General features: G+C 56.5%; 83 protein-coding genes and 20 pseudogenes (2 of these 103 only partly in view). 44 read left to right on the top strand and 59 right to left on the bottom strand.

Features of this window, described 5'->3' with window-relative positions; translation table 11 throughout:
- The 7 genes from ACA043_RS19640 to ACA043_RS19610 form a co-directional block, all read right to left on the bottom strand.
- Window positions 1-344, bottom strand: the beginning of a protein-coding gene (locus tag ACA043_RS19640; protein WP_187677626.1) for an ABC transporter permease. Its footprint begins 679 nt before the window's first position; 344 of the gene's 1023 nt are visible here — the first part of the coding sequence; its start codon is at window positions 342-344; the stop codon falls past the left edge of the window.
- The gene (locus ACA043_RS19635; protein WP_497657763.1) at window positions 344-1408 is read right to left on the bottom strand and encodes a microcin C ABC transporter permease YejB; all 1065 of its coding nucleotides are present in this window, start codon (window positions 1406-1408) and stop codon (window positions 344-346) included. Before ACA043_RS19635 ends, ACA043_RS19640 begins: the two co-directional genes overlap by 1 nt.
- 1 nt (window position 1409) lies before the next feature.
- Window positions 1410-3275 (bottom strand): extracellular solute-binding protein, encoded by a 1866-nt coding sequence (locus tag ACA043_RS19630; protein WP_497657762.1) that lies wholly within the window; start codon window positions 3273-3275, stop codon window positions 1410-1412.
- Window positions 3276-3500: 225 nt separating this feature from the next.
- Window positions 3501-6212, bottom strand: coding sequence for a TonB-dependent receptor (locus ACA043_RS19625; protein ID WP_497657761.1), 2712 nt, complete (start codon window positions 6210-6212; stop codon window positions 3501-3503).
- Between the two features lie 207 nt (window positions 6213-6419).
- Window positions 6420-6821, bottom strand: a complete 402-nt coding sequence (locus ACA043_RS19620) for an ExbD/TolR family protein (RefSeq protein WP_007918272.1) — start codon at window positions 6819-6821, stop codon at window positions 6420-6422.
- Window positions 6821-7528: a MotA/TolQ/ExbB proton channel family protein gene (locus ACA043_RS19615; protein ID WP_401268383.1), complete on the bottom strand. Its 708-nt coding sequence runs from the start codon at window positions 7526-7528 to the stop codon at window positions 6821-6823. Before ACA043_RS19615 ends, ACA043_RS19620 begins: the two co-directional genes overlap by 1 nt.
- A gap of 50 nt (window positions 7529-7578) precedes the next feature.
- Window positions 7579-8403: an energy transducer TonB gene (locus tag ACA043_RS19610; protein ID WP_497657760.1), complete on the bottom strand. Its 825-nt coding sequence runs from the start codon at window positions 8401-8403 to the stop codon at window positions 7579-7581.
- Window positions 8404-9554: 1151 nt separating this feature from the next.
- Here ACA043_RS19610 and ACA043_RS19605 point away from each other — a divergent pair.
- On the top strand, window positions 9555-10178 hold the full coding sequence (locus ACA043_RS19605) for a glutathione S-transferase N-terminal domain-containing protein (protein WP_187677631.1): 624 nt from the start codon (window positions 9555-9557) through the stop codon (window positions 10176-10178).
- A gap of 51 nt (window positions 10179-10229) precedes the next feature.
- Here the strand turns inward: ACA043_RS19605 and ACA043_RS19600 are convergent, their stop codons facing one another.
- Entirely contained in the window at window positions 10230-10670 is a 441-nt protein-coding gene (locus ACA043_RS19600) for a CBS domain-containing protein (protein ID WP_187677632.1), read from the bottom strand.
- A 364-nt stretch (window positions 10671-11034) separates the two neighbouring features.
- Here ACA043_RS19600 and ACA043_RS19595 point away from each other — a divergent pair, with 364 nt between their 5' ends.
- Window positions 11035-13395 carry a DNA polymerase II gene (locus tag ACA043_RS19595; protein ID WP_497657759.1) on the top strand — a complete coding sequence of 787 codons (2361 nt, stop codon included), beginning with the start codon at window positions 11035-11037 and terminating at the stop codon, window positions 13393-13395.
- On the opposite strand, the gene ACA043_RS19590 is transcribed toward ACA043_RS19595, so the two are convergent.
- The 3 genes from ACA043_RS19590 to ACA043_RS19580 all read right to left on the bottom strand — a co-directional run bounded on the left by ACA043_RS19590 (window position 13360) and on the right by ACA043_RS19580 (window position 15989).
- Window positions 13360-13830: a DUF1810 domain-containing protein gene (locus tag ACA043_RS19590; RefSeq protein WP_489880327.1), complete on the bottom strand. Its 471-nt coding sequence runs from the start codon at window positions 13828-13830 to the stop codon at window positions 13360-13362. The genes ACA043_RS19595 and ACA043_RS19590 overlap by 36 nt on opposite strands.
- 29 nt (window positions 13831-13859) lie before the next feature.
- Complete coding sequence (locus tag ACA043_RS19585; RefSeq protein WP_187677635.1) at window positions 13860-14681, bottom strand: aldo/keto reductase; 822 nt, start codon at window positions 14679-14681, stop codon at window positions 13860-13862.
- Window positions 14682-14840: 159 nt separating this feature from the next.
- Window positions 14841-15989, bottom strand: coding sequence for an aldose epimerase family protein (locus ACA043_RS19580; RefSeq protein WP_497657758.1), 1149 nt, complete (start codon window positions 15987-15989; stop codon window positions 14841-14843).
- A 234-nt stretch (window positions 15990-16223) separates the two neighbouring features.
- Here ACA043_RS19580 and ACA043_RS19575 point away from each other — a divergent pair, with 234 nt between their 5' ends.
- The 3 genes from ACA043_RS19575 to ACA043_RS19565 all read left to right on the top strand — a co-directional run bounded on the left by ACA043_RS19575 (window position 16224) and on the right by ACA043_RS19565 (window position 19221).
- Window positions 16224-16973 (top strand): hypothetical protein, encoded by a 750-nt coding sequence (locus ACA043_RS19575; protein ID WP_497657757.1) that lies wholly within the window; start codon window positions 16224-16226, stop codon window positions 16971-16973.
- Between the two features lie 80 nt (window positions 16974-17053).
- The gene (locus tag ACA043_RS19570; protein WP_497657756.1) at window positions 17054-18268 is read left to right on the top strand and encodes an MFS transporter; all 1215 of its coding nucleotides are present in this window, start codon (window positions 17054-17056) and stop codon (window positions 18266-18268) included.
- Window positions 18269-18435: 167 nt separating this feature from the next.
- The gene (locus ACA043_RS19565) at window positions 18436-19221 is read left to right on the top strand and encodes a sulfite exporter TauE/SafE family protein (RefSeq protein WP_034154648.1); all 786 of its coding nucleotides are present in this window, start codon (window positions 18436-18438) and stop codon (window positions 19219-19221) included.
- Between the two features lie 45 nt (window positions 19222-19266).
- Here the strand turns inward: ACA043_RS19565 and ACA043_RS19560 are convergent, their stop codons facing one another.
- Complete coding sequence (locus ACA043_RS19560) at window positions 19267-19731, bottom strand: GNAT family N-acetyltransferase (RefSeq protein WP_497657755.1); 465 nt, start codon at window positions 19729-19731, stop codon at window positions 19267-19269.
- A 207-nt stretch (window positions 19732-19938) separates the two neighbouring features.
- Here ACA043_RS19560 and ACA043_RS19555 point away from each other — a divergent pair, with 207 nt between their 5' ends.
- The 3 genes from ACA043_RS19555 to ACA043_RS19545 all read left to right on the top strand — a co-directional run bounded on the left by ACA043_RS19555 (window position 19939) and on the right by ACA043_RS19545 (window position 21284).
- A complete protein-coding gene (locus tag ACA043_RS19555) occupies window positions 19939-20508 on the top strand; it encodes a DUF4174 domain-containing protein (RefSeq protein ID WP_497657754.1) in 570 nt (189 codons plus the stop codon).
- 22 nt (window positions 20509-20530) lie between these two features.
- Complete coding sequence (locus tag ACA043_RS19550; protein WP_497657753.1) at window positions 20531-20758, top strand: hypothetical protein; 228 nt, start codon at window positions 20531-20533, stop codon at window positions 20756-20758.
- A 196-nt stretch (window positions 20759-20954) separates the two neighbouring features.
- Window positions 20955-21284, top strand: a complete 330-nt coding sequence (locus ACA043_RS19545; protein WP_497657752.1) for a DUF6124 family protein — start codon at window positions 20955-20957, stop codon at window positions 21282-21284.
- A 64-nt stretch (window positions 21285-21348) separates the two neighbouring features.
- On the opposite strand, the gene ampC is transcribed toward ACA043_RS19545, so the two are convergent.
- Window positions 21349-22443, bottom strand: a complete 1095-nt coding sequence (gene ampC, locus ACA043_RS19540) for a class C beta-lactamase (protein WP_497659668.1) — start codon at window positions 22441-22443, stop codon at window positions 21349-21351.
- Window positions 22444-22675: 232 nt separating this feature from the next.
- Here ampC and ACA043_RS19535 point away from each other — a divergent pair, with 232 nt between their 5' ends.
- Window positions 22676-23548: a LysR family transcriptional regulator gene (locus ACA043_RS19535; protein ID WP_497657751.1), complete on the top strand. Its 873-nt coding sequence runs from the start codon at window positions 22676-22678 to the stop codon at window positions 23546-23548.
- A 128-nt stretch (window positions 23549-23676) separates the two neighbouring features.
- Here the strand turns inward: ACA043_RS19535 and gudD are convergent, their stop codons facing one another.
- Complete coding sequence (gene gudD / locus ACA043_RS19530; protein ID WP_497614778.1) at window positions 23677-25020, bottom strand: glucarate dehydratase; 1344 nt, start codon at window positions 25018-25020, stop codon at window positions 23677-23679.
- A gap of 25 nt (window positions 25021-25045) precedes the next feature.
- Window positions 25046-26392 carry an MFS transporter gene (locus ACA043_RS19525; protein ID WP_497657750.1) on the bottom strand — a complete coding sequence of 449 codons (1347 nt, stop codon included), beginning with the start codon at window positions 26390-26392 and terminating at the stop codon, window positions 25046-25048.
- A 367-nt stretch (window positions 26393-26759) separates the two neighbouring features.
- On the opposite strand from ACA043_RS19525, the gene ACA043_RS19520 reads away from it, so the two are divergent.
- Window positions 26760-27473 carry a FadR/GntR family transcriptional regulator gene (locus tag ACA043_RS19520; RefSeq protein WP_497657749.1) on the top strand — a complete coding sequence of 238 codons (714 nt, stop codon included), beginning with the start codon at window positions 26760-26762 and terminating at the stop codon, window positions 27471-27473.
- A gap of 30 nt (window positions 27474-27503) precedes the next feature.
- Here the strand turns inward: ACA043_RS19520 and ACA043_RS19515 are convergent.
- Window positions 27504-28388: pseudogene (locus ACA043_RS19515) on the bottom strand (U32 family peptidase C-terminal domain-containing protein); the annotation flags it as partial.
- A 199-nt stretch (window positions 28389-28587) separates the two neighbouring features.
- Between ACA043_RS19515 and ACA043_RS19510 the strand changes: the two are divergent.
- Both ACA043_RS19510 and ACA043_RS19505 read left to right on the top strand, forming a co-directional pair.
- The gene (locus ACA043_RS19510) at window positions 28588-28827 is read left to right on the top strand and encodes a hypothetical protein (RefSeq protein ID WP_497657748.1); all 240 of its coding nucleotides are present in this window, start codon (window positions 28588-28590) and stop codon (window positions 28825-28827) included.
- Between the two features lie 255 nt (window positions 28828-29082).
- The gene (locus tag ACA043_RS19505; protein WP_497657747.1) at window positions 29083-29511 is read left to right on the top strand and encodes a hypothetical protein; all 429 of its coding nucleotides are present in this window, start codon (window positions 29083-29085) and stop codon (window positions 29509-29511) included.
- Between the two features lie 127 nt (window positions 29512-29638).
- Here the strand turns inward: ACA043_RS19505 and ACA043_RS19500 are convergent, their stop codons facing one another.
- The 4 genes and pseudogenes from ACA043_RS19500 to ACA043_RS19485 form a co-directional block, all read right to left on the bottom strand.
- A complete protein-coding gene (locus ACA043_RS19500) occupies window positions 29639-29833 on the bottom strand; it encodes a hypothetical protein (protein WP_497659667.1) in 195 nt (64 codons plus the stop codon).
- Between the two features lie 849 nt (window positions 29834-30682).
- Window positions 30683-31450 carry an SIR2 family NAD-dependent protein deacylase gene (locus tag ACA043_RS19495; protein ID WP_497657746.1) on the bottom strand — a complete coding sequence of 256 codons (768 nt, stop codon included), beginning with the start codon at window positions 31448-31450 and terminating at the stop codon, window positions 30683-30685.
- Window positions 31451-31526: 76 nt separating this feature from the next.
- A pseudogene (locus ACA043_RS19490) lies at window positions 31527-32652 on the bottom strand (IS3 family transposase).
- Between the two features lie 223 nt (window positions 32653-32875).
- Window positions 32876-41002 carry a putative adhesin gene (locus ACA043_RS19485; RefSeq protein ID WP_497657745.1) on the bottom strand — a complete coding sequence of 2709 codons (8127 nt, stop codon included), beginning with the start codon at window positions 41000-41002 and terminating at the stop codon, window positions 32876-32878.
- A gap of 350 nt (window positions 41003-41352) precedes the next feature.
- Here ACA043_RS19485 and ACA043_RS19480 point away from each other — a divergent pair.
- Both ACA043_RS19480 and ACA043_RS19475 read left to right on the top strand, forming a co-directional pair.
- Window positions 41353-42190: pseudogene (locus tag ACA043_RS19480) on the top strand (IS3 family transposase); the annotation flags it as partial.
- 738 nt (window positions 42191-42928) lie between these two features.
- The gene (locus tag ACA043_RS19475; RefSeq protein WP_497657744.1) at window positions 42929-43573 is read left to right on the top strand and encodes a helix-turn-helix domain-containing protein; all 645 of its coding nucleotides are present in this window, start codon (window positions 42929-42931) and stop codon (window positions 43571-43573) included.
- 644 nt (window positions 43574-44217) lie between these two features.
- On the opposite strand, the pseudogene ACA043_RS19470 reads toward ACA043_RS19475, so the two are convergent.
- Window positions 44218-44775 (bottom strand): annotated as a pseudogene (locus ACA043_RS19470) (ATP-binding protein); the annotation flags it as partial.
- Window positions 44776-44786: 11 nt separating this feature from the next.
- Between ACA043_RS19470 and ACA043_RS19465 the strand changes: the two are divergent.
- The 4 genes and pseudogenes from ACA043_RS19465 to ACA043_RS19450 all read left to right on the top strand — a co-directional run.
- Window positions 44787-44924: pseudogene (locus ACA043_RS19465) on the top strand (tail protein X).
- A gap of 201 nt (window positions 44925-45125) precedes the next feature.
- Window positions 45126-45689: a glycoside hydrolase family 19 protein gene (locus tag ACA043_RS19460; protein ID WP_497657743.1), complete on the top strand. Its 564-nt coding sequence runs from the start codon at window positions 45126-45128 to the stop codon at window positions 45687-45689.
- Window positions 45671-46212: pseudogene (locus ACA043_RS19455) on the top strand (lysis protein). The gene ACA043_RS19460 and the pseudogene ACA043_RS19455 overlap by 19 nt, the downstream one beginning before the upstream one ends.
- Window positions 46213-46348: 136 nt before the next feature.
- Window positions 46349-46441: pseudogene (locus ACA043_RS19450) on the top strand (DNA adenine methylase); the annotation flags it as partial.
- Between the two features lie 8 nt (window positions 46442-46449).
- Here ACA043_RS19450 and ACA043_RS19445 read toward each other — a convergent pair.
- The 3 genes and pseudogenes from ACA043_RS19445 to ACA043_RS19435 form a co-directional block, all read right to left on the bottom strand.
- Window positions 46450-47607: pseudogene (locus ACA043_RS19445) on the bottom strand (IS3 family transposase).
- Window positions 47608-48970: 1363 nt separating this feature from the next.
- Window positions 48971-50662, bottom strand: a complete 1692-nt coding sequence (locus tag ACA043_RS19440) for a phage tail sheath family protein (protein ID WP_497657742.1) — start codon at window positions 50660-50662, stop codon at window positions 48971-48973.
- Between the two features lie 80 nt (window positions 50663-50742).
- Entirely contained in the window at window positions 50743-51192 is a 450-nt protein-coding gene (locus ACA043_RS19435; protein ID WP_497657741.1) for a lysozyme, read from the bottom strand.
- 360 nt (window positions 51193-51552) lie between these two features.
- Here ACA043_RS19435 and ACA043_RS19430 point away from each other — a divergent pair.
- Window positions 51553-52406, top strand: a pseudogene (locus tag ACA043_RS19430) (IS5 family transposase).
- Window positions 52407-52496: 90 nt separating this feature from the next.
- A pseudogene (locus ACA043_RS19425) lies at window positions 52497-52637 on the top strand (IS5/IS1182 family transposase); the annotation flags it as partial.
- Window positions 52638-52963: 326 nt separating this feature from the next.
- On the opposite strand, the pseudogene ACA043_RS19420 reads toward ACA043_RS19425, so the two are convergent.
- Window positions 52964-53092 (bottom strand): annotated as a pseudogene (locus tag ACA043_RS19420) (IS110 family transposase); the annotation flags it as partial.
- A 260-nt stretch (window positions 53093-53352) separates the two neighbouring features.
- On the opposite strand from ACA043_RS19420, the pseudogene ACA043_RS19415 reads away from it, so the two are divergent.
- Window positions 53353-53616, top strand: a pseudogene (locus tag ACA043_RS19415) (transposase); the annotation flags it as partial.
- A 227-nt stretch (window positions 53617-53843) separates the two neighbouring features.
- Here ACA043_RS19415 and ACA043_RS19410 read toward each other — a convergent pair.
- The 3 genes and pseudogenes from ACA043_RS19410 to ACA043_RS19400 form a co-directional block, all read right to left on the bottom strand.
- Window positions 53844-53945, bottom strand: a pseudogene (locus ACA043_RS19410) (hypothetical protein); the annotation flags it as partial.
- A 35-nt stretch (window positions 53946-53980) separates the two neighbouring features.
- Window positions 53981-54175 (bottom strand): hypothetical protein, encoded by a 195-nt coding sequence (locus ACA043_RS19405; protein ID WP_497657740.1) that lies wholly within the window; start codon window positions 54173-54175, stop codon window positions 53981-53983.
- 13 nt (window positions 54176-54188) lie between these two features.
- Window positions 54189-54350 (bottom strand): hypothetical protein, encoded by a 162-nt coding sequence (locus tag ACA043_RS19400; RefSeq protein WP_497657739.1) that lies wholly within the window; start codon window positions 54348-54350, stop codon window positions 54189-54191.
- Between the two features lie 69 nt (window positions 54351-54419).
- Between ACA043_RS19400 and ACA043_RS19395 the strand changes: the two are divergent.
- From ACA043_RS19395 to tnpC, 8 genes and pseudogenes are all read left to right on the top strand, one after another.
- Window positions 54420-55331, top strand: a pseudogene (locus tag ACA043_RS19395) (IS3 family transposase); the annotation flags it as partial.
- A gap of 724 nt (window positions 55332-56055) precedes the next feature.
- On the top strand, window positions 56056-56343 hold the full coding sequence (locus ACA043_RS19390) for a hypothetical protein (protein WP_497657738.1): 288 nt from the start codon (window positions 56056-56058) through the stop codon (window positions 56341-56343).
- 28 nt (window positions 56344-56371) lie between these two features.
- Window positions 56372-56827: a hypothetical protein gene (locus tag ACA043_RS19385; RefSeq protein WP_497659687.1), complete on the top strand. Its 456-nt coding sequence runs from the start codon at window positions 56372-56374 to the stop codon at window positions 56825-56827.
- A complete protein-coding gene (locus ACA043_RS19380) occupies window positions 56730-56936 on the top strand; it encodes a hypothetical protein (RefSeq protein ID WP_497659666.1) in 207 nt (68 codons plus the stop codon). Before ACA043_RS19385 ends, ACA043_RS19380 begins: the two co-directional genes overlap by 98 nt.
- Window positions 56937-57518: 582 nt before the next feature.
- Window positions 57519-57815, top strand: coding sequence for a hypothetical protein (locus ACA043_RS19375; RefSeq protein ID WP_497657737.1), 297 nt, complete (start codon window positions 57519-57521; stop codon window positions 57813-57815).
- 86 nt (window positions 57816-57901) lie between these two features.
- The gene (locus ACA043_RS19370) at window positions 57902-60916 is read left to right on the top strand and encodes an ADP-ribosyltransferase (RefSeq protein WP_497657736.1); all 3015 of its coding nucleotides are present in this window, start codon (window positions 57902-57904) and stop codon (window positions 60914-60916) included.
- A 111-nt stretch (window positions 60917-61027) separates the two neighbouring features.
- Window positions 61028-61188: pseudogene (locus ACA043_RS19365) on the top strand (IS3 family transposase); the annotation flags it as partial.
- Between the two features lie 15 nt (window positions 61189-61203).
- A pseudogene (gene tnpC, locus ACA043_RS19360) lies at window positions 61204-62674 on the top strand (IS66 family transposase).
- 100 nt (window positions 62675-62774) lie between these two features.
- Here the strand turns inward: tnpC and ACA043_RS19355 are convergent.
- The gene (locus ACA043_RS19355) at window positions 62775-65672 is read right to left on the bottom strand and encodes a hypothetical protein (RefSeq protein WP_497657735.1); all 2898 of its coding nucleotides are present in this window, start codon (window positions 65670-65672) and stop codon (window positions 62775-62777) included.
- A 952-nt stretch (window positions 65673-66624) separates the two neighbouring features.
- Window positions 66625-67601, bottom strand: a pseudogene (locus tag ACA043_RS19350) (IS5 family transposase).
- A gap of 332 nt (window positions 67602-67933) precedes the next feature.
- Here ACA043_RS19350 and ACA043_RS19345 point away from each other — a divergent pair.
- Together ACA043_RS19345 and ACA043_RS19340 are read left to right on the top strand one after the other, a co-directional pair.
- Window positions 67934-69156, top strand: a protein-coding gene (locus ACA043_RS19345) for an IS3 family transposase (RefSeq protein WP_123367138.1) whose coding sequence is annotated in 2 segments (ribosomal slippage) — window positions 67934-68285 and window positions 68285-69156 — 1224 coding nt in all. Because the reading frame shifts where the segments join, the coding sequence is not laid out codon by codon here.
- Window positions 69157-69597: 441 nt separating this feature from the next.
- Window positions 69598-71289: a contractile injection system tape measure protein gene (locus tag ACA043_RS19340; RefSeq protein WP_497657734.1), complete on the top strand. Its 1692-nt coding sequence runs from the start codon at window positions 69598-69600 to the stop codon at window positions 71287-71289.
- A gap of 427 nt (window positions 71290-71716) precedes the next feature.
- On the opposite strand, the gene tnpB is transcribed toward ACA043_RS19340, so the two are convergent.
- The 3 genes from tnpB to ACA043_RS19325 all read right to left on the bottom strand — a co-directional run bounded on the left by tnpB (window position 71717) and on the right by ACA043_RS19325 (window position 73078).
- Window positions 71717-71842 (bottom strand): IS66 family insertion sequence element accessory protein TnpB, encoded by a 126-nt coding sequence (gene tnpB, locus ACA043_RS19335; protein WP_497659665.1) that lies wholly within the window; start codon window positions 71840-71842, stop codon window positions 71717-71719.
- Between the two features lie 126 nt (window positions 71843-71968).
- The gene (locus tag ACA043_RS19330; protein WP_497657733.1) at window positions 71969-72382 is read right to left on the bottom strand and encodes a transposase; all 414 of its coding nucleotides are present in this window, start codon (window positions 72380-72382) and stop codon (window positions 71969-71971) included.
- A gap of 501 nt (window positions 72383-72883) precedes the next feature.
- The gene (locus ACA043_RS19325; RefSeq protein ID WP_497657732.1) at window positions 72884-73078 is read right to left on the bottom strand and encodes an IS3 family transposase; all 195 of its coding nucleotides are present in this window, start codon (window positions 73076-73078) and stop codon (window positions 72884-72886) included.
- 95 nt (window positions 73079-73173) lie between these two features.
- Here ACA043_RS19325 and ACA043_RS19320 point away from each other — a divergent pair, with 95 nt between their 5' ends.
- Entirely contained in the window at window positions 73174-74124 is a 951-nt protein-coding gene (locus ACA043_RS19320) for a reverse transcriptase domain-containing protein (RefSeq protein ID WP_497657731.1), read from the top strand.
- 82 nt (window positions 74125-74206) lie between these two features.
- Here the strand turns inward: ACA043_RS19320 and ACA043_RS19315 are convergent, their stop codons facing one another.
- The 13 genes from ACA043_RS19315 to ACA043_RS19255 all read right to left on the bottom strand — a co-directional run bounded on the left by ACA043_RS19315 (window position 74207) and on the right by ACA043_RS19255 (window position 89641).
- Window positions 74207-75190: a hypothetical protein gene (locus ACA043_RS19315; protein ID WP_497657730.1), complete on the bottom strand. Its 984-nt coding sequence runs from the start codon at window positions 75188-75190 to the stop codon at window positions 74207-74209.
- 176 nt (window positions 75191-75366) lie between these two features.
- The gene (locus tag ACA043_RS19310; protein ID WP_497657729.1) at window positions 75367-78189 is read right to left on the bottom strand and encodes a baseplate wedge protein; all 2823 of its coding nucleotides are present in this window, start codon (window positions 78187-78189) and stop codon (window positions 75367-75369) included.
- Between the two features lie 208 nt (window positions 78190-78397).
- Window positions 78398-81082: a baseplate J/gp47 family protein gene (locus ACA043_RS19305; RefSeq protein WP_497657728.1), complete on the bottom strand. Its 2685-nt coding sequence runs from the start codon at window positions 81080-81082 to the stop codon at window positions 78398-78400.
- A gap of 27 nt (window positions 81083-81109) precedes the next feature.
- Window positions 81110-81526: a contractile injection system spike tip protein gene (locus ACA043_RS19300; RefSeq protein ID WP_497657727.1), complete on the bottom strand. Its 417-nt coding sequence runs from the start codon at window positions 81524-81526 to the stop codon at window positions 81110-81112.
- Window positions 81523-81951, bottom strand: coding sequence for a GPW/gp25 family protein (locus ACA043_RS19295; RefSeq protein WP_497657726.1), 429 nt, complete (start codon window positions 81949-81951; stop codon window positions 81523-81525). Before ACA043_RS19295 ends, ACA043_RS19300 begins: the two co-directional genes overlap by 4 nt.
- Window positions 81952-82063: 112 nt before the next feature.
- Entirely contained in the window at window positions 82064-83695 is a 1632-nt protein-coding gene (locus ACA043_RS19290) for a phage baseplate assembly protein V (RefSeq protein ID WP_497657725.1), read from the bottom strand.
- On the bottom strand, window positions 83692-84408 hold the full coding sequence (locus ACA043_RS19285) for a CIS tube protein (protein WP_497657724.1): 717 nt from the start codon (window positions 84406-84408) through the stop codon (window positions 83692-83694). The genes ACA043_RS19290 and ACA043_RS19285 overlap by 4 nt, the downstream gene beginning before the upstream one ends.
- Window positions 84405-84584, bottom strand: coding sequence for a DUF5908 family protein (locus ACA043_RS19280; protein WP_497657723.1), 180 nt, complete (start codon window positions 84582-84584; stop codon window positions 84405-84407). Before ACA043_RS19280 ends, ACA043_RS19285 begins: the two co-directional genes overlap by 4 nt.
- Window positions 84581-85051: a phage tail protein gene (locus tag ACA043_RS19275; protein ID WP_497657722.1), complete on the bottom strand. Its 471-nt coding sequence runs from the start codon at window positions 85049-85051 to the stop codon at window positions 84581-84583. Before ACA043_RS19275 ends, ACA043_RS19280 begins: the two co-directional genes overlap by 4 nt.
- Window positions 85048-86265: a phage tail sheath family protein gene (locus ACA043_RS19270; RefSeq protein WP_497657721.1), complete on the bottom strand. Its 1218-nt coding sequence runs from the start codon at window positions 86263-86265 to the stop codon at window positions 85048-85050. Before ACA043_RS19270 ends, ACA043_RS19275 begins: the two co-directional genes overlap by 4 nt.
- 83 nt (window positions 86266-86348) lie before the next feature.
- Window positions 86349-88055, bottom strand: coding sequence for a phage tail sheath family protein (locus ACA043_RS19265; protein WP_497657720.1), 1707 nt, complete (start codon window positions 88053-88055; stop codon window positions 86349-86351).
- Window positions 88056-88117: 62 nt separating this feature from the next.
- Window positions 88118-89158 carry a phage tail sheath family protein gene (locus ACA043_RS19260; protein WP_497657719.1) on the bottom strand — a complete coding sequence of 347 codons (1041 nt, stop codon included), beginning with the start codon at window positions 89156-89158 and terminating at the stop codon, window positions 88118-88120.
- 33 nt (window positions 89159-89191) lie between these two features.
- On the bottom strand, window positions 89192-89641 hold the full coding sequence (locus ACA043_RS19255) for a phage tail protein (protein ID WP_497657718.1): 450 nt from the start codon (window positions 89639-89641) through the stop codon (window positions 89192-89194).
- Between the two features lie 277 nt (window positions 89642-89918).
- On the opposite strand from ACA043_RS19255, the gene ACA043_RS19250 reads away from it, so the two are divergent.
- The 4 genes and pseudogenes from ACA043_RS19250 to ACA043_RS19235 all read left to right on the top strand — a co-directional run bounded on the left by ACA043_RS19250 (window position 89919) and on the right by ACA043_RS19235 (window position 94966).
- Window positions 89919-91985, top strand: a complete 2067-nt coding sequence (locus tag ACA043_RS19250; RefSeq protein WP_497657717.1) for an ATP-binding protein — start codon at window positions 89919-89921, stop codon at window positions 91983-91985.
- Between the two features lie 9 nt (window positions 91986-91994).
- On the top strand, window positions 91995-92618 hold the full coding sequence (locus tag ACA043_RS19245) for a Pvc16 family protein (RefSeq protein ID WP_497657716.1): 624 nt from the start codon (window positions 91995-91997) through the stop codon (window positions 92616-92618).
- A gap of 95 nt (window positions 92619-92713) precedes the next feature.
- Window positions 92714-93895, top strand: coding sequence for a hypothetical protein (locus ACA043_RS19240; protein WP_497657715.1), 1182 nt, complete (start codon window positions 92714-92716; stop codon window positions 93893-93895).
- A 163-nt stretch (window positions 93896-94058) separates the two neighbouring features.
- Window positions 94059-94966 (top strand): annotated as a pseudogene (locus ACA043_RS19235) (IS5 family transposase).
- Here the strand turns inward: ACA043_RS19235 and ACA043_RS19230 are convergent.
- A pseudogene (locus ACA043_RS19230) lies at window positions 94908-95855 on the bottom strand (transposase); the annotation flags it as partial. The pseudogenes ACA043_RS19235 and ACA043_RS19230 overlap by 59 nt on opposite strands.
- 64 nt (window positions 95856-95919) lie before the next feature.
- Between ACA043_RS19230 and ACA043_RS19225 the strand changes: the two are divergent.
- Window positions 95920-96207 (top strand): annotated as a pseudogene (locus ACA043_RS19225) (integrase core domain-containing protein); the annotation flags it as partial.
- 160 nt (window positions 96208-96367) lie between these two features.
- On the opposite strand, the gene ACA043_RS19220 reads toward ACA043_RS19225, so the two are convergent.
- The 11 genes from ACA043_RS19220 to ACA043_RS19170 form a co-directional block, all read right to left on the bottom strand.
- The gene (locus tag ACA043_RS19220; protein ID WP_497657714.1) at window positions 96368-97078 is read right to left on the bottom strand and encodes a lytic transglycosylase domain-containing protein; all 711 of its coding nucleotides are present in this window, start codon (window positions 97076-97078) and stop codon (window positions 96368-96370) included.
- A 17-nt stretch (window positions 97079-97095) separates the two neighbouring features.
- Window positions 97096-98148: an EscU/YscU/HrcU family type III secretion system export apparatus switch protein gene (locus ACA043_RS19215; RefSeq protein WP_497657713.1), complete on the bottom strand. Its 1053-nt coding sequence runs from the start codon at window positions 98146-98148 to the stop codon at window positions 97096-97098.
- Window positions 98145-98933 carry a type III secretion system export apparatus subunit SctT gene (gene sctT / locus ACA043_RS19210; protein ID WP_497657712.1) on the bottom strand — a complete coding sequence of 263 codons (789 nt, stop codon included), beginning with the start codon at window positions 98931-98933 and terminating at the stop codon, window positions 98145-98147. Before sctT ends, ACA043_RS19215 begins: the two co-directional genes overlap by 4 nt.
- 2 nt (window positions 98934-98935) lie before the next feature.
- Window positions 98936-99205: a type III secretion system export apparatus subunit SctS gene (sctS, locus tag ACA043_RS19205; RefSeq protein WP_053280204.1), complete on the bottom strand. Its 270-nt coding sequence runs from the start codon at window positions 99203-99205 to the stop codon at window positions 98936-98938.
- A 10-nt stretch (window positions 99206-99215) separates the two neighbouring features.
- Window positions 99216-99866, bottom strand: coding sequence for a type III secretion system export apparatus subunit SctR (gene sctR / locus ACA043_RS19200; RefSeq protein ID WP_497657711.1), 651 nt, complete (start codon window positions 99864-99866; stop codon window positions 99216-99218).
- A gap of 85 nt (window positions 99867-99951) precedes the next feature.
- Complete coding sequence (gene sctQ, locus ACA043_RS19195; RefSeq protein WP_497657710.1) at window positions 99952-100911, bottom strand: type III secretion system cytoplasmic ring protein SctQ; 960 nt, start codon at window positions 100909-100911, stop codon at window positions 99952-99954.
- Window positions 100908-101372 (bottom strand): hypothetical protein, encoded by a 465-nt coding sequence (locus tag ACA043_RS19190; RefSeq protein WP_497657709.1) that lies wholly within the window; start codon window positions 101370-101372, stop codon window positions 100908-100910. The genes sctQ and ACA043_RS19190 overlap by 4 nt, the downstream gene beginning before the upstream one ends.
- Window positions 101373-101375: 3 nt before the next feature.
- Window positions 101376-101759, bottom strand: a complete 384-nt coding sequence (locus ACA043_RS19185) for a hypothetical protein (protein WP_497657708.1) — start codon at window positions 101757-101759, stop codon at window positions 101376-101378.
- On the bottom strand, window positions 101738-103078 hold the full coding sequence (locus ACA043_RS19180) for an EscN/YscN/HrcN family type III secretion system ATPase (RefSeq protein ID WP_497657707.1): 1341 nt from the start codon (window positions 103076-103078) through the stop codon (window positions 101738-101740). The genes ACA043_RS19185 and ACA043_RS19180 overlap by 22 nt, the downstream gene beginning before the upstream one ends.
- 1 nt (window position 103079) lies before the next feature.
- A complete protein-coding gene (locus tag ACA043_RS19175; RefSeq protein ID WP_497657706.1) occupies window positions 103080-105134 on the bottom strand; it encodes an EscV/YscV/HrcV family type III secretion system export apparatus protein in 2055 nt (684 codons plus the stop codon).
- Entirely contained in the window at window positions 105131-105499 is a 369-nt protein-coding gene (locus tag ACA043_RS19170) for a hypothetical protein (protein ID WP_497657705.1), read from the bottom strand. The genes ACA043_RS19175 and ACA043_RS19170 overlap by 4 nt, the downstream gene beginning before the upstream one ends.
- A 173-nt stretch (window positions 105500-105672) precedes the next feature.
- On the opposite strand from ACA043_RS19170, the gene ACA043_RS19165 reads away from it, so the two are divergent.
- Entirely contained in the window at window positions 105673-108426 is a 2754-nt protein-coding gene (locus tag ACA043_RS19165) for a two component system sensor kinase (RefSeq protein WP_497657704.1), read from the top strand.
- Window positions 108427-108444: 18 nt separating this feature from the next.
- Here the strand turns inward: ACA043_RS19165 and ACA043_RS19160 are convergent, their stop codons facing one another.
- Complete coding sequence (locus ACA043_RS19160) at window positions 108445-109095, bottom strand: two component system response regulator (protein ID WP_497657703.1); 651 nt, start codon at window positions 109093-109095, stop codon at window positions 108445-108447.
- 121 nt (window positions 109096-109216) lie between these two features.
- Between ACA043_RS19160 and ACA043_RS19155 the strand changes: the two genes are divergently transcribed.
- The 6 genes from ACA043_RS19155 to ACA043_RS19130 form a co-directional block, all read left to right on the top strand.
- Window positions 109217-109612 carry a hypothetical protein gene (locus ACA043_RS19155; protein ID WP_497657702.1) on the top strand — a complete coding sequence of 132 codons (396 nt, stop codon included), beginning with the start codon at window positions 109217-109219 and terminating at the stop codon, window positions 109610-109612.
- Window positions 109609-111099, top strand: a complete 1491-nt coding sequence (locus ACA043_RS19150) for an EscC/YscC/HrcC family type III secretion system outer membrane ring protein (protein ID WP_497657701.1) — start codon at window positions 109609-109611, stop codon at window positions 111097-111099. Before ACA043_RS19155 ends, ACA043_RS19150 begins: the two co-directional genes overlap by 4 nt.
- Complete coding sequence (sctD, locus tag ACA043_RS19145) at window positions 111099-112316, top strand: type III secretion system inner membrane ring subunit SctD (protein ID WP_497657700.1); 1218 nt, start codon at window positions 111099-111101, stop codon at window positions 112314-112316. The genes ACA043_RS19150 and sctD overlap by 1 nt, the downstream gene beginning before the upstream one ends.
- A 27-nt stretch (window positions 112317-112343) precedes the next feature.
- A complete protein-coding gene (locus ACA043_RS19140) occupies window positions 112344-112592 on the top strand; it encodes an EscE/YscE/SsaE family type III secretion system needle protein co-chaperone (protein ID WP_497657699.1) in 249 nt (82 codons plus the stop codon).
- A 90-nt stretch (window positions 112593-112682) separates the two neighbouring features.
- Entirely contained in the window at window positions 112683-114044 is a 1362-nt protein-coding gene (locus ACA043_RS19135; RefSeq protein ID WP_497657698.1) for a TcdA/TcdB catalytic glycosyltransferase domain-containing protein, read from the top strand.
- Window positions 114045-114180: 136 nt separating this feature from the next.
- A protein-coding gene (locus ACA043_RS19130) for an anthrax toxin-like adenylyl cyclase domain-containing protein (RefSeq protein ID WP_497657697.1) crosses the window boundary here: on the top strand, window positions 114181-115343 show its 5' portion. Its footprint extends 67 nt past the window's final position; only the first 1163 of its 1230 coding nucleotides appear in the window; the start codon lies at window positions 114181-114183; its stop codon lies off the right edge, out of view.

The following is a 115343-nucleotide window of genomic DNA, read 5'->3' as shown; positions in this document are numbered from 1 at the left end:
GGCGCCGGTTCGGCGAGGTCGTAATTGACCGTGTCGTAACTGAACGGGATCGGCGGAAACAGCATCCAGCCGCCCTGATCCTCGATGAGTTTGTGCACGTAGTTGCTGGCGTAATCCGGCTGAAACGGCAGTTCGCCGCCGAAATCGGTTTCCAGGTAATCGCTGAGGATCGGGAAATACAAGGCGTTGTGGTAGCGGATCACCAGCGGCTTGTCGTTGGCGATCAACTCGCCGCCGAGGCAAATCAGGCACAGGCCGATGAACAGCCACAGCGACCAGCGCCCGCGCCGGTTGGCTTTGAACTGAGCGACACGGCGCTGACCCAGAGGAGAAAGTGTGAACATCAGGCAGTCCTCGCCGAGAAGTCGATGCGCGGGTCGAGCAGGGTGTAGCAGAGGTCGCCGATCAGCTTGATCAACAGGCCGAACAGGGTGAACAGAAACAACGCGCCGAACACCACCGGGTAGTCGCGCGACACTGCCGCTTCGTAGCTCATGCGGCCGAGGCCGTCGAGGTTGAAGATGGTTTCGATCAACAGGGAACCGGCGAAAAACACCTCGATCAGCGCCGACGGCACACCGGCTACCACCAGCAGCATGGCGTTGCGAAACACATGGCCGTAGAGCACGCGGCGCTCAGTCAACCCTTTGGCCCGCGCGGTGATCACGTACTGACGGCTGATCTCGTTGAGGAAGCTGTTTTTGGTCAGGATGGTCAGCGTGGCGAAACCGCCGATCACCAGCGCTGTCACCGGCAGCACCAAATGCCAGAGGTAGTCGCCGACCTTGCCCAAGGTGCTGAGGCTGTCGAAGTTGTCCGACACCAGGCCCTGCACCGGAAACCAGTTGACGTAACTGCCGCCGGCGAACACCACGATCAGCAGAATCGCAAAGAGAAACGCCGGCATCGCGTAGCCGATGATGATCGCCGTGCTGCTCCAGACGTCGAAGGCGCTGCCGTTCTTGATGGCCTTGCGAATGCCCAGCGGAATCGAGATCAGGTAAGTGATCAGCGTCGCCCACAGGCCCAGCGACAGCGACACCGGCAGCTTTTGCGCGATCAAATCGGTGACCTTGGCGCCGCGAAAGAAACTGCTGCCCAGATCCAGTTGTGCGTAGTTTTTCAGCATCAGCCAGAGGCGTTCGTGCAGGGGTTTGTCGAAACCGTAGTGGTGTTTGATTTCCTCGATCAGCGCCGGGTCGAGGCCACGGCTGCTGCGCCCGGCGCCGCCAATCGCGGCGACCTCGCCACCGCCGCCCATGCTGTGCCCGCCAAAGCCCTGCAGGCGGGCGATGGCTTGTTCCACCGGGCCACCCGGCGCGGCCTGCACGATAAGGAAGTTGACCACCAGAATGCACAGCAGCGTGGGGATGATCAGCAGCAAGCGTCGACTCAGATAACGCAGCATGTCACTGGCCCCCCGCGAGCTGGGCGTTCATCTGTTGTGTGGTCAACGGCTTGGCCGAAACCTCCCACCAGGTTTCCAGACCTTCGTTGTACAGCGGCTGCTGCGCCGGCATGCCGAAACGGTTCTGGTACACCGTCGGCGTGCCTTTGGAGTAGTAGTTGGGAATCATGTAGTAACCCCATTGCAGCACCCGGTCGAGGGCGCGGGCGTAATGCACCATGGCGTCGCGGGTATTGGCCTGGACAAGGCCGTCGATCAGTTGATCCACGGCCGGGTTGGCCAACACCATCGAATTGGAACTGCCGATTTGCGTGGCACTTTGCGAGGCGTAAAGGCTGTACAGCTCGCGGCCGGGGGAGACGATCGGATCGCCACTGCGTGGGAAACTGGTGACGATCATGTCGTAGTCCCGGGCGTTGAGCCGGTTGACGTATTGCGCCGAGTCGATGCGGCGCAAATTGAGGGTGATGCCGATCTGCGCGAGGGTGCGTTTGAACGGCAGCAGCATGCGGTCGAAACCGCCCTGACCGTCGAGAAAGGTGAACTCCAACGGTTCGCCGGCCGCGTTGACCAGCCGATTGTTTTTCGCCGTCCACCCAGCCTCGGCCAGCAGCTTCAACGCTTGCAGTTGCTTGTCGCGGATGTAGCCGCTGCCATCGGTTTTGGGTGCCTGATAAACCGTGGTGAACACTTCATCGGGGATCTGCCCGCGCAGCGGTTCGAGGATCTTTAATTCTTCGGCATCGGGCAGGGCGGTCGCGGCCATTTCACTCTTCGGCCAGAAGCTGTTCTGCCGCACGTAGAAGCCGCGCATCATCTGCTTGTTGGTCCACTCGAAATCCCACAACAGGCTGATCGCCTGACGCACGCGACGATCCTGGAAGATCGGGTTCTGCAGGTTGAACACGAAACCCTGAGCGGCGGTGGGTTTTTCCGGTGCGAGGATCGACTGCTGCAAGCGACCGTCACGCAGTGCCGGGCTGTCGTAGCCGACGACGTATCCGGAAGAAGAAAATTCGCGATTGTAGTCGAATGCGCCGGCCTGTAGCAGTTGGCGCGCAACGTCAGTGTCGCCGTAAAAATTGACGGTCAGGTTGTCGAAGTTGTACATCCCGCGACTGACCGGCAGGTCTTTGCCCCACCAGTCCGGATCACGCTGGAAACTGATGCTGCGCCCGGCGTCGACCTTGCTCACGCGGTAAGGGCCGCTGCCCAGCGGCGGCTCGAAACCGCCACCGTTGGCGAAGTCGCGCGTCTTCCACCAGTGCTCGGGCACCACGCGCATCGTCGCCAGATCCAGTGCCAAGGTGCGGTTGAGGTTGTTCTTGAAGGTGAAGCGAATCTGTTGCGGACTCTCGATCAACGCGTCCTGCACGTCGGCGTATTGCTGGCGATAGCTCAGGCTGCCCTTGGTCATCAGCAGATTGAAGGTGTAGCGCACGTCTTCGGCAGTGATCGGCGTGCCGTCGGCGAAGCGGGCCTTGGGGTTGAGGGTGAAACGCACCCAGAGGCCTTCGGGATCGCGCTCCATCTGCTGGGCGACCAGGCCGTAGACGGTGTAGGGCTCATCCAGCGAACGGAACGCCAGCGGCGAATACACCCAGTCATTGACCTGCACCACGGAAATGCCTTGATCGGCATAGGGCGCGATGTAGTTGTACTGACCGATCTCCATCGACGCACGGCTGAGCGAACCGCCCTTGGGCGCCTTGGGATCGACGAAATCGAAATGCTGGAAATCCGCCGGGTATTTCGGCGCCTCGCCGTACACCGTCATTGCGTAAGTGCCGACGGCCAGCGCATGGGCGGCATTGCACAGCAGTGCACTGCCAAAAAGCAGCGCAGCCATGTTGCGCATGAAAGTCATGAAGTCACTCCTGAATCCCTGGGAAGGTCACGCACGAAAATGTGGAGGTAAACCTGTGGTGAGGGGATTTATCCCCGACCGGCTGCGAAGCAGTCGCAAAGCCATTGCATGCGGTTGTTCTGGTCATCCGCAGTTGCAGGTTTTGGGGGCGCCTCGCACCCCATCGGGGATGAATCCCCTCACCACAAAAGCTCACTCACACAAGGGGTGTATCCAGCCCTGGGGTTAGAAGTGATAAGTCATCCGCGCAAACAGCGTGCGGCCCAGCGGATCGGTGTAGCGCGGGTCATAGCCGCTCTGGAAGTTGTAGGCCTGGTTGGAGAACGGTGGGTTGCGGTCGAACACGTTCTTCATCCCGGCATCGACATCCAGCACCTTGTTGAAGGTGTAACCGGCCGACAGGTCCCACACCGAATACGACGCCACGCGCGCATGGGTATCGCGGTCGTAGTCGTTGTAACCGGTGGTGAAGCGGTTGGTCAGCGCCGCCCGCGCCGCGCCGAAGGTCCAGCTGCCGGTCAGGTTGTGCTTCCAGCGAGCGATCACGCCGTCACCCTGAAAGTCGCCGACCTTGTCGGTGAACGGGCCTTTGATGGTGCTCTGGAAGTCGTACTCGTCCACGTAGGTGCCTTGCAGCCCGAGACCGAACTGACCGTACGGCGTGTTCGGGAAGCGATAGTCGAGCGACACGTCGACACCGTTGGTTTCGACGATGCCGAGGTTGGCGTTGCCGGTGACGATGTAGTTGAGCGTGCCATCGGCGTTGCGCACGAAGCGATCCGGGTAGCTGCCGGCCTGATCAAACACGGTGGATTCCGGGAATGGCTGGATCTGGTTGGAGATGTGAATCCACCAGAAATCCAGACCCACCGACAGGTTGCTGATCGGCTGATAAACAAAGCCCAGTGTCACGTTGCGCGCCTTCTCCGGGGCCAGATCCTCGTTGCCGCCAATCTGGTTCAGGAACTGCTGACCGCAATCACGCCCGCCGTTGCCGCCCGGTTGCACCACACCGCCGGTACACAGCGCCGGGTCGTTGTAGTAACCCTGGGTGAACGTGATGCTGCGCGGTGAATACAGTTCGTAGAGCGACGGCGCACGGAAACCTTCGCTGTACGCACCGCGCACCACGAGCTCTTTGAGCGGCTGATAACGGAACGAGTATTTCGGGTTGGTGGTGCTGCCGAAGTCGCTGTATTTGTCGTGGCGCACGGCGGCAGACAATTCGAGACTGTCGAGTACCGGCACGTTGATCTCGGCATACGCGGCTTTCACGCTGCGGTCGCCCTCGACACTGCCGGCCGGGTCGATACCGAGGCTCTGGATGTCACCGGCAAACTGCTCGAAGTCCTGGTGGAATTTCTCTTTGCGGTACTCGCCACCCAGTGCCAGACCGGAAGGGCCGGCACCGAACCAGTCGCCGATTTCGCGGCTGATGCGCCCGTCAAATCCGGCGACCCGGCCGACAGCCGTGGAGTAGGCGCCGTGGTAGGCGGCGTTATCGATGTACTGCTGACCAGCGGCCGATTGCGGGCCGAACGGATTGAGCAAACCGCTGGCCAGACCATCGATCATCGCCTGATCGCTGACATAACCGCTGGTGACGCTGGAGACGATTTTGTTCTGGTTGTACGAGGCGCCGACGTTGTAATCCCAGCCGCCAACCAGGCCGTCGAAACTCAGCAGGAAGCGCTGGCTGGTGTTCTGGTCTTTCGATTCACGCGGGCCTGCTGCCGTTTCACGCCAGTTGACGTCGACCGGTTGCGTCGGGTCGAGGGCGAAATCGGTCGGCGCCGGGGTGATGCCGTTGCCGGGGTAGTAGGGCGACGAGGAATCCAGGCTCAGACCGGTGAGCGGAGCAGGGCCGATGGACGTGGCGTTGTTGTTGCGTGACCAGAAGTATTCGAGGTTGACGTTGTGATCGTCGCCCAGTTTGCCGGTGGTCTTGCCGAAGAACGAAGTCTTCTCGGTTTGTGGCACCAGGTCGATGTATTCGCGGGTGCTGAAGCGGCACAGGCCATCACGGGCGATCAGGTTGGGGCCGTTGCAATTGCTGTTGGCCAGCGGGTTGGTGGCGTTGCCGTTCTGGCTGTAGTTGCCAGGGAATGCAGTGCCGGAGGTCTGGTCGAGGCCGCGACCGGGCGCGTAGTCGGTGGCGAAGGAGCGGTCGTTGGCGTCGAGGTTCTGCTGTTTGTTGTAGTTGAACACGCCGAGCACGTTGAAGCGGTCTTCTTCCAGATCGCCGTAACCCCAACTGGCGCTCATGTCCTTGGTCGCACCGCCGCCGCTGTGGGTCGGGGTTTCGCCGCCGAGGGTGAGCTGGCCGTCAGTCAGGGATTTCTTGGTGATGAAGTTGATCACGCCGCCGATGGCGTCGGTGCCGTACAGCGCCGATGCGCCGTCACGCAGCACTTCCACACGTTCGATGGCAGCAAACGGGATCATGTTCAGATCCACCGCGCCGCCGGCCGAGTTGGTACCCGACAAGGCGTTGTTGGCCAGTCGTCGGCCGTTGAGCAACACCAGCGTCTTGTTCGCGCCGATACCGCGCATGTCGGCGAACGATGCGCCACCCGTGGCCGCGCCGACCGAGCCGGCACTGTTGTTGATCGACTGGCTGCCGGTGATGCGTTGCACCAGCTCGGCGGTGGTGGTCACGCCCTGTTTGCGCAGCTCATCGGCCTTGAGAATGGTGATCGGCACCGCCGTCTCCGCATCGACCCGGCGAATCGCCGAACCGGTCACTTCCACCCGTTGCAGTTGCGTGGTCGGCGCAACCACTGCGGCGGCGGCCGGGACGCCAGCATTATCGTCCTCCGCCGCTTGCACGGTCCCGGCGCCCATCCCCATGGCCACCAGATACAGCGGAACAAAACGATGGCGAGAAATCGTGGCCACCAATGGTTTGAGCGTGAAGCGTGGAGTGTTCATCAGCATGGTTGTTTCCGACTTTGTTAGACGTTATCGAATTGGCCTTGTGAGCCCCTCATTGCTCCGCTTTCGGTGATACCGCGTGCGGAAAACCACTTTCTTCAAGCAAGCCGATCCCCTCCGAAGACGCCGTGCGTTTTTTCGGTCGGCTGATTGCGACGGGATGCTTCAGCGGTGCCGGGCGTGTTTCTCAATGCGCGCCCGGCACCGCACTCAGTGGGTGGTCATCACCGATATCTTGGTGATACCTGAGCGTTCGATAGACGCCATGGCTTTGGCCACCTGGCCGTAATTGACGGCGGAGTCGGCCTGAAGCTGGACGCGCACTTCGGCGTCCTTGGCCTTGACCTCCTTGAGGCTGGCCTCCAGGGATTCCGGTGCCAGTTCGGTCTTGGCCAGATAGAACTTGCCGTCCTGGTCGACGCTGACCACCACCGGGTCTTTCTTTTCGGCGGGGGCGACGGCGTCGGTTTTCGGCAGGTTCACTTTGATTGCATTGGTCATCAGCGGCGCGGTGACAATGAACACCACCAGCAGCACGAGCATCACGTCCACCAGTGGCGTGACGTTCATTTCGCTGAGTACTTCATCGCTGTCTTGAGTGGAGAAAGACATCAGCTGGCCTCCCGCACGGCGGCCGTGGTTTTGCTGGCAATGGCCTGACGGCTGATGGAAAACGCACTGCGCGAGGCGAGGGCGTCGAAGTCGTGGGCGAAGTCATCCATGTCCGCCGAAGCGAGTTTCAGACGACGCAGGAAGAAGTTGTAAATCAGCACCGCCGGCACCGCGACGGCGATCCCCACGCCGGTGGCGATCAGCGCGTGGCCGATGGGGCCGGCGACCGCTTCAAGGCTGGCCGAGCCGGTTTCGCCGATGCTTTGCAGGGCTTCCATGATTCCCCAAACGGTGCCGAACAGGCCAATGAACGGCGCGGTGCTGCCGATACTGGCGAGGATCGCCTGACCGTTTTCCAGCGAGCGGCGTTCTTTCTGGATCTGCTGGCGCAGGTTGCGTTCCAGGCGATCGGAACGGTTGATGGTGTGCGCAAGTTGTTGCGTGGTGCGCGGCGATTCTTCCACCAGCAGCGCTTCGAAACCGCTGCTGGCGATGCGCGCCAGTGAGCCTGGGTATTGGCTGGCGTGTTCGGCGGCGGTGAGCAGATCCGGCGCGCCCCAGAAGGCTTTGCTGAACTGTTTGTTCTGGGCTTTCTGGCGCAGGTATTGCGCCGACTTGACCAGCAGGATCGCCCAGCTGACCACGGAAAACAGCACCAGGCCCCAAAGCACACCGGGGACAATCATCGAAGACAGTGAATCGTTCATGGCTACACCTCGCTTGCATTAAATCGGTTGTGAGTTCGTGGGTTGTGCCGTTATTGCGGCAATTTGAAATCGATGGTCTGGGTGGCGAAGCCGTCAATCGGCGTGTCACCGCGCTTGGCCGGAATAAACTTCCAGTTCTTCACGGCGGCGACCGCAGCTTCGTCCAGTTGCGCCTTGCCGCTGGACTTGGTCACCGTCACCGAACCTGCGCGACCGTTGGCCAACACCTGAATGCGCAGCACCACGCTGCCTTCCCAGTTACGCCGCAGCGCCAGCGACGGGTATTCCGGCGGCGGGTTGCCGAGGCTGGCGAGGCCGGAAATCGCTGCCGACTCTTTCACCGGGCCGGGTGCAGCCGCAGGTGCCGGTGGCGCGCTCGGTTTTGCTGGCGCCGCAGGAGCGGCCGGTTGTGCCGGAGCGGGTGGGGCTTTTGGCGGCTCGACCTTTTTCACCGGTTTGGGTTTTTCCACCGGTTTCGGTTTTTCGATTGGCTTGGGCTTCTCCACCGGTTTTGGCGGCGGTTTGACCGCGTCCTCGTCTTCCACCGGTTGCTCGGGTTCGGGCGGCGGTGGAGGCGGTGGTGGCGGCGGTGGTTCCGGAGTGGGCGGTGCGGGTGGCGTCGGGCTGGTCAGCTCGACGGTCATTTCCGGAATCTGCGGCGGCGTGGGCAGTGGCTCGGGTCGGGTCTGCTGAAAAAACCACCACGCACCGCCATGTATCAGCGCCGACACGGCAATCAACAGAACCATTTGCTGTTTGTTCAACCCGCCGGGCTGCGAGGTATTGGCTTTAAAGGCCGGCCTGCCGGATACCGGCGGGAGCGGCGCTTCCCGTAACGGCCTCGGCAGGGTCTTGTGCTTTACCGCATCGTTCATTAAAGCTCCCTCGGGTTGATGAAGGGCAATAAGGTGCCGTCCGAACATGTGCGTCATGTTCGAGTGGGTGGGTGCAACTTTCTTTAAGGTGTGCGCAAGCCGATAGTTAAACTATCAATTGAATAAGGCTTGTGTGCCGTTACTGGCTTAGAGCCATCGACTTCGAGTGTTCATCATCCATTCCCTGGTGTTGTTCTATGTAGGAGCTGCCGAAGGCTGCGATCTTTGCTTTTAAGATCGAGATCAAAAGATCGCAGCCTTCGGCAGCTCCTACAGGTCGCAGTTGGTTAAAGTGTCCGTATTTCATTTTGCAACCGCTGTGCCAAATGTTGCTGAAATGTACTTGGGTTATTTCAGCGATGTTACCCATGTCGCATTTATATAAGTTTTAGGGGCTGGCGGATTTTTTCGTCGCGCATAAGTCTCCATCAGCCCGAATGCAGAGGCTTTTTCAAGGGCGAGTCAGACTTAACGCTATATCACGCTGAAGGGCGAGACAGAGCGGCTGCTCTCATGCCCGCCAAGGCACTTGGTGGTGCAGGGCGGACTGATTTGGTGCGGGTCAATGTTTTAGCGGTTCACAGGCGATGTTCCTTGTTTTTGTTTAAATGAAATCAATGCTTCAAGTTTGGGTTAGTTGCAAATCCAAGAACGGTTTTGGTGCACGGGCAAACAGTTAATTAGCTATTGTTCGACAATCCAGCTGTCGTTCATTAATGCACTGCCTGTTGGGTGTTGTATTTAAAAAATAAATAACACGCTACCGTCGGCGCATAACTCAGCGCCGAACACAGTACGTGGTCGCTTGATTCAGGTAATAAAGTAAATACGCAGGGCGCCGGGGCTGTTCTGCTGAACTCGGCGTTGGGCGGATAGACGCAAACGGACAGTGATGCGGCAGAGCGATTGAAGATTCACGCGGTGAACTCCTTGTTGCCAGCTCGGATACACGAACTTTTGGTTCGGTATCGCACCTTACAAGAACGCGGATAGCGTTCGATGATTGCTCTTGGTGCGGGATGGGCACCGCCAGCGCTGTTTTGCGAGGTTTGAATTCGCAAGTGGCGAGTGCATGGGAAAAACGTGCCAAATCGGATACACCAGCTATAAATAGGGCTACACCAGATGCCTGTCGGGATTGAGGAGGGGTTATGTATCAGCTCTACGGACATCGCAACTCAGGCGCCGCCGCTATTGAAGCCGCGCTGGAGCTGTGTCAGATCGCTTATCGCTTCATTGATATTGAAGCCAGTACCGAAGCCGCCGAAGCGTTGGCGCAACTCAATCCACTGAAACAGATCCCGACCCTGCAACTGCCCGATGGCAGTGCGGTCACCGAGAGCGCGGCGATTCTGATTCATTTGGGCCTGACGTTTCCCAAGTCAGGATTGTTGCCGGCCAAGGCAGACGAGCGTGACCAGGCGATTCGCGGCCTCGTGTACATCGTCAGCAATTGCTACGCGGCCATTGGCGTCATCGACTACCCCGAGCGCTGGCTGCTGATGCCCGACGAAGCGTCGCGGCAGAACCTGATCGCCGGCGCCCGCGAGCGTCTGCACTGGAGTTGGGAGGTGTTTGCCGACCAGTTTTCCGCCGAGCTGTACCTGGACGATGAAACTCCGGGGGCGCTGGATGTGCTGGCAGCTGTGGTGACACGTTGGGCGGGGAGCCGCGAGCATCTGCGCCAGACGCGGCCTGGTTTCTATGCGTGGCTACAACGCATTGACCGGCATCCGGTGCTGGCGCCTGTCTTCGCCCGGCATTGGCCAGCCTGAGCTTTCCTCTGATCGTTCCCACGCGGAGCATGGGAACGATCGCGGTCAGGTTTATTCCCCGCGAATATACTGCTCCAACTGTTTGATCAACTCCGCCTGTTCGGCAATCGCTTCCTTGACCAGGTCACCAATCGACAGCAGGCCGATCAATTTGCCGTTCTCCACCACCGGCAAGTGGCGCAGGCGTTTGTCGGACATGATGCCCAGGCAAGTGTCGACAGTCTGGTGGGTATCCACCGTGATCACGTTGGCAACCATGATGTCGCGTACCGGCGTGCCGACTGAAGAGCGGCCATGCAGCACCAGTTTGCGCGCGTAATCGCGTTCACTGATGATGCCGACCACATTGTCGTCTTCCACGACCAGCAAGGCGCCGACGTTTTTCTCGGCCATCTTCATCAGTGCTTCGAGCACCATGTGATCAGGCTTGATCTGGTGCACTTCCTGATTTTTCTGATCTTTGAGCTTGAGCAGTTGGGCGACGGTCTTCATGGCAGTTACTCAGGTGTTGTCGTTGTTATCCAAGCATCGTAGACGCTGGCGTTCAGGGCAAGGTGGCAAAGCGGCAGATAACACGCAAAAAACGTCATTTGCCCGATTTTTTATGGTTCACGCTGCAACCTGTTCTATGAAGAACTTTGTGGTGAGGGGATTTAGCGAAACGTCGCACCGCCCCGATGGTCTGCGCAGCAGGCCCGGAATCAGACCGCCGGGTTTGCCTGACACACCGTGTCGGATGGTTTTGGGCCTGCTACGCAGGCCATCGGGGATAAATCCCCTCGCCACAGGGGATAGGGTTATCCCTTGAAGGGCAGCGTAGAATGCCTGCCAGATTCAATTTTCCGAGGTCGTAGTGGTGGATTTACAGCAGGGCTTCGTCCTGACCCGGCATTGGCGCGATACGCCGGCCGGCACCGAAGTCGAGTTCTGGCTGGCGACCGACGCCGGGCCGCGCCGCGTGCGCTTGCCGCATCAGCCGTCGGTGGCGTTTATCCCCGCCGAGCAGCGCGCAGCCGCCGAGCGCCTGCTGCATGACGAAAAGAACGTCGAACTGCGCCCCCTGGCCCTGCAGGACTTCGAACATCGCCCGGTGCTCGGCCTGTATTGCCAGCAACATGGCCAGTTGATGCGTCTGGAAACCGCGCTCAACCGCCACGGCGTCGATGTTTTCGAGGCCGATGTGCGCCCGCCGGAACGCTATCTGATGGAGCGTTTCATCACCGCACCGGTGTTGTTCAGCGGCACCTCCGATGCCGACGGCACATTGCTCAACGCCCACCTCAAACCCGACCCCGAGTATCGGCCAAAGCTGCGACTGGTCTCGCTGGACATCGAAACCACCGAAACCGGCGAGTTGTACTCCATCGCTCTTGAAGGCTGCGGCGAGCGTCAGGTGTACATGCTCGGCGCGCCGAACGGTGACGCCAGCATCGTCGACTTCGACCTCGAATACTGCGACTCACGCACGGTCATTCTGAAGAAGCTCAACGATTGGTTCGCCCGTCATGACCCCGACGCGATCATCGGCTGGAACGTCGTGCAGTTCGATCTGCGCATCCTCCACGAACACGCGCGGCGCCTCGGCGTACCGTTGAAAATCGGCCGTGGCGGTGAAGAGATGCAGTGGCGCGAACACGGCAGCCGCAACCATTACTTCGCCTCGGCGGCGGGGCGCCTGATCATCGACGGCATTGAGTCGCTGCGTTCGGCGACCTGGAGTTTCCCTTCGTTCAGTCTGGAAAACGTCGCGCAGACCTTGCTTGGCGAAGGCAAGTCGATCGACAACCCGTACCAGCGCATGGATGAGATCAACCGCATGTTCGCCGAGGACAAACCGGCGCTGGCCAAGTACAACCTCAAGGACTGCGAACTGGTCACGCGGATTTTCGTCAAGACCGAACTGCTGACGTTTTTGCTGGAGCGCGCCAGCGTCACCGGCCTGCCGGCGGATCGCAGCGGCGGCTCGGTGGCGGCGTTCACGCATCTATATATGCCGTTGATGCACCGTCAGGGTTTCGTGGCGCCGAATCTGGGCACCAATCCGCCGCAGGCCAGCCCCGGCGGCTTTGTCATGGACTCGCGACCGGGGCTGTACGAATCGGTGCTGGTGCTCGATTACAAGAGCCTTTATCCGTCGATCATCCGCACCTTTCTGATTGATCCGGTCGGGCTGATCGAAGGCTTGCAGCATCCGGATGATGCCGACTCCGTGCCGGGCTTTCGTGGTGCCAGATTCTCACGCACCCGGCATTGCCTGCCGTCCATCGTCTCGCGAGTCGCCGAGGGCCGCGAGACCGCCAAGCGCGAACACAATGCGCCGCTGTCCCAGGCGCTGAAGATCATCATGAACGCCTTCTATGGCGTGCTCGGCTCCAGCGGTTGCCGGTTCTTTGATACACGGTTGGCGTCGTCGATCACTCTGCGCGGCCACGAGATCATGCTGCGCACGCGCAAGTTGATTGAAGAGCAGGGCCACGCGGTGATCTACGGTGACACCGACTCGACCTTCGTCTGGCTGCGTCGTCCCCACGGGCAGGAAGAAGCAGCGGCCATCGGCCATGCGCTGGTCAAACACGTCAACGACTGGTGGCGTGAGCATGTGCGTGACGAATACGGGCTGGAAAGCGCCCTCGAATTGCAGTTCGAAATTCACTACAAACGCTTTCTGATGCCGACCATTCGTGGCGCGGAGGAGGGCAGCAAGAAGCGCTACGCCGGTCTGGTGACACGCGCCGACGGTAGCGAAGAAATGGTCTACAAAGGCCTGGAAACCGTGCGCACCGACTGGTCGCTTTTGGCCCGGCAATTTCAGCAGGAACTGTACGAGCGGATCTTCCAGCGCAAGCCTTATCAGGATTATGTGCGTGACTACGTGCGCAAAACCCTGGCGGGTGAATTCGATGATCGACTGATCTATCGCAAACGCCTGCGCCGCACCCTCGACGATTACGAGCGCAATGTTCCGCCCCACGTGCGCGCGGCGCGGCTGGCCGATGATTACAACGCGCAGCACGGACGACCGCGGCAGTACCAGAACGGTGGCTGGATCAGCTACGTGATTACCCTGGCCGGCCCCGAACCGCTGGAAGTGCGGCGATCCACCATCGACTACGACCACTACATCACCCGGCAACTGCAACCGGTGGCGGATGCGATCCTGCCGTTTGTCGACGACGACTTCTCAACCCTGATCGGGGGACAACTGGGCCTGTTTTGAGTCCAGCAGTTGCAACGTCCACTCATCAAGGATGCCGTGGAAGTAGCGCTCAAGTGCCTGGTTGAACAAGCTGTCTTCAGCAGCGAACTGGGCGAACAGCGTCATTGAGGAGTGAAATTTCAGGTCATCGGGATGGCCGAAAATCTCGGCAATCGAACGCTCTCGCACATTCAGCACAAGCTGCGTGCAGGCGCGTAATCGTGCGCCGAGCAAGGGATGGTCCAGATAGGTCTGAGCTTCCTCGGCCGAACCGATGGCGAAGCGCCGGGACATCTCACTGCCGCCCAGGCCTGCGAACTGCGGGAAGACAAACCACATCCAGTGGCTGCGCTTGCGGCCCTCGTCGAGTTCGCGCTGGACCCGTTCGAAAACCGGGTCCTGCGCCTGGATGAAACGTTGCAGATTGAACGGGTCGTACTGATCAGTGCTTCTCATCGCGAAGCCCTCTGCCAGTCGGCGGTGGCTCAGACCATGGCCAACCGCTGCTTGCGCTTTGGCGCGTGAAACGCCTGGTCCAGCGCTGCCAGATCCCCGGCCTCCAGTTGCAACTGCGCCGCTTGTGCATTGAGTTGCACGTGTTCCGGCCGCACAGCTTTGGGAATCGCAATTACGCCATCCTGACGCAGAATCCACGCCAGCGAAACCTGTGCCGGGGTCGCGTTGTGACGAGCGGCAATCTGTTTCAACACCGGATCAGCCAGCATCGCGCCGCCTTGACCGATCGGACAGTACGCCATCAGCGGCATACGTTGCTGCTGGCACCACGGCAGCAGGTCGAATTCGACACCGCGTTCTTCCAGGTTGAAGAGCACCTGATTGGTCGCGCAGGCCGGTGACGCCAGTTCTTCAAGGTCATCAACATCGAAGTTCGACACGCCCCAACGGCCGATCTTGCCGTCCTCGCGCAGACGTTCGAACGCCTCGACGGTTTCCTCCAGCGGATACTGGCCGCGCCAATGCAACAGATAGAGGTCGATGTAATCAGTGTCGAGCCGGCGCAGACTGCGCTCGCAGGCTAGCGGAATACCTTTGCGGCTGGCGTTGTGCGGGTAGACCTTGCTGACTAGAAACACTTGATCACGCAGGCCGGCAATGGCTTCGCCAACCACGGTTTCGGCACCACCCTCGGCATACATTTCAGCGCTGTCGATCAGGGTCATGCCCAGTTCGATGCCAGTGCGCAGCGCGGTGACTTCACGTTTGTGCGCCGAACGATCCTCACCCATGCGCCAAGTGCCCTGGCCAATCACCGGAACCTGCACGCCGGCCAATTCGAGGGTACGCATTCAAACCTCCTTTCTGAAACGGTCGATACCTTAGTGGGCAGCAGGATAGTCCAAGGGTTCAAAAAGCAAAAAGATCGCAGCCTGCGGCAGCTCCTACATTGGGCTCGGGTTTCGCCCTGTAGGAGCTGCCGCAGGCTGCGATCTTTTGATCTTCAGCTTTTATTTGGCAGAAAACTTCAGCACCACGCTGTGCGCATAATCCTGCCCCGGATCCAGCCGCGTGCTCGGGAAGTTCGGCTGATTCGGTGAGTCAGGATAGTGCTGCGTCTCCAAGGTAAACGCGCCCCAGTGCGGATACACCTTGCCGCCCTTGCCCTTGACGGTGCCGTCGAGGAAGTTGCTGGTGTAGAACTGCACGCCCGGTTCGCTGGTGAACAACTGCAAATGCCGGCCGGACTGTGGATCACTGACCTCGGCGGCGACTTTGCTCACGTCACCCTTGGTATCCAGCGCCCAGTTGAAATCGAAACCACCCTGTTTCGGCTCGGCGAATTTCAACTGCGGGTGATCAGCCTTGATGTGCGTACCAATTGCCGTTGGCTTGGTTAAATCCATCGGTGTACCTGCCACCGGCGCCAGTTCGCCGGTCGGGATCAGCTTGCCGGTGACCGGGGTGTAATGGCTGGCGTGCAGGGTCGCGACCTGTTTGAGGATGTCGCCATTGCCGGCACCCGCGAGGTTGAAGTAGCTGTGGTTGGTCAGGTTGAGCACGGTCGGTTTGTCGGTGCTGGCCTTGTAGTCGATGCGCAGTTCGTTGCTGTCGGTCAGGCGATAGGTCACTTCGGTGGTGAGGTTGCCTGGGAAGCCCATTTCACCGTCCGCCGACAGATAGGTCAGGGTCACGCCGACTGAGTCCTTGTCTTTGGTTTCCTGCGCTTTCCAGACCTTTTTATCGAAGCCCTGGGTGCCGCCGTGCAAGGCGTTGGACTTGTCGTTCTGTGGCACTTGATAGCGCTTGCCGTCGAGTTCGAAGGCACCGTCGGCCAGGCGATTGCCGAAACGGCCGATGGTCGCGCCGAAGTACGCGGTGCCTTTCTGGTAGCCCTGCACATCGTCGAAACCGAGCACCACGTCGGCGGCTTTGCCTTGTTTGTCTGGCACCAGCAGCGATTGCAGGGTCGCGCCGTAGGTGATGACGGTGGCTTGCATGCCGTGGCTGTTGCGCAGGATGTATTGCTCGACGGGCGTGCCGTCATTGGTTTTGCCGAAGGCTTTGTGTTCGGCGGTCAGGCCCGCCGCATTGGCGGAAAGGGTGGCGATCATCAGGGACAGTCCGAGGCCGGAGAGCAAGTGACGGGATTGAAGCATGGTTGACCTTCCTTTTTGTTGTTGTTTTCAAAACAGGTTAATAGTCATGCTAATTGAGGCGTGAATCAGAATTTATAGCGGATTAAACGTTTATTGCAAAAATAAAGTCGGACTAAATGGTTGCCGAAGGTCGGGAAACCACGCGGACACTGCACTTTTCAGCAATTGGCGGCTCTATCCATGGCCAGGATGCGGTGACTCCCGCCGCACAGGAATGTGCCTGTTCGAGAATTCATGCCGAGAGCTTTTCACCTGATCGCCCGTGTTGTTCATCGCCCGTGCCTGTTGCTGGCCTGTCTGTCGTCGCTGTTTGTCAGCGGCTGCACACATCAGGACGGCAATGGCTTCATCGCTCAGATTCGTGACGGTCAACCGCAGGAATTCCTGCAGACCAGCGTCGACCGCATGGCCACGCTGGCGATGCGCGACAACCTCAACAGTCTTTATCGGTTGATGGGCAAGTTGTACCTGCGCAACCCCGAAGAGTTGCGCAAATCCGGCTTCCTCAACATCCACGCCGCGGTGAAGCAGGTACGCCTGGCCATCGAGCAGCAGCAACCGTTGCCGGTGCTGGGCGGGCGCAAGGATCTGGCTGCGCTCAGTTATGCGATGAGCCCGGAGTTTCTCGGTGATCGGGTCGGCGCGTTCATCTATGCCATCGGCAGCATGTTGGTCACCGCCCATGGCAATCGCGTCGAGTTCTACATGACTGACGCGATCAACCCGACGTTCGTTCACAACGCCGCGCGCAACATCGAAAAAGCCACGTGGATTCTGTCTCAGCGCCAGAACAAGGAAGGCCAGCCGCTGCTGTTCTCCAATGAGATTTCGGAGGAGGGCAGCAACCTGAGTTTCGCCACGGAGTTCGGCAAAGTGGTGGCGCGCCTTGATCTGCTTACGCAAATGCTCGATGAGCGCTACTGGCGCATTGGCCTGAATTACGCGCAAAGTCTGCTGTTTCTGAATTTTTTACCGGTGCAGTAAGTCGAGTCGGTTAGAGTGGCGGGCGGATTATTTGTATACAATCCTTCGTCATATTTGACTCAAAGGGAGCTGCCCCCGTCATGACTGACCCCGCAAGCGCCGATTTCACTCGACTCGACTGCGCCGCCCGCGCGGACAAACTGCCCTATGCCGCGTTGCTGGCCTTCGCCATGACCGGCTTCATCGCTATCCTCACCGAAACCCTGCCAGCCGGACTGCTGCCGCAAATTGGCGCCGGCCTGAACGTCAGCGAAGTGCTCGCCGGGCAACTGGTGACGCTGTATGCGCTGGGTTCGATTGTCGCGGCGATTCCGCTGACCGTCGCTACACGCGGCTGGCCCCGGCGGCGGGTGCTGCTGATGACGGTGGGCGGCTTTCTGTTGTTCAACACCATCACTACGTTTTCCAGCCATTACGGCCTGACCCTGGCTTCGCGATTTCTTGCCGGGATGGCGGCGGGGCTGTCGTGGGGGATCATGGCCGGCTACGCGCGCGGCATCGTGCCGGTGCATCAACAGGGGCGGGCGCTGGCGATTGCCATGCTCGGCACACCGGTGGCGTTGTCGCTGGGCACGCCGGCGGGGACGTGGCTGGGCAATCTGATCGGCTGGCGCGCCTCGTTCGGGATCATGTCGGCGCTGGCCTTGGTGCTGGCGGCGTGGATCGTCATCGCGGTGCCGGATCGTCCGGGGCAGAACAGCGAAGAACGCCTGCCACTGCTCGAATCTCTGCGTCTGCCGGGCGTGCGACCGGTACTGTTCGTGGTGCTGACGTGGATGCTCGGACACAACATTCTTTACACCTACATTTCACCGTTTCTGATGCAGGCCGGGCTGGCCGAGCGCGTTGATCTGGTGCTGCTGGTGTTCGGCCTGTGTTCGCTCGTGGGGATCTGGATCATCGGCATGCTGGTGGATCGCTGGTTGCGTTGGCTGACGCTGATCAGCCTTGCGGTGTTTGCCGTGACAGCGTTGGTATTGGCGCTGATTTCGCCGTCGCCGTGGCTGATTTATGGCTGCATGGCGGTATGGGGGTTGTCGTTTGGTGGCTCGGCGACTCTGCTGCTGACCGCGGCGGCGGATTCGGCGGGCGACCATGTCGACGTGGTGCAGGCGATGCTCACCACGTCATGGAACGTGGCGATCGCCGGCGGCGGATTATTTGGCGGGTTGCTGCTGGATCGGGCGGGGGCAATGTCGTTTCCGTGGGCGCTGCTGATCCTGTCGCTGATCGCATGGGCCACGGTGTGGATCAACAGCCATCACAGTTTCAAACCGGGGCGGCGGGTGCATTGATCTTCTAATCACTACATCATCCCTGTGGGAGCGAGCAGGCTCGCTCCCACAATGGACCTGCGGTGTGATCGAAAGGCATAACGATAGACCGTATCGATATAGGTGGTTATAAGAAAAATCGCTATGCTGCGGGCCAGATTTTTCCTGTCGTTTTTCTGGACGTCTTAATGGAATTGGCAAATTTCGGCCTGGTGATTGCCGGGCTGGTGGTGGGTTTTATTGTCGGCATGACCGGTGTCGGCGGCGGTTCGTTGATGACGCCGATTCTGCTGTGGTTCGGCATCAACCCTGCAACGGCGGTGGGCACCGACCTGTTGTACGCGGCCATTACCAAATCCAGTGGCGTGCTCGTCCATAGAAAGAACAAGAACATCGACTGGGCCATCACCGGTTGGCTGACCCTCGGCAGCGTGCCGGCGGTGGCCATGACCCTGTGGTTTCTCAGCACCCTGCACACCGCGCCGGACGCGATGAACGCCATCATCAAACAGGCGCTGGGTTTCGTCCTGTTCGCTACCGCGCTGGCGATTTTCTTCAAAAAACGACTGTTGGATTTCGCCCACAAACGCGCCGGCGGCAACTACAACCCGAGCGGTTCGCGGCTCAATGTGATGACCGTGATCACCGGTCTTATCCTAGGCACCATGGTTGCCCTGACTTCGATTGGCGCCGGCGCCCTCGGCACCGTCGCGCTGTTCATCCTCTATCCGCTGCTGCCGACCCGCCGTCTGGTCGGCACCGAAATCGCCCACGCCGTGCCGCTGACCCTGGTTGCAGGTCTGGGCCACGCGAGCATGGGCAATATGGATTGGGGCGTTTTGGGCTTTTTGCTGGTCGGTTCGCTGCCGGGCATCTGGCTTGGCAGCCACCTTACCGGGCGCATCTCCGATGAAGTGCTGCGCCCGTGCCTGGCGACGATGCTGGTGTTGATCGGTTATAAATTGGCGTTTTGATCGGCGCACTCACTCGGGTGAGGGAGCAACTCCCTCACCCGAGGCTCAACGTTGAATGACGAACTTCATGATCGTCACTGGCAAATCCTCGTAGACCAGTTCCTCAACCACCTCCCAACCCAATCGCGCATACAACGATTTTGCCGCGTCGGTGTACAGGTATAGCTGCGGCACTCCCAACGCTTCGGCCTCTTCGACAATCCGATTGACCAGTTGCGAAGCAACCCCGCGTCCACGTTCCTCTGCTTTCACATAAACCCCGGCCAGCCAGGGTGTCAGCTCGGGACGAGTTTTCATGTCGCTGTCGATCAGCAGCGCGCCACCGAGCAGCCTGCCGTCTTCAATGGCCACCACCACACTGGGAATCGCGCCTTTGCCGCAGGCTTTGCGCATGCGTTCGGTGCGGGCCTCAAGCGTATCGCCGGGGCGGAATTCACCCCACTCCTTGAAGTTGAGTTCGGCCAGTTCTTCAACAAATCCGGGGTGATCGCACAGGTATTCGATGTGCATGCATTGAACTCCATTTCGTGGGCAGAACCGCCACCCTAATGCGCTCACAAAAGGTAATCAAATCCGCGTCACGATTGCACGCAGGCGGTTGCGCAATACCGGTCCTGACCTAAGCTTCTGACAAGGCGACACATATTTGCCAGACACACCCGGAACAATCGCCACGATGCGCAATCAGTAGAGCGTGGATATCAAAAGGAGATGCGCATGCTCATCAGGTCACTGACCCTGACACTCTTGCTGGCGATTGCCGGCCCCTTGTTCGCCGCTGACAACGATTCGCCGATTGCCGCAGACATGGGTCGCGCCCGACCGCTGATCGTGATCGCGCAAAGCACCGTCGACCCCGTGTGGGTGAGCCTGAAAAAGTCGCTGGAGGACCCGGCCAACAAAAAGGGCGTCGCCGACCGCAACATCAAGGTCTACACCATCCTCAACATGTCCGGCCAACTCGACGGCAAGGACATGGGGCAGCAAGACACCATGGCGCTGATCCGCTCCCTTAAACTTGGCGCCGGGGCTTTGCCTAAAGTGATTCTGGTGGGTAAAGACGGTGAGAAAAAGCTCGAAAGTTCGGGGGATGAGTCAAAGTCGGTCGACCTGAAGAAAGTCTTCGAGACGATCGACGCCATGCCGATGGCCGAGAAGGAAGCGGCCGCTGCAGCCGCCGCTCAGGCCCCGGCCGCCGCCGAGCCTGAAATGGCCAAAGGTGCAAAAGGGACTAAACCGACCAAGCCTGCAAAACCGACCAAGCCGCCGGAAATGCCGGATGATTGATGGCATGGCGTGAATCAAAGAAATGGGCGACCTCAGTAGGTCGCCCATTTTTTATTGCGTGCTGATCAAAAAGTCGTTGCAGCATATTCCTACAGAAATGTCTGAGGCAAAGACCTGCATGTACCGTGGATTTTTCCTGCAAGGCGCGGCGGCGTTGGTGAACTGGTGCGTTGTGGGGCAGGGGGATAACCTTCTTTGGCCGCTGAAAAAAACAGCGGTCGGATGTGGAAGTCCGCTGGGTAGAGAATGAAGCAAGCTTTCATGAAGCGCAGGTAGACATTTTTTATGTCAACATTGTCGCGTTTTATGGCGGCTGTGCGCGGGAGCACTTTCGAGTGCGCCGGGGTTTCGTTCTCTCCCAGGTCTTCCACACCTGCGTACAGCTGCCACCTGTCATGTGGAAGTGAGTTGGGTGGCTCCATAAAATTCAATAGAGAACTTTTCACATGAAAAAACACACACCGAATCCCCCCGAATCCTCAACCGATTCTGGATCCTTCGACTCCCGCAACACACGCCTGCGCCACCCGCATCACCCCGATCCCGTCAGCTACATCTTCACCATTCGCCCCGATATCGATACCCCCACGCTACTGACCCACGCTTGCGAAACCCTCGCCTCGCTCAATGTCCTGACCACCGACATGGCCTGCAAACTCGACGATTCGCAGCGCAGTCTTGCTCTGTCGATTCAGCAGTTGGCAGTGGTCGGCGAGTTGCTGGTCAACCGCGCGCTGGACAATCTCGATCCGCCGGAAGCCATTTTCCAGGCTTGAAATGGTGATAAAAAAATGGGCGACCTCAGCAGGTCGCCCATTTTTATGCCCGCTATAAATCCGGTCAGTCAGCAACAGCGCTGAGGATCGTATGCGCGATCTTCACTCGCTCCGCAATCGGATAATTTTTGTTGGCCATGATCACAATGCCAATGTCTTTGCTCGGCACGAACGCGACGTAAGTACCAAAGCCTCCAGTGGAGCCGGTCTTGTTGAGCAACACATCGTCAGGTTGCGGTTGCGGCGGAGTCAGCCACTGAACCTTATGCGCCTCCATGGCCATTGGCGTCGAGTTACCGGCCAGCAAGCGGTCGAGGCTGGTCGGGTAGCGATACATTTCCCAGCCCAGGCCTTGGGTCATGTCGCCAACGGTGTAGTAACCGGTGTGGGTCGCGGCGATGGCTTTTTGCAGCGGCGCTTCAAGGCTGGCCGGTTTCAGGTTGGCCTCGACGTAACGCAGCAGATCCGCCGCGCTGGTTTTAATACCGTAGGCTTCGGAATCCAGTGCGCCCGGACTGACCCGAACCGGTTGGTCATTCTTGTTGTAACCCTGAGCGTAGAGCTTGGCTTCGGACGCGGGCACCTTGACGAAGGTGTGCTTGAGGCCGAGTTTCGGCAGCAGGGTTTCGCTCATGGCCTGATCAAATGGCTGGCCCAGACTTTTCGCCGTCAGATAACCGAACAACCCAAGGCTCGGATTGGAATACAGGCGATGGCTGCCCGCCGGATACACCGGTTTCCACTGTTGGTAATAGCCGAGCATCTTGTCCGCCGAATCCGCCTCGGCGGGGAATTGCAGCGGCAAACCGCCGGCGCTGTAAGTACCCAGTTGCAACACGCTGATGTTGTCGAAAGCGCTGCCTTTCAACTCGGGCCAAACCTGGCTGGCCTTGGTCGACAAGTCCAGTTTACCCGTGGCCTGAGCGTAACCGGCGAGGGTTGCGGTGAAGGTTTTGCTCACCGAACCGATTTCGAACAAAGTGTTTTCGCTGACTTTTTGCCCGGTGTCTTTGGCGGCGACGCCGTAGTTAAAGTAATGCGGTTTGCCGTTGATGGTGAGGGCAACGGCCAGGCCGGGGATGTTCTGCTGCTGCATCACAGGCGTAACGGCACCTTTGACCAGTGCTTGCAGTTGTTCGTCGGTTTGCGGTGCGGCCATGCAGGTCGCGGCGCCGAAGAACAGGCCGAAAGCGCTACAGGAAATGACTTTGCTCGAATTGATGAATGACATAGATGAACCACTTTCCATGAGTGTTGAGGGTGTTATCCCGCTAGACTGCGGGCATTTGCAACGTTAGGCGGCTGATCAGCGCCGACAATTTAGGCAGTCTGGCATTCGTCGACAAACGATGAAATCTCGGATGAGCCATTAGAAAAATTTGGGGCAGGGCATGATTCGACCACAATTGCCGCTCAACGCACTGCGCGCTTTCGAGGCGTCAGCGCGTCATTTGAGCTTTACCCGCGCTGCCGTGGAGTTGTGTGTGACCCAGGCTGCCGTCAGTCATCAGGTCAAAAGCCTTGAAGCGCAGCTCAACGTCACCCTGTTCAAACGCCTGCCCCGCGGGCTGATGCTGACCAGTGAAGGCGAAACTTTGCTGCCGGTGTTGAGCACGTCGTTCGATCACATCGCGCAGATTCTGGAACGCCTCGCCGGCGGACAGCATCGCGAGATGTTGACCGTGGGCGCGGTGGGCACCTTTGCCGTGGGTTGGTTATTACCGAGGCTTTCGGACTTTCGGGCGAAACATCCGCTCATAGATTTACGGCTGTCGACCAACAACAATCGCGTGGACGTCGCGGCAGAAGGGCTGGATTACGCGATCCGGTTTGGCGCCGGAGCGTGGCACGGCATTGAGGCGGCCCGTCTGCTGGAAGCGCCGCTGTCGGTACTGTGCGTCCCGGAAATCGCCCGGCAATTGCACGCGCCGGGGGATCTGTTGCAGCAGACGTTGCTGCGTTCCTATCGCACGGATGAATGGCCGGAGTGGTTTCAGGCGGCGGGTATGGCGACTCAGGCGGCACCGCCGCAGAGCGTCGTCTTCGACTCGTCGCTGGCGATGATGGAAACGGCGTTGCAGGGCGGCGGGGTGGCGTTGGCACCGCCGCTGATGTTCGCGCGGCAACTGGCGGCGGAGGCGATTTGTCAGCCGTTTGCGATCGAGATCACCACGGGGAGTTATTGGCTGACGCGATTGCAGTCGCGGCCGGAGACGGCGGCGATGCTGGCGTTCAAGAACTGGTTGTTACAAGTCTCTGGTTAATACAGAGCCCTCTGTGGGAGCGAGCCTGCTCGCGAAAGCGATGTGTCAGTCGACAGAAGTGTTGGCTGTTATACCGCCTTCGCGAGCAGGCTCGCTCCCACAGGGACTGCTGGTGGTTCCAAAAAACCTTAGCGCACCAGACACGGCCGCTTGTTATCGAACTTCCACCCCGGAATCAGAAACTGCATCGCCACGCTGTCATCCCGTGCGCCCAGGCCCATGCCTTTATAGAGTTCATGAGCCTTGGCCACCTGATCCATGTCCAACTCGACACCCAGCCCCGGTTTCTTCGGCACCTGCACGCAGCCGCCGACAATCTGCAACGGTGCCTTGGTCAGGCGCTGGCCGTCCTGCCAGATCCAGTGGGTGTCGATGGCGGTGATATCGCCCGGTGCGGCAGCGGCGACATGGGTAAACATCGCCAGCGAGATATCGAAGTGGTTGTTGGAATGCGAACCCCAGGTCAGGCCCCACTCATGACACATCTGCGCCACGCGCACCGAGCCCTGCATGGTCCAGAAGTGCGGGTCGGCCAGCGGGATGTCGACTGATTGCAACTGGATCGCGTGGCCCATCTCGCGCCAATCGGTGGCGATCATGTTGGTGGCGGTTTTCAGTCCGGTGGCGCGGCGGAATTCGGCCATGACTTCGCGACCCGAATAACCGTTTTCCGCACCGCACGGATCTTCGGCGTAGGCGAGTACATGATGCTGATCGCGGCACAAACGGATCGCTTCTTTCAGTGACCAGGCGCCGTTCGGGTCGAGGGTGATGCGCGCATCCGGGAAGCGCTCGGCCAGCGCCGTTACCGCTTCGATTTCTGCATCGCCGCTGAGCACACCGCCCTTGAGCTTGAAGTCCTTAAAGCCGTATTTGGCATGGGCCGCTTCGGCGAGGCGCACCACCGATTCGGCGGTCATGGCCTTCTCGTGACGCACGCGAAACCAGTCGTTTTCGGCATCTGGTTCGCTGCGATAAGCGAGGTCGGTTTCGCGCTGATCGCCGACGTAGAACAGATAGCCGAGCATCTTCACTTCATCGCGTTGCTGACCTTCGCCAAGCAATGCCGCGACCGGTACGTCGAGGTGCTGGCCGAGCAGATCAAGCAGGGCGGCTTCCAGGCCGGTGACCGCGTGAATGGTGATGCGCAGGTCGAAGGTTTGCAGGCCACGGCCGCCGGCATCGCGGTCGGCGAAGGTCTGGCGTACTTGATTGAGGATCTTCTGCCAGGTGCCGATCGGGCTGCCGATGACCAGGCTGCGCGCGTCTTCCAGGGTCTGGCGAATGCGTTCGCCGCCGGGCACTTCGCCGACGCCGGTATGGCCGGCGTTGTCCTTGAGGATGACGATGTTGCGGGTGAAGAAAGGCCCGTGGGCGCCGCTCAGGTTGAGCAGCATGCCGTCGTGGCCGGCCACCGGGATGACTTGCATGTCGGTGATGATCGGGGCTTTGGCGGTGTCGTGTGCGTTCATTGTTTTTATCCCTGGAAACGGAAAGTCAGGCGTGCTTCGGCGCGGTATCGACCACGGCGGCAACTGTTGCGGGTTTCGCTGTGGTGCGGGCGTAGAACACGATGATCGCGGCGATGATCGAGGTCGCAGCCAGGCCATAGAGGCCGCCCTGAATCGAGCCGGTGTGTTCTTCGAGCAGGCCAAAGGTGGTCGGTGCGACGAAGCCGCCGAGGTTGCCGACCGAGTTGATCAATGCGATCACTGCAGCGGCGATCCGCGCGTCCAGATAGGCCTGCGGAATCGGCCAGAACAGCGACGAGGCGGACTTGAACCCCAGCGCCGCAAAGCAGATCGCGACAAAAGCGAAGATCGGCCCGCCGGTGGTGGACATGAACATCCCCGCGGCCGCGATCAACAGCGCCGTGGCGACCCACGCCTGCTGGTGCTTCCACTTGGCCGAGAGCGTGGCGAAGGTATACATGCCGATAATCGACAGCAGCCACGGAATCGAGTTGAACAGCCCGACCTGGAAGTCGCTCATGTCGCCCATTTTCTTGATGATGCTGGGCAGCCAGAAGGTCGCGGCGTAGATCGTCAATTGGATGAAGAAGTAGATCAGGCAGAACAGGATGATCTGGCGATCCTTGAGCAGTTTGCCTATCGATGGCCGGATCGGTGTGGCGGCTTCGCGAGCCTTCTGCTCATCGTCGATGGCGTTGACCAACGCGTCCTGTTCGGCGCGGGTCAGCCATTTCGCGTCGTGGGGTTTGGCGTCGAGCCAGAACCAGACGAACACGCACAGGCACACCGAAAACATCCCTTCAATGAAGTACATCCATTGCCAACCGTGCATGCCCAGGCCGTTGATTTGCAGGAGCAGGCCGGACAGCGGGCCGGAGATCAACGAGGCGATGGCCGAACCGCTGAGAAAGATCGCAATCGCCTTGCCGCGTTCGACGCCGGGCAGCCAACGGGTGAAGTAGTAAATCACGCCGGGAAAGAACCCGGCCTCGGCCACCCCGAGCAGAAAGCGCAGGATGTAGAAGTGGGTTTCGTTCTGAATGAATGCCATGCCGGCGGCGACCAGCCCCCAGGTGAACATGATGCGGGTGAGCCAGATTCGTGCGCCGATTTTTTGCAGCAGCATGTTGGAGGGGACTTCGAACAGCGCGTAGCCGATGAAGAACAGACCGGCGCCGAAGCCGTAAGCGGCGGCACCAATACCCAAGTCGTGTTCCATGTGGGTACGGACAAATCCGATGTTCACCCGGTCAATGTAATTGACGATAAACATGATCACGAAGAGCGGCAGAACGTGGCGTTTCACTTTAGAAATGGCGGAGGCCAGCGTTGGATCAACGCCCTCGTTCATCCCGGAGACGGAGGTTTTCACTAGGTTTTCTCCCACTGATTATTTTTATGCGGGGTAGGGCTTGGGTGCAGCGTTGTTGATAGACATCATACAACCTGATTTTTTTGTCCTACAAGTGGGCAGTGCCTATTAAATCTATCTTGTGAGTGATTTTTTATGCTTTTTTTGATTTTGTTCCCGTTTCTATTGGGTCTGGTAGGTTTGTTTTGGCTTGGATATTTTCAGCGGAGGGGGTGGTCGGTTACAGGGATGCGCTGAGTAAACGTGAAATATTCCCGGTTTATTGAGTGTTGTCATACAAGTGGTGTTGGCGATTAGGATCTAAAATCAATCTCGTCACCCCTCTGCCCGGTGCTACGATCCGCACGTCTCGACCACGGAATAACCCATGCAAGAAGATCTCGACGCCCCCGCCCGCAAACGCGCGCACAACCTGGCCCACGATCTGGTGGAAAAACTCACCCAGAGCATCCTGCTCGGCCAGATGTCGCCCGGCGACAAGCTGCCTTCGGAGAACTCGATCGTTCAGGAGCACGGTGTCAGCCGCACGGTGGTGCGCGAGGCGATTTCCAAATTGCAGGCGTCGGGGCTGGTGGAGACGCGCCACGGGATCGGCACGTTTGTGATCGAGCGTGCGCCGGAGCATGGGCTGCGGCTGAACGTAGATACGGCGCTGGGGGTGCGCAGTATTCTCGAATTGCGTATGGGCCTGGAGACCCAGGCAGCAGCGTTGGCGGCGCAACGGCGGACCGAGCAGCAACTGTTGCAGATGCGCCAGGCGCTGGATGACTATCAACGGTTGCTGGCCAATAACGACAGTTGCGTCGAGGCGGATCGACGCTTTCATCTGTTGATTGCCGAGGCCACCGGTAATGTCTGCTTCAGCGAAATCATGCAGCATTTAGGCAGCGCGATGATTCCCCGCACCCGCGTCAACGCCTCCGAGCGGGGCGCGGCGGATTTGAGCAAGCTCGGGCAACTGGCCAATCTGGAGCACGAGGCGATTCTGAATGCGATCAGGCGTCAGGATGCGGATGCGGCGCGCGCGGCGATGTGGCTGCACTTGACCAACAGCCGCGACCGGTTCAGTGCGCAGGGCTGATCGCCTTCGGAAACTCCTTGAGGGGGGCCTTCAAGCGCTCCCCACATCCCGCATCAACAACCCAAAGCGCAAGTCCACCGCATCCGGAATCGGCACATACACCGTATGCCCATCCCCCGGCGCCACTTCGATCGGCTCACCCTTGCGGTTCTGCAATTCATCCAGATCAAAGTGAAAATTGCCCTTGGGCGTCATCAACTCGAGATGATCACCTAGCGCAAAACGATTCTTCACCTTGACCTCGGCCAGTCGATCACGCCGCTCACCCGTCAACTCGCCGACAAACTGCTGGCGCTCCGACACTGAGCTGCCGTTCAGATAATTCTGGTACTCGTCATGCACATGGCGACGCAGGAAACCCTCGGTGTAACCGCGTTGGGCCAGCGATTCCAGATCGGTCATCAGGCTGCGATCGAAGACACGTCCCGCCACCGCATCATCAATCGCCCGGCGATACACCTGAGTGGTGCGTGCGCAGTAGAAGTGCGATTTGGTCCGGCCCTCGATCTTCAATGAATGCACGCCCATGCGCGTCAGGCGCTCGACATGCTGCACCGCGCGCAGATCCTTGGCGTTCATGATGTAGGTGCCGTGCTCGTCCTCAAAAGCGGGCATCAATTCGTCGGGACGGTTGGCTTCCTGGAGCAGGAACACCTGATCGGTCGGGGCGCCGATACCCAGCGTCGGTTCGGGCTGGAACGTCTGGACGATTTCGCCGTTCTGATTTTCCGTAGCCTGCTGCGCCGAGTATTTCCAGCGGCAGGCATTGGTGCAGGTGCCCTGATTGGCGTCGCGCTTGTTCATGTAGCCCGAGAGCAGACAGCGCCCGGAGTAGGCCATGCACAGCGCCCCTTTTCCAACTCTAGTCAGTGAGATTGTCAATTTTCTGGACTGAAGTTGGGCTTTCATCTCTAACTTAGACATCAGTCTTGGCTTCGCTATTCGATGTGGTCATTCGGAAAAATGCGCTTTACTCCTTCTGTCAACCAGACCAGCCTCCGGTAGGCCGAGGATTTCCGACGTTAGGGTCCGATTTTGGTTGTAGATCCAGACGTCGAAACAGGCAGAAAACGGCTATGAACTGCATGAGCGCATCGTCCATACGCTATTCAATTTGTCAGCCTCCACGCTCGAACGACGTAGGCGCGAGCAGAAGCCCTTTGGTCCTGTTGCATCCGAACGACTTGATCGAATTTTCGCTGTCTGTCATCTGGCCCATGAGGTCTTTGAAAGCAGAGAGGCAGCTTTTGAATGGATGTCGATGCCGAACAGTCCTTGGGCAAAAATGCACCGATTTGGCTCTGCGAAATTGAGATCGGAACAAGCAAGTTTGACGCGTGCTTTAAGCCTTTGAATGGGGAGGCGCGGATTAATGCAGGCATGGCAAGGGGGCGGTGGTATGGCAGAGATTTTGGATCGAGAAATGGCTTGCCGCGTCGGGGCCACAGGTGCATAGAGCGCACGCGGAACTCCGCTGGTGTCATTTGCCTGAGGCGTGCAGTATGTTGTATCGACATCGCCTTCGCGACGACCACTGCAAAGGTGTTGGCCGGAACTTCGTATGCGATTTGGAAAATCACCGCGTTCCATTCACGGCGGGTGTCACAAGATGACTGATCAGCCCTTAAAGTTCGGGACCTACCAGTGGTTTGAAGAAACCTCAGAGGAGCTTCCACTCGATCCGAGTGAGATCGAGGTGCGCCTGGCCATCGCCGAGTTCGTGATTCGCCGCGTCGCTGGAACTCCCGTCGGAGAAGACATCTTCAATGGTTTGCTCAAACTCTTCGAAAACCGTTACCCCCACCACAAACTGCTCTCGCACTATTTGATCAGTCCAGGATGTTTGGTGCCGGAAGCCGAGGACATTGCAGCCGAGGCAGCGGCAGCGGCAGAGGAGATCAGCCTCGGTTTCGGCGAACTGGATAAAAAACTCCGGGATAACCACGGCCATCCAGCTGAAAGCCTAGAACCATCGGGCCCGCTGGCGGGAGCAAACTTGGTTTTCACTGCGGGTGGGCGGCACCGTCGGAAAAGATGACTCCCCGCTCATCGCCGGTGACGCCACGATTCGACAGACGATGCTTCAGCCCACGGGATCCGTTGCGCTCGTAACCTTTGTTTCCTGTGGGGCAATGGCTATTCAGGGGGGAGGCAATTAAACGACCTCACTCCGGCGTCATCATCAGCGCAAGGGCCATCTTGATGAATTCTTTGTTGCGGTCGATCGCCATTAGCGCGCCGCGAACGTTATCCGCTGCTTGAGCCGCTCCGCGTTGCTCTACCCAGTTTGACAGTTCCATGATGGCGGCTTCCAGCGCGAGCTGGTTTTCGTTGATCTTGAACAGCAGAGACGGCAGCAGATCTCAGTTGGGCATCGTAGCCCCTCCGTGGAGAGGAAAGCATAGCAGTGGGAAGTATCACACCGAGTGAGTTCACCGCTCGTGCGATTTGTGGCGAAAGACTTCAATTGAGACTGGATCGGCAGGGCATCATGGGCTGGATCAAGGGGTCAAAGCCTGTGCTGTATCGAACGCCATGAGTCACGGCTGACGGCTTGGATAGTTCCTTTATTCATCTAGGTCACTTCAGTGTTCTTCATTCCTCTCTGTCGAGACTGCTAAATCGTTGTGGTCTTGGAATGGGAGCATTACCGCGTAAGACCGCCTTGACCCTTGGCCGCCCGTTCAAGGCTTTCTTGATCGGCCGCGTACACCGCTTCTACCTGCCTATCCCTGGCTCTTCGTTTGACCTCGAGTATATCCTCGACGCTGGAGCTCATCGAGCGCTTGTTTTCGTCGCTCATAAAGCTGACTCGCTTAGGGGTTGCTGGCCGTGCTCACAAACTGATCGCAATGCACAATTTGCTGACGACCTAGGGCGCTATGACCAAACTGGCCGAATGGTTGTGAGTCCAGGGAAAGAAGAGGATGGGTATCGGCCGCAGAGCTTTTTGGTACAACGGGTGTTCTTGTCCTTCCGTTGCGGACAGAGGGAGCAGCGGCCCAATCGTAGCGAATCATTTTTTGAAGCGAGTTCTTATGGGGAATAGCAGCTTGTATGAAATGCATATAGCTACCCAGTGGGTGAGGGGGCCTCTACCGCATGTGGGTTCGTGGCGATAGGTTTGCGGAGCACCACCGACAGACTTATCAGGAGCGTCAGCGAAGTGCTCGGCCCATTAGAGGGCGCTAGCGATGAGTTTACGGTTCTTATGCTTCCGGAATACCGATAGAACCGAATAAAGTGGACAGTACCTCAGACGCTTTTCCGATCAACATGAGCTCGTTCATCCCACCTAACGCCACATCCATCAGATTCACATGAATCACGGTAGCTCCAGCGGCCAGTGCGATTTCAGGAATGTCTGCCGCTGGCATAACGACGCCTGAGGTCCCAACCGAGATCAAGACGTCGCACTCTTTAACCACACTCATTGCTGCTTTCCAGGCTCCGACTGGCAAATCCTCTTTGAACCACACTACGCCAGGTCGCAGCCTTCCATTGCATTTTTTACAGCGAGGTGGCTCAACTAGCATGGCTTCATCGGAGACAGCAGCTTGCTCTGGTGTCAGTTCAGCGCTTCGATGGCAGGCAAAGCACTTCGGCTCTGCCAAGCTTCCGTGCAAGTGCACTACATCTGCCGAGCCGGCGCGTTCATGCAGGTCATCGATATTCTGAGTCACCACCGCTACACGGCGGCCCGTGGCGGCCAAACGAGACACCGCTAAATGAGCAGCATTTGGTTTGGCCTCGCTTACCTGATGCCGTCGCCAAAGATACCAGCCCCATACCAAAGCCGGATTTTTACGGAACGCATCTGCTGTTTCTAAGCGGTGAGGATCATATCTTTCCCAGAGTCCTGTGAGCTTGTCACGGAACGTGGGTATCCCGCTCTCCGCAGAGATTCCCGCGCCGGTAAAAAACACCACCTTCGTAGCCTCTCGCAACACTTCGGAGGCTTTATGCATATCGCTCATCCGGAATTCCTGAGTTGGGCCTGCAATGCTTAAGCTTGGGTAGGAGAGCTTTAGTTACTGAATCGCCCCGGATTCTCTAGACACCTTGCAAGCTCATTGCGTAACGCTTTTCAAACTCTACCGGTGACAGCTGCTTGTTGAAACCATGGCGGCGTTTTACGTTGTAGAACATCTCGATGTAATCGAACACATCACTCCGAGCATCTTCCCGCGTGGTGTAGATTTTCCGCTTGATTCGTTCCCGTTTCAGAAGCTGGAAAAAGCTCTCGGCCACGGCGTTGTCATGACAGTTGCCTCGGCGACTCATACTGGCAACCAAATTGTTCGCTTTCAAAAAACTGCGCCAATCAGAGCTGCTGTACTGACTGCCTTGGTCGGAGTGAACCATCACCTCCTGTTTCGGTTTTCGCCTCCAAACCGCCATCAATAACGCATCAATGGCCAAATCACTGGTCATCTGCGACTTCATTGACCAGCCAACGACCTGACGAGAAAACAGATCCAGCACCACTGCCAAATACAGCCAGCCTTCATACGTAAGAATGTAAGTGATGTCGGTGACCCAAACTTTGTTGGGTTCTACGACATCAAACTGGCGCTTCAGTAAATTGGGTGAGGCGACGGCTGGCTTACCGCCGTATTTGCCAGGGCGGCGTCGATACCCTCTCCGAGAGCGCAGACCTTCAACGCGGGTTGCTCATGGCACCTCCTAATTGGCCTCAGTTTAAGGCAAAGAGGTGTCTACGAAACCCGGGGCGATTCACCCGGCTGCGCAACCGAAGCCGCTCAACGTCTGGAGTTCGGCGCCTGAGACGGTGGGCGTAGTAACACGAACGAGTGACATCAAAGACTGCGCAAAGCCAATCAACCGGCTCTTGAGGGCTCAGTTGATCAATCAGCGCGTGCGCTCGTGCTCTTCCGACATAAAGAGCGCGGTAGCCTTTTTTAAAATGGATTTCTCCCGCTCAAGTCGAGCGATTCGGGCTTCCAACTCCTGGATTTTCTGCTGCTCAGGCGCCAGCGCCTTACTCTGCGGAGTAACGCCGCTGCGCTCCTGCGGGAGTTGATTAACCCAGCGACGCAACGCGGACTCGCACCCCAAGCGAGCGGCTGGCTTCAATATGGCTATAGCCTTGATCGAGCACGAGGCCTGCGGCCTCGCGTTTGAATTCAGCGGAAAAAGAACGACGTTGTTTGGTCATCAGACACCTCTATCTGGCGAGCATTCTCGCCTAAATGGGTGTCCGGTTTCATTAGACCACTACATAATGAGTGAGCGATCTGAGCATTTTTGATCGACTCTCCACTTTCAAAATCGGCGATGGCCGAAGACAGCCCAAAACATATGGCTACTTCAGACCATCCCTAACGCCTAGATGACTCGAAGTATTGCTCGTTGCGCCAGCATTGACGAGCTCCGTTCGGCTATATGATTTCTATACTTACCGAGTAACGCTGCGGATTGAGATCGCTATATATCGAAAGTCTGGAGCTGTGTGTGGGGGTGACTATTTTTCCTTTATAGAAAGGCCAAGACCCTACATTTGAAACCTCTCCCGCAACGATGCGGGCCTTGATGTTTCTGTTTCCTGCTGGCCTGAATTCGGATCCCATTTCCAGGCTGATCGCATGGGCAATATAGAATGGCATCTTATCTTGAGCGCGATATCCTGTTGGCACTTCGTATACTACTTCATGAATAACGGAAGTCTTTGTTAAAAGGCGGAACCTGACTTGCTCTCCTTCTGCGAGATCTCTATTGGCATTAATCTCGCCAATTCTGTCGTAAGATTGGTAGCTAATGTTAGTGTTGAAGGAAGCTGGGTAGTTAATGTTACTTCTCTGCAAAACCCCCTCGGGGTCTGCATCCAAGTATTTAAGGAGGACGAGCCAAACTGCCACATCCCGGCGAAGGGCGGGGGGGGTGATAAGGCTCAGGTCCCAGTTAACGATGGGGCGGGGGCTTGTGAAAAGGGCCAGGTCATGGGTGTATTTCCTAGCCATGCTGCCACGGTTGAGCCCCGAATCGTCGATACTGATGTGGATATCCCGGGTTATCTGAGCATTCAATTTTCGTAGAAAGCGTGATATGCCCTTTTTCGAGAAGGGTACAAAACCACTGGGAATTTCTTGTGGCTCATCGATGATGAACATTTCTGCCAGTGCTCCGACGATCGCCTTGCTGGTGATAATTCCCTCGATTTTGCTCGCTATTTCTGCTGAGCTGGGGGAGGTGGGCCAGTCGCTCGGCTTCTCGAGCGCGTGCAGCATCAACAGATAGTCGAGTATGCCGAGTGCATCAACATTCTCGCCGCCCGAGATGTTCTTTGTCGTCAAATACGCCCGGAAACGGGTCAGTAATTCCGTGCTGTTGAGGTTAAATAGACGTTCGTCCCATGCGCTTGTTTTGTCCTCTATTCTGAAGTCAAGCGCGTTCAGCAGCTCTCCTTGCCAAGATAAAACCTTGTTTCTGTTTATTGCTCCCGAAGAAATAACGCTTCCAGCGGCCGAAATTACATAGTCCAGTGCCCCATTGCCAGTCATGATCTGTTGCAATCTTGGATAGGTATCTTTCAAAACCTCATCCAAGGTCGAACCTTCGAGCCTGCTCGTATTCGAGGTACTTTGTTCCGCCCCTGTTGAGGTGGGCGGATTCAATGTAGATTCGAGCGTCCAGCGCTCCGCGGCGGTGGGAGCTGCCACGGTAAGGGTGATGGATTGACCGTTGCGGTCCCTCAAAGTGATCGAGCCTGATTGGTTCAGCGCCTCGAACAGGGCGAATACCGAACCGTTTTCCCACAGCTCTTGCTTGCGCCATACATCGGCTTGATATGGGCCGGCGAGGATGAATGTATCCAGAATCGGGCTGGTTTCCTCGGAATTTTGCGGGGCTTGGTTGGCTGGGAGAGGGGATTCGAAGATTGCCGGTTTGTGCTGCCAATGAAACTGTTTCACGGTCCGGCTGATTAGTCGTGGGGTCAGCGCCGACATATCATAAGAGTCCACATGACCGTGCGCCATATAACCAGAGCCGCTGCTCGCTCGAAATTTGGGTGTATAGCCTGGAGATAGATCCAAAGGCACCCAACCTTCGGCCCGGCAGAACGACGCCGTCATTGTGCTTGGCGGGTTAGGTAATTTCTTCAACTCAGTTACCACGCTCAAGAGTGTGGGATCGATGCGATTGAAGACGCTGTTCATAAAGGGTCTTCTAATCTGTACGAAGTCGAACTTCCTGATACTTTGACCAGGTATAGCTAGCTCGCGGTTACGAGCAATTTCTTGCATGATCTGATCCACTGAATCTTTTTCATAGTAAGCGAGGTTGTAGTTCATGACTTCGCCTGGCCGGGATGAGCCTGTGAGATTCTCCAGCTTCGAGGTATACATATGGGTGGCCCCGGAGGGTTTGATAGTACCCGCTACTGGCGGCTGTCCGGGCACTAGGGTCGAGTGAGGCTTGATTCCGCCGCGGATATTGAAGAAGTCGACACCAGGGTCCAACAGCGAAAATCTATGCGGCGCGAGAAATTCGACGGTCATTCCATTGGGCGCTGGGACTGGGAGAGTGTTTCGTTCAAAGGAGCCATGTGCGCTAACGACAACGGTATCGGCCGGATCTCCTGCAACCGAGTAGATTTTTATCTCCTCGTTCAACTTGGTGACGGTGATTTTGTGATTGTTTCCATTTATGCGAATGTTTTTTTCACGATACGCCCCGTGCGGCAGACGCAGGCCGCCTGCGCCGCGTCCACTCGTCAGGCCTTTTAGTGCCGGTGCGGTGAGCCAACTATCTTGACGGAGCAGAAAGCCACCCTCAAGGTATCTCGATGCAGGAAAGCTCCCGCCTGTGGGGCTGAAGGTATCCCGCGCGGCGATGATGTTGGGGTGGTCTTGGTATTTGGCGACGCCTCTGGGGATGGAATCCTGATAGCGCTTTACCCAGTTCTGCTCCAGATCAATGATAGGATTGTCGATTCCCCAGTAGTTGAATTGAGCCGCTGTCGGGTCCAGTACGTATTTTGTATCGTTGATCGTGACGACCATGACATAGTGGTTCGACGGTGTCTCCACGCTCCGATGCCGCCAATAGCCCATACCGCGATACTCGACATTTGTAATTTTCTTCTCGCTGATCAGCGTTTTCAGATGTACGGCAGCGGACTTGGTATTGGCATTGGTGAAGCTGCTTGGGTTCAACGTAGCAGCTATAGGTGCTTGGTTTTTGCTGCCAATTAGAAAATCTTTCAGTCTGACCGTTGCGTTGTAACAGTTTTCTCGCGGACGCAGAATGTAGCCCGCTAGTTCGCTATCGTTAGTGAAAGCAAGTTCCAGCGCTTTGATATTATTCCGCTGTGCATCCGATAAAATTGCCATGTCGACACTTCGCAATGGCTCTATTTGGGGGGTGACCGGCGCTACGTTGTCCACCCGCCCGGAGCGCTTAAAGAAGCGCGCTGTTTTCAGCCCCTTGGCATGACTGACGGTAGCTAAGCGTGTCAGGGTTGACCTCGCCACTTTGGACGAGAATAGTTGGACGATACCTGGTATTACTACAGCTAACTCGAATATGGCGGCGATCGCCGCCTCCGTCAAGTAAGCTTGCTTTTGATCTGGCAGGGTGGCGATGAAACTTTGCACTACAGCTACCCCCACCCCAGTGGCAAGACCAATAAGAAGCCCGGGAAGGATACCGAAGGGTGTAGCCAGCATGGCAAGCATGCTGCCGAAATCCTTTATCCCCTCCAGAGTATACATTGAGACGAGCTCCCAATACTGATAGGTCGCGGCGTCCGCGTCTTTGATAAAACGGTCGCGAATGTCTTCTATCACGGATTCAACGGGATCCCTCAACAGTTCGAAACTAAGGGTCTTGTTTGCTGTTCGTTCTTTATGATTATTATAGGACTGACGCTGGTCCAGATGCGTCTTGAACTCATTGATGTTGCTCTTATAAGAGTCCAGGGTGTCAGCAAGGTTGTCAAACTCCCAGATAGCATTATCCAGAATAGAAAAGATAATATGCTCGCCGTTACTTTTGAAGCAGGAAACCACCCCAGGCAACACCTCATTGTCCAGCCATACCGAGCTCAACGCGCCATGGGAACGAAGGAAGCTCAGTTTGATATTCAACAGTTTTTTTATCTTTTGCAGAACTTCTGCATTCTCGAATAAAGTGTTCAAATGCCGGATGTAGGGATCGTAGATATCCATTTCGTGGAGTAGCCGGGCGACCCGGCCCGCATCATTTTCACCGCTGTAGGTGATTTTCGTGCGGACATGATCCGTGAATCTGTTCTTACGGGCGATGCCCCAAGCAATGTCTCGCAAGGTCATCTTTTCATTCACAGGGCGGTTTTTCTGTTGGTAATTTTTCTGGAGCTTCTTGTTGCCCAGTGGGGGGGCGGGTAGTTCTCGCGTCTGAGTAACCACGGTGGAGGCGTTTATGTTGGCGCGCTGTGCGGTACCGACCCCCATAAGGGTTGCTATTTGTTGGATATGGTATTCCGTATAGTGCCAAATGTCGTATTTTTCCAGTTCGTAGCTTCCAACCTCGTTGAATAGTTGTTGGAACTCTTGGTATTTTTGATTTATCTGGACCAGTTGCTCCCACTCAGCTGTGATTCCGAGCAATTCTTGTGTGGACGCTTCCGTCAAACCGGGCCACCATTCAACGGTCGTGGTTGCTCCAGTCGCTTCCGGCGCCTTAAGGTGCTCGCCATTGGCGACATCCATTAGCGTGAACGACCTTCTATTGACGCTTTCCCCTGCGCTGAAGCGAACCGAAACATAACTGCTTTCATCCAGCAGGAACTCGAAATCGTTGTTTTCTATGATTTCAAGGATGCGATCGGCAAAATATGTATCTTTTTCGCCTTCGACGCCTGTAAGCCTTAGGCCGGGAATGTCATTTGTCTTGCTCACCTGCTCATCGAGTTTTTCCTGAATTTCACCTTTCGCACGATTGAAACTGGCGATGTCCAGATTGAAGTCATTACGCTCGCTCTCATTGAAGCTATAAGCGCCATTGTCTTTTCTGAGGTCGCGTTGCTGAGTAAAATGCGCGATCAATTGGTTGCAAAAATCGATCGCTCGGACGAGCGCGTCTTTTTCGGAAAATCCTCTTGGCGTGCCATTACTCTCAATGACGAGGTCCTGCCAACGATGCTGAATGAGCATTTGTGCGGTCGATAGATTCGCGATCGGCCTGTTGGGAGCAACTTCCTGAGCCGTTTCGGGACGGGCGAGCGAGCCTTCTCCACCGAATTTCTCTTGGATCACCAGCGGAGCAAGTACTTCGATTTGCTGCTCAATGGAGCGAAGGTTGACTCTTTCGGCCAAAAGTTCAGAACGTATTTCGGAAAGGCGGCGGCGGCACCTGAGGATTCTTCGATTATATTGATCGATGTTTTCGGACCTCTCATAGCTGAGCCTACCAACGCCTCCTAAGACTTTGTACTTACTATTTTCTTCGAAGGGTTCTCTGATCTGCTGGATTAGTCGTGCAACATCGTTCAATAGGCGGGCAAACTCTCTTTGGCTGTTAATGAGTTGGCCTTGCAATGCGTTGTATTGGGCCTCGTGAGTGCCTATCGCCACCTGCCGCTTACGTCGCCCAGTGGACGGTTCTGCCAACGCAAGCGCATCGGGTGCTTCCGGCGCTAGTGTCAACGGCGCGTGTGTGGCGCTGTCCAGACGAGGGCTGGTCTGGACAGCGGCCATTTCGCCTGCGCCCATAGCTATGCGGGCGAGATCTGTTGCGAGCATTTCCAAATCTTCACATACTTTGTCAATGGCGCTCGCGAGCCGGTAGGGTTCTTCCTTGTCGGAGCTGGACAGTGCGTCAAGGTCAACTTGCAGTGTGGCGCTCACCTGTTCGATGTGCGCGGAGAGCGCTTCTGATATCGGTTCGATCGGGCGCTCTTCGCTCGGGTTGTATGCGTTCCAGCTGAAATAAATTGCGCTGGCGAACGAAGCCATAGCGAGTGCGGCATAAATCCCTGGGTGCCAGAGTGTTTGTTCTACAGGGATGGTTTCGGTCTCCGACTCACTCGGTAGAAAAGGTCCCGCTTCCGAAGTGTTAGCGTGCTCGGTGTCAGGACGGGGTGGTTTAGTGATGACTTGCTGAAGTTCTGTGTCTCCTGCCTTTCTACTGCGTTCTGACTCTTGCAGGCGGCGTCTCTGCTTGAGGCTTTGATGGCTGCGATAGGCCAAAACGAGCCCCACAAAGGTGGCGCCGGTCGCAGCCGCCGCCCAGCCGATTGCGGGCGCATCGTTTGAAAGTGGTTCGCCATCCTCCTCTGATCTGAAACTAGAGGATTCGGTAGGGGGCACTGCATAGAGCTGCAATCTCGGAAGGTAGGCCGGGCGCCGCTTGTTTGGCAACCCAGTGGGCCTGGAAAGGACTTCTTGAATTCCCATCAGGCCCAATTCGAATCCCGAGGAGGCCTCACGGAGGAGAAAGGAACCTGCCGAGTAAGCGGTGGCCATTGTGTTGATCAAAAGCTTGGTGCCATTTCCTGAGCGAGCTTTCGCCTCTTCGAGAATGGCTTCGCTCAACATGGCCGAGGGGATCTCGTTTAGCCATTGTTGGGTTATGGCTTCGACCTGCAGGCGCAAGCGGGCAATCTCAGGGTGTTTTTGCACGCTTGGCTCGCCGTACAGGCGAATCAGAAGATCGGCGAGCCATTTGATCTGTTGCCCTTCTTTCATCGCTGGCAGCGTACCCAGCACTTTGACGAGGGAGGGTAGGAGCGGAAGCCAAATCAAGGCCTTTTCCAAGGCCCAGAGGAGGGTGTCATCGGCGTATTGCCGGGCCAGCTCGCGGAGCTGGTCGCTAGCCAGTTCTCGGAACTTGTCCCCGCCATCCCTGGCGTTCCACAATGTTCGCAGAAGCATCAGTTTGGCGAGATTTCGGGCCGCCCAGAGCCCCCACTCTACTGCCTGCTGCACTTGCGCAGGTAAGAGGCTCCCGTGTTGGCTGAGCAGGTTTCCGATCGCCACACCGGTCTGCTCTAGGAATCCGCTCCAGGAGTCGCCGCGCCACGCGCTGAGGACGCGGGCCACAGCCGTCAGTACATCCTGCAGTAGTCCCGGAGCCAGGCCGGTGGCGGCGGTCGCTGCTTCGGCGAGATGTGAGTGGTTGTCTTGTAGGTCTCTTAGCAGAGCCGCGCCCATCAGAGAGGGCAGATCGCGCCACTCGGAGGTCTGGTATTGACTCCAAAAGGTGCCGTCCAAGACCTGATAAAATGCTCTGACCACTTTCATTTGCCAGGCGAAATGGCTGGTCAGAGAGCCTGCTAGTTCCTTTGTTTCTGGTAGGGCTATGAGTTCCTGAGCGCTCTCGAGGGCAAAATCCGACCAGCTTTTTTTCGGATCGGTCAGTCGCAGCAGCAAGTTCATCGCAGCTTCCTGGCTTGCCGAGCCGCGTAGGGCTGTGCGCACCTTGCCCAATTGTCCGCCCAGTAGCTGACCGAGTGTACCACCTTCGTTATCCAAGTTTTGAATGAATGCTGCGCTAGTGAAGTGCTCCACACCAAGCAAGGTCGAGTGGATCTCCGAGGTACTACCCGGCACAGTGCGCAGGCTATCTTGAAGCAGCGCGACGACCTTGAAGGTGCCACCCAATGACGTAGGGGCGTGCGTGGCAAGCAATGAGATGATGTCGTCGTCCAGCATTAGATGCAGCAAGGCCGTCAGTTTTTCTGTCGGCGTGACGTCTTGGGTGAATTGTTCGAGGTAAAGTTGTAGGCGCTGGGCACTCTCGCTCTGAAGCTGACTTTTAAGGTCCTCGATTTGCCCGCTGATATTCGCATGCAGTGTCTGCCCTTGCACGATTAGCTCATTGGCCCAGGCGGGTAGAATGTTACTGTGCAGCAGTCCCTTGATTAGCGCTTCAGGAGAGTCCCATGACACCCGGGATAGGTGTTGCAGCCATTGTGCCCAGTCCAGTGCACCGCCTAACGAGCCCCTTATGGAACTGAGCGCTTCCTGCGAGATCAAGTTCTTCACCAAGGGTTCGTCCAGCAGATCAATGAGACTGCGCAGAACATGGACCCCCTTCTGAGTTGCGGAACTATCCTGCTCGTAGAAGCTGCCGGCGATATCCTTGAGCTTGCGTATGACGTCGAGGTAGATGGAAAGGGCGGGAAAGCTTTCCAGAAAGGTAATAAGCAAGCTGCATTTGTCCGCCAGCGATACCTGAGGATGGAGCAGGTCACGGGTGAGATCCAGAGCCTGGCGCCCCAGCTCCAGCTCGTTCGAGTAGCGCTCCTGAAGCTGGCTCCACAGCGACTCTAGCAGACGCTGTCCTGCTTGTTGGAGCAGGGCTTGAACCATGGGCTGCCAAATATTTTCCTGCAAGCTCGGTAGCTCTCGCTTGATAGCTCTGGAGCTGGCCACTGGACCGCCTATGGAAGACTTCTTGAGTCGCCACTCTCCATCGGATTTCAACTTTTCATCGGTTTGGTAGTACGCTGGATCTGCCGAGGCTGTCTGAGAGGAGGGTGTGAAGCGGTTTGTTTTTGGCTTTGGGATAGACTTGAGCCCCATTCTCTTTACTCCTTTCATTTCGGTCAAAGTGGGAATTGATGACCCCGTCGTTGAGGCGCTTACGCCCATCGCTACATCGCGACGCAGGGCATAAACGCTCTGAGCCAGTGTCTGTAGTGTGATGTGGTGCAACTATTCTGCGAACTGCATACCCTTGTTCCTTCGGGCTGCTTCACGTACGGCGGGAGATGCAGTAAGTATCTAGTTAAACGCTTGTGGAAAGCGGGAGGGTCTGATTTCAGATCATGCAGGGTGGCCGTGGTAGGGGCGGCAGTTGCCTGCCGCCTCTAGTGATCTAAAGAAACCGGACACCCATTTAGGCGAGAATGCTCGCCAGATAGAGGTGTCTGATGACCAAACAACGTCGTTCTTTTTCCGCTGAATTCAAACGCGAGGCCGCAGGCCTCGTGCTCGATCAAGGCTATAGCCATATCGAAGCCAGCCGCTCGCTTGGTGTGGTTGAGTCCGCGTTGCGCCGCTGGGTTAATCAGCTTCAGCAGGAGCGCACCGGCGTTACTCCGCAGAGTAAAGCGCTGACGCCAGAGCAACAGAAAATCCAGGAATTGGAAGCTCGAATCGCTCGACTTGAGCGGGAGAAATCCATTTTAAAAAAGGCTACCGCGCTCTTGATGTCGGAAGAGCACGAGCGCACACGCTGATTGATCAGTTAAGTACCCAGGAGCCGGTCGATTGGCTTTGCGCAGTCTTTGATGTCACGCGTTCGTATTACTACGCCCACCGTCTCAGGCGCCGAACTCCAGACGTTGAGCGGCTTCGGTTGCACAGCTGGGTTAACGAACTGTTTACGCAAAGTCGAAGCGCCGCCGGTAGCCGCAGCATCGTGTCGATGACGCAGGAAGACGGCGAGCAAATTGGGCGGTTCAAGGTGCGAGGCCTGATGCGGGAACTGGTCAGCAAACAACCTGGATCATATGCCTACAAACAAGCGACGGTTGAGCGGCCTGGCATTCCGAACATCTTGAATCGAGAGTTTGATGTGCCGGCGCCGAATCAGGTCTGGTGTGGCGACATCACCTACATCTGGGCTCAAGGGAAGTGGCATTACTTGGCTGTCGTTATGGATCTTTACGCGCGCCGATGGAGCGTGTGTTTCGCAGCTTGAAAACTGAATGGATACCGACCGTGGGCTACATGACAGCTCAAGAGGCGCACCACGACATCAGTTATGTAACCGTCCGGGCAACACACCTTCCTGACACCGTCGCTTGAGGCGATGTTGTCCACCTAAATTTAAGTGGACACCATTTTTAGCCTTTTTAAGCGGACGCCCAGCGGCGTCGCCGCTCCTGACCCAAAAGCTCCCCACCCTTATCGTTTCTATTAGTCATATACACAGTCGTTTGCCTATCCCTTATGTTAAGGGGGAAACGGTGTCCTGTCTTTCAGGGGGCTCGTCCACCCCAGCTCAGGCCGAGAAAAACTTAACGTCGTGTCCGGGATTAGTTGACCACTACACTCGGAGAATCCTTAGAGCTCTTGTTTGAATGCCAGAGCGGACTAGCTGTAGTTAACAGGGCGGCGATCATATCTGCACAAATTTTTGAGACAGATCTCATGTCGAGAGACTTACAAGAAGAGAAATTAAACACCGTAAAGAAGGAATTACAGTGTCCCTACGGAAGGGCTGTAATCACCGAAAAGTCAACTAGCTGAATGATCGTAAACTTGGTAAGTGAAAAAAACCCACGAAATGCGGGGTATCAAACCATTTTTCAGACAAGGGATTGCAACGCGCGTGCGCAAAACACACTTTTTTATAAAAATCAATTATCAGTAGAATTTCATACTGACAATGCCCTAAAGCTCAAGTTAGGGGCTACTATTTGGCATCCGTCACACCATAAGTTTAATCTTTTAGAGGCGGCATACGGCTTAGTTTTATAAATTAGTTAACAGGATGTTGATATGACATTGTCGTCTTTACCTAACGATTGGAGCCACCCCCCGCGCAAATACTCTAACATTTTGAGGGAGTTAATCCAGCAGCATGGAACCGATTGCCACCTACCTGCCAATAGCAAAATTTCTGGTGACGAGTTTTCTCAGTACGTTTTTTCAATAGAGTCAGGTGGGTGGCTAATACGAATTGATTCCGGAGGTATAATTGGGCACTTAAGCCAAGGCTCAATTTTTGGGATTAGTAATGTTATTTATAATTCAGATCAAAAAATTTATTTAGACGTGATTGAATGCTCTTCGTATAAAAAGTGCTCGATCGAGGTATTCAAAGAGGCATTTTTAAGAGAGCACAATGTCGCAATTGCTATCGCGGATCATTTTGCTTGGCTAAATCGGATGACTGCGTTTTATTTGGCGCTTATGCGGCAAGGAGGTGCATATGCAAAAGTTAAATTTTGTATTGAGTGGCTGTCCAAAGCTCCCTCAGTATACAGGGAGAACATATCATTAATAACATTTATATGCGATAGAACGGGTATTTCAAAGGCGCATGCGCACACGATATTAAAACAGTTAAAGCTTGGTGGCTATCTAGAAATAGAATCAGGCTTATTGCTTAATGTGTGCAAGCCGTTGCCAGATGGCTATTGAGTAAGCGGTTACTTATAATTTAATTAATAGGGGCGCAGTAATGAGCTTGTATCTCGAAGGCTGCGTTGAGCGTTTGGTGGGGTATAGACGTGGCTGCGCTGTAGACGTTCAGACTTAATCTGACACCTGCCGATTTTTTGGCACTGACGGCCAAGTTAAGTCAAACGGATCATTTTAGCTTGCCAGATTTTATTTTTCCTCCCAAGTGTCTAGATCAGCGTGAGGCCAAAGTGGTTCTACCCCATTTCCACGGACGGTTTTGAAAAAGTCGAAAACTTCAGATCCTGCCGGATGTATAGCTTCCCGTCCCGTTAACTTTTACATACATCCTGCGGGTCGCTCCATAAACACCTCGGCCAAAGGTGTTGCGACGTCCGGTTGATGGCTGTCTCTATCTGAATGCAAGATCACCGACCAGTCGCCTTGGCGCGGTCAGATCGCTATTTCCACCGCTCGAATAACCATATGTCGATCTTGACGATGTTGGCGCTGATTGAAAACTGACCCAGGACGGATTGCTGCTTTCTTTCCCAGCAATTGCGGATAAGCTTAGCAGCAGTACTCCGATTCAAGGCGCATCAAGCTCCACCGCATGTATGTATGTATGTATGTATGCATGCAGCAGGGCATTTATGGCGCGAACCAAATGGCTCATCGCCCTCGATATCATCTCCGTTCTTGCGCTTTCTTTCCCGTGACTTGATCTTAGTCTAGGCAGCCAAAGTGATGTATTGCAAGCGGTAAGACTTGTTGCCCGTTTCGACGATGTGGCTGTGATGTGTCAGCCGATCCAACAACGCTGTGGTCATCTTTGCGTCGCCAAAAACACTCGACCATTCCGAAAAACTGAGGTTGGCGGTGATGACTACGCTGGTGTGTTCGTACAGCTGGACAGCAGGTGAAAATAATAGTGCGCCGCCACTCTGGCTGGAGGGTAAATACCCCGGTTCATCGAGTATCACCGAGTCTGTTCGTAACAGTCCCTGGACGATTCGGCCTACCTTACCATCATACTTTTCACGCTCCAGCAGATTGACCAGATCCACTGTGGAGTAAAAGCGCACGAGTTTATTGTGGACCGTAATTCCGGATACAGCCAAGGCACTGGCCAGGTGTGTTTTCCCGGTTCCAGGGCCGCCGGTGAACACGACATTCTGCGCGGTCTCAGTGAACGCCAAGCTGGATAGAACACTGACAAGGCGGTTACGGCCATCTGAATGGCAGCGTCGAGGCCGTGCTTGATGCCAATTAGGGGCTGGCTGATGAGCCGCCACCCTTCCGGTTGGGCGTGATCATTGTCCTGCCGGATCTGCCCAGCCCCAACAATGAGGGCGTCAGCTTGTGGGATTGACCCCGTGCCACGCCGTCGCCGGCGCGTTGTTTCGTTACGCGTAACGCCGTTGAATTTTCTGACCCGCCTGGTGCGGGTTTTCTTTTGGGAAAAATCTATGACCCCCATGTTTCGAATCGTCGCCGATGGCGCCGACGTCACGGCCAAGATCAATGATCGGCTGTTGTTGCTGAGTGCGGTTTTTCTATGTCTGGAGTTTGTATGTCTATCACCGAGCAACAGCTGCAAAGCATCATGCCCAACGCCCGCCGCCAAGCGGGCGTTTTTGTATCCGCCCTCAACGCTGCCATGGCCCATCGGCAGATCAACACGCCGAAACGCCAAGCCGCGTTTCTGGCGCAAGTCGGTCACGAGTCAGGTCAACTTCAGTACGTGCGGGAACTGGGTGGTGATCAGTACCTGAGCAAATACGACACCGGCAACTTGGCTGCGAAAGTGGGCAACACCTCTGCAGCGGATGGTGATGGCCAGCGCTATCGCGGTCGCAGTCTGATCCAGGTCACCGGCCACGACAATTACCTGCGCTGCAGCTTGGCGCTGTTCGGCGATGAGCGATTGCTGCGCACGCCTGAACTGCTGAAGCTGTCGCAGTGGGCCGCCGAGTCGGCCGCATGGTTCTGGTCCGTGAATGGGCTGAACACGCTGGTCGATCAGAACGAATTCAACGCGATTACCCGCAGGATCAACGGCGGCCTCAATGGCCTGCGGGATCGGCTGGAGTTGTGGGGACGGGCGAGGGCGGTGCTATGCGTTTCGGCGAACTGATACCGACACCGTATCGGCTGCTGGCAAAAGGCGTGCTGCTGATCGTCCTCGTTGCTGGTTCTGCGGCCATTACCTCGCAAGTCCAGGATTGGCGTTATGGCAGTAAGCTCGCCGAACAGGGCCGCCTCCACACCGAAACTCTCAATCAGATCACCCTCGCTCCGGCCGCGCAGCAGCGTCACGAACAGCACAAACATCTCGCGCTCGAGCAGCGCCTGGCAACCAGTGAACAAACCCATTACCGAGCCTGAGTGATGCCCAACGTGATCAAAGTCGCCTGCGCGACCGTCTTGCCATTGCTGATCTGCGCCTGTCAGTCCTACTCGACGCCACCACCGGCGCCAGCAACGGATCGGTGTCAGCCACCACCGCCACCGGCAGCGTGGTTCATGGCCCCACAAGAGCCGAACTTGACCCAGCGCATACTCAAGGAGTTATCGGCGTCACCGATGACGGCGACCGGGGGCTAATTGCCCTCGCGGCCCGTCAGGCATACGCCAAAGAAGTCTCAACACCGAAGTGAAAAAGAGCGGCCGGTCCGGATGCGTCAGCATCCGGATCGACCACCGCCCCTGTAAGTCCAGCCAAGGCTCTTGCTCCGTGCACAAAGCGCGGCAAGCTTTAATTTGTTTATCTATACAGTAAAGGTCTTGCTTTCGATGTCTACACCCATCTTCCTTTGGATGGGCGGCTAACGCCGCCTGGCCGACCGCCTCATTCCGCTTTTTCCGCTACACGAATGCTACGTTGAATGTAGTGGTCAACTAATCCCGGACACGACGTTAAGTTTTTCCTCGGCCCGCGCTGGTGCCAACCCCTCGTTGAACTGGTGAGGCCGAATCCAGTTGTAGCGATGCATCAAAAAGTGGCTGATATCGCGCTGTGCTTCCTGCGCAGTTCGATAGCCCACGGTCGGTATCCATTCTGTTTTCAAGCTACGAAATACGCGCTCCATCGGTGCGTTATCCCAGCAGTTTCCTCGTCGACTCATGCTCTGACGCATGCGGTATCGCCACAACCGCTGGCGAAAGAGTCGGCTTGCATATTGCGATCCCTGGTCCGAGTGGAATAGCAGATCCGAAGGCCTGCCACGCTGCTCGTAAGCCATATCCAGCGCTTTGATCACCAGCTCAGCGTCTGGCTTTTCCGACAGCGCCCAGCCCACGATCCGACGCGTACAAAGATCCAGGACGACAGCCAGGTAATGCCACTTTCCTTGTGCCCAAATGTAGGTGATATCGCCGCACCAGACTTGATTGGGCGCAGGCACGTCGAACTCGCGGTTCAATGTCGGGATATCCAGTCTTTCTACTGTTGCTCGTTTGTAGGCATGGGAGCCGGGTTGTTTGCTGACTAAATCAAGCTCGCGCATCAAGCTACGCACTTTGAATCGACCGAGTTGCTCACCGTCTTCACGCATCAGTGACAGGATGCTGCGACTGCCCGCAGAGCTGCGACTTTGCGAGAACAGCTCACTTACGCGACTACGCAATCGAAGCCGTTCGACATCCGGCGTGCGGCGCCGCAGGCGCTGGGCGTAGTAACACGAGCGAGTGACGTCAAACACCTTGCACAGCCAATCAACCGGCTCATGTGCCCTCAACTGGTCAATCAGCGCGAACGCTCGTGATCCTCCGACATCAAGAGCGCGGTAGCCTTTTTTAGTATTGATTTCTCTCGCTCAAGCCGAGCAATCCGGGCTTCCAGCTCCTGAATTTTCTGCTGCTCAGGCGCCAGCGCCTTACTCTGCGGAGTAACGCCGCTGCGCTCCTGCGGGAGTTGATTAACCCAGCGACGCAACGCGGACTCGCACCCCAAGCGAGCGGCTGGCTTCAATATGGCTATAGCCTTGATCGAGCACGAGGCCTGCGGCCTCGCGTTTGAATTCAGCGGAAAAAGAACGACGTTGTTTGGTCATCAGACACCTCTATCTGGCGAGCATTCTCGCCTAAATGGGTGTCCGGTTTCATTAGACCACTACAGAAGTCTTTGGCGGCGGTGCCGCGCTAAGCTGCGGGAGCAAGCGCTGGCTGAATACTCGGGCCAATGCCCGCAGCACCAGCGCGTCAATAGCATTCCAAATTAGGGAGTCATCATCGCCATGAGCGCTGCGCCTTACATTGGGCGGGCCCAAGGTATAGCGTTCCGTGATAAGCAATTGCTGCAGGTGGGGTGTTCTTCTGCCCGACGCTGACGCAGCCCCTTACGCCATCGCTGTGGTGGTAGTTTCGCCGTTGGTGACACCGTCAGCGGTAGGCGTGCAGGCATCGCTGGAACGCACCTGCTGTATGCTCGTGCCCATAGGTCGGGCAGCGCCTGGTGTTGGTTGACCTAATAGACGTGGTGGAGCGGATGAATTCTGCAATCGCTGCGCATAAGCATGGGCTCACACAGCCACCGGACAATGGGGGGGCAGCGCATGCTGCGGCAACCATGGTATTGGCCAGACAGCTGATGCCGATCACGCTATAACAAATGCTCGCACTCAAGGGGGGGCAAGTCGCGCGCAAGGCTTGCCGAGCGGACAAAAAAAGCCTCCATGCTACGAATGGAGGCCAAATGGGGAGCATCCCGCGCTTTTTGCGTGCGTTTGTAATCTTACTGAAAGCCCAATTGTAAATCTCTGAGACGTGTCTGAATTTTTGATCGCTAAGATTAGCGTTAGTAACACGCTCTGACAGGTCGGTAGAAAATAACTCAAATATATGAAAGAAGAAAAAGAAGGGCTAATTCGACCGATTCATGATTTTTATCCTCAAGCATTGAGGGGATCAAAAATCGGAGGGTCCCTCAGACTTTTCATGTTGCCAAGATCAGCGGGCTCAATCTTACGGTTCGGATAAATCCCCGCAACTGAAAATCATGGCCAGCACCAACACCGAGTTTGTAGACAAAGCCAGCCCGATGACCGGACTATCTACCGCAAGCGCGATTTGAACCCAACCAAGACTGTGCGTGGAGTGGCCGAAGAGGCCGTCAGCGTGATCGAAACCGTCCCGGTTTGCCTAGACGAGGTTACTGCGAGCTGGATGCCGACTCCGACAAGCTTTCCGCCGAACAAGCCAAATAGAAGCCACCCTCCAGGCTGACGACGAACATAACCTGCTGGAGCGCCCGCTGGAAGTCATCGCCTACGTTGCGCCTGCCAGCGTAAGGCGCCAAGGTGGGATACCTGTTCGGTGCTTTGGAAATAAAGTAGTTGGGCACGTCATACCGCCCTGCCTTCCAACTCAGACAGCTATCTGCAACAACAATCTCGACACCCTGACAATGCTCCGTTCCTACAGCTCGCTCTGAGTAAACTGCAGAATGATGAACTCGGCTGGGCGTACGGCGGCCATACCAACCTTCACAATCAACTGGCCGTTATCAATGTTCGTTTGGGTCATGGTTGTATCCAAACCTACCTGAACAAAAAAAGCCTCTTTCTCGCTATTGCCAAGCAAGGCCCCATCGCGCCACAGATTGGCCAGATAATTGTAAATCGCCGAGCGGACGCGCTCCCACGTTGCCTGGTTGTTTGGCTCAAACACCAATGTTTGTAAAGACTTCTGGATGTCACGTTCCACCATGCTAAACAGTCGGCGTACCGGGACGTAACGCCATTCATCGCTTTCCACGGCCAACGTTCGGGCGCCGTACACCACCGGTCCACGGTCCGAGAACCAGCGAATGACGTTGATGCCTTGCTGATTCAAGGGGCCTTGCGCCACTTCGCTGACGACGGTTTCCAATCCTTGTACGCCTTTAAGTGAGATATTGGCCGGAGCTTTCCATACGCCGCGTTCACGGTCGTTACGAGCATAGGCGCCGGCAATCAAGGCGCTTGGTGGCAGTTTCAGATAATCCTGCTCGGCAAGGGACTGGTCAAAAATGGCACTCGCTATTTGATATTGTTCGACTTTGCTGCTCGACAATGCCTCAAAGGTGATGGCTCCGCCTGGATAGTCTGAAATCGTAATCAAATTGTCGGTCGGTCGGCTGCGCTTAAGGGTCGTGACGATATCGGGATAATACGCCGCGGCATGGGCGGAATCTGCCAAAGCGGGGGGCGCTGCTCCTTGGGAGTCAGCATCAGCAATCAAAAAGTAGCCCTTGGTGGGCGTTAGCAACGAACTCAATGCGGTATAAACATCGACTTTAGAACAGCCCAGCTCAGTCAGTCCTTCCTCGGTTTCGGCGCACACTAGCAACGTGCTGTCAGGGTATTTCTCGATGGCTGCAGGTAGCGCATTAAGCTGAGTTTTATTCGAGAGTGGAAGGATATAGCAGGGGCCGCCGCCATTTTGGAAATAAGCCAGTACAGAAAAAAAGCTACAAGCTGAAGGGTAAGTAACTGGGGCTGAATTATAGATAAAGCCTGTTGTCGAACGATGATACCAATATCCACTGGTAGAAAAGTCGATCAATAGTGATTTTGTATCAGTGCCGTTTTGAATTGAAAGTACTTTTAAGTAAATAACCCGAGTGTTTTTTTCTAAGCCATCTAAACGATTCCATGTCTTGGAGAGGACGACTGATTTGGGGGTTGGGTTTTTATCGGTAAAATAGTATGCATCCCCCACGAAATCGGTGTTGAATACCGCTGAACCCCAAGGGTGCGCTACCATCAAACCAACATCACCGTCGAAATCTTCCTCCGCATAGCCATCTTTAACATGTACCGTATATAACAGGTGCTCACCCGCTTTACATGATTGGACAATAGCACTTTGGATCCAAGGTTCCCAGGGTGCAAATTCTAGTTCAAAAAACGGTGCCGACACCTCACACGCGCCCTGCGAAAACAACCTCGTAAACTCCAGCGAGCTATTCACCCGAATGCATTCGCTCTCCGTCACCGGAGTACCGTCTAGATTAAAGAAACGCCCAATAAACACAGGCACCGCTGTCGTGGAGCCCTGTACCGAGAGTGAGCTAGTGGGCAATTCAAAAATCGATACGCCGGGTGATTGTGGACCTTGTGCCGTCATCTGTATTTCCTCTTTGCACACAGTGGTGCTATTGAATAAAACTGCTGGCCGATGTCGTCGGTATTGTCAGGCTGTTGAGGTTAGAATGTGTAGCCGAGAAATAGATCGCGTTCATATGCACGCCGACGGATCAGTCCGAACATCACCTCACCACCTGCTTTATGCCAACGTAAAAACTCATCCGCGGCCACCTGGACTTCGCCCGCATTGAGCTTTTTCAGTAACATGGAGTTGTTAAAGCTTATAGCTCCTAAGTTATAGGTAAATGCTACCAGCGCATCGAACTGATATTGTTTTAATTGGACGGTTACATTTTTATTTACGGGCGCTTCATATTGCTTTACGCCTTCACGCAGCAGTTCATCAGCTTGCTCTTGTGTAATAACCATACCTTCATGGATTGGTACGCCGTGGACAGGATTTGTCCAGCCGTAACCAATGGTCCATACGCCGACCACATCTTGGTACGCTGTTAGGCTGCACCCTTCAAACCATTTAATTAATGACAGCCCATTATGACTAATTTCCATTTTGGGTTCCTGCAGGTTTTTTAGTTTTTGGGTTGATACACCCCGGCTTTCATCGCGCAGCGTGTCCGTCAACTCATAGCTGATGATGAGAGAGTCACAATATTGGAATGACCGCAGAGTGGCACGGCGATGCCAGTATTTGTAGGGAAGGTCTGATTTCAGACTGCATTCCTGAGTGTTCGTATGCGATCCATGAAGCGCATCTACCGTCCAGTGCGCTTCCTGTTTGCCGTGGCATTTCCTGTGAGCTGTTCTCTGGCAGAAACCCTTCGTATGTGGCAGGTGATCTAGGCTCTGTACGAAATCCGTTGAAATATCGATTCCGGTAAAATCCCCCGCCACTAGCGCCAGGAGGCGACGATGGCAAAGTGGTATGAACTCCCTGATGCAGCCTGGGATTTGGTTGCCGATATCTTCACTGAAACCCGCCGCAGCGGGCGCCCGCGAGCCGATGATCGCCTGATGCTCAACGGTGTCCTTTGGGTGCTTTGTTCCGGCGCGGCATGGCGAGATATGCCGGAGCGTTTTGGCCCTTGGTCAACGGTGTATCAGCGGTTTCGCGACTGGCGTAATGGGGGGGCTTTTGATCAGATGCTCAAGCGCCTACACATCTGATTGAACGAGCAAGGCTTGATCGATCTGGAAACTTGGATGATCGACTCCACTGCCGTTCGTGCAACCCGAGCCTCATCCGGCGCCGGGAAAAAAGGAGGCCTGAAGAGCCACAAGATCACGCGCTCGGGCGCAGCCGGGTCGGCCTAACGACCAAGATCCACATGCTGTGCGATGCCAATGGTGTGCCTCTGCGTTTCCTGCTCTCAGGCGGTCAAGCCAGTGATATTGCCTATGCACAACCCTTACTGGATGAGGCTTATATCCCTAGCCTGCGCGGCCGTCCTCGCAAACGCTGCCGATGGTTGCTTGCCGACAAGGGATACGATGCTGATGCTCTACGCCGTTACTGTGACCGCTATCGCATGCAACCGGTGATTCCACTGCGCGACATGAAACGCAAACCCAAGCCAGGCCTGCCCAAGTTTTTTGATCGACCCAAATATCGGCAGCGCAATATCATCTAGCGCCTGTTCGGCTGGTTGAAGGAAAATCGCCGAATCGTTACGCGCTTCGACAAGCTCGCAACAAGTTTTGCGGCGATGATCTCACTGGCGTGTGCCATGCGGTGTTTGCGACAATACTTTTCGTACAAAGCCTAGTACGTAGCGCAGCTAGTTATAGGGCTTCTGGCCTTTGACGTTGGCGGTCTCGACTAGACTGTAGATCTGCGCGCTGACGGTTGCGCCGATAAGCTGTTGCACAGCAACGAAAACGTGGTCTGTGCCGATGCCGGTTATACAGGATTGGAGAAACGCCTCGAGCATGAAGGTCGTCTGGCAGATTGCCGCCCGGCGCAGCACTACCAGAAACTGGGTAAGCGCAGCATCCTCTCTCTGTACCTTTACCTGTAATAAGCCGAGCGGAGCACAGGTAAGGACGAAGGTGTAGTGGTCTAATGAAATCTATGGTCACCCCCATTTTTGCAATGCTGATTAGCGGGTGAAGTGGTTGGTTTGCTTAAATCTATCCGGCGTCTGTATGAGGCATGCCCCGCGCCATGATGAGAGTCGCGCCTGGCAATCCTGAAAACCGGAGCGGCTTCTAAAGCCGTTTCATAAGTCAGGTTCTTCGCCAGGCCGGTGTGCCGTTCACGTCATCCATTTTTCAGCTATCGCAAACCCTGAAGGTGCCTCGTGGTACTGCAACAACAGTAGGATCAGGCCGCCATGGCGTCTGACCCTGCTTCAAACAATGTATGGTGAGCAGATATTGCCCAGGCAATTCGCGCCAGTTTATTGGCCAGAGCGCACGCCACGACATTGGAGTTTCGTCGCTGAAGCAATGAGTGTTGCCGCTGACCGAAAAAACGCATCATCTGCCCGCGCGAGAGCTTCTTGCGAAACATCTCTCGACCCGATATGCCCTGGCCGTGCAAGTGGAAAATGTGTTTGCCGGGATCGATACCGACCAGTGCCAATTCGCTCATGATGATGGCCTCCAAAATAAAACACCCTGCGAAAGCGCATCCCTCGCAGGGTGTGGGGGTGACCATCTCATTACCGGACACCCATTTAGGCGAAAATGCTCGCTAGATAGAGGTGTCTGATGACCAAACAACGTCGTTCTTTTTCTGCTGAATTCAAACGCGATGCTGCCGACCTCGTGCTCAAGCAAAACTACAGCTACATCGAAGCCAGCCGTTCACTCGGCGTCGGCGAGTCGGTCCTGAGCCGCTGGGTCGATGAGGTTCAGCAGGAGCGCCAATGCGTCACTCCGCAGAGCAAAGCGCTGACCCCGGAACAGCAGAAAATCCAGGAGCTGGAAGCACGGATCGCCCGTCTTGAGCGGGAAAAATCAATATTAAAAAAGGTTAGGGGGCGTTCTCATTTGAGGTAAGTAAGGCCATTCGACACCCTTGAGCTATTTGGGGTAGCTGGTGAGCAACTATAGGTTGCGTGAGGATCAATGGGTGCGCATCAAGGAACTGCTGCCGGGCAAAGCCAGCGACCGTGGCGTGACCGTCCGCGATAACCGTTTGAGGGGATGACGGCTTCAGCCCCATTGCGCTGTATTAACTCCACGAATGCATCTGAGTCATAATCTTTGTCTGCCGCATCGGGCGTAAAACCTTCGATCAACGCTTCGGCTTGGCCATATTCAGAGCTTTGTCCGGGCGTCAGCAGCAGGCGTATCGGGATCCCCAGGGCATCGACGGCCGCATGAATCTTGGTGCTCAGTCCGCCTCTGGACTTCCTGATGGCTTCGGCTTCCTGACATGTTTTTTTGCTGCACCATGCTGATGAACGCGCACTATGCTGGCATCCACCATCAGGTGTTCCAGGTCAGCGTCAGTCGCAAGCGGTGCCATGATCTGTATCAAGACGCCTTTGCGTAACCAGCGGTTATAACGCTCATAGACCCGATGCAAGTGACCGTGTGTTTCAGGGAGATCCCGCCAGGGCGCGCCAGTTCGGCGCAATCCAGAGTACCGACTCTACAAATAGACGGTTATCGCGGGCGGTCACGCCACGGTTGCTGGCTTTGCCCGGCAGCAGTTCCTTGATGCGCACCCATTGATCCTCACGCAACCTATAGTTGCTCACCAGCTACCCCAAATAGCTCAAGGGTGTCGAATGGCCATGCTTAGCTCAAATGAGAACGCCCCCTAGTGCGCTCTTTATGTCGGAAGATCACGAGCGTACGCGCAGACCAATCAGCTAAGCGCCCATGCGCCGGTTGATTGGCTGTGCAAAGTGTTTGATATCAACCGTTCAAGTTATTACGCCCAGCGCCTCAAGGCCAAACGCCGGATCTCGAACGGCTTCGGTTGCGCAGTAGGGTGAGCGCGTTGTTTTCGCAGAGTCGCAGTGCTGCGGGCAGTCGCAGCATCCTGTCGCTGATGCGTATCGACGGAGAGAAACTCGGTCGGATCAAAGTGCGCAGCCTGATGCGCGAGCTTGATTTAGTTAAAAAACAACCCGGGGCACATGCCTACAAACAAGCGACGGTTGAACGGTTTGATATCCCGAACATCTTGAATCGGGAGTTCGATGTTCCGGCACCCAATCAGGTGTGGTGCGGCGACATCACCTACATCTGGGCCCAGGGGAAATGGCATTACCTGGCTGTCGTGCTGGATCTTTGCACGCGCCGGGTGGTGGGCCGGGCGTTGTTGGAAAAATCGGACGCTGAACTGGTGATCAAGGCGCTGGATATGGCATACGAGCAGCGTGGAAGACCTTCGGATCTACTGTTCCACTCGGATCAATGTGTTGCGACGACCGGTCAAATCCGCCCAGTATGCGAGTCTTCTATTTCGCCAGCGTCTGTGGCGTTATCGCATGCGCCAGGGCATGAGTCGCCGGGGCAATTGCTGGGACAAGGCGTCAATGGAGCGCGTGTTCCGCAGCTTGAAAACGGAATGGATACCGACCACGAGTTATAAAACGGCTCAAGAAGCCCCGAGCGATATTAGCCACTTCTTGATGCATCGGTACAACTGGGTTCGCCCCCATCAATTCAACGATAGGCTGGCGCCAGCTCGGGCCGAAGAAAAGCTTAACGTCATGTCCGGGATTAGTTGACCACTACACTACAGTAAGATCAGCGTAGTTTTTAGAAACAAAACCAGAACGTATGTATGTCGGAAATCAGACTCCACCTAGTTGTCATCCACCAATTTAAGCCAAGATTCCCACATGTTCTGCAGCGTATCTTGTATCTCGATGCTGTGTGCGACCTCAACGCGCACCCCACTATAGGGTTTTAAAGGAATTTCATTGTGACGACCAAAATCATAACGCCAACTGACCGTTGCCGCTGTAAATCGGGTGATAGTACAGATCAGTTATACCCTCGAAAACACCTAGGCTGGACAACACCGACCGAAGTATATGCAGGGGGGGGGCGTTACATTTATATTTCGAACTTTGGGGGGGGGGAGGATATTCAAGACTAATTCCTCCGCGGCATGAGCAGATCGGAAGATAATGATCGCCCCCTCTTGCTGGTTTTTTGTTGGGGGCCGGGGGAGCAAAGGAATAGGGGCGTTAGTTTAGTCGATGGCTTCACCTGTAACGGTCTGCACCTTCCATACGAGCTTCACTCTCTGCGAAGTAATTACGATTCTTGATGGTGCAACAATGTCACTCGCCCACCCAATACTTCGGCTGATATTGATTACTTCACGAAAATCACTGAGAAAATCAACGATGGGCAGTTCGGGGAGTAATCATAGCTGAAGTAACTTGCGCTTGCTCAAAAGACGATATCAATATGAATATATTTCTACGATGGCTAGGTCAGTTTATGGAAGAAGGGATCACTGGAAAGCCTTCGGTCAAGCGGTTCGGATTTTTGCTGTGTATCACCGTGCTTTCCATCGTCATAGGCTTATTCGGCGGAGTGATGGGCTACTTGGCATGGATGGCCCACGGGAGTGCCGAAACTGTTGAGCTGGTAAAGATTATCGCCAACTCTCTGGAGGTTATTTCAGGAATGGTCTTGGCGTCCGTTACGACTGGCTATATCGCCGGTAAGGCTGTGGAGCGGCCACGCACTGGCGTGCCACCACAGGATGACATCCAGAAACCCTGATATTGCGCTTTGATTTTGGAGAGAACTCATGAAAATGTTCACATGGGCTGCTAGTAGCAGCTTTGTTGCCATTCTCGCGCTGTGGACGGCAGATCATTTTAGGCTAGAACGGGATGGGTCCTTGAAGTCCGCTAACGTGTTGAAAATTGAGCGCGATAGCCTGGAAGCGAGCAATCGTGAGTTGGCTTATGTGCTGGCTGATAATGCCGCGTTGCAGGAAAAAATCACCGAGATCAGTCGGGTTACGCAGCAACTCAGCATGAGCCTTGATCAGCAGTCGAGCCTGATTAATAACCAGATGGAAGAGTTGAAGCGCTATGACAAGAAGATCGCTGATTACCTGGGGGGCGTTGTGCCTGCTGAGCTCGGGTTGCAGTATGCAAGGTCTGAAACAACCGACCCCCTTTTGTATCGAACCGGAGGCGTCAGCATGCCCTTTAGTCCCGTGTCGTCTGCCGGGCCGCGCACCGCTGAAACTCAATGAAAACGCCTATAGAGCAATTGATGAATTAGAAGAGGCGCTATCCAAGTGCGCATTACAAGTTCTGGACTGCATTGCCAAACAGAACGCCTCCAAACACCTTGAAAATTAAGTTTGTCCCGATGTTACTTCGCAAGTGATCCATCCGCTTGCCCATTGCATTCGTCGTAACGACCGGTGCTCTATGATAAGCGGCATCTGGACGAGATGGTTACTACGGTCAAAGGAGAGAAATTTTGGCTTTGGCGGATTTTTGATGGCAATTGCGTGGGTTTTCAAGGCTGAATCTTTTTCGAGCTGCTGACGAAATTACAATTTTCAACTTCCGGCTGCTGCTGGAGAAACATGAATTTTTCAGTGGTATCTTCTGGCCATATACCGCTATCGGGGGTAATGGTAGTTTGATGCAGCACCAAGGTAAGGTGGTCGATTTGACAATAATTCATGCGCTAAGTTTGACTTGGGAACAAGAGCGGTAAGCGCGAGCCCGAAATGCACCAGACGAGGAGCGATAGTGAATACGCAAGGGTAGCGCCCATAATTGTAAAAGAGTTTTGCTATTTTTGTTGACCAAGGACGTGAGCAAACACAGGTTCTCGAATGCTCTCATGTGCAAATATACGCACATTACTAACATGTTCCACTCTGGGGGGCTTATATTGGGCTGAGGTTACCAAGGCGATAGAGTAGCGCTATGATCAGAGAAGAGTTTATCAATTTCTTGCTGATAAGGTTGGCTGGTGGGCAGTGGCAATTGCTGAATAATGAGTGCAACCTGATAGGCGAGGGCGGTTTGCATTGCGCCTCCATCGTCAATTACCAAAAAAGCATGGTAGCGATGTTTCCCCTTCCTTCTTCACGGCAACCTAGATCAATGTCTCTGCATATCAAATTTTTGCAGTTGAATGCGCATCCCGGTGTGCTCGGTATCGCCTCTTTTTCTCTGGCCGTAGACAAACACGACTGTGGTTCTGAGCTTTTAAATTCCTAATTACACGTTATTCAATTGTGATCTGGATGAGTTCTGGCTAACTCTGCGAAGCGCGCTTTTTAAGTCATTAACGAGTAGGAGGGAGTATGGTAGGGACTAGTTTAAATACGTATTCACAGCAGCTAATCGCGGGCGTTGCGACGCAGATGAAACCGGTACCTTCGGTTGATACTTTGCGGGGCAGTAACCAGTCGGCACTCGTTGAGCGTGCCGAAAAGACTCCGGCTTTGCAGCAAGCTATCGATGAATTTAACAAAGCCGTGATGCGGGTAGCAGAATACGAAGGAAGTGTCGAAAATATTATTCGCGATAAGGTTGATCGGCTTTTCCCAGCAGCAGACAAAGCGCTGAAAGAACGAGTGGTCGCTCAATCGGTTGAAAAAGTGACGGAAGCTAACCAAGCTTTCGAGTTTAACCACCTCGGTAACGATTTGCTTGAGTTTCCGGAGATGAAATATATGTCCAAGTCTTTTGCCCGCCGGGTTTTGGAGCACTTGGCAATAGCCCAGGCGAAAGATCCATCTTTGACACTTGAGAATAATGAGGATACCGGGATCGGTTTTCTGCAGGGCTGGAGCAGTGAGCGTGCCGAATGGGCACAGCAGATGAACGCGGTCTTGAACGAAGATAAAGTCAATGCCCGCGTACTGACTTCTCTGGCTTACAGTTACATCAGATCATTTCGCAACCGTGCTCTCCTGCACAATATGGGGGAGGCTATCAATCAGCCGCTGCTAACCAATAAAGAGTCGAACCCACGGCTGAATATCTTTTCAGGTAACTCGGAGCCCCAGATCGAGGTACCGACAACCACCCAGCCTCACGGTTGGGCCTGGCTAAAATACGTCGAGTGGAATGTAGGGGAGGCATTGGGTAATAAAGCCCCCATTGACTTTATCAGCAGTAGGCCAAGCAGCGACCAGCATAAGGGAACCGGTTTTAAGTTTCAGGGGATGCAGCAGGCGATAAAGCCGGCGCTGTATCGTCGGGATTCGTTTTCACTCAGTGAACGACCTCAGCATGAATCTGGCTATGGCGGATATGTTATCAATGATAAATCCCTGACCTCGATAGACATAGATCGGCCTGTGTCGGTGAACTGGCGTCAGCAAAACATGGATAAAAAACTGCCGATGTTCTCAGGTCCGTCCAGCACCACCTCTTATATGTATGAAGTTGCCCGCTTGCTGAATCTGCCCGCGTCTGAAGCTCAGTTATTCAGGGCGCTTTTGCTGGGCTGGATGATTCAGGCGAGGGATCACAGTTTTACCGAGATCATGGGAGCGCTGGATGCGTATGCCATGGAGTTTGATGGGGATGGGCTGGCTGTGGTGGCCAGCGATGAGAAGATGGCTTGGCATGCGAGGCAAACCGGTGACTGGTTGCGTGCCTACGAAGGTCTAGTGACTGAGGATATCGACCTTCCCGCAATGGAAGCGAAGAATATCATCCTCAATGGACAAAAAATCCAGCTGCCAGCACTCGATCCGGTTAAAATTAGCCGACAAGAATTTGACCTGTTTATTACCCAAGGCAAGGGTTATCCGTCTCAATACGGCTCAGACGATTATCTGCTGGAGCTGAGTCAGTTGATACAAAGCGGTCAAGACGCAGAAGATGTGAGTGGACTGGCTTCAGAAAAAATCCTGTATGCACCGCAAAATATTGAAAATCTGAGACTCTACAATCCCCAAAAGCGGGTATTACCCGTGCGGCCTGCTCGCACCAAGTCCGGCACACCCTTTCTTGACGCAGCCAAAGATGCGTTGGTTGTGACATGGCTTGATAATCTGCCACCAGAAAGGCGCGCATCCCTGCTGAGCCGGGCAGCCGCTTTACTGGCTGAATCAACCCAGAAGGACTCACTCGGTCATGTGTTCCATTATGGTAACCGTAATGACGTATGGGAGACGTTCTTGACGGTAAATGCGACCAATATGTTGGCAGGGAAGCTGATGCTGAATTCGCTTCAGAGCGGCGAGGATCCATTTATCTACTTGCTCGATTTGGCAGCGGCGAAAAATACGCCGCAAGAGCGCGCAGCAGCGATCCTGGCGGCCATTGGTGACATCAAAAATAATCAGGATATTTTGCTCAAAGGAATGATGCTAGCGGTGACCCGCTTCTATACCGCTAATGGAGCCAATGTGATCAATCCGGGCTATGGTGACTTTGCGCCTCCGAAAAGTGATGCCGAGATGGAGACCCGCTTGCAATCCTTACTCAAAAGAAATCAGTACCTCACGTCTTCTCAGCGTTCTCAGGCTAAAAGTGAATATAATCAGACAGTCGAACTGTTGCAGGCGGCGCTTGAGTCACCACTATTTGAGCGTTATTCCGGCACGGTCTGGCATGGCTCTCACGTTGCAGTAGCGAACGCTATGCTCGAGAAGGGACGCGGCGCCAAGTTTCCAGGCTTCATGAGTACCACCTACGATGCCAGTGTTGCGCAAAGTTATATGGCCAAAGGGGCGCTGCTTGTAGTGAACGCCGCTGAAGTGAGCGGCTCTATTGTGGAAGGGATAAGTAATGCCCCCGGTGAGAAGGAGGTTCTGTTTCCGGCCGGCACATCATTCAAGGTCGAACAGAGTTATACCATTCATTTTGAAAAAGGTTACCCGCCGACTCATCAGTCAGAAATTAAAAAGAAAATCTTTGATAGTGAGGTTCATAGGCGCGTGCGCCAGCCTTATGTCACGGTGCGAGTAACAACGCCCGATATGGACCAATCAGGCCTGTCTGGCCAGAGTGACACGGCGGGAGAGCGAGAGTTGGCGGATCTGATTGAATATATCAAAAAGAACAGCGCCAGTATGGAACCCGAGACCAAAGTGGTGGTGATGCGCCCGGAAAGCAGGGCTGAAGCAGCAAGCACAGCCGCTTTCAGCATCGCAGACAACGTTCAGCAAGACGCGATACTTCGGTCAGACTCCTCCAGATCGACGTTGCTGCCATACGCCCACCAATTGCAGCGGGCGCGGCTGCCCAGCTTGCCATCCCTTGACCAGTTGCTGGAGGACATTGGGACGCACGAGATAGAGGAGAAAGAGCAGCAGGTCGAAACTGTGACCAAGCAGCAGACTCGACTGGTCACCCGCTAGAAGGTCTTATATGGGCGCCTTCTGAAAATTAATAAATAGCCTTGCAGGCGCATAGGTAGGAGCAGTCAGTTGCCGCTGATTGAAAACTGACCCACTGTCTGATGGATGCAGTTTAGGATATTCAACGTGATCGATGACTTCAATCGCAAGGCGCAGAGTAGGAATTTGACCCGTCGCTACCCGCGGAGAGTGTGGTACGTGCCCTGGATCAAGTGATCAAGTTGCGTGGCAGTACGCGGGCTATTCGCAGCGATAACGGCCCAGAGTACATCGTTACCAAATTGACGATGCGATCGCAAGTCGAGATCATGGGTAAGACGGTCGAGACAATGGGCAAGAAGATCAACCGCGACCAGACGGTGATCGAGAAGTTGACCCACGAGATCGCACAACTTAAGCGTTTGAAGTTTGCTAGGCGCAGCGAGCAGATGAATCCTGAGCAGGCCAGCCTGCTTGAAGACCTGATCGATACCGATATCGCGGCGATTGAAGCCGAGCTTCAGGCCTTGCAAACAGTGCCAGCGACGACGGAGAAAAAGTAAAAGTCCAAGGGCACGGCATTGCCGGCTGAGTTTCCACGCACATTAATCCATCACGAACCGGACAATACTCACTGCCCATGCGGCTGCGCACTCAAACGCATCGGTGAGGACGTCAGCGAGAAGCTGGACTACACGCAGGGCGTATTCACTTTCGAGCGCCATGTTCGCGAAAAATGGGTCTGTGATGACTGCGAACCCCTGACCCAGGCGCCGGTTCCAGCGCAGAACATGGATAAGGGCATCCCGACTACCGGATTGTTGGCCCACGTCATGATCGCGAAGTTTGCCGACCACCTGCCGCTTTATCGCCAAGAGTCGATTTTCGGTCGGGCTGGCTTGGCGATTCTTCGTTCAACGTTGGCTCAATGGGTTGGCGTAACTGGCGTACAGTTGCAGCCTCTGCTCGACGTGCTGCTTAGGCAGCAAGGCATCCACGCTGATGAAACACCGGTGCAGATGCTCGCTCCGGGCTCGAAGAAACCCACCGCTCTTATGTGTGGGCCTACGCCACCAGCCAGTTCTGCGAAACGGCAGCGGTCGTTTACGACTTCAGCCCCAACCGCGCCGGTGAACACGCTCGCAACTTCCTGCAAGACTGGAAAGGCAAGCTGGTTTGTGATGATTTTGGCGGTTATAAGGCCAGTTTCGAACTCGGCGTGACTGAGATCGGCTGCATGGCCCATGCGCGGCGCAAGTTCTTCGAACTCCATGCCACCAACAAGAGCACGCTCGCCGTGCAGGCTCTGCGCTACATCGAGTTGCTTTACGAAATCGAGAGCGAAGTCCGCGACATGAAGCCGGATTTACGATACCGAATACGGCAGGAAAAAGCCGTCCCGGTGATGGATAGGCTGCATGCCTGGATGATCGCCCAGCGCGATCTCGTGCCCGAAGGTTCGGCGATCAGCAGGGCGCTGGATTACAGCCTGAAACGCCTGACAGCGCTGTCTCGCTACCTTGATGACGGGGCCGTACCCATAGACAATAATTGGTGGAGAACCAGATCCGACCATGGGCTCTTGCACGCAAGAACTGGCTCTTTGCAGGGTCGCTGCGCAGCGGAAAACGGGCGGCGGCGATCATGAGTTTGATCCAGTCGGCACGGCTCAACGGGCATGATGCGTATGCTTATTTGAAGGACGTGCTCACGCGCCTGCCGACGCAGCGGGCGAGTGAGATCGATCAGTTGCTGCCGCCTAAGTGGCAACCGGTTTAATCACACAAGGCGTGATGCCCGGACGCGTACTGCCCGGCGCTGTTCCTGGGACTTGGACAAGCCCTTTCTGAAGTCGTAGGCAAGGATCCCGGCGTTCGGGTCATCGAAGTAGTGGCGACACCCTTGGGCAATTTGCGTGCCGTGCAACGGTGCTAAAGGAGTTGGCACTTTGCTCGGTGTATTCAAGCTCATCCACCTTCGACGTGCCCTCCACCAGCGGCGCGCTGCCCTGACGCGGTTCGAACCTGGGCATAAGTGATGCTTGCCCGGTCTTGAGCTGCAGGTCCTTCGCCACCGGCTTTAACCGCGCATGCATCCGGCCAAGGTTGGTGAAACGCGGCGGATGGAATTGCTCGGTCAGCGGCAGGCCTTGATTGAGGAGGGGCACGACGCGGGCCATCACCCCGTCGTACAGCTCCCCGTGCAATACCTGCTTATGGCCTTCGGCACGGTAGCGGTCGAACATCTGCAGCAGCTCTTTGCCGATGCTTTCCAGCCCCTGGGGCTCATAACGGGCGGCGACATACACTGTCTCGAAGAACGAGTGATAGCCGTTGCGGATCATGAAGGCCGCATTGCACATTTGGAACTGCCAGTACTGCTTGACACTTAGCGCGTCCCCGAACAACTCCGGCAAGGCATTGCTGACGGTCTGTGTCGTCCCGGAAATTCCTCCGACGAACGGGGTGTCTAGGTCGTTCATGTAACGCGTGGCTTCATTGCCGGGGTCGGGTCGGAACTGGCTGTAACTGCGGTATTTGTCGTCTTCGATCAGCAACTCCCTCTCGGCCTGCGCCTGCTCCGGTTGGGTATTGAGGATCAGATAGGGGTCGGGCTGATTCAGCCGATTGTTGATCATGACCCGCCCGGCGCCAAGCGCGGCATGCGGATTGAACGGCATCGCAGCCTTAGAAAAGTTGTCGGCTGCGGGCCGCAGAGTATGGAACAGTGCCTGTTTTCGCAGACTCCGCCCCTGGTCGCTCGACAGCAGCGCTTCGACGGTTGGGCGCAATGTGCCGTCAGTCTGTTCAAACCCCTGCGGGCCGCTCAACAACAAATTCAGTAGTTTGCTATCGAGCGATTGTTCGACCGCCACTTGATCGAAGACATGCACTTTCGGATTGCCTGGATGTTGGCCGGCGTTGGCGCTGGCAATCCGCCGGGTTTCTACGTCGACCGCCTGGACACGCCATTGCTCGTACAGCGGTGCCATCAGCAACTTGGCCTGGGCAATGTCGCTCTGCACATATCCAACTTGCAGGGCCTTCCCCTGAGCCTGCCCCAGGTGCTGCCCCAGCCGGAACAGCAGCGCATCATTGTTGTGGCTCTGCCAGACCGACGCGGCGAAGGCCTTTTCCCATAGCACCTTGTTCAAGTTGTTGCCCTTGATGTCGCGCAAGCTGGGACGGGTGTGCTGCGGCATCAGAACCCCGGCCGGGGTGATGTGATTGCGCTCGAGCAAGCGTATCAACTGCTTCACAAACATCGTACGCTCGCGGCTACCCTCGAATAGGCGGCTGGCCTTAATGCCGTTGTTGCGTAGTTGTTCCAGTCTGTCAAAAAACGCCGCGTTGTATTGATACAAGGCACCTGTCTGTGTCTTGCTCAGGTGACTGCTACTGACCTTGTCGCCCTCGACGGTCATTAGCACAAAAGGCGTCGCAGAACGGTAACCGTCGCCTTGTGGCATTTCCAGCAGATACTGGCGCTCGGCAAAGCCGACTGAGCGCGCCAGCTCATGAATGTTGACGAACTGCCCATCACGGTCCGGTTGGTAGCTGTTTTGCCGAAACCCATCGAGGCCAATGGTCTGGAAGCTGGTGATATCCGCGTTCTGGTTGATCAGCTCGCTCAAGGCTCCAGCCAATGGGACTTCGCGGGCAACTCTGGTCGTGGGGGACTGGCCCGACACCTGGATGCCGACCTGGTTGGGCACCTTACGATCGACACTGGTCAACAGCAGCTTTTGGCCGTCACTCATCACTTGGGCCTTGAAGCCTTCGCGCGACGAGCTTTCCGACACCAAGTGGCTGGCGAAGTACTGTTCAACGAACCTGGTCTTGACCAGCACCGAGCGAATCGGCGCATAGGTCGGCGAGCGCATGGACGGCGGCTCGTTCTTAAGCCGGTACTGTTGCTGCCAGGCCAGGGAGCGGGCCGCAGTGCCGAAGGAAAAGTTCAGCACCCCGTCGGTGGGTACCACCATCCGGCCTTTCTCCAAGTAGAAATCCTTGAAGCGCCCATCGGTGCTGGCATTGACCAGCGCCACGTTCATGCGGATGTATCCCGGGCGCTCCTCCATCATCAGCAGTGAAATGTTCACCGGCAGATCGTCGGAGGCACGAGGCACCTCGTTCAGCGCGCCAAGGCTTGCGGCCTGCTGCTCGGGCACGGCCCTGAGAAAGGCACTGTAGCGGGCACTGACTTCCTTGTAGGCCTGCATCTCGGAGAACAGCGTCACATAAGATTGGCTGAAGGTGGAATCGGCTAACTGGATGTTCAGCTGCTGCTCCAGGCGCTGAATCCGCCCATTGAGCTCGTCTTGCTTGGCCAGTGCATCGGTCTTCAGACCCTTCACTTCCAGGCGGTTGGCGCCACCGGGGCTGAGCATGCCCAGGGCCTTGCTCCAGGTCCGGTCATAGTGGCTGATTGCAGTTTGCTGGCGGCTGTACAACAGAATTTCGCGGTCCAGTTGCTGTTTGTAGGCGCTGGTCGCCGGCGTGTCCGCGATGGCGTTCATCTGCTGGCGTCGTTGTTGCAACGCCTGTAACTGGTCGCCGATCGAGACCGGGTTGTCCTGCATCTGGAAGTGCTGTGCGGCCAGCACGCTCAGGGTGCTCTGCTGCATGTCCAGCAGTCGGTCGCCAACCTGGCCGATGTACTCGGCGCGCTCGTCTGGGGTCATATTAAACCATTCGGTTTGCCGTCCGGCCGTCTTGATCTGTTGATCGATCAGGGAATTGAGCAGGCGCAAGAAGTCCTTGCACATGTAAGTCATTGCGGTAATCCTCTGTCGGTTTTGAGTGCTGGATGCTGTATTGGAAAGATAAAAGTGTGTGGAGTGGCTAATTCTAAACACTAACTCTTAAATGGAGTACCAAGGTAGGGCGAGTATGAAATATTACTGATTATTGATATTTAAAGAAGTATGGATATTTCGCGCATGACGCCCTGTTCATCGTGACGTATATAAGTTGCAGTTTATTATCTGAAAAGCGGGTTGTGGAACCCTTCCATCTCCTTAAGGGACGGTATCTAAGATGTTTCACGGATTGCCGGGAAGGACGCTCTTGATCTTCATTAGGTTTAATTCGCTATCGCAGTACAGCAGCAGAAATGCTGTACCAAGAAGGTCTATTAAGTGTAAACAGAATTCGATGCCCTACCACACACCGAGGTGACCTTGGTTTCGCGGCACCATTGGGGTAGGCCATGACCAAGTCGTGGGGCCGATAGACTTTCCCCCACTGACTGTAGAAGTGAAAATTCAGCTCTGCCTTAGCTCTCATATAAAGGGCACGCTGTCGTTTACGAACGAGATTTCACACCTCGGTTAGTAGGCTAGGAGTCAATTTCCACCGCATGAGCTCCGGTACATGTTGCGGCTGCTCTTTATCGCCAACGACAGGAGCGTTCTACCTGGATCGCTTGGACCAGCCAATGGCGCGCCACAATCTGGCCTATGTCTAATTTATGGAAGACCGGTTGTCTTGTGCCGCACCCACAGCCAGCAGCGGCGCATGGGGACATGCATTACCCGGCTAATGGCTTGGCTGACGCTGGCTCAGCTCCCTGACAAGACCTAAGGAGACGCTGAACAATTAACCCGTTCGCACTGCCCCCATTTCCAAACCGGTTTTTTCAACCCTCCGGCCTTATTTCGCATTTCTAGGTCCGATTTTCGCCCTCATTTTGCTGATTTGCGGGTCAGCCCCGCCTTTCAGACGGATTTATCCCGTCACCCGTTGCAAATACCGCTTGGCCAGCATCAGATTGGCCAACCCAAACAGACTGAACAACTGCGCCGTATTCTTTTCCAGCCCACGGTAGCGAACCTTGCGATGATTGAAGCGCACCTTGATTACCTGAAATGGGTGCTCGACCTTGGCACGCAGTTGCGCCTTGGCGTACCGATCTTGCGCTTGACCCGGTACAGCACACTGCCTTCGCGGTGCTGCTTGTAACTGCTTGGCCGTGCTGCAATAGACCAGATAACGTCCCGTTCAACATGCTCCGGTCGCTTGTCCGCACCGGTGTTTCCAGCGTCACCCGAAACATAGGTTTCGGCACCGTGCAGCAACTGGTCGACCTAGGTGACATCCGCCACGTTGGCGGCCGTCCCTACCACGCTGTGCACCAGCCCCGACGTGGCGTCGACACCAATTTGGGCCTTCATTCCGAAGTGCCATTGATTGCCTTTCTTGGCCTGATGCATCTCAGGATCACGCTTGCCTTCTCGGTTCTTGACCGAGGGCGTTGCGGCGATCGGGGTAGCGTCGACGATAGTGCCTTCTTTGAGCAGCAGACCCCGGCTGGCCAGATGCAGGTTAATCGTTTCAAACAGCACCCGCGTTAGCTGATAGGTTTCCAGAAAGCGGCGAAAACGCAGCGAGGTAGTGGCATCCGGTGCCGACTCGCGGCCCAGGTCGATGCCCATAAAACCACGGATGGCCTGGCTGTCGTAGACGGCATCTTCGCAACCTTCATCGGAGAAACCGAAACACTGCTGCACGACATACATGCGCAGCATGCGTGACAACCCAATCGCAGGGCGTCCGCGCGTGCCTGCGGTGTCGCTATAGAACGGCGCCACTTGCGCCTCCAGTTGTACCCAGGGCACCAGCTGTTCAAGTTCAGCCAGGAAGCGATCTCGGCGAGTCTGCTTTTTCTTGCCGGTATATTCGAGTTCGGAGAAGGACTTCTGCACGCTCGTAACGCTCACGGAGAGGGTGGCTGGTTGAAGGTACTCAGTGTGCCAAGGGTGGGGACAGTTGGCTATTTTTGCAGCATCTCCCTAAATGGATCCTGTAAGCCATGGCTTTGAGTTTTTACGTTGCTGTTCACGCCCGGAAGGATGAGCAAGGCTTCCACTGCAGTACAGCGTTGTATTATGAGCACGATACGGCGCCTAATCGCATCGAGGGCGTGATAGCCCCGTATGTTATGCGTTGAGCCCCCCTTTTCCTCATTCTTTATTTCATGCGCTTGTCCCGTCCTGAATAAGGTTTACACCTTCTGACCCATTCTCAGGAGGGAGTAATGAATACGGGAGAAAGGCGCAGTCAGCGTGATTACACGCTGACCTTTAAATTGTCGGTCGTCGATCAGGTCGAAAAAGGCGAGTTGAGTTATAAAGAGGCTCAAGAGCGCTATGGCATTCAGGGTAAAACGACCGTACTGAACTGGTTACGCAGGCATGGTCGGCAGGACTGGAGTCAAGGCGCGTCCATTCGCTCCAAGAGACCCCGTTCCATGGATGAGCCCGATAAACCCCTGACACCCGAACAGCGAATCAAAGAGCTTGAAGAAAAGCTTGCCCAAGCCAACCAGAAAGCTCAGTTTTTCGAGGCCGTCGTTGACGTTTTGAAGAACGACTTCGGTGTTTCTGTCGTAAAAAAGCGATCCGGCAAGTCCTCTCCCAAGGGCAGATCCAAGGCCTGAGCATCAGTAGGGCTTGCCAGTTCATGGGGATTTCCCGTCAGGCTTATTACAAGCGCAACCGGGCGTGTGATGCCCGGGCCCGTCATGCCCAGGAAGTGATGGGATTCGTGAGGGAAAAGCGACTTAGGCAGCCGCGCCTTGGCACCCGAAAACTTCACAATCTAATGCGCACTGAGCCAGAAGTGTCCGTAAAGGTTGGTCGAGACCGTTTATTCGATATCTTGCGAGATCGGCGCGAACTGGTTCCCCGCAGACGGGCGTATCACAAAACGACAGACAGCCATCATCGCTTTCGCCGGCATCCAAACCTGCTCAAAGATGGACCGATTCAGGTAGTCGCCAAGGCGCCAGAGCAAGTATGGGTTGCGGACATCACCTACTTACCGACGCAAACGGGTGTGGCTTATCTGAGTTTGATCACCGATGCGTACTCTCGAAAAATCGTGGGGCACCATGTCCATGAAAGCTTGCACACCGAATCGGTGATCCAGGCGTTCAACAAAGCCCTCAGGCAGCGGACAACGGAGCAACGCCTGGTGCATCACTCGGATAGAGGCGTCCAATACTGCTCCGAGCTTTATCAGCGGCTGCATGCCAAATACGGCATCACCTGCTCAATGACCGATGGCTACGACTGCTACCAAAATGCGTTGGCTGAGCGTGTGAACGGGATTTTGAAAAACGAGTTATTGCTGCATCGCCCCAAAGATTTTGCAGAGGCCATCCGGATGGTGGACGAGTCGGTGCAGATCTATAACAACGAGCGGCCTCATCTGTCGCTGAAATACAAAACGCCCGATGCGGTGCATCGGGCGTTTTGAGGCTGAAACAGGTGTAAACCTATTTCAGGACTAGACAGCTAGCTCGCGCTTTCGCTTTTGTGTACTCGCTAAATACCGGAAATACTGGGGAGTTAATGGGACGGCCAGACAGGTTAACCCCCGATATTTCTCCATCTCGGAGCACGCCATTTCTATAACCACACAGATTGGGCGGAAACAACCATAGACTGAATCCAAAAGCTCAATGACGTTACTGCTCTGAAATCAGACTTAGCCTTGGTGATGCTTATAGTTGGCGACAAGATGGCGCCACTCGCCTTTCGGGCCCCCCATACTTGGTAGATTGGTCATTCCTGGATGGTCTGGAATGTTAGGGCATTCCAAATTTGGGGACGCCACAGCCAGTAGCGCGCGGCATCTAGATTTCGTCGGCGGTTGGCGCTGCGACAGCGGCATGGTCATTTGTACGCCTAGAAAAGGATGTCGGCGAGCTCATTCTGCGCCTGCTGGCACAGAAGTCAGCACAGTGCAGATTTTTTTGTAGAAGGTAGATCAATGACAGATGATGGCTTCGCACGCATCAAAAGCTTGCGTTTGGAATTAACCGCCGATTCGGAACTGGCCCGAGGCTTGTTAGCGCGTAGCAGCCGCTTGTACCACCAATCCTTAAAAGGTGGCTTGTCTGCGTTGCTGAACCGAATGGGCGCTGATCGTCAGTGGGTGCTGCCAAAGCTGACGTTGAACTTGGGCGTAATTCAAGGGGCACGGTTTGAATCTGAATTTACGCGCCGACTGCTAACCGAGTTGGAGACCGAATTGGCTGCAATAGAAAGGACGGCTTCGGGTGCCGCAGGGGGAGTGTCGACGGGGGAGGTGCTGATGCGTATGACGCCACGGCAAAATGCGGTCATGAATAGCCGTGGCCAAAACTCCAGTGGCCAATACGGTCCAGATACATCGAGCTGTGCGACTGCGGCTGACTATGTGTTTGAACGTGGGCATAAGGCCGCTACCACTTTTCCGGGTGCTGTCTGCTCGTTGCCCGAGGGCTATTCTTCATCGCCGCTGATGCTATTGCAGCAGTATCTAGTCAGCGGGTACGCAGCACCCCAACTACGGGAGGCCCTGGCGAGTGGGGCTGACACCTGGTTGCAAGCGCAATTGTCCATGGAGCCAGCTGCTTGGCGGTCAGTGCTGGCAAGGCTGTGCTTGCAACCCTCAGCACTGGCGCGGTTGTTGACAACCTTTGCACCGCAGGGCCTGTCCGCCATTGCCTGCATAGGATTGGACGTTGAATTGCGCACACCGCCCTCCGGTCCGGCCGCTTGGGCCGCAGTCTTGATGCTGGGGGCATTGCAACACCACTCGCCACCGCTACAACTCTCGGACATCGCCGCTTGGCAGCATCTAGCAGCGATATGGCCCGGGCATTCGGTGAGAGTGATCGACGCACCGTCTGTACTGCGTCAGGCTACGCTGGTCAACTTGTTGCACCAACCGTCACCGTCGCAAGCTGTTTGGCTGCGTCTACTTGGAACACTGCCTAACGTTTGCTCGTGGCTCAATACTTGGAATGGGGCAGCCTGTGAAGCCTTTTTACCTTTGGAAAGCGAGGCTCTTCAAGCGGCTACGCGATATCCTCCCCCTCAAACAGCACCAGGTCAGCCTGCCGAGCCATTGCAGGTGGATAACGCGGGTGTGTTGTTGCTTTGGCCGCTGCTGCCGGGGCTATTCCGACGGTGGGGTCTGTTGGAGGAGGGCTCGTTTATCGACGCCTCAGCGCAAACCCAGGCTGTGTGTTGGCTAGATGCCTGGCTGTGGCAAGACGAGAGTCCGGCAGAGTGGCGTACCCCCTTGACCAAAGTGCTGTGCGGATGGCCAATTGCCGCCCCGTTCCACTCGTGTGCCGATCTAGCTCCGGATGCCTGCACAGACTTGGATGCGCTACTGCGCGATTTACCCGCGCAGATTCCCGGCTTGCATGGCTGCAGTGCGCAGGACTTGCGCCACTGGTTTCTGCAGCGTCCCGGCCTGTTGCGCTGGCAGGAAGGTCGCTGGCAATTACAGGTGGAGGCCGACGCTTGTGATGTGTTGCTGAGCGCATTGCCGTGGCCGATCAATCAACCGAGATTGCCATGGTTGGCTGCGCCAATCGACGTGAAATGGTTTTGACTTTGGTTTAAGCAGCGGAAGTTTACCAACTGGTGGAGTGCGTAATGCTAAGCCTGACTGTGAGTTCGGCATTAGTTGTAAAACCTAAATAGTCGCAGGCTGCGCGGCATAAAACTAATGATCTCCGACGCTCATGAAGGTCTGAAGGAGGCGATCGGAGCTGAGTACGATGCCGCCTGGCGATAATCATTTTCAACTGCTCAATCTCTGCCAGCTTGGCAGAGACCAGTGCCTTCATGTTTTGAAGTTCATCAGGCTGGGAGTCGGTCGCAAAAGTTATAACAGAATCTTACTTGGTTTTTTTCAGCGTGGTAAGTCGGACTGCGAGAACGGGAGCTGTAGGAATTGGCTTGCGCTTATCAATCCGTTCGAACAGCATCGAGAACTCCGCGCCCTTCAGCGACACGCCGCGACTGGTCGCTTGAGGTCAGACAAAGTGTCCTTGTTTCAGCTTTTTGCAAAACAGCCATAATCCTTCGCCGTCCCACCGCAGCAATTTGATCCTGTCACCGCGCCGTCCGCGAGAGGCGGAAACCTGAAAGAAAGAATGGATCGGTTTCCAGCGGTGTCTGCACCAGTGCCGCTAAACCGTCGAAGCCACGGCGCATATCGGTGACGCCGTGCGATCCAGATGCGTGTTCCCGCGGGCCGGGCAATCATCGCAGTAACTACTCCAAGATTATGTGAAGGGTTTGCGGGTTGGGTGTGCCAGAGGTATAAAATCAAGCTTTGCAAGCTCAATTACGATCGCGGAATGGGATACAGACTGTGACTTTGTGCTTTGCGATGTATCCGTCGACGCCTCAATCACCTGGTCAGGCAAAAACGTTGCACTTTGGTCAAGCCGGCTGAATGCGCCTTCCTGATATTGATGCCGCCAGCGAGAGACCAGATTGGCATTGACTTCATGCTTACAAGCGATTAATAACAGGAAGGCGCCAGGCTGGATCGTCGTTTCGACGACTTGGCGTTTGAACACCGGCGAGAAGTTGGGGGGGCGGCCGGTTTGAGGATCAGGGATAACTGTATCAAAATAGTGCCCAACGTGATTTGATCTGACCGCGAAAAGTTGGTCGCCTTCTATGCCCTCCATGCATGAGGTCCTGTCCTCCAAAGGGCTTAGGCTATTTAACGTCACGCTGATTCGCTAGTGATTGTAGTAGCATATTTATTCCCCTAGCCCTGCTTCAAGCTCATTCAGGCTGCTGAAACTGCTCAGGTAAAAGAAACTGGATTTCAACATTCCGACAAAACTTGTTATAGCTGCATCGCCATAGTAGTTTCTCTGCAGTACATGCTTAGTTTTACCGTTCGCTCGTTCAATACGCGGCGGTAAATAGGCATCCGGTACTGGTCGGAATGCAGGATTGGTTTGTCGCGCGGCCGTATCCGCTCAAAAGCTAGGTGTCGCATCCACCGACCATGTCGAGCATCGCAAGCATGGTGGTGATGAAGGCAATGATTTCGCCGTTGTAGAGGTCAAGTGTTGGTGAGAGCTAAAGCTTCTGCCCGGCGACCCGAAACTCCGCCACATCGATCATCTGTTTTTGATTCGGTCGTTTGGTATCGAACTCTTGCTTCAGTAAATTCGGTACTACCCGACCCTCCTCGCCTCTTTAAACTCGGATTTTATCCGCGCGCGACGTTTAAACTGAAGCTCGCCCATGAAGCGCTGAACAGTCTTGTGGTTCACGAGGTGGCCAGGTCGCCGATCGGTACCAGCGATACGACGATAGGTATATCGGTCCTTGCGCTCGTCGAGAATGGAATAAATTCTGTTATTCAGCACCGCATATCTATCAACGGATTGCCACACCTTTTGTTGAGAGTGAAAGTAGGCATTGTTTTCCTGATTTTCAATTGAGCAGTGTATGCTCGATCGCTATGAACATTAGCTTACGGCAAGCGCTTTTCAGCGACGCCAATATTGACGCAGCCTACCGCTGGCTCTGTCAACAACGACGAAACTACCACCACAACGATGACGTGTGGTGGTTGCGTCAGCGTTGGGCTGAAGAAAAACCCCACCTACAGCAACTGCTTAGCACGGGACTCTATACCTTGGGCCCTCTCAATGTAAGGCGTAGCGCTCATGGTGCTGATGACTGCTTGATTTGGGGGGCTATTGACGCACTGGTGCTGCGGGCATTGACCCAAGTACTCAGCCAGCACTGGCTGCCGCAACTGTCAGAGCGCTGTTATCATCTGGCCGGCCGTGGCGGCGTCAAGGCAGCCATTGCGCACGTAAAAACCGGAATGCGGGACTTTCCTTACGTGTTTCGCACCGATGTCAAAGGCTATTACGCTAACATCGATCAAGCCCAGCTCCAGGCGATGCTGGCCGAACTAATCGACGACGGCTACATTCTGCAGCTTTTGCAGCAGGCCATTTGCTGCACGTTGTGCGATGGCGGTAATTACCGCACGATGCGCCGCGGCATTTGTCGTGGTTGCTCGTTATCGCCATTGCTTGGAGCGCTTTACCTAGATTGCCTTGACCAGGCTATGGCAAACCGCGATGTGGTGTATGTCCGATTTATGGATGACTGGGTCGTGCTATGCCGCACTCACACACAGTTGCGAAGCGTGGTTGCCAGCGTCAACCGGCTAATGACTCAATTGACGCTGGCTCAGCACCCTGACAAAACCTATATTGGTCGCGTCAGCCACGGCTTCGAGTTTTTAGGTTGGCAGTTCACTCCCATGGGGGTGAGTGTGGCTGCCACTGCAGTAAAGCGTTGTATCGACAGGATTACCCAGCTTTATGAGCAAGGTGCGACTCATCATCGTATCGGGACCTATCTGCAGCGTTGGAGACGGTCATACCAATTCTAACTCGGATTAAGAAAAACCATCCCATCCGCCCATGCACACCATTGGCGTCTTCGTCTCCCAAATAATTTTTCTTCCCTATCGACTACGGCACTCTAACAACCCGACCGCTCCTCGTTCCAATCATTTGCTCGTCCGATTGGATTAAAGTTATTTCCAGTGTCATGCCCTCAAGTGCCTCTCCTTGAAATTCAGCCGAACTAATCCCCGTCTGGACCCAGAAACCTTGTGCACCGTGCGTCGTCGTCGCGTGCGGTTGCTTTCCATTTAAGGATAATCCATTGGTCATGCTCACAACGCCATTACGGGCGAAAAAATGCACCGCGCACTTCTTTCTGTTCCCCGCGTTTACGACGAATGCAACCACTTGCATAATTTCGACGTAAAATTGAGCTCCGTATAACTTTGCCATTATCGATATGTACGCTTTGTCACTAAACCCCACCCCGTCCGACATGCACTCCAAACCCGGGTTGGTCAACGACGTTACCACCCTTAAACCGTTTTCCTCGTCCACCTCTAAACCTGATTTCGGAGTGGTCTTTACACTTAAGCCAAAATGATCGAGAAAAATTCCTTTTCCAGGATTCACAGACAGTCCGTTGTTGTTCTTCAAAAGACCTGGCTCGTGGGTCGTTCCACCATTGGTTTTCGGATCTACGGTGTTCAACTTGACGGCAAGCGTTTTACCCAGCCCTGTCAACCCCTCACCTGCCATGTCAGTCGTGTCTACACTAAGATCATTCTCCCCTCGTCTCAAACCGCCTGCAATCCCTATGATCAATTTGCCGTCGCCTTGCACAGTCAACCCGCCACCTGCCAGCGCACTCGCGTCAACCGATACCTTGTCATCCTCCGAGCGTTTCAAGCCAGCTCCCGGTTCTCCGTCTTGACCCTTCGCCAGCCCCACCGCCCGACAGCCTTTGTCGGCCATTTCGATAATGTCGGCGAAATCTGTGGAGAGCGGGATCTTTTGTGGGCCAAACGTTGCTTTCAGCTCGTCGGGCGATACCTTCATCGCCGTCGCCTTGCGTGGCTGGGCATTTTTACTCGATTTACGTGATATCATTGGGTTTCCTTTCGTCTGTGACGATTTCTATGTGACGTGTAGAATGGCTGTAGCGTGGCAGGGCGTCGCCAGTATGAGTAGCGTGGGTCTGATTTCAGACAGCCGTGACGGCAGCCCCGTAAGGCGCCGCACTTCAGAAGAGGTGCTCGGCGTTCAGGGAAGCAATTACAGCAGGCTTACAAATTTTTAGGGATGTAAAGCAGGCTATTGTCTTCAATAACTTTTGCGTTCCATTCACCTTCCTCTGCGTCTGCAAACACCGCAGCCCGCTGTTCCGGCGAGGCAATAAGCATGGCGTTGATTCCGAGTAGCCCGCTCGGCAGCGTGCCAAGGGCTAGATTTTCTAATAGTGTGTAGGTGTACAAACCCGGCTGCTTGGTTTTACTTACCCAACAGGCGTAGTTGCTGGCAAAGCTCTTGAAATATTTCGTGGTAAACCAATGCAACTCGGCTTTTACGTGGCAAGGCAACTCCTCTTGCACGATTTGATACATCCAAGCTTGGGTCGTGTAAGGCTCGGTGACGTGGCTATCCGGCCCCAGCAGCATTTCTTCGTTGAATATCACGCTGACCGTGTACGAGTAGCGGTCCGCTAAAGGCTCAACTCGTTGAATGCGCCAGCGGTAGCTGTACTGGGTGTGTTCGCTGGGAAGCTCGGGTTCGCCCTCGGCCTCAATGAGTATTTGCCTGCGCAGCGTATCAATGGCCACTACGCTGGCAGTCACGTCCTTCTCGGACATGGGCGTGCGGCCGAGGGAGGCGTTAGCCGGGCTGATGATCCGGTAGAGGGTCAGGGTATTGTCTTTGGTCAGGTTGGCGGGGAAGTTTTCCACCATGATAATCCGCTGGCCGATGGTGGGGGTTAGCAGCGGCGATTGAGCCGGGTCATTGGTCGGTAGATATTTCAGGCGAAAGCTGATGTCCTGCAGCCATAGATCGCTGTTTCGCCATTTTACCAAAGTCGGGTTGTCGACCAGCTCGGTCAGGTAAGTCTTCATCAGGGCGTTGACTTCCAGCTCAATAATGTTGCCTGTAGCAGAGGTGACGATGCAGGCGGGCAGGACTACCGGTTCGTTCGCGTCACTCGTATATTGCAGTTCCAGCATCTGGCCGGAGATGAGCTGATCCGCGGAGATCGTTGACCGCAGTTGCAGGTGTGTGCCGTTATCAATCTCCTCCACGGCGCTGACGCCTTGCCACTTATCGTAATACGGGCTTGGCCGTTGGGGGAGCAGTGATGCGTGTTCCACCATAAAGAACGGTAATTCTCTGATGTCCGTTTCATCGTCGAAGACGCCTTGGTCGAAACCCAGGCGGGCAGCGATGCGGCGCTGTGCGGCGCAGATTTCATCGGCGCGGTACTGGCTTGCCTGGTAGTGCAGCACGCTGTTTTGGCTGAGGTAGGCACGTTGTGACGCCAAGTAGTCGGGCGCGTTCAGCAGGGTGCGGTCTGCTCGCTGCAGGCCAAAATAGCCCAGCAGGTGGGAGAGTAGTGTCAGCTCTTGTGTCGTGCTCTGGGCTTGTGTGTTAGCCGCGGCCACCAGCTTTTCCTTGTAGCATGCATGCACAGTCTGGGCTTCGCTGCTGCAGGCAAACGGCCATTGACTGCCCCATACTGAGTAGTCATAGGCGAAGCTGACGGTAGCATTTTCGTCACGCAGGCTACGATCAAACGAGAGCAGGTCCGGCACCTTGGCCAGTTGCTCGCAACTGTTGGCCAGCCATTGCTCGAACGGTAGCAGATACTGGTGCAGGTGCACGGCGACGCCAGGTACGGGCGCGGTTTGCAATTGGTAGCACGGTGGGATCTTGTCGCTGGCCGGGTAGTAGCGCTTCGGGTTGCGGTGGCGGCCGTAGGGCAGCATGTCGGGGGTTTCATTGATCACGGTGACCGGCGGCAACGCCTGGTCGATCTCGCTTTGTTCGACCGTGACCTGCTGGCCGCGCTTCATCAATTTGACCAGCGCGCCGTCTGCCAACACTTTTGTGGGGGCATCTCCCCAAAGCTGCGGGTATTGCATGTCGTCGACGGTGGTTTCCCAGCCGTTTTTTTCAAACGCCAGGGTTTGCAAGTTTTTTACGCCGTCCAACGCCAGCAGCGGTGTCGCCAAGGGGTTGAGGTTGAGTGTACGACAGATGTCGTAATCTACCGCTGGCGGCAGGGCTGAGATCCAGCCGTGTTGCAGCCGGGGGCCTTGGTAGATGGCCTCGTTGCTCAGACCGGCCACGCGCAACTCACTAGCCAGCGCATGCACGGCTTGCGGACTGAGGTAGCCTTCCACCGCTTGGTAAACTTGGGCCAGCAAGGTGGCGTAATCCTGGAAGTCGTCTTCCAACTCTAGTGTGATTTCCACATTGACGTCTTGTGTACTCAACCAGTCGATGGCCAGCACGCTTTCGCACAGGTTTCTATGGTTCTGCAAGAAGGATTGCAGGATGGGTTCGGCCGTCGCCTGGAGCACTCCCCGGTTCAGTTCTACTTGCAGGCGGTAGCCACCGTGCACGGTGAATGACTGCTTGGAGTCGTCGTTCTCATCGCCCTTAAAGTAAAAACCGGACAGTTTCGAGCTGAACGTGTAACTGTATTGCTTGGCTTGGATTTCGGGGAGCAGACGGGCGTTGCGGAACAGGAAATGTTTCTGCTGTTTTTCACCCTGATAGACCAGGTCTAGCAGCGCGCGGCGGTAGTCGTCTTCGGTGACAGGCGACACGGTCAGCGCCAGGTGCGGGCCGAAGTCGGCAGGAAACAGACCGTCGGCACGTTGTTGGTTCTGCGCGGGGGTGAGCAGGTCCCTCAGTGGCAGTGTATGGCGATAACCCAGGTCGGACACGCCGTAGGTGAGCGGCTGCAGCAGCGTGACGCCGGGGTCGTGCTCGGCGGTGTCGGTCCATACCTTGCCTGTATGGGCAGTCAGGTTTTCTTCCGTCTGGCTCCACAAGGTATCGAAGTCGATGGCTTGGAATAGGGTAGAAGTAGTTAATGAGGGGCTTGTTGTCATAATTGCGCATCTCAATGATTTAAGGGGTATTTAAATAGAGGACAATAGTTTTATCTAATCAATATAAAAAGACGCTGAAACTATCGCTTCCTCACCAGAGTCACATTGCTTGGCGTTGCTAGTGGGCTTTTCGTTTATTGATTTATCTATTTGAATTATTTGGTCATCTGTTTTGTTGTGATTTAGATTAACGAGTTATCCGCGTAGATCACTCGCTGTCCTTCGATGGTCCAAAGGTCGGCGTCAACACTTGGCCCGGTTTGGCGCTGATGCTGTATTGATCATCATTCAAGACCAAGCCTTTTACGCTGGCGACATAGGGCTGTTGTTGGATGAAGGCCAATAATTGGTAATAATCCAACGAGTTGCCGACTTCGATAGCAGCCTTCTCATCGAAGGCCCACGGCAGATAGCGTCGCTCCAGTACTTGAATAAGCTGGGCTATACCGTAATCCGGGCTGACGTTAGGGACGAATTCCACGTCAAACGCCACCACCACGCGGATATAACACGGGTTATTCACCGCCAGCGCTACCCACGGCGAGGTGCGTTGCTGCATGGCCTGGCGCATACGCTGCAGCCGGGCAGGATTAAACGCCGGACGTTTGGCATCGTCGTTATCTTGCACGCCCGGTGCGGGGATGACGGTCAAGGTTTGCTTGCCAGGTATACTGACGTCCTCGGACAGGTGGACGGCATAGATTTCCGGAAACTGCTCCAGTAGTAGGGTCTGCAGATCGTGACGACGCGTCGCACGGCCACGATGCGATAGCTGGCGCGCAACGCGGGTGTTGAAGTGTAACAGCGCTTCCGGTGCCCGCCCGTTTTGCGAGGGCCAGGGCTGCGACACGCCAGCCAAGTAGGCAACGGGGTCGACAGTCTGCGTCATGCTACCGGCGGGTAGCGGCTGCTTGAAATGGTCCACCGCCACAATGTCCACATCGGTCAGAGTGGCGGTCATGGCATTGGCCAGCAGGCCTTGCAGTTGCGGATAGTCGGAGACCAGGTCGCAGACGGAAGACTCGGTGGGTGTCATCACGCCGCGCAGCCAGTGGCGATCAAGCGGCATTTGCGTGGCCTGGTCGCTGGCGTCGGCGGGCAGGGTGGCAGACCACAGACCGGAAGCGAACAGGCCACCGGTGCCATCAAGCACTTCGGCATTGAGCGAGGTCCATTGATTGTCCTGGTTCAGGTACTGCCAATCAATGCTCAGAGGTTGCGGGCTTTGTAGTTTCCAGTACAGCGACAGCTGCTGGCCAGGCTGCATGGTACCGAAGCCCAGATAGAGTTGAGGCTGTGTTGAGGTATCAGCCACATCCCCCGCTGCTTGATGGCCAAACGGAGTCAGTCGGTATTGCGCCGCCGCATCGATGGGCTGGGTGCTGGTATAGGTAATCGCCAAGCTGGCCCATTCTGGGGTGTAGGGCGGATTCAGCGGTGTCTCTAGGTCGGCCGCCTCGCCTGAACTGATTTTTTCCCAGTATTCTTGGTGCAAAAAAGTTTGTGACTCCAACATCAGGCGCAGGTGGCTGCTCCAGGTGGTGGGGTCAGCGCTGTCACTGACGTCACTGGGCAGGTTGCAGAAGGAGAAGGTCAACGGTCTGCCTGCCGGCGCGGTGGTGGCGATTGTATTGTCTTGAAACAAGGACAAGTTTGCGGCCAACGTCGTCCAGCCCTTGGCGGTTAGCGCCTGTGCTGTGACTTTAAAAGCGTTATCGTTTAGTGGTGCTGCTGTGTAGCTGGTATACCAACTGTTGAAACTCTTGTCATCCTGCAAGCCCTCCCACACCGGCGTTAATGTGACGGTGATGGTTTGCGATTTACGGCACCAGTCTGGGGCCATCAGACGTACGCAAGCGCTTTGCAGCGGTTCGACACCGAATGGCATGCAGCCTTTGTCCGGCTGGGCCACGCCATCTTGGGTGCTGAAGCTGATATCGGTAGGTTGGGTCGTTTCAACCTTGATTTTCTGTACTGCAGGCACGCTGCCGCCATCGGCGCGGCTGAGTTTGAGCAACGGTACCGCGTCGTCGAAGCCGTCCAGGCCTGAAGGGGGGGTGATGGCAGGTTGGTCGACCGTTAGGGTAAACACCAGTTCGGTTGTAACGCCGTCAGGCTTGACAAACTGCAGGTCCAGCCAACCGTTTTCGGTGCTGACTGCGGCCAGGATCTCACCAGCACTGGGCGCAGAGCCAAAAGTCACCGTTAGCGTGCGCTGGCCACTGGTTAGCCCCAGCATTTCGTCTGCGACGACTAGGCCGGTGGTTACCGCCTGTTCCTGTGCTTGTGCTGCGAATAGACGCACGCCGTTAGCCGGGAACGACTGCTCCTCGCCAGATTGCACGATATGGCACAGGGCTCTAGCTTCTACAGGGCGCACCCAGCGCACATCGCTCAACTTACCTGCATTTATTTGCAGCGGCGCGTCAAGCCGGTATCGTAGCGGCTGGCCCTGACTATCCTGGCCAGCGTCCAGCGCCGTATCGGCTGCTAACAGCTTTTGCGCCGCGCCGGGTGATAGGTCAAAGGATACGGCCACCTGATCCGGCTGTGCACCACGAGGTGCAAGGCCCAGCAAGTCGCGATAGTATAGTTGGCGATGTAGGGCTGGCACGTTGTTGAGCAGGGCTTTCGGCGTTTCCAGCTGATGCAAAAAGGCGAGCAGGAAGGCTTGTTGCGGTGCCAGCTTGCCATCGCCCAGTTCAGGGCTACGGTAACGCGCAGCCAAGATACTGATGTCGTCTTCATTGGGGAAAAACACCTGACCCCAATGGTGGGTGTCGTCAAATGGGATCAGGGCGACATAGTCTTTGAAGTTTTGCAGCGTCTCATCAATGCTGCGGTTGTCCAGCGCGAAGGTGGCGCCGTCGAAGATCTGGTTCAGATTCAACATAATAGGTTGCTCTCTACTCGGTGTCGGTCAGCTGCCTCGTACCACGAATTGACCAGGGATGAAGCGGCCCTGGCCCATGCTGGGAACAAGAGCGTCCGGAGTGTTGTCTGGCATTTGGGCAGGTTTTGTGGGGCGAAACTGGGCTATGAACAGTTGACCCTTGAGTATCCATGCTGTGCCGCTTTTTACGTGTTGCGCCTGCTGATTGGGCGCCAGACGACTGATTGTGATGATGCCGTTGCCAGGTATGGTGTGGGTATGCGTGGTGTAAATTGCATTAAACTGCATCTTTTTTTCATCGCCAGTCACGCATGCTTTGCGCCCCTGGATCTTGGGAAGACCACTACCGCGTATCTGCGTCGGACCGATAGGGGTAACCGTGCGGTTGCCGAACATGGGATCGAATTTCAACAGGTCGTTATCGATGATGACGGTATCCATCATAAGAAGCGTCCTCCTTTAGTACTGGCGATATCCAATTCGGCGCTGATTTGGCCAGTATCATCGGTGCCGCGCACGCGGTAGTTGAGCGTGATATCCAGACGAGTGGGGTATTGAGCGTTTTGTTGGGCGAGGGTGTTGAGCAGTTCCACGCGCGGTTCGTAGCGCAGCACACTGTCGCGAATGCTGCGGCGGATGTCGGCCAGCAGGTCTTCGCTGATATTTTCGAATAGGTAGGCATTCAGGTCGCAGCCGTAGGTTGCGCGCATGATGCGCTCGCCCGGTAAGGTACTGAACAGGATCAGGAGGCTCTGGCGGATGTCGTCCTGATCTTCGACCAGGGTGGGGCCTGAGTAGTCGTCGCTGATGGCAAAGACTGGCGGAAACGCCCAGCCTCGACCGAGACGGCCAGTGGTGGTGTTGGTCATGTGGCGTACCTGTGTCGTTGTAATAGGGGGATCTAAGTCGAGAGGGGCAAGGCTTCACTGTTTTCTCCATGCCGCCCTGGGTTAAAGTCAAGTGAACGGGCGGTCGGCTGGATTACATGCCGACATCCACCTTTTGGCCCTTGATGTTGACCTTCTTCAGGCCTTTCACTTCCAGTTGGTTATCGGCTTTGAGGGTGATGTTATCGCCGGTGACGGTCATGGCTTGTGGGGTGTCCACTTTGATGCCGGAATGCAGCGTCAGACTATCTTTGCTTGACTCCAACACAACGCTGGTTTCTTGGTCATCAAACAGCAGCTGCTGCCGCTTGCCGTTGTGTTTTAAAATAAGACCCTTTTGTTGTCGTTGACTGATCGGATCAATAGGCGAAGGTCGTTTAGGACTGTGCATCGCACCGAGAATTACCGGGAAGCACGGGTCGGCGCCGAAGAAACCCAGCACCACCTCATCGTCCGATTCGGGGTAAAAGCACACGCCGCTGTCCTTGCTGGCGTAGGGGGCGGCGAAGCGTGCCCACAGCTCGCCGCCCAGCGCCGGAACCTTCACCCGGATACGATCCAGTCGTTTCGGGTCCTTCTGGTAGGTGGACACAACACCGATTTGCAGCCCGGGCGCTGCTGGCACTAGCGGCGCATCTGCCTCCGCGATAATTTCCTGCCCAATGGTGACGAGAGTACGCCAGCGGCCAGGGGCGAGCCGGTGTTCGACACCACTGATCACGCCCTTGCCGTCGAAGGCTTCACCAAAGCCTTTGAGCTCCAATGTGTCACCCAACTGGTAGACGGTGCTGCCGATGACGGTGAAACGGCCACGCACGCTGCCCGCTTGCATCATTAACAAACGGCTGTCAGCCCACGCTTGGCACTCACCTTCCTGCAAATCCTGCGAGGTGTTGAAGGTCTGACTGCGTGGCCCCAGTCCATCCAGCCCCTTTGGGTCGAACGCGCCGCTGCCCAGCAGAGGGATGCTCGCCTGTCGGTTTTCCACCTTTTGTACGCTGGCATTCCAAGCGGACACATCCACCGTTTCGGTCAGCTCGCGATTGCTAAACACCCAATCCGCCGCCTCGACCAGTGACGAGTGCGAGGCTGGGCCCGTCTGCATCGTGTCCTCCTGCGCTATGGTATGTTTGGCCACCGTCAGTTTTGGGGGGGCCACCGATACGCTAGTTTCACTATCCGGCCACAACCAGACACCGTTGGCATACAGACGTGCTTTGATAAATTGCCAGTCGGAACACTCGTATTGCACCAATTGTGAGTGACGCAGACTCATCAGGCCGCTGGCTTTGCTCAGCTTGACGCCATAGGGCAACATCAGTTGACGCAACACCGCTTCGTCGTTTTGTTGGGTAAACACGTTGCTACCGTGACTGGACAGCGCGCCTTGCAGCGGGTGGCATAGGCGCAATGTCAGTTCGCCGCCAGCCTGGGTTTGGCGGCAGGTTTGCTCGGCCACAATACCGCTGAACAGCACACCACCGGGCTTGAGTGTGATCGTCACTGGCGTGCCCGGCTGACTGCGCTTGGCGTCCGCCGCAAAGGCCTTGCTGCTGCCGCCATCACCGCCCGGTTGTTTGAGCACAAGCTTGGCGTTGGGGATTTGATTGGCGGCCTGCCGGGTTTCCAAGCTGACCGCCAACAGGGTCTGCAGCGACTGTTTCGCGGTGCCGAATCTAATGTCCATTTCCGGCGGGATGGACTGTTCCACTCGTGAGGTTGTCATGGCGCCACCTCTGCATCTGCATTCTCACTCGGTGCGACCAAGGTACCGCCCGGTGTAATCGCGTCCAAACTGTCCAGATCGTTGGCCTTGGCAACGTCGAGGACGCTAAAAACGCCGACCATACCCGCTATCGAAGCCAGCATAGCGGCCACCATAGGCAGCGACGACATGTCCGGTATCTGGCAACTGGCTTGTTGCGCCGTCAGCTTTGCCAGCGCTGCTGCTTGTAATGTCTGGCTGCTGTTGGCGGCCAGGGTCAGTGTGGCGGTGGCGCGTTGCGGTTCGGCTTTACGATTGAAGCGGGTGTATTTCACTTGCAGCGAGGTGGCTCGGCCGGCGAAATGGTCCTTACCGTGCCAGTGCATCTTGCCCCATTCCATTTGGATATAGGGCGTTTCCTGGGTGCCCGGATCGACCGCGCAGCACAGCATCTGCAAAGCGGCCAGCTGCGACTCAACTGACTGCTGGCTTCCCGGCAGGCTGGCGTCAAACAGCAGTTCCAGTTGCAGTTCGTGTGGCCGCGCCTGTTTGTAGTGGTTCAGACGAGTGCTTCCGTTGATGTAGCTGTCGGCGTCGTAGTCGATGTCGTAACGTAAATCGAGCGAGTCGGGGTTGTACATCATTTGCATTTCACCCAGTTTGTCTTTGTGTCCGGGGTCCCGATATGCGATGATTTTTAGCTTGGATAGGCCAAGCTCGAGCAAGCCTTTCATGCCCAATCCCCCTGTTCGTCGCGCAGGCGTGCGAGCACGCGCTGGGCAATCAGTTCAATCAATGCATCCTGCTCGTTTGGACATCCCATCATTCGTGGCCCATCGGTTGCACGGAGCGCAGCGGCTTTCGGGTCTTCCACCCGCGCCTGAATAATCAATTCATGGATCTCAATCATGCTTTGGCCCCCATCCATTGGATGTCGCGGTACACCAGTTCGATACGGTTGATGAGCGGGGTACTGCTGGCAGCATCCAGATCGCCTGTCTGCCATTTCACCGGCAACGCGTCGGTGACGGTCCAGGTACAGACCGGCAGCGATTGGTGGTTCAGCAACATGATCACCGCGTCGACATAGGCGGTATCCATGCCGCTCAACACGTAGTCGAACGCCAGTGACAGAGGTGTTTTCACCATCACTCCACGCTCCAGCACCAGCGGTGGGTGACTGACACGTTCCGGGAGATACAGATTCTTGGCGTTCACACCTCCTTGAGTGTGAGCTATGAAGTCCAGCTCTCCCTTTCCCAGACCGGAAACACGATGAAAGCGAATATCCAGCGGGCTGGGAATCCCTTTGAAAAAGAAGGTGGCCAGGAAGCGGTGTGACACTTCTGGCTTACTTAGTTGGGCTAATTCGCTCATTCTGGTTCCTTATGCGTCGACGCTTCCATGGTGGTGAGGCGCAGAGTCAGGTCAATGAATTCAGCCGGATACAAGGCTGATAGCTCGACACGCAGGATCAGTTGCCCGGCCCGTTGATCGCTTGGGGTCATGCTTTCACCCACCCCCACGTACAGACGAAACGCCTCATCCTCACTGGCGCCGTATAGCGCACCGTCCAGCCAGAGTGATCGCAGCCAGCTGCGGCACAGACTTTTGAGTTTGAGCCAGGTGATCTCGTTATTGGGTTCGAATACGCAAAAACGCGCCAGCGTCCAGAGTCGGGACTCTACATAGCCCAACAGCCGCCTGACTTGCAGATAGCGCCATGGAGAGGTGGACAATGTGGTAAGGGTCTGGCAACCCCATACCCTTACGCCGCGGCCGGGAAAGGCGCGGATCAGGTTGACGGGCGGGACGTCCGTGCTGAACACGGCATCACCTTCGCGTAGCGTGTATTGCGGCTTGATGACTTGCAGCAATGCTTCGTTGGCAGGGGCTTTCCACACACCGCGTTCGCGGTCGGTACGTTGCACCAGTGCTGCCACTGCGCCGGAGGGAGGCACAACCGCGCGCTTATCGTTCAGCAGATAAGTACATTCCAGATGCGGCCAGTAGGCGGCACCGAATTCCGCATTGGCCAGTAGTTCGGTGCCTTTCAATACCGTAACGGCATGCGTCGGCAGACTCGGCAGGTCCAGCAGCGCAAAGCAGCCGATACGGGCGCGGCTGACGGCCAGCATCGTTTGCCACACCTCGCGCCATGGCGGCGCTTCGAACTCCTTATCCTGAGCCAACCGCACGATATCCGGCACGCACAACAGGGTGACGGAGTCGTCTTCGGTCAGTGCGGAACTGGTCAGGGCTGCGAGCAGTGAGGCGGCGATCGCAGTGGTGTCTGCACCTACCTCTGTCAGCAGGGCGGCTGGCAGCACATAGCATTCGCCGCCGCCGTTATCGAAATACAATCGCAGCGATTGGTACAGCGCTGAATCCTCCCACAGCTTATGGTCCCCTGCCGAGGACGGGTTCCAAAATATGGATAGGAACGTCTCCCACGAACTGACTGCAAGCATCTGTCCGGCTACACCACACAGCGTATAGCCGATGAACACCGGCACCGCGCTAGCATCCTGCGACGACGCCCGTTTCACGACCTCGTTTGAAATATTCACACCGGGCATGGGCCTGGACATGGTGAACTCCTCTTGTAAGTGGCGGTGGTCACCACCACAGAAGGAGCCACGCGCTCCCTCTGTGATGCATGAGGTCGTCCGACTTATTTCACGTTTTGACTAAATTGAAGCACAATGAACTCTGCTGGCTTTACCGCCGCCATGCCTACCTTGACGATCAACTTGCCCTCGGCAATATCATCTGGTGTCATGGTTAGGTTCTCGCCTACCTGCACGAAGTAGGCTTCCTGCTCGCTATTGCCCAGCAGCGCTCCCTGTCGCCACAGTTGCCGCAGGTGGTTGTCGATTGCGCCGCGCACACGTTCCCAGGTGGCCTGGTTGTTGGGTTCGAACACCACGGCGCGTAGCATCTGCTGGATATCTCGCTCGACGCTGTTGAACAGGCGACGCACCGGGATGTAACGCCAGTCGAGGGTCGACTCCTGCGTGCGAGCCCCCCAAACCATCATTCCGCGGTCGCTGAAGGCGCGTATCACGTTGATGCCTTTATCGTTCATTGGGCCCTGTTCGCCGTCGCTGACGATTTCAGTCAACCCGGACACCCCGCGCAACGCTATATTAGCCGGTGCCTTCCATACGCCGCGCTCACGGTCCGTGGTGCAATACACACCGGCGATGGCGGCGGAGGGGGGGAGGGTGACAAATTCATCCCCCAGCTCCGACTGGATTTGTTCAACCACATACCCGTGTGCGCCTGGATTTATCAATTTCAGCGCGGCCAAGGTGATGACGTTTTTACCATCGACGTCGGTATAGCCATCTAGTGCGATGGCCTCGTCGGCCGGGCGGGAGAACAAGCGGGTTTGAAGTGATGGGTAATAGGTGGCCGTCTGCTCAGCAGTGGTGGATGGCTTGTCCTCACAATCGACGCTGTCCGCGATCAGGAAGCAACTCGGTTGCGTGCTCAAAAGACTGTCCAGCGCGGCGTAAACACGTCTTTTTAAATCGATACCGATTTCCGTTGTATCGGTCTCCGCGCACAGCAGCAAGGTGGCGTCGGGCGCCTGCTCCTGAATGATACTGGGGAGATCGGCCAACTCGCCCTCGTTTGCCGTCGTCAGCGGCAATACGTAGCACGGACCGCCGCCATTCTGAAAATAGTGCTGCACCGCGAAGTAGCTGTAGTCGAGCCTGGTGTTGAGTTCCACATTATCGACGACGGGTACGATCGAAGCACTACATTGTTCAGCGTAGATATCGGGTTCTGCGTCCGCAACCGAAGCGTTAAGAGAAAAACTTTCTTGGTCGGGATCCTTATCAAACAGCGTATCCAGATACAACTCTGCCGATATGCTGTTGGTCGGCAGAGGGACGGATCGGGTGATGTCCGTCGGGGTGTCCGTCTTGAAATCCAACCAGAATGTTTCACCGCTTGGTTGGCAAACCAGTTTGGCTGGTTGCCGCCCATAACCACTGTTGGCCTTTTCTAATTTCAGCCACAATTGGTCGCTTTCGGAAGAATTTGGAAAAGCGAGATCGAATCGTACCGTTTCCCCTTTGAATACACTGACGTCGCTGACGCTGGTCTTCTCTGAGGGAGCCTCGGTTTCCTGAGCCAACGTCGCCTTGTGCTGGGGAGGGGCCGTGGTAAAGGTCACTCTGGCCTCCGAACCAACAAAGCGCTGGCTAAAATCCAGCCAGCTGTCGACACGGATACATTTCTCGTCGGCCGACGCTAAAGCCTCTGCAGAGGTGAAATAACCAACGAACACCGGCACCGCCGTTGGCGACGCCATGACAGACAGCGATGAGGCGCCGCTCTCCCTAATAATGATACCTGGTGCATTCATAATTAGTCTCTTTGACTGAAGGAATAGGGGGGCACTCGTACCCCCATGTCTGACGGGCGGGATCAACCCTGACCCACATCCTGAGTGAATTGCAGCATGATGAATTCTGCCGGGCGTACCGCCGCCATGCCGACATTGACGATCATCTTGCCGTCCTTGATATCAACCTCAGTCATGCTGACCCCCTTGCCAATCTGCACGAAGTAGGCTTCTTTTTCGCTGTTACCCAGCAGGCCACCCTCTTGCCACAGCTTGCGCAGGTAGTTATCGATGGCGCCGCGCACACGCTCCCAGGTGAACGAATTGTTTGGCTCGAACACCATGATCTGCATGGTTTTCTTGATGTCTTTCTCGACGCTGTTGAACAGACGGCGTACCGGCACGTAGCGCCAGTCGATGTTCGGCTCCAGCGTGCGTGAACCCCAGATCAGCGTGCCGCTGTCCTTAAATTCACGGATCATATTCAGCGCCTTGCCGCTGTTGAAGTTGCCCTGAGTAGTGTCGCTCACCTTGTACTTGGGCTTGACACCGCCTTTGAGTTCGATATTGGCTGGGGCCTTCCACACGCCACGTTCACGGTCCACGGTGCAGTAGGCACCGGCAACGGCAGCGCTGGGGGGGATATCGGTTTCAGCCCAGTCAGCCTCCAGCCATGGGTAGTACACGGCGGCGAACTTACCGACGGTAGACTCAGGCTTTTCGGGAACGGCAACGTTTTTGCCGTCCAAAATGGCGAACAGGCACGCCCCCCCCACGCACAGTTTGCCGGCTTCGGCCTCGATGTTCTGACCGGCTGCGACCAGCAGGGTGACATCGTCCAGCTTGGGGACTTCAGCCTCCAGTTGGGAGACCGGGATCAAGTAGCAATATCCCCCGCCATTGTCGAAATAGGTTTTGACCGAAACGTGCAGCTTGTTACTCGAGTTAAAGGTGCCGACCTGGGTCATGAACTCCAGCCAGGAAGTGATTTTCACGGTGGTGGGGAAGGCTTCAGCATCATCTGTGGCAATCGCCGGTACGGCAGTGGCGCCGCTGACGATGGACAGCGACTGGCTGGTCAGTTCCTCAATATAGACGCCGGGGTAAGTTGGAACGGTTAGCATAATGGCTTCTTCCAAAATGGGTAGTGAATAGGATTAGTGGAACTGGATGGTGACGCTGTCGGCCATCAGACTCAGCTCTTCGATCGCCACGTCATTGCTGCTGGCGTCGAGACTGGGTGAGGTCAGTTTGGTGGGGAAGGCATTGGACACGTTCCAGGTAACCAGCAGTTCACTACCGGAATCGTTGGTGAGGCTGATGGAAATGTCTCGCTTTTCCACCTGGTTAAGCGAGATAGAGTTGATCCACTCGTACAGTTTATTCTTGCCCCTGACCATGCCGCGCTTGAGCGAAATATTGATCGGAGCTGCTTGGCCAGGCATGTGGAACTTGCCGCCCATGCCGTCTTTGTAGGTAATGGTTTCGTGGGAGATTTCCATGCCGGATACCGCTGAGAAAGCCATTTCCTCATCGCCCACTGCTACGCGGTAGCGGTAGGTAGGGATCGGGTATGCAGTTGCGATTTGAGCCGTAGTGGTAGCCATTTTCATTCCTATCTTGATTTGAGATTTGAGGGGTAACCGTTCGCCACCTCTGCCCGCAAATACAGCGGCGACATAGAGTGTGGCCCTACTCCAGGCCAGCACGGCGAAGCAATAGGGCACGACCATATTGGCCAGCCGTGGTGGTCTTGTCTGCGCATGATCTGAAATCAGACCCTCCCGTTTTCTTCTCGCGTTTAACCTCGATACTGACGGCATTCCCCCACCTGTATCGCAGACATACAGGACTACCTTCACATCACGCAGAGCGTCACTGTTAATGAACTTATTCCCTTGCGCGTCTACGGCGGCAAACAGCCATTTCGATCACAACTATCTGTACTTACAGTTGCAACTGCAGCGTATCGAGCAGCAGTTGCAAACCCGTTTGAATCCGTGGCAACAGGAAACTGGTGCGATGGGCGCAAACTTGCCGTTCGATGATGAGGATGCGCGTCCGACATGGCTGCAGGCACGTCTGGACTGGCTGCCACCCAGTCTTCTTAATGACGGTGCGCAGGGCTGTCGGCTTTACGTGCTGGTACAACGTTTTGGCTTGAACTCGCTGGAGCGAGATGTGCTCTTGTTGGCACTGCTTCCCTATATGGAGAACAACTATCTGGAATGGTTTGCCCACGTGCAGGGAAATCGCCATCTAGGGCATCCCACGGTGCAGTTTGCGTTGGATATGCTCTGCCCGCCCCTCCTGGAGCAGGCTCGCCAGAGCAGTTGTCTTTTGCCGGATGCCCCCCTGATTTCTCACGGTTTGATACAGCTGGCTAATGTCCGCGATGGCTCAGCGGTAACACACGGTAGTGCCATGCTAAAACTGGAGCCGAGTCTGCATCACTACTTGATCGGGCATGACTATTTTTCCGCGCTCCTGAGCAATAGTTGCCGCTGGCTAGCGCCCCCCACACATCTGGCGGCCACGCTGGAAAGTTGCCGTACGCAACTACAAGCATCGTTGTGCCAGGCTTCGCGTCTCGCTCTGAAAGGCTTACCCGGCAGCGGTCGCAGTGAACTGGTCGCTGCGGCGGCTGCATCGTTGAAGATGCCAGCCCTAGAGTGGGACCTGACCAGGCTGCCGGAGAACGATGGTGACGCCAGTCCACTGCTGACTGCCGTCTTGCGCGAAGTACAGCTGCATGCGGGGTGTCTGGTGATAAAAGGCTTACCCGAGTTGGCGCAGAAGAGGCCTGTCCTGCACGCCAAATTGGGACGATTGGCGGATGGGTGTGCGCAACCCATCGTGGTGTTGCACGACATGGTGTCACCTGTCTGTTGGCTGGGTGAAGCACCGCAAAAGGTGCTGACACTGCCAGCGCGGGATCTGCATCAGGATCGGGCGTTGCTCGCGATGCACCTGGCGGGTACTCCGCTGGCCGAGGAGGTTGACTTAGTGGCACTGGCGCAACGTTTCCCTGTCATCGCCCCACGCCTGCCCGCCATCCTGCAGGAGGCCGAGCTCTACCGGCAGCAGCGTGACCCCGCCAGTCCTCTCGGCCAGACGGACCTGCACCAGGCCTTTCGCTGGCGTAGTCAGCAGAATTTTGGCGAGTTGGCGCAGCGCATCGAGCCCAAGCGCAGTTTCGACGACCTGATTGTGCCGATGGCACTGCAGCAACAGCTAAGTGAGTTGGATGCTGCCATCCGACACCGTGAACACGCGCTTGCATTGGGGTTCGGCGATAAGCTGCACTACGGTTTAGGCATCAGCGCACTCTTTCATGGCGTCTCTGGTGCCGGCAAGACCATGGCGGCCGAAGTGATGGCTGCCACGCTAGGCGTAGATCTGATCAAGGTGGACTTGTCCACTGTGGTCAACAAATACATAGGTGAAACGGAAAAGAACCTGTCGCGCATCTTTGACTTGGCGGCGCTGGACAGCGGCGTGCTGTTCTTTGACGAGGCCGACGCGCTGTTTGGTAAACGCAGCGAAAGCAAAGACGCCAAGGATCGGCACGCCAATATCGAAGTGGCCTACCTGCTGCAACGAATGGAAGCGCACACGGGGCTGATAATCCTGTCCACCAACCATCGCTCGCACCTGGACAACGCCTTCAGTCGTCGCTTTAGCTTCATTATCAAGTTCGACTACCCCGACCACCCTACCCAAGTCCTCCTATGGCAAGCCGCTTGGCCGGCGCAGGTACGGCTAGCCGATGACGTTGATTTCAATCGGCTGGCGGCCATGGCCGATCTTACCGGTGCCAGCATCCGCAATATCGCGCTGGCCGCCACATGGCTGGCCGTTGACGCAGGCGCACCTTGCATCGGCATGCCGCACATTCAACACGCACTCAAACGCGAGTTGGCCAAGACCGGCCAACTGGTTCGTCAATAAGGAAATGCCATGATTAACAGTGATATCACGCTGCTGACCTTGAACGAAAAGCTGCAAATTGCCGTAGCAGCCTATCTACCGGAGGGGGTCAAGATCTGTTTCGACTTACCTGACCCAGACGCACCTCCCGGGCAACCAACGGTCAGCCTGTTTCTATACGGAATTCAGGACGACTTGGCGTTGCGCACTGGCATCGTGCGTCAGTTCAATTCAAGCTCCGGAGCCATGCAGCCAGGCAGCGTTAACATCAAGTGCGATTACCTAATCACCTATTGGGAGCCCAAGCCCGCAGTAGCGGGAGAGGGGCCCACATCTAGTTTTAATAGCCCGGCCATGAACACGATGAACCAGGTGCTGAACGCGTTGATCAACAACCGTGAGTTACAAGGCATGCCGGGGTCGTACACCCGGGTGATCACCCCGCAAGAGCTGGGCAACCTGAGCCACTTCTGGCAGGCGCTGGGAAACAGGCCGCGCTTGTGCCTGAACTATTCAGCGACGGTGCCGATGCAATTGACCGATCCGAATGAACGCTACGTCCCGGTAGCGGAAGACAAACAGCAGGTGAGCTTGGAGCAGACCGAACCTGAGGAGAACCTCGCGGCAAATAAGGGGACTGTGCGCGGCGGATAGCAATTCGGGATGCCGCAATACAGCAAGTAAGGCCCTCCAAGTATCCGTACACCTCGAACAGAGTTGCTGTCTGAGTCTTATATGGGAAGCGCAAAATGGTAAATGAAATTGTTATTGAAGAAAAAGCTCGCATTAATAGCACTGAAGGGGACGCGGCTGAGATGCCTCATTATAGTCACGATGATGTGGACTATTCTCATTCCAGCGATGGTAGGAGGACTTCACCGCGGCAGAAGGCTGAGAGCGGTCGTGACACATTTTTCTCGGTTGAAGCCAAAGAGCATTTACGCGAAGCACAAGCGTTTAGACGCACTGGGTACAATAGTCAGTCACTTAGGGTTAATCCGGATCCGGCAGCTGATATTGACGGGGTGAACCGGAGCCAGGTGCTCAGAAATAATACGGCGACAGTTAAAGAAGCGATGGGTATATCTCCAAGTGATGAGATTTATCATAATTATGCAGCGATAAAGGAAGCGTATTTAATACTGTACAAAACTAGGCAAGAAGCAGAACAGTTTTTAAGGTCCAAAAGAGGGGCGGTTTCTTATAGTGTTGGCGTTGCCGTAGTTAGGGAGGTTGTAGCTAGTCTTGCCGGAGTCTGTGGAGCTTTTGTTGGTTCAGTAGTTCCGGTTGTAGGAACTTTCGCGGGAGGTTTAGTCGCAAAAGAATCAGCGAAAAAACTCCTCATCCCTTACAGTCCAGTACCAAACACTGCTATGGCAAAAAAAATAGATGCAGCATCACATTCAACTGGTAAAAAAATAATTACCGTTATCAGTGATACCTTAGATAGAAAGAAACTGACCGAAAAAAGTATTGATAAATATCTGAATTCCGGGCTGGAGTCTATTACATCTACTTCTTTGCCTGTTTCAATTCCCTTTGTAGGAATGTTTAACGGCGTCAAAGAGTTGATTCGAACAAACCAAACAACAAAAGAAGACTTTATTCGTGAGTTGATTTTAGGGATTGATGAGGCTGATGCTCTTATTGAAAAGCTTGATCGTAGTGTTCGAGCTGCGTTTAAGACGTCTGGTAGAGAATTTAATTATCATGTAAGGGTGCTTCCTGGGCTTCCATCTTTAATGTCAAGAGCAACTCGGGAGTTTGGTGTTCGGGTTAATGGCTCCCCTATAAAAACGTGGGTTAGGTCGTCACGTTATGAGCATTATTACGCAGAAGCTAAAAGCGAGTTGGCAAATTTGAAAGCATTAGTGAATACTCGCTCACAAGATTTCAAGTATGAAACTTTAGGACGAACAACAGCCGTATAGGGATGGTTTGAAGTAGCCATACTTTTTTGGCTGACTTCAGCGTCCGCTCATTTTGAAAGCAGCTAATCAACCAAAACGATCAGGCCATCCTTAGGCTCTGTACGAAATCCGTTGAAATATCGATTCCGGTAAAATCCCCCGCCACTAACGCCAGGAGGCGACGATGGCAAAGTGGTATGAACTCCCTGATGCAGCCTGGGATTTGGTTGCCGATATCTTCACTGAAACCCGCCGCAGCGGGCGCCCGCGAGCCGATGATCGCCTGATGCTCAACGGTCTCCTTTGGGTACTTTGTTCCGGCGCGGCATGGCGAGACATGCCGGAGCGTTTTGGCCCTTGGTCAACGGTGTATCAGCGGTTTCGCGACTGGCGTAATGGGGGGGCTTTTGATCAGATGCTCAAGCGCCTACTCATCCGATTGAACGAGCAAGGCTTGATCGATCTGGAAACTTGGATGATCGACTCCACTGCCGTTCGTGCAACCCGAGCCTCATCCGGCGCCGGGAAAAAAGGAGGCCTGAAGAGCCACAAGATCACGCGCTCGGGCGCAGCCGGGTCGGCCTAACGACCAAGATCCACATGCTGTGCGATGCCAATGGTGTGCCTCTGCGTTTCCTGCTCTCAGGCGGTCAAGCCAGTGATATTGCCTATGCACAACCCTTACTGGATGAGGCTTATATCCCTAGCCTGCGCGGCCGTCCTCGCAAACGCTGCCGATGGTTGCTTGCCGACAAGGGATACGATGCTGATGCTCTACGCCGTTACTGTGACCGCTATCGCATGCAACCGGTGATTCCACTGCACGACATGAAACGCAAACCCAAGCCAGGCCTGCCCAAGTTTTTTGATCGACCCAAATATCGACAGCGCAATATCATCTAGCGCCTGTTCGGCTGGTTGAAGGAAAATCGCCAAATCGTTATGCGCTTCGACAAGCTCGCAACAAGTTTTGCGGCGATGATCTCACTGGCGTGTGCCATGCGGTGTTTGCGACAATACTTTTCGTACAAAGCCTATTGCGGGGAATTAGCCCATAGCCTTTCTCGCGAGGCAGATGGACAAGCATGCTAAATCGAGTTGAGCGCTCGACCAGAGTTCCAATTGCAGAACGGTTGAGGCCGATGATCAGGTCGCTATAGCCCGATCTACTACCTCAGCAGGGCGACTGGAGATCATGACGTCCTCGCTGACGTGTGTCCACGCTTTGACCTCTGGCTCTCGGCACGCGCAATGCTCTCCCTGAGCGAAGACAGCTCACCAGTTCGCGCTTGAGAGCTCCTCGATCCTGAATGCAGAGCGTCTGATATATGGCTTCATGAGAGATGCGCATGGATTCATCATACGGAAAATCGATCTGAAGCCGGTTGGTAATCTGTTCAGGCGACCAGCCATTGACCCACCTACGGTCACTGCGATGCAGTTTATTTCGGCCTTTGAAGGGCGATTGTCGAGGCCCAGAAATCTCACGACCATCGGCGTCTTGAACCTTGCCCTCAAGGCGATCGCGTACGTATTGATGCAGTCGCGGGTTAGTGACCAGTTTCGCTGGTTTCGGCCTCTTGGCCACCAGTTCTGCCTTCCATTGCGCGACTGACGCTCGATACTCGAGCCGACCGCAACGAGTTGCAGCATTACGTGTCAACTCCCGTGTCGATGGGCTTCGTCCAAGGCGACGGGCAATCTCACGAACGTCAATACTTTGCGCTCGAAGCAGCCCAATCTAGTCTCGCTCTGCGAACGATAAGTATCTTCCTGATATGTGGTTCGACATGAATAATGGCATCCCGCGTCGATGACGAAACCAGCGTGTGCCCACCGCTGTTGATACTCCAACGGCTTTTGCTGCCCTTTCGCTTGTGATGCCTGTCGCGATCTGCACCCAAAACAGCCGCTCGATCTCATTTCGAAGTGACGGCGCACCTGGAGAACGCATGGCTCCCCGGCCCGTCAATTTTTGCATCCATTCTACGGGTCGTCCCATAAACACCTCGATCAAGGTGTTGCGACGACCGGTTGAATCCGCCCGATATGGCAGTCGCCAGTGTCGCAAACGGCTCTGGCGTTACCGCATGCGCCAAAGCATGAGCTGTCGCAGAAACTGTTGGGATAACGCGCCGATGGAGCGTGTGTTTCGCAGCTTGAAAACTGAATGGATACCGACTGTGGGCTACATGACAGCTCAAGAAGCGCACCGCGACATCAGTCATTACCTGATGCATCGGTACAACTGGATTCGGCCATGCCAATTTAACGGTGGCCTAGCCCCAGCTCAGGCCGAGAAAAAACTTAACGTCGTGTCCGGGATTAGTTGACCACTACATATGTACTGGGATGAATTGTCATTTACCGACAACTCACGAGTGCGGCTGGAGGCGCGCAAGTTGGGTCGCGAATGACTCGAGGTCAGCATGGGGTATTTCCTCTTGTTTGGATGGTTGCTTTCAGCGATCCGCAGCCATGTCATGGCTGCGTTTATCCATCGCTGTGTTCCGGCGAAGTCAACAGCAGCGTGCCCACTGCTTGAAGAAAAAAAGCGGCACTGTGCAGTGCATTCAATGGCTTTTGAGTTGCACGAGCCACAGATTGGCCTGCCCGATCAGCGCCAGAAAACGTGATGGGGTTTCCACGGTAGCGGGCCATGACGCGAGCGACATACATTTGGGTTTCAGGGTACGGTGGTATTTGCCGGCCGAACTTTTTTACCGCACCTTCACCGGCGTTGTAGGCAGCGATGGACAGTTCCAAGTTGTGATCGAAATGATCCAGCAGCCATTGCAGATAAGCAGCGCCGGCCCGCAGGTTATCGGGCACGTTGCTCAGGTCGTTGTAGCCAAAGCGCGCGCCAGTGAGCGGCATGACTTGCATCATACCCACTGCTCCTTTCTTTGAAACGGCATACTGTTGGTACCGGGATTCGACGTAAATCATGGCGTGCAGCAAGCGTGGGTCGAGGTTGTGGTCCTTGGCCACGCTGTCGACCAATGGGTCATAGCGCGTCACGGTTCGCGATGGCGCCACTAAGGCCGGAGTAAGCGAGGGCGGCAGCAGCAGCGTGGACGGCGGCGCAGAACGCTCTATTTCAAGGTCGCCTCGGGTCCAAGTCAGAGGCGCGTAAATTCCGGCATCCTGTGCCAAGGCCACAGCATTCGGACTCAAGGCCAGAAACAGGCCCATGCTGACCATGAACGTTCGCCGCCGGGTCATGGCGCTTTCTGCTCATAGTCCAGTTTCATGGCGATTCGCAAGATATGCGCCACCGGTTCGAACAGCTCGGCGGGAATGTAGCGGCCCACCTCGCATTGGGCCGCCAGGGCGCGGGCAGTGGCGATGTTCTCGACCACCGGGATCCCGGCCTTTTCAGCCAGGGCGACGATGTTCAGTGCCACATGGTCGTGACCGATCTCGATCACCCGTGGCAAGGGTGTTTCCCCCGGCTTGAAGTACAGGCAGACCGCTATATGCGTGGGGTTGCGCACCACAGCGGTGGATTTGGCGACATTCGCCGCCAGGCTGCCGCTTTGCACTTCGCGGTGCGCTTCCTTGCGTTTTTGTTTCATTTGCGGATCGCCTTCGGCGTTCTTGTACTCCTGCTTGATGTCCTCCAGCGACATCATCAATTGCTGGTTGGTGTTGTAGCGCTGGAAGGCGAAATCGGCGATGCCGACCATCACGTAGAAGCCGATCAGCACCGCCCACATCCAGTACAGCAACTGCGTGCTGACCTCCAGGCCGCAGGCCACGCTGCACAGCGGCAGGAACTGGATGGACGGGGCATACTGGCGGATTAGGTAGAAAAATATCAGTGATAACACCCCGACCTTGGCAATGGATTTGCCGAACTCGAACAGGCTGTGCAGGGAAAACATCTGCTTGGCGTTGGTCAGCGGGTTGAGTTTTTCAAGTGAGGGTTTGATCGTTTCGGGCGCGAGCAAAGGCCCGGTCTGGGCGACGATGGCGACCAGCGTCGAGATGATCAGCATGGCGGCGATACCACCCGCCACCCGCACCACGATTGCACCGAACAGCTCGCCCAACTGTTTGAGCGCCGAGGCCAAGTCCAGGTTGATGGCATTGATCGTGGTGTCGAGCAGGGCGGTGAAACTGTCCAGCAGGTAGCCGCCTTCGAACATGAAATAGCCGAGCATCACCGCCAGTTGCACGCCACTGGTGACCTCAGTACTTTTCGCGACATGGCCCTTGGCGCGGGCTTCGCGGATTTTTTTCGCTGTAGGCTGCTCGGTTTTTTCGCTCATCGCAGGTGGTCCATTAACGTCAGTACGTGCTGCACCCAGCGGGTGCTCTGTTCAAGCGGTGCCTTGAAGGCGAAGCCCAGGTTCATGACAAGCATCAGCAGGGCGAAGGCGCTCTTGATCGGCATCGACAGAAAAAACACGTTGAGTTGCTGGGCCGAACGGTTGACCAGCCCGAGGGCCATGTCGACCAGGAGAATCGCGACAATCGCCGGCATCGAGAAACGCAGGCATAACTCATAAGCCAGTTGCCATTGCCGGGATAGGAACGCCAGGAAACCGGGGCCGAAATGAAACACCTCACCGGGGGGCAGAACGCTGTAGGAGTGATAAATCCCGGCGATCAACTGGTTGAAACCACCGGTCACTAGAAACAGCACGCCGAATATCTGGGTAAACAGAATGCCAAACAGCGACGACTGTTGGCCCAGCAGCGGGTTGAGCACGCTGGCCATGGACGCCCCGCGCAGGGTGTCGATCAGGAACCCGGCCATGTCCATGGCCCAGAACGGAATCGCCGCGCAAAACCCCATCATGAGGCCGATGCTCAACTCGCCCCCGATCAGCATCAGGTAGCGCCCGGCCGTGGCGTCCTGGCGTGCGGCTTCCAGGGTGGGCCAGGTGTCATGCAGCGGAATCAGCGGTAGGGCAATCATCAGCACTAGGGCGTTACGCACCAGCGTGCCACCGAGCACCGCATGATTGAACAGCGGCACCATCAGCATCACACCCAGGGGCCGCAGCATGCAGAGGCCGACAATGGGTAGCCATTGGCTCAGGGCTTCCACGTTCAGGCCCTCATCTGGTTGATCAGCTCGAACGAGCGGTTGGCGTAGGCAAGCAGGATGTCGCCCATCCAGTTGAAGGTCATCGCTAGGGTGATGGCGACAGCCACCAGCTTGATCAGGAACTGGATGGTCTGGTCCTGCACCTGGGTCAGGGCCTGCACCAGGCTGACCAGCACCCCGACCACCGATGCGACCACGACTACCGGCAACGACAACAGCAGCACCAGCCACATCATCTGCATGGCCAGTTGGGTGATCAGCGCTTCACTCATGTGCCATCCCTCAGTTGAACGACAGCATCAGTTGGCCCAGCAGCTTTTCCCAGCCGTTCATCAACACGAACACCAGCAGCTTGAGGGGCATCGAGATGGTCATCGGCGAGACCATCATCATGCCCATGGCGAGCAAGACGTTGGAGACGATCAGGTCAATGGCGATAAAGGGCAGGTACAGCAGCAGGCCGATCTTAAACGCTTCGATCAACTGGCTGACGGTGAAGGCGGGCATCAGCACCAGCAACGAGTTGTCGGGGAGCCGGCCGTGGTATTTCTCTGGCCAGATGTCACGGCCAATGCTGGAGAAAAAGTGCGCCTGATCCGGTGCGGTATTGCGTTCGAGAAACACCCGGTACGGGGCGAGTATGCCGCTGTCGATCTGCCGGATGAAATCATCGGAATCGGCCTGGATGGGGTTGGCCGCCAGGTTGTCCTGAATTTCCAGGCCGATGGGCGCCATGATGAACATCGTCAGGATCAACGCCAGGCCGTACAGCGCAATGTTCGGTGGGATCTGCTGGATGCCCAGGGCGTTGCGCAGCAACGAGAACACCACCGCCAGTTTCAGGAACGACGTTCCGAGGATCAGCAACAACGGCAGTATCGAGACGGTGGACAGCAGAAGGATCAGGTGCAGTGGCTGGTCCAGCAAGTTCATCGATTCGCTCCGGAGGCTGTTTTTCCATTATCGGGCGCGGCTTGCACACCGCCCATCCGGCGCATACCTGAGATTTGCTGCACGGTCAGCACAGACGATCGATACGCACGGCCAGCCTGCCATCGATCTCCAGCAGCAGGCCCTGGGCGATGGGTTTGCCGGCGACCTTCAGCGTGACGAAGTCGTCGATGCGCGCCGGTCCATGCAATACATCGCCCACCTGCAAACGGGCCAGTTGATGCAGGGGCACGTCGAGCGAGCCCAGCTGGGCGACCACGCTCAGCAGCAGGTCGCTGCCCAGTGATGAGTCGGGATCCGCGGCCCTCGGGGCGATGTCCAGCCAGTCGTTGAAGTCGTCCATGAGGGTCTCCAGGGTGATGGTAGAAGCGTCGTGGGCCGAAAGGCTGCCTAACAGTCGTGACAGGAATAAACCCACTTGGCCCTCGGTCGCCCGGTAGCTGTGCTGTAACAGCAAACCGTCACCGGGTTGCAAGCGTTCAAGGGTGCTGCGATTGACCTGACTCCAGCCCGCAATCAGGGCTGCAGGGAGCGTTCGATGCTCGCTGGCGTGCTGGCTGTCCATCGGCTGCAACAGTTCGCTGAGGCTGTCGAGCCATTGCACGGGAGCGTCCAGAACCCAGGCTTGCAGCTGTCGGTCCTCTTGCGCAAAGCACAGGCCCCAGTGGGGCGCGGACTCGATCCTGGCCCCTTCGAGGCTGGTCGCCGTGGGCCAGGCCACCGCGCTGTCCTCCAGCCCGGCGCCCGCCGAGGCGAGGGTCCAGCTCGCCAGAACGTCGTGGAGTTCAGGTGGCACGGCTGACCAGTGCGGCACATCGAGCATCGGACTGATCCAGCGGCACCAATCTGTAGCAGCAACCCAGAACCGAACCGGTTGATTGAGCACCTCGGCGTGCACGATCAATCCGTCGCCACCGCCCATGCCGTAAGTGAATGTCATGACACCGTCGAGCAGTTCCAGCTGCCTTCCGGGGCCGATTTTGCGCAGCAATCGACCCTCGGCCTGATTCAGTTTTGGCAGTTTCACCAGGGCTCTCCATTCAGCTTTTGCAGGGTCACTGTCACCGGGCGGTTGAAGATCGCAGCCAGTTCGCTTTCGAGTGCTTCGCGCGTGCCGACGATGTGTTCAAAGCTTTCGCGGTCGGCGATTTTCAGGGTCAGGCACAGCAGTCTGTCCTGTGCGCTGGCCTGTATTTCCAGCCCGGCCAGAGGGCCGTTGGTCAGCCGTAGGTCGAGGGTGCCGGGATGCCGCCGACCCAGGCTGCGCAAGCGGGTGATATCGGGCGCGAACGCTTGAGGCAGGGTCGAACGCCTATTTTGCTGCCACGCCGCGTCGGGAGGGGGCGGTGTGGCCAAGGCGTTCCGGGGCGGCGTCGGGTTCAGCAATGCGTCGAAATCGCGCTGCAGTTGGTGGTTTGAGTGGCTGTCGTTCGCAGTGTGCGATGCATAGCGTCTCGCCGGGTTGGACAATGCTTTGAGGCAAGGCATGGATCACTCCAGAAGCCAGTTGAATTTTTCTTGCTCCACCAGCAGTTTGCGCAGTTGAATCTGGCCCTCGGCCTGCTCACGGTGTACCCGGTCCTGCTCGTTGTGCAGCGCTTCCAGCTGTTCGGCCATGGCATGGTCTTGCTGGTGGTACTCGGCGAGCTCGATCTTCAGGTGGCGCAACGCGCCGTGATCGACGACTTGTGAAACCCCGCCACAGTCGCGCCACTGGCGCCAGAGCTGACGGCGCTGTTCCAGCAAGTGAAGGATGTTGTCCTGCAGTTCGATATCCCGTCGCGCCAGAGCGCTCAGCGCCGCGCGCAGGCTAAGTTCACGCCGCTGCTTGAGTGACAACAGGCGCCGCAGGATCAGGCTGTCAGTGTCTGGCATAGGTGCTGGACCGTTTCCTCGAAGCTGTTCTTTTGCGTGGTGGATTGGCACAGCAAGCCCTGAATCGCCTCACGACGGGCGAGGGCCTCATCGGCTTCGCTGTCCTGGCCGGCCTGGTATTCACCGACCCGGACCAGCAGTTCGATGTCCTTGTAGGCCGCCATCAGGCGCCGTACCTTGCCGGCCATTTGCCGATGCTCGGCGTCGACGATCTGGCTCATCACCCGGCTGACGCTGGCCCCGATATCGATGGCGGGATAGTGGTTGGCTTCGGCGAGCTTGCGCGACAACACGATATGTCCGTCGAGAATTGAGCGCACTTCGTCGGCCACCGGTTCGTTCATGTTGTCGCCCTCGACCAGCACTGTGTAGATCCCGGTGATGCTGCCGATGGCGGCAGGTCCGGCGCGTTCGAGCAGACGAGGCAGGCGTGCGAAGAAACTGGGCGGGTAGCCGCCGGCGCCGCTGTGTTCTCCGGCGGCCAAGCCAATCTCCCGGGCGGCACGGGCAAAGCGGGTCAGCGAATCCATCATCAGCAGCACGGTCTTACCCTGATCACGAAAGTACTCGGCAATGGTGGTTGCGGTGTAGGCGGCTTTCAGGCGTTCGAGCGCGGGACGGTCGGAGGTCGACACCACCACGACGGTTCGTCCACGGGCCGCCGGGGACAGCGTGTGGTCAAGAAACTCACGCACTTCGCGCCCCCGTTCGCCAATCAAGGCAAGCACAATCACGTCAGCCAGGCTGCCGTCGCAGACCATCCCCAATAATGTACTTTTCCCGCCGCCAGCCGCCGCAAAAATGCCGATCCGTTGACCGACTCCGCAGGTCAGCAGCGCGTCGATTGCGCGTACCCCCAGCGGCAGCGGCGTGTCGATGATCGTACGCGTGAGGGCGTCGGGGGCCTCGCGTTCGACGCCGCGCCACAGGCAATGGGCCGGTGCAACCTGGCCGTCGAGCGGACGGCCCAGGCCGTCGACGACACTGCCGAGCAGGAATTCCCCCAAGGCGATTTCGTGGGGTTTTCCCATTGCGTGTACGTGGCTGCCGGTGGTCACGCCCAGCGGTTCGCTGAAGGGTGACAGCACGGCGTAATCACTTTCCACGGCGACGACCTCGGCCTCGATATCGGACGGCTCCAGCCGACACCGTTCGCCGAGCCCGACGCCCGGCAGGTAAGCGCGCAACAGGGTCGGGCCGACTTCGGTGATCCGGCCGCTGAAACGCTCGCCAACGTCATCCGTCGCGTCCCTGGCCTGCTGGAAGCTGGGCCGCTGATCGAGCAAGTCGCGCAGGAGGGCGAGTTCCGGTACGCGCATCTCAGGCGTGCTCAATCAGGTCGATGTTGCCGATAACGCGCAACTCGACTTCATCGCCCAGTTCCTGGAACGACAAAACGTGCAGGCCCGAGTATTCACGCTCGACGATCTTGCGCACAAACCGCCGCACGTCGATGGCGGTAATCAGCACGGCGCGACGTGGGTCGCCGTCGCCGACGCGCTCGCGGATGCCGTCGATAATGACCTGGTTCTGTATGGCTTCCAGCGTCGAGTAGGACCCGGCAGCCGTCTGCCGAATCGATTCACGGACCAGTCCCTCGATGCGGTCGCCGATCATCCAGCCACTGATCCACGCCTGATTGCCCCGGTAGCGCGTGGCGATGTGGCGCCGCAGGGCAACCCGTACGTATTCGGTGAGCATGATCGGGTCTTTTTCCCGGGGCGACCATTCGGTCAAGGCTTCGAGAATGCTGCGCAGGTCCCGGATGGACACGCCTTCGCCTACCAGCCGTTGCAGCACATCGGCAATGCGCCCGATGGGCATTTGCCGTTGCACTTCCTTGACCAGTTCGGCATGGCTGTTTTCCATGGAGTCCATGAGGTAGCGGGTTTCCTGCACGCCGATAAAATCAGCGGCGTAGCGGTCCACGACCAACGACAAACAGTGGGTGATACGGGCCTGGTCGCGATGCAGCACGACGCCCAGTGCGCTCAGCGTTTCCAAGTGTTCGGGCTCGATCCATTGCAGGGTTAGGCCGCCAAAGGGTAATTTGTCGTTGTGCCGTGTTTGCGCCAGCGGCATCGCGTGCGCATCGGCCAGCAGCAACCCCTCGGGCACCGTCAGCGTCAGCACCGGCTCCTGATACAGCAGCACCCGCAGGCTCCCGGCTTCGAGCGAGGCATCGATCTGCAGGTGGATGTCGGGTAGCGGGATGCCAAGCTGTTCGAATTTTTTCTGCCGAAGCAGGCGCAAACCCTCGTCGAGCGCCTTTGAGCGCCCCAGGTCACTGGCCATGAGCACCATCAACGGAATCGCCCCAGGTGTCATCATCGGATGGTTGTCATCCCCGCTCATGCCTGATGGCGCATCGGCTGAGGCGCCATTGGCATTTGAACCGGCACGGGGTTGGCGCTTCCTTATCCACCAGGCACCGCCATAGATCGCTACGGCCAGGCCAACAAAGTAGATCACCGGGAAGCCGGGAATCAGAGCGAACACCAGCAGCACACCAGCGGCCAGGCTCAACGCCTGGGGTTGTCGGGTGATTTGTTCGCTCAGGTCGCTGGCCAGGTTCTTGCGCTGTTCCCCTGGCACGCGTGTGACGATGATGCCGGCGGTGATGGAAATCAGCAGCGCCGGAATCTGGCTGATCAGGCCATCGCCGATGGACAGGATGGCGTAGGTGGACATGGCCGTGCTCGCGCTCATGCCATGGATGAACACGCCGACTGCGGTGCCACCCAGAATGTTGACCAGGATAATGATGATGCCGGCAATCGCGTCGCCCTTGACGAACTTCATCGCCCCATCCATTGCGCCATACAGCTGACTTTCCTTCTGCACCAGGCCGCGCTGGCGGCGGGCCTCATTGGCGTCGATGATCCCGGCGCGCATGTCGCCATCGATGCTCATCTGCTTACCCGGCATGGCGTCGAGGGAAAACCGTGCACCGACTTCGGCGACCCGCTCCGAGCCCTTGGTGATCACGATGAACTGCACGATGGTGATGATCATGAACACGATCAGGCCGACCCCCAGGTTGCCCCCGACGGCGAAGTTACCAAAGGTGTAGACGATTTCACCCGCGTCCGCTTGCAGCAGGATCAGCCGGGTGGTGCTGATGGTCAGCGCCAGACGAAAGAGGGTGGTGATCAGCAGCACCGCCGGAAAAGTCGAGAATTCCAGTGGTTCGCGGATGTACAGCGCCATCATCAATAGCACGATCGAGATGGTCAGGTTAATGGCGATCAACAGGTCCACGAGGGCGGTGGGCAATGGCACGATCATCATGAAAACAGCGAGTAGCAGAAGCACAGCCAACACGATGTCCTGTCGACCTGCCGCCAGCGAAAGCCAGTGCGTGAGGCGTTTCATTGGCGATCCCCAGCGTGGCGTTCGAGTAGCCGACGCAGGGTGCGCAGGCACTCGAGCCAGTGTGTGACGCCCGTGCCGGGCACCAGCGCGGCGGTGAGCATTTGCTGCTCGCCCACGACATAGGCGCGCAGCGCAACACCTTGCGTGGCCGCCGGGTGGCATTGCCCCAACAGGGCCTTGAAGGTACTCAGACGCCGGCAGGCTTCAACCTGGCGCGCCAGCGACAGCAGCACCCGGCCCTGGGTGTATTCGATGTACAACCTGAGCGGCGGCTGGGAAAATTCCATCCGCGCTTCGACACGGCAAGGGCAAAGGTCCGCCAAACGCAGGAACTCCTCAAGACTGCGTTGCGTTTGTAGATCCATCCGCATCCTTATCTGGTCAACAATGGGCTGTCGTGGCGACATCAGGCTGACGCCATGATCCAGAACCGGCGGCCCTTCGCGCTATACGGCCTTCACCTGATTTATCAAATCTGTCTCCTGGCGTATCGTTTTGTGCGCTGCACATGGTGCAGCCTGTCGAGACCGTTATCCCTATGCATAAACTTTGGCAAGCCTCACTGACCCGTAGTGTCATCGTCACCCTGGCCTGCGCCATGAGCGCATTCTGGCTGCTGTCCGAGACCATCAGTTTCTATTACCGCTACAGCAAGGCCGAAGCGGAAGTCAGGGAAGACCTGACTTGGGAGCTGAACGGGGTCGCAGAGGAAGAGAATCGTCGTTACGAGTTGGCCCAGATCAGGGTCAATACCCTGTTGAGCCTGTGGAGCGAGCTGCTCAGGAACGCACGGCTTTCCGGGGTGCAGAGCGGCGAACTGAAGCACACGGTGTTCGTCCCTTTTGACGGGGTAGAGATTGACCAGGCGCGCATCGCCGTTGCGGGCCAGGTAATCGAGATTTTTGGCAACTCGGATGCGATCAACCGCACTGAAACCTTTCTGGTGTTGCCGGGGCAGGGCGTGTTTTTTTACCGCCCCGAGAGTCAGTCGGCCGCCGATATGCAGATCAAAATGCAGGCGCTACTGGCGCGGCAGTATCATTCGACCACCAGCGACAACTGCTGGGGAATCGTGTTCGACGACGGTCATGGTCATTTGCGCAGCGCGGTGACGGCGGTCGATGCTCTTACCGGGATCACTGCCGGGCAGTTGCTGCGGGTCGACGATCTGAACGCCCGCAAATATGACTTTTCTTACGTGCTGCGCGATGCCCGCGGTGCCCTGCTATGGAGTGACAATCGCGAGGAAAGCGCATTGCTTGCCGCCCAAGGTGTGGAACCGGACTGTCAGCGTGAGGCCATGGAAATGGCCGGTTTCATTGTGGACTGTGCGCCGCTCAAGGGGCCGCCATGGCTGTTGTTCGCCATCGCGCGCGGTGATGTGGCCATGAGCCGGGTGCTGCCGTTGTTGGGATCGACCGCGCCTTGGACGTTGCTGGCCCAGCTGTTGTTGCTGGTACTCATTGCGCTGATCCTGCAACGCCAGTTGGGTCGGCCGTTGAGCCAGATCATTGAACTCATCCACCGCCAAAAACAGCTCACCGACTTGAGCTATCGCTTGCCGGAGGGGCGCAAGGACGAGCTGGGCCGCATCGCCAGCGCCTACAACACACTGCTCAAGACCCTCAATGCCTATCATCAGACCCTAGAAAACAAAGTCAGGAGTCGTACCCGCGAACTGGATGCGGCCAAGCGTATCGCCGAGCGCGCCAGTCACCGCAAGAGCGAGCACCTGACGAGCATCAGCCATGAGATACGCACGCCACTCAATGGCATCGTCGGTGCCCTCAGCCTTCTGGAGCGCAGCGACCTGTCCGGGCCACAACAAGAACTGATCGGCACCGCGCGTCAATCCTCCGATTTTCTGTTGAGCATCATCAACAACCTGCTGGATTTCTCCCGAATCGAAGCCGGACAGCTGGAACTTTCCTACGAGCAGACCGCGATCCTGCCGATGATCGATCAGGTGTTGCTGACGATCAATTTGCGCGCCCAGGAAAAGCGCCTGTCGCTGCGCACCCTGGTGGCGGCCAACGTGCCCCGGTCAATGTCCCTCGACGGCGTGCGGGTGCAGCAGATTCTGATCAACCTAATGGCCAATGCAGTGAAGTTCACCACGCATGGCGAAATCTGCGTACGGCTCGAGCGCCGGGCAGAGATGCTAGTCATCGCGGTCCGCGACACCGGTAAAGGCATACCGGAAGAGAATCAGCTCGATATCTTCATGCCGTTCATCCAGGTCCGCGCCCATGACAACGGCAGCGGCCTGGGCTTGGCCATTGCCTCACGGCTGGCCAACCTGATGGGAGGGGAAATATTGCTCGACAGCCAGGCCGGGCAAGGCTCGACCTTTACCTTGTTACTACCGATATGCGATCCCGGTGAACCCTCGCTGGCCTTTTCAGCACGGCTGCCCGCGCCGATGGCCTTGCAGCCGCAGTTGGCGATCTGGGGCATCGAAGCCCAGCCGGGAGACTCGCCTTTGCTCGACATGCCGGAGCTTGTTTATCTGCCGGGCAGGTTGTGGCAGAAGGTAAGCGCCATCCTGTTCGAGGAAAAGCTGCCCGGCGACGAGCCGGCCTCGATTGCCCCGTGTGCCTGGGCGCTCAAGGTGCTGGTGGTCGATGACATGCAAGTCAACCGCGATATCGTCGGCAAGATGCTCCAGGAGCTCGGGCATCTGGCCTATTCGGCTTCCTCGGGGGAAGAAGCGTTGCACCGCGGGCGAACCCATGTGTTCGATTGGGTGTTGATGGATATTCGAATGCCGGACATGGACGGCCTGCAAGTTACTCGGCTATGGCGCGACACGGCCAATGGCATGCTTGATCCGGACACGCCGATCATGGCGCTCACGGCTAATGCATTGCCCGCCGAGCGTTATCGGGCCCGGGCTGCGGGGATGAATGGCTACCTCGCCAAGCCGGTCAGCCTTGAACAACTGGCCAGCGGCGTCGAACAGGTGGTTTCGCTGCAACTGGCCCGTGGCATTGATCTGGCGCCGAACCGCAAGCTGCAGCAGCCGCTGCTCGACCTTGCAGACGCCACGCTGAGCAGCAAGCTCTACGAGACGCTGGAAGCTATTCATCAGGATATTGAGGCTGCGTGCTGCGCACAGGACCGCGCCGCCCTGCTGACGCTGCTGCACCCGCTCAAGGGCTGTGCCGGTCAGGGTGGTCTGGATAGGGTGTACAAATGGGCGCAGGACCTGGAGACCCAAGTCAGCCATGGCGGATGGCTGAGCGACGAAGAGGTCAGCAACCTGCGCGGATTGATTTTGCACAAGACATAACGGATGGGTCAGAACCCTTCAATGAATACCCAGGCGGCGCGCCCAATTGACCAGGTCGGCGATGTTATGCGCGTCGAGTTTGCGCATGAGATTGAGGCGATGGGTTTCGACCGTCTTGATGGTGATCGACAGCTTTTCGGCAATGTCCCGGTTACGGTCGCCTTCGGCAATCAGCTTGAGGATCTGGCGCTCGCGAGTGGTCAGGTTGGTCAGCCCGCCGACATTGGGAGCGCTGGTCACGTGCACCAGATTGAGCTCCGGGTCGAGAAACACCTGACCGGCGATGGCGGTTTGCAGGCCGGCCAGCAGAATCTGCTGGGAGCTCTTCTTCAAGATGTAGGCCTGCGCGCCGGCGGCCAACGCATCGCGGGCACGGTGTTCGGAGGCGTCGGCGGTGACCACCACGATGGTCAGCTCCGGGCGGCGGCGTTTCAACTGGCGAATGACATCGATGCCATCCATGCCGGGCAGGCCCAGGTCGAGCAGCACCACGTCAGGGTTGAGCTGCTGGAAGGCCGCGTAGACGTTCAGGCCGTCAACGATTTCGCCGACGACTTCATAGGCCGGCATCGCCGACAGCAGGATTTTGATGCCGTAGATCAGCAAATAATGATCTTCGACGATCAGGATTCGTTGTGGCGCGGACTTGGGTTGCAGATTGGGCAGCATGATCAGAAACCTGACTTCTTTCGGGGAATGGTGCGCGAAGGCTATAGGGTTCAGGTCATTACCGGATTCAGATTTTCCCCAAGACTGACAAAATCGTGTAATTCCTTGCATCGATAACCCTATGAATTTTCCATCTTCTCTGGTTGGGCTTGAAACCGTTCGTGTGCTTTCGAAAGTGGGACAGCGCTGGCACATGAGCCTGTCCGGTGTCCCCGGATGGTGCTGGGAGTACCCACTGGGGCTATGCGTTGCCTTGGCAATAGAATGCGAATCCATTGATGACGAGTGGCTGGTTCGCGCCAGTTTGTGGCTGGCGTCGATACCGCAGAGCCTGGACGACAGCCTGCTGGTGGAGGGCGAGCGTGTTTTCCTGATTCGCCGGCATGACCTCCAGTGTCCGCCCCTGGAGCTGCAAGCGCGCGTGCAACAACAGCTGTCCGTTGCCTGTTGGTTCGCCACCCATGACGCGTCGCACCCGGTGTCCACCGAGACCAGTGCGGTGGGGCGCCTGGCATGAAGCGGTTGAGAGACTGCCTGACGGGACTGGCGCTGCTGTGCGTTACCCTGAGTGCGGACGCCGCGATTGCGACCCAGGGGGCACCGGCCTTCTTCTTGAACACCCGTGGCGCCAAGTTAGCTGATGTCTTGCGCGACCTGGGGGCCAACTACCGCGTTCCGGTGATCGTCAGCCCGCAAATAGGCGAATCCTTTATTGGTCGCCTGGACCGCAGCACGCCCGAGCAGACGCTCGAACACCTGGCGCAGCTCTATCAACTGGCCTGGTACTACGACGGGCAAACGATTCATGTCTACAAGGCGCAGGAGGTGGGCAGCCAATTGCTGACCCCGGCGTATCTGCCGGTTCAGACCCTGATTACCCAGTTGCAGTCCACCGGCATCCTCGACAAGCGCTACTGCCGGGTGCGCAGTGTCCCGAGCTCCAATGCGCTGGAGGTACAGGGCGTCCCGGCCTGCATGGAGCGGGTGTCACGCCTGGCCGAAGGGCTCGACCAGCAAAAATTCAATCGCGAGCGTAATCAGGAGGCCATCGAGCTGTTTGCCTTGAAGTACGCCACCGCCGCCGACACCCAGTACACCTATCGCAACCAGCAAGTGGTTGTGCCGGGCGTGGTCTCGGTTCTCAAGGACATGGCGCAGGGACGCACTTTGCCGCTCAAGGAGAATCAGGGGGAGCCGTCACCGGACGACCGCAGCTTACCGATGTTTTCTTCTGATCCGCGACAGAATGCGGTACTGGTACGCGATCGCAAACTCAACCTGCCGTTGTATGCCGACCTGATTACCCGGCTCGATCACAAACCATCGCTGGTGGAAATTTCGGTGGCGATCATCGACGTCAACTCCCAGGACCTGGGGGCCTTGGGCGTCGATTGGTCGGGGGCAGCACGTATCGGCGGCGTGGGAGTCAGCCTCAACACGGGCGAAGGCTTTGATTCCGGCAATTTTTCCACGGTGATCGCCAACACCGGTAACTTCATGGTCCGGCTCAATGCGCTTGAGCAAAACGCCAAGGCGCGCATCCTGTCGCGGCCATCGGTGGTCACGCTCAATAACATGCAGGCCATACTCGATCGCAACATCACCTTCTACACCAAACTGGTGGCGGAAAACGTCGCCAAGCTGGAGTCGATTTCCGCCGGGTCGCTGCTGCGCGTGACCCCGCGAGTGATTGGTGAAGGCAACCGGCAGGAAGTCATGTTGACCCTGATCATCCAAGACGGGCGGCAAACCAGCCCAATCAGCCAGAGCGAGCCCTTGCCCCAGACGTTGAACTCGGAAATTTCCACCCATGCCTTGCTCAAGGCCGGCCAAGCCCTGTTGCTGGGCGGTTTCGTCCAGGATGAAGAAAGCGAAAGCGTGCGTAAGATCCCGTTGCTGGGGGACATTCCCTTCATTGGCCGGTTCTTCAGATCGACGCAGAAGGTTAACCGGCAAACGGTGCGCTTGTTCCTGATTAAAGCTGATCCCTGGCACCAACCCTGATGGACTGTGTTTATAAACTCAGGTGGTTGAATGGGCCGTTAAGTGGCCGTGAACTGGTGCTGCCTGCGGGCAAACTGCGGATAGGGGGTCCGGACTCGGACATCGTCCTGTGTCTTGAGCGGGATGCCGAGGCGACGTTATCCATCGAGGACGAGGCGGTCCGGCTGCTGTCCGAAACGCCGGCCTGGGTCGACGGCCAGCCCTGGGCGCTGGAGCAGCCGCTGCCGCTGGGCCGTGTGGTCGATCTTGCCGGCCAGGCGTTTGTCTTGGGCCGGGCTGACGAAAATATCCCGACCCAGGACGTGCCTGCTCGCTTGAATCGGCGCACCCCGGCGCGCCGCGCTGTGTGGCACTGGGGGGCGCTCGCGCTACTCTGTGGGCTTGCGTTGGCATTGGGCCTGCTGGCCTGGCGACCTACACTCACTGTGGCGCCCTTTGACCTGGATGGCTGGCTGGAGATGCAATTGAAAGACCCGCAGCTCGCCGGCTTGAGTGTGCAGCGGGGCAATCAGGGCAGCCTGATCCTCAAAGGCCTGTGTCACTCCTCGCCCAGCGTCGAAGGCCTGCGCTCAAAGTTGCGCGAAAGGGGGCTGCTGGTGTATGACGAAAGCGTCTGCGCCGACACCTTGCTCGACAGCGTGCGCTCGGTGCTGAGCCTGAACGGCTATCGGGATGTCGAGCTCAAGAGCGGCACGCGTTTGGATCGCGTGGTGATTTTCGGCAACATTGTCGCTGATGCGAAGTGGCAGCATACCAGCGCTCAGCTGCGAGCGATTCAGGCGTTGGGCGGCTGGAAGGTGGTCAATGATCAGGCGTTGCTGTTCGACGATCTGTTGGCCCGCCTGAGCGCTCGCCAGATGTTGGGCGGCTTGAGCGTCAGTGTCTCCAACAGGGCCTTGCGGGTCAGTGGTCAGCTGGATAGCCTGCGCTTGGCCACGGTCACCGAAGTGCTTGAGGCCTTCAATCGCAAGGGACCACCACGCTTGCAGGCGGTTTTTCAAAACATTCCGGGAATGGCCTCGGCCGATCGCTATTTGCCCTCATCGATTGTCGGCATCGGCGGCAACTTGGACTCGCTCTACGTCCAGTTGGCCAACGGCATGCGTTTGCAACAAGGTAGTGTGTTACCCAGTGGCTACCGGATTCATGCGCTTGATCGCCTGTCGATGGCCCTGCTCAAGGATCAAGATCTGATATCGCTGCCCCTGGACCTGTGAATCGCCGGATTGAAAAAAGGACATTGAATGGCTCGTATCACCTACCTCGAAGATGCCCTGCACGCCGACGCGCAGGGAACCGTACGTCGACACTTGCTCGAAACCCTGCGCCAGGCCGAACACCAACTGCGCGGGCAATTGCGTCAGCCGCAACCGGCTGCGCGGTTTCAGGCGCTGGAACAATGCGCCGATGCCTGCGCCAGTGCAGCGCACGTTATCGAGACCTTGTGGGGGCGCTTTCACTCACACACGCAAGACGTTAGAACTCTGCGCTGAAAACCAGTACAAAACCGCCAAAGTCGTAAAATGTCGGAGGGCAATGCGGCGACACTGGATGCACGTTTTATCCAGTTGCCAGGAGTCACCATGCAGATCCACAATTCCCCTGTCGTGTCTCAACCGTCGGTGTCATCGACCTCCGGTATCGACGCCGCGCAGGCCCCGAAAGCCTTTGCCGAAGTTTATCCAAAGAGTGAGTTCCAGACGGTCCCCTCCAACATTCATATGGTTTGGGTGGGCTCTCAACCGGGTGAGAGTCAGGACAAATACCTGCGCCAGTGGGCGGATAAAAACCCAGGCAGTACGATCATGTTGTGGGTCGACTCGCAACAGTTCGATGCCTACGCCACCAACAAGACTGCCCGCCAGCAAGCCGACAAGATTTTTCCGGACTATCAGGCCGAGAAACCGCTGCGGGGCCTGTTCAGTCAGCTCAAGATCACACTGGGTAATACCGATGCACTGCTGAACGTCGGAGCACAGAAGCAGGCACTGAGCGAACTGAACAAAGAGCTGTCAGCCAAGGGCAACGAGTCCTTGAAAGAGAAGCTGTTGCCTGGCGCCGACAAGATGGTCACCGCGCAGAACGCAGGCCAGGTACTGGCAGCTTTCCAGCAGCACACACGCGGCAATGACGACAAGTTTTTCCAGGCCGAGCGCTTGATTCTGGACCAGACGGTGCGCTCCTGGGAACGTTGCGCCAGCAATCCCCAACGTGATGTCACGTCACTGACTGCGTTGCAGGAAAAGTTCGGTGGCGTCAAAAACATCCAGATCCGTGACTTGAGTAATCGCAGTGATATCCAGCTCAAGAACAAGGATGCCTATCAGCACGAAATCATTGGCCGCAACGGCGCTTACCCTGCCGCCTCCGACATCGCCCGCTATGAGATTTTGCATGAGCACGGTGGCGTATACGCCGACATCGATCTGGAATGCATGCAGCCGCTCAGTGGCGCACTGCAAGCGCATCCGAACCTGATGCTGGTGGGCCTGGCCGGCGCCAAGAACGAAGCCAGCGGCAGTGCCACGCCTTACTTTGCCAATGCTTTACTGGCCAGCCACCCTAATAGCAAGATGCTCGCCGACTTTATCGACAAGATCGGCGAGGATTATCAGACGCTCATGGGCAACGAATTTCGCGGCGACCGCTACTTCAGCCGCCCGAACAAAAGCACGATCGAAGCGACCGGTCCCAACGGGTTGCGCGGGCATGTCGATACCGTGATCCGCCAGGGTCAGGAGCAACCGCAATTGATGCGCAACGATGTGTTGTCGCTTTCGGAACGGATCTGGGACAAGGGACAGCAGCAGAACGATGACTTCTGGTCCTCGATGGAGTCGCACTTCAAGTTCCCGGACAACTACGTTGAGTTCGAAACCGAGGAGCAGCAGCAGAGCGCAACCAAGGCCATGGGGGGGGGGCGTCTTAACCAGCGTGCAGCGTGACAGCCGACACGAATCGCGGAGCGTCTGCCAGGTCGTTTCGGTTGTTTCAACAAGCCCGGTGGCGCTTTTTCCGTCCAGGAAAAAGTGCCACCGGAGAACACTCGTGTCTTTATTTCTTCAATGTCGGGGCGTAGCAATGAACGGTTTATCGCTCAGCAATATACAACCCAGTGCCGCCAGTCTCGAGTCGTTGAACAAGGCTGTTAGCGGTCAGATAGCTTCGGGTGCTGCTAGAAATACCGCGCCCGACCTTTCGCAGGTCGTGGAAAAAGTCCAGCACCGCACAGGCATTGTCGCCGCTCACTTGGCGCCCTTGCAGAGTGTGGCGCAACAGCACAACTGCATTATCGGCATGCGGCCGGTTGAAACCGTGGCCACCGGGCTGATTGAAGATGGCCACCCAACCAAAGACTTCCATATCAAAGGCAAGAGCGCCAACTGGGGGCCGCAGGCCGGGATGATCTGTGTCGATCAGGCTTTCAGCAAGCTGGAGGGCTGCCTGGCGTCGGATCCGACGCGTGTCGAGAAATTCAGCGGGCAGACGCGTCAATGCATCGAAGACGGTCATGCCGTTGCCATTGCCCTGGTGATTTCCAGAGAGCGCATGAACACGCTGCTGGCCGGTGATCTCATCACCGACATGCAAACACCTGACGCCGAGGGAGGCATCAGGTTCAGCGCCAAAGCGCCCGGTGGCGGACTGTACACATTCGAAGCGACGCCTGCACCCGGTGCCGGCGCGGGTCACTACCAGATCAGTCAGCAGGAACAGCCGCTGCAAGTACTGGCGAAAGCGCCGGAGGGCAAGGCGCTGACCGCCGACTATGACTTGCATCTGATCGGCCCTCATATCAGCGACCTGGGGCCGCAAGACAATCTGCCGGTCCCGGATGTTGCGTACGGTGTGTTCAAAGCGCGCATCGATGGCTACAGCGACCGGACCACGGAGCCGCGCCCCAAGAACCTCGATCCGCAACTGCGCCAGGACTATGCAAGCGCTGGTAGCTTCTACAGCAAGGAAGACCCTCATATCGGCAACGCCACGCGCCGGATCGCCGAGATGATTCCGGTGATCAACGCGGCCCTGGTCGGCGAAGGTGAACGAGTGGTTCACCACAACGCCGACTCGGGCAGCCCGGCCAGCGACGCCGCGGCAAGCTATCCGGCGACGTTCTTCTTGCCGGCAAGGCTCGGCGCATTTGATGAAATTTGCGTGATCGAGAACAGTCAGCAAATGGCCGAACTGATCCTGCAAGCGAAAAACAGCGGATACCACATCCCGTTAAACCCGCTGTGGGA

It is taken from the genome of Pseudomonas sp. LBUM1648, assembly GCF_059716145.1.
The sequence above is the reverse complement of the archived record's forward strand: the minus strand, read 5'-3'. Positions and strand labels throughout refer to the sequence as shown.

Coding starts and splice junctions, on each gene's coding strand:
- ACA043_RS19635 (WP_497657763.1), bottom strand. CDS start 1,408: ATGCTGCGTTATCTGAGTCGACGCTTGCTGCTGATCATCCCCACGCTG.
- ACA043_RS19385 (WP_497659687.1), top strand. CDS start 56,372: ATGAAAATGTTCACATGGGCTGCTAGTAGCAGCTTTGTTGCCATTCTC.
- ACA043_RS19610 (WP_497657760.1), bottom strand. CDS start 8,403: ATGAACGATGCGGTAAAGCACAAGACCCTGCCGAGGCCGTTACGGGAA.
- ACA043_RS19560 (WP_497657755.1), bottom strand. CDS start 19,731: ATGCACATCGAATACCTGTGCGATCACCCCGGATTTGTTGAAGAACTG.
- ACA043_RS19585 (WP_187677635.1), bottom strand. CDS start 14,681: ATGCGTACCCTCGAATTGGCCGGCGTGCAGGTTCCGGTGATTGGCCAG.
- ACA043_RS19570 (WP_497657756.1), top strand. CDS start 17,054: ATGACTGACCCCGCAAGCGCCGATTTCACTCGACTCGACTGCGCCGCC.
- ACA043_RS19505 (WP_497657747.1), top strand. CDS start 29,083: ATGACTGATCAGCCCTTAAAGTTCGGGACCTACCAGTGGTTTGAAGAA.
- ACA043_RS19245 (WP_497657716.1), top strand. CDS start 91,995: ATGATTAACAGTGATATCACGCTGCTGACCTTGAACGAAAAGCTGCAA.
- ACA043_RS19295 (WP_497657726.1), bottom strand. CDS start 81,951: ATGACCAACACCACCACTGGCCGTCTCGGTCGAGGCTGGGCGTTTCCG.
- ACA043_RS19625 (WP_497657761.1), bottom strand. CDS start 6,212: ATGCTGATGAACACTCCACGCTTCACGCTCAAACCATTGGTGGCCACG.
- sctD (WP_497657700.1), top strand. CDS start 111,099: ATGGACTGTGTTTATAAACTCAGGTGGTTGAATGGGCCGTTAAGTGGC.
- ACA043_RS19460 (WP_497657743.1), top strand. CDS start 45,126: ATGTCTATCACCGAGCAACAGCTGCAAAGCATCATGCCCAACGCCCGC.
- ACA043_RS19565 (WP_034154648.1), top strand. CDS start 18,436: ATGGAATTGGCAAATTTCGGCCTGGTGATTGCCGGGCTGGTGGTGGGT.
- ACA043_RS19390 (WP_497657738.1), top strand. CDS start 56,056: ATGGAAGAAGGGATCACTGGAAAGCCTTCGGTCAAGCGGTTCGGATTT.
- ACA043_RS19615 (WP_401268383.1), bottom strand. CDS start 7,528: ATGAACGATTCACTGTCTTCGATGATTGTCCCCGGTGTGCTTTGGGGC.
- ACA043_RS19280 (WP_497657723.1), bottom strand. CDS start 84,584: ATGATTGAGATCCATGAATTGATTATTCAGGCGCGGGTGGAAGACCCG.
- ACA043_RS19575 (WP_497657757.1), top strand. CDS start 16,224: ATGCCGAGAGCTTTTCACCTGATCGCCCGTGTTGTTCATCGCCCGTGC.
- ACA043_RS19160 (WP_497657703.1), bottom strand. CDS start 109,095: ATGCTGCCCAATCTGCAACCCAAGTCCGCGCCACAACGAATCCTGATC.
- ACA043_RS19620 (WP_007918272.1), bottom strand. CDS start 6,821: ATGTCTTTCTCCACTCAAGACAGCGATGAAGTACTCAGCGAAATGAAC.
- ACA043_RS19250 (WP_497657717.1), top strand. CDS start 89,919: ATGAACTTATTCCCTTGCGCGTCTACGGCGGCAAACAGCCATTTCGAT.
- ACA043_RS19215 (WP_497657713.1), bottom strand. CDS start 98,148: ATGAGCGAAAAAACCGAGCAGCCTACAGCGAAAAAAATCCGCGAAGCC.
- sctS (WP_053280204.1), bottom strand. CDS start 99,205: ATGAGTGAAGCGCTGATCACCCAACTGGCCATGCAGATGATGTGGCTG.
- ACA043_RS19520 (WP_497657749.1), top strand. CDS start 26,760: ATGCAAGAAGATCTCGACGCCCCCGCCCGCAAACGCGCGCACAACCTG.
- ACA043_RS19590 (WP_489880327.1), bottom strand. CDS start 13,830: ATGAGAAGCACTGATCAGTACGACCCGTTCAATCTGCAACGTTTCATC.
- ACA043_RS19315 (WP_497657730.1), bottom strand. CDS start 75,190: ATGATATCACGTAAATCGAGTAAAAATGCCCAGCCACGCAAGGCGACG.
- ACA043_RS19140 (WP_497657699.1), top strand. CDS start 112,344: ATGGCTCGTATCACCTACCTCGAAGATGCCCTGCACGCCGACGCGCAG.
- ACA043_RS19150 (WP_497657701.1), top strand. CDS start 109,609: ATGAAGCGGTTGAGAGACTGCCTGACGGGACTGGCGCTGCTGTGCGTT.
- ACA043_RS19240 (WP_497657715.1), top strand. CDS start 92,714: ATGGTAAATGAAATTGTTATTGAAGAAAAAGCTCGCATTAATAGCACT.
- ACA043_RS19165 (WP_497657704.1), top strand. CDS start 105,673: ATGCATAAACTTTGGCAAGCCTCACTGACCCGTAGTGTCATCGTCACC.
- ACA043_RS19440 (WP_497657742.1), bottom strand. CDS start 50,662: ATGACGGCACAAGGTCCACAATCACCCGGCGTATCGATTTTTGAATTG.
- ACA043_RS19550 (WP_497657753.1), top strand. CDS start 20,531: ATGGGCGACCTCAGTAGGTCGCCCATTTTTTATTGCGTGCTGATCAAA.
- ACA043_RS19580 (WP_497657758.1), bottom strand. CDS start 15,989: ATGCTTCAATCCCGTCACTTGCTCTCCGGCCTCGGACTGTCCCTGATG.
- ACA043_RS19555 (WP_497657754.1), top strand. CDS start 19,939: ATGCTCATCAGGTCACTGACCCTGACACTCTTGCTGGCGATTGCCGGC.
- ACA043_RS19340 (WP_497657734.1), top strand. CDS start 69,598: ATGTCGGCGAGCTCATTCTGCGCCTGCTGGCACAGAAGTCAGCACAGT.
- ACA043_RS19310 (WP_497657729.1), bottom strand. CDS start 78,189: ATGACAACAAGCCCCTCATTAACTACTTCTACCCTATTCCAAGCCATC.
- ACA043_RS19275 (WP_497657722.1), bottom strand. CDS start 85,051: ATGAGCGAATTAGCCCAACTAAGTAAGCCAGAAGTGTCACACCGCTTC.
- ACA043_RS19355 (WP_497657735.1), bottom strand. CDS start 65,672: ATGACTTACATGTGCAAGGACTTCTTGCGCCTGCTCAATTCCCTGATC.
- ACA043_RS19375 (WP_497657737.1), top strand. CDS start 57,519: ATGATCAGAGAAGAGTTTATCAATTTCTTGCTGATAAGGTTGGCTGGT.
- ACA043_RS19185 (WP_497657708.1), bottom strand. CDS start 101,759: ATGCCAGACACTGACAGCCTGATCCTGCGGCGCCTGTTGTCACTCAAG.
- ACA043_RS19630 (WP_497657762.1), bottom strand. CDS start 3,275: ATGACTTTCATGCGCAACATGGCTGCGCTGCTTTTTGGCAGTGCACTG.
- ACA043_RS19255 (WP_497657718.1), bottom strand. CDS start 89,641: ATGGCTACCACTACGGCTCAAATCGCAACTGCATACCCGATCCCTACC.
- ACA043_RS19600 (WP_187677632.1), bottom strand. CDS start 10,670: ATGAAGACCGTCGCCCAACTGCTCAAGCTCAAAGATCAGAAAAATCAG.
- ACA043_RS19305 (WP_497657728.1), bottom strand. CDS start 81,082: ATGTTGAATCTGAACCAGATCTTCGACGGCGCCACCTTCGCGCTGGAC.
- ACA043_RS19170 (WP_497657705.1), bottom strand. CDS start 105,499: ATGGATCTACAAACGCAACGCAGTCTTGAGGAGTTCCTGCGTTTGGCG.
- ampC (WP_497659668.1), bottom strand. CDS start 22,443: ATGGCCGCACCGCAAACCGACGAACAACTGCAAGCACTGGTCAAAGGT.
- gudD (WP_497614778.1), bottom strand. CDS start 25,020: ATGAACGCACACGACACCGCCAAAGCCCCGATCATCACCGACATGCAA.
- ACA043_RS19260 (WP_497657719.1), bottom strand. CDS start 89,158: ATGCTAACCGTTCCAACTTACCCCGGCGTCTATATTGAGGAACTGACC.
- ACA043_RS19485 (WP_497657745.1), bottom strand. CDS start 41,002: ATGGGGCTCAAGTCTATCCCAAAGCCAAAAACAAACCGCTTCACACCC.
- ACA043_RS19605 (WP_187677631.1), top strand. CDS start 9,555: ATGTATCAGCTCTACGGACATCGCAACTCAGGCGCCGCCGCTATTGAA.
- ACA043_RS19265 (WP_497657720.1), bottom strand. CDS start 88,055: ATGAATGCACCAGGTATCATTATTAGGGAGAGCGGCGCCTCATCGCTG.
- sctR (WP_497657711.1), bottom strand. CDS start 99,866: ATGAACTTGCTGGACCAGCCACTGCACCTGATCCTTCTGCTGTCCACC.
- ACA043_RS19285 (WP_497657724.1), bottom strand. CDS start 84,408: ATGAAAGGCTTGCTCGAGCTTGGCCTATCCAAGCTAAAAATCATCGCA.
- ACA043_RS19135 (WP_497657698.1), top strand. CDS start 112,683: ATGCAGATCCACAATTCCCCTGTCGTGTCTCAACCGTCGGTGTCATCG.
- ACA043_RS19190 (WP_497657709.1), bottom strand. CDS start 101,372: ATGCCTTGCCTCAAAGCATTGTCCAACCCGGCGAGACGCTATGCATCG.
- ACA043_RS19330 (WP_497657733.1), bottom strand. CDS start 72,382: ATGGAGGGCATAGAAGGCGACCAACTTTTCGCGGTCAGATCAAATCAC.
- ACA043_RS19300 (WP_497657727.1), bottom strand. CDS start 81,526: ATGATGGATACCGTCATCATCGATAACGACCTGTTGAAATTCGATCCC.
- ACA043_RS19175 (WP_497657706.1), bottom strand. CDS start 105,134: ATGAAACGCCTCACGCACTGGCTTTCGCTGGCGGCAGGTCGACAGGAC.
- ACA043_RS19320 (WP_497657731.1), top strand. CDS start 73,174: ATGAACATTAGCTTACGGCAAGCGCTTTTCAGCGACGCCAATATTGAC.
- ACA043_RS19495 (WP_497657746.1), bottom strand. CDS start 31,450: ATGAGCGATATGCATAAAGCCTCCGAAGTGTTGCGAGAGGCTACGAAG.
- ACA043_RS19535 (WP_497657751.1), top strand. CDS start 22,676: ATGATTCGACCACAATTGCCGCTCAACGCACTGCGCGCTTTCGAGGCG.
- ACA043_RS19290 (WP_497657725.1), bottom strand. CDS start 83,695: ATGACAACCTCACGAGTGGAACAGTCCATCCCGCCGGAAATGGACATT.
- ACA043_RS19370 (WP_497657736.1), top strand. CDS start 57,902: ATGGTAGGGACTAGTTTAAATACGTATTCACAGCAGCTAATCGCGGGC.
- ACA043_RS19545 (WP_497657752.1), top strand. CDS start 20,955: ATGAAAAAACACACACCGAATCCCCCCGAATCCTCAACCGATTCTGGA.
- ACA043_RS19435 (WP_497657741.1), bottom strand. CDS start 51,192: ATGGAAATTAGTCATAATGGGCTGTCATTAATTAAATGGTTTGAAGGG.
- ACA043_RS19180 (WP_497657707.1), bottom strand. CDS start 103,078: ATGCGCGTACCGGAACTCGCCCTCCTGCGCGACTTGCTCGATCAGCGG.
- ACA043_RS19270 (WP_497657721.1), bottom strand. CDS start 86,265: ATGTCCAGGCCCATGCCCGGTGTGAATATTTCAAACGAGGTCGTGAAA.
- ACA043_RS19220 (WP_497657714.1), bottom strand. CDS start 97,078: ATGGTCAGCATGGGCCTGTTTCTGGCCTTGAGTCCGAATGCTGTGGCC.
- ACA043_RS19475 (WP_497657744.1), top strand. CDS start 42,929: ATGACATTGTCGTCTTTACCTAACGATTGGAGCCACCCCCCGCGCAAA.
- ACA043_RS19155 (WP_497657702.1), top strand. CDS start 109,217: ATGAATTTTCCATCTTCTCTGGTTGGGCTTGAAACCGTTCGTGTGCTT.